The sequence below is a fragment of the Roseovarius tibetensis genome (assembly GCF_050896375.1).
Taxonomy (GTDB): domain Bacteria; phylum Pseudomonadota; class Alphaproteobacteria; order Rhodobacterales; family Rhodobacteraceae; genus Roseovarius; species Roseovarius tibetensis.
In genome coordinates, this window is the sequence record NZ_JBPBBB010000009.1 from 1 (window position 1) to 111,428 (window position 111,428).

Below are 111,428 nucleotides of genomic sequence, written 5' to 3' on the forward strand. Positions count from 1 at the left end.
GTCTTGCCGTGGTCAACATGACCAACCGTGCCAATGTTCACATGCGGTTTCGAACGATCAAACTTTTGCTTCGCCATTGCTGTGGCTCCTTTTGTTTCAGTAGGTCGATGCGTGGGGCACACGCACCGGCTATTATGCGTATTTCGACTGGATCTCTTCGGACACGTTGCGCGGCACCGGATCGTAATGCGAGAACTGCATCGTGAACTGGGCACGCCCCGAGGTCATCGACCGCAGCGTGTTGATGTAGCCGAACATGTTGGCGAGCGGCACGTTGGCGAGAATCGAGATCGCGTTGCCGCGCGGCTCCTGCCCCGAGACCTGGCCGCGCCGCGACGTGAGATCGCCGATGACATTGCCGGTATATTCGTCCGGCGTGACCACCTCGACCTTCATGATCGGTTCCAGCAGCTTGGCCCCGGCGCGGCGCAGACCTTCGCGCATGCACATGCGCGCCGCGATCTCGAACGCCATGACGCTCGAGTCGACGTCGTGGTACTTGCCGTCGATCAGCGCGACCTTGAAGTCGATCACGGGAAAGCCTGCCAGCGGGCCGCTATCCATCACCGAGCGAATGCCCTTTTCAACGCCCGGAATGTATTCCTTGGGCACGGAGCCACCGACGATGCGCGACTCGAAACTGAAGCCTTCGCCCGCCTCGGTCGGCGACAGGATCATCTTGACCTCGGCGAACTGACCCGAACCACCCGACTGCTTCTTGTGGGTATAGGTATGCTCGATTTCGTGACCGATGGTCTCGCGGTAGGCCACCTGCGGCGCGCCGATGTTGGCGTCCACCTTGAACTCGCGCTTGAGACGATCGACCAGGATGTCGAGATGCAATTCGCCCATGCCCTTCATGATCGTCTGGCCGCTTTCGATATCGGTCTCGACGCGGAAGGACGGGTCTTCGGCGGCAAGCCTTGCCAGACCGGCGGACATCTTTTCCTGGTCGCCCTTGGTCTTGGGTTCGACCGCGATCTCGATCACCGGATCGGGGAAGGTCATGGTTTCCAGAACCACCTGCGCCTTGGAATCGCACAACGTATCACCCGTCGTGGTGTCCTTGAGACCCGCAAGCGCGATGATGTCGCCGGAAAACGCCTCGTCGATCTCGGTCCGGTCGTTGGAGTGCATCATCATCATGCGACCGATGCGCTCTTTCTTGCCCTTGGTCGAGTTCATGACGGTCTCGCCCTTGGACATCTTGCCCGAGTAGATCCGCGTGAAGGTCAGCGAGCCGACGAAGGGATCGTTCATGATCTTGAACGCAAGCCCGGAGAACGGCATGGAATCATCCGCGCGGCGCGGGATGTTGCGCGTTTCCGTCTCGTCGTCGGGTGCGAAGCCCATGTAATCGACCACGTCCAGCGGGCTGGGCAGGTAATCGACCACGGCGTTGAGCAGCGGCTGCACACCCTTGTTCTTGAAGGCCGAGCCTCCAAGGACGGGAACGAAACTCAGCGACAATGTGCCCTTGCGGATCAGATCGCGCAGGGTCGGCACGTCGGGCTCTTCGCCGTCGAGATACGCCATCATCGCGTCGTCGTCCATTTCGACGGCGCTTTCGACAAGCTTGGCGCGCCATTCGTCGGCGGTCTCTTTCAGGCTGTCCCGGATCGGAACGCGGTTCCAGGTCGCGCCCATGTCCTCGGAGTTATAGACCCACTCTTCCATGGTCACGAGGTCGAGAAGGCCCTCAAGCTCGTGCTCGGCCCCGATTGGCAGCGCGATCGGCACGGCGCGGGCGCCGGTGCGATCCTCGATCATCTTGACACAGTTGTAGAAATCGGCGCCGATCTTGTCCATCTTGTTGACGAACACGATCCGCGGCACCTTGTACCGGTCGGCCTGACGCCACACGGTCTCGGTCTGAGGCTCGACCCCGGCATTGGCATCCAGCACGCAGATCGCCCCGTCGAGCACGGCAAGCGAGCGTTCCACCTCGATGGTGAAGTCCACGTGGCCCGGCGTGTCGATGATGTTCATCCGGTACTTGGTGTCCGACGTGCCCTCTTTGGTGGGATCGTCCTGACGCTGCCAGAAGGTCGTGGTCGCGGCCGACGTGATGGTGATCCCGCGCTCCTGCTCCTGCTCCATCCAGTCCATGGTGGCCGCACCATCGTGCACCTCGCCAAGGTTGTGGGACTTGCCGGTGTAGAACAGGATCCGTTCCGAACAGGTCGTCTTGCCCGCGTCGATATGGGCCATGATGCCGAAGTTGCGGTAGCGTTCGAGCTGATAGTCGCGTGCCATGAGTCAGATGCCTCTAAATATTTACCAGCGGTAATGGCTGAAGGCCTTGTTCGCCTCTGCCATCTTGTGGGTGTCTTCGCGCTTTTTCACGGCGGACCCGCGGCTCTGGACCGCATCCATCAGTTCGCCGGCAAGACGCTCTTCCATGGTGTTCTCGTTGCGGCTGCGCGACGCGATGATCAGCCAGCGGATCGCCAACGCCTCGCGCCGTTCAGGGCGCACCTCGACCGGGACCTGATAGGTGGCCCCGCCAACGCGGCGCGAACGCACCTCGACCGACGGCTTGATATTGTCGAGCGCCTCGTGGAACACCTCGACGGGGGCGCGCTTGATCTTGTCCTCGACACGCCCGAGCGCGTTGTAGACGATCCTTTCGGCGGCGGATTTCTTGCCATCCACCATCATGTTGTTCATGAACTTTGTCAGAACCCGGTCGCCAAATTTGGCGTCGGGCAGAATCTCGCGTTTTTCAGCGGCGTGACGACGGGACATCTTGTATTCCTCTTGTTCCTCTGCGGGCGAGGCCACGGACCACTACCGGGACGCCCGAAATCCTTATTTCGGACGCTTGGCGCCATATTTCGACCGGCGCTGTTTCCGATCCTTGACCCCTTGCGTGTCCAGAACACCCCGCAGGATGTGGTAGCGCACGCCGGGAAGGTCTTTCACACGACCACCACGGATCAGAACCACCGAGTGTTCCTGAAGGTTGTGCTTTTCGCCGGGGATGTAACTGATCACCTCGAACCCGTTGGTCAGCCGCACCTTGGCAACCTTCCGCATGGCCGAGTTCGGCTTTTTCGGCGTGGTGGTGTAGACGCGCGTGCAGACGCCCCGCTTTTGCGGACATCCCTGCAGGTGCAGCGACTTCGTGGATCTGACTTTCGGCTGCCGCGGCTTGCGGATCAGCTGTTGGATCGTTGGCATTCCGGTTATTTCCCCGTCTCTCAACACATGTGTCTGCACGGGCCTGTCCCGTGCGGTTAAACAAAAGCGTAAGGCGCGTCCGCAATACGCAAAAACCGCAATCGCACCCTTTCCGTTCGGGTCCGACGCGGTGGGTTTCCAGAGGATCGGGGCAGTATGCCCGGATCTTGTCCACTTGGGTTATGCTAGTGGCGGCGGGGATACCCCCGGCACCGTGATGCATGGGTCATTAGGCGCAGAGACGATGGTTGTCAACCTGTCAATGCCACCCGCCCAGAGGCCACGAGAAGCCTCCCGTCGTGCAATACCGATGCATTTGTGCGTATCAATCGTGCAGCATCCGCACAAGAGCATCCATTGGCGCCCGCGGCCCACCCCGGCCGCACCATCCGGACACATGAAGGGGGCCGTGATTCGGCCTTGCGTCGTCACGCGCCCGGATTTGGTCTGCACCCCTCGGCCCGGTGCGTCGCCACTAACGCGATTGATGTCGCGCCGTGCCGGATTAACTTGCGCCGCAGACTTGCAACAGGAGACCGCTGTGCCCGATCATCAGGCAACCCGCGAAAACGGTGAAGACTGGCTGCGCGACTTCACGGCCCGCATGGGGTCACGCTACGCAAAGGGGCGCAATTTCGACCGCGGACCGGGGCGGCATCGCGATGTCTCGCGACTGTCGCCTTTCATCCGGCGCAGGCTGGTGCTCGAACGCGACGTCGCGGCCGCCGCGATCGGCGCGCATGGCGCAGAGGGCGCCGAGAAGTTCGTGCAAGAGGTGATCTGGCGCGGCTATTTCAAGGGCTGGCTGGAACGCCGCCCGCAGGTCTGGGACAGCTACCGCGACGGCCTGATCCGTGACCTCGCCACCCTCGACACCGACCGCCGCCTGTGCCGCGACGTCGAAAATGCCGAAGCCGGGCAAACCGGCCTCGACTGCTTCGACGCCTGGGCCCGGGAATTGGTCGATACCGGCTACCTGCACAACCACGCCCGCATGTGGTTCGCGTCGATCTGGATCTTCACGCTGGAATTGCCGTGGCGGGTGGGGGCGGATTTCTTTTATCGCCATCTGCTTGACGGGGATCCGGCGTCGAACACGCTTGGCTGGCGGTGGGTCGCGGGGCTGCACACACGCGGCAAACCCTACAAGGCGCAGGCATGGAACATCGCCAAGTTCACCGGCCAGCGTTTTGCCCCTCGCACACAGGATCTCGCCGAGGACGTCCGCGGGCTGGAGGGCACAGAGCCCGAGGGCCTGCCGGACGTCCTGCCGCTGCGCGAGCCGCGCGCGCCCGACCCGGACCTGCCGACCGCCCTGCTGATCAACGAAGAGGATTGCCGCCCCGAGGATTTCGCCACGGACGCTCTCGACATCCGCGCCGTCGCCACGCTTTCGGCCAGTCACTTGCGGTCCCCGCGCGAGGTCTCGCCGGATGTCGCCGGGTTCGAGGCCGGCGCGCTGGCCGATGCGGCGCGTCGGATGCGGCTGGAGTCCAGCGATCTGCGCGCCGGCGTCCCCGGTGATCTTGCGACATGGGCGGCGCGCGCGGGGGCGCGCCAGATCGTCACGCCTTACGTGCCGACCGGCCCCTTGCGCGACTGGCTGAACGAGGCCGAAACCGCCATGGACGCACAGGGTATCACGCTTTGCGAAATGCGGCGCGACTGGGACGCCGCGATCTGGCCGCATGCCACGGCCGGGTTCTTCAAGGTCAAGAAGAAGATCCCGCAGATCCTCGATCAGGCGGGGCTCTTATGATCGACACGGTGATCGTCGGGGCCGGGATGGCCGGTGTTTCCTGCGCGCGCCTTCTGACCGAGGCCGGCCGCAAGGTGCTGGTTCTCGACAAGGGGCGCGGCATCGGCGGACGCATGGCAACCCGGCGCGTGACGCTGGCGGGCGCAGAGGCGCAGTTCGATCACGGCGCGCAGTATATCTCTGCCGCCGCGCCGGATTTCGCCGCGATGCTCGCCGATTTGCCCAAGGCCGTGGCCCGGTGGGACGACGGCGCGCAGCGCGCCCACCATGTCGGTCTGCCCGGCATGTCCGGCATTCCCCGCGCCATCGCCGACCGCATCGAGACCCGGCAGGGCGCCGAGGTGACCGCCCTGCACCCCCAATCCAACGGATGGCGGATCAGCACCGGCACCGGGACGGTCGAGGCCGCGCGGGTCGCGTTGACCATCCCCGCGCCGCAGGTCGCGGGGCTGATCGGTGCCGATCATCCGCTGGCCGCACCGCTTCACCACGTGACGATGGATCCATGCCTGACCCTGATGGCGGCGTTCCCGGCCGATGCCCCGCGCCCCTTCGTCAGCCGCGTCGATCCGGACCACACCCTGGCATGGATCGCGCAGGACAGCACCAAGCCAAACCGCGCAGGGCATGTCACGACATGGGTCGCGCAGGCCGCCCCGGACTGGAGCCTGCGTCATGTCGATGACGCCCCCGAGGATATCGCGGCGCGCATGCTGCCCCTGCTCTGCGCCGAGATAGGAACGGATGCCGACCGCGCGCTTTACGCAGCGGCGCATCGCTGGCGCTATGCGCATGTAGGCACCGCGCTGAACCGCGATTTCCTGCGCAGCGACGACGCGCGGCTTTATCTTGGCGGCGACTGGTGCCTTGGTCCGCGGGTCGAGGCGGCGTGGCAAAGCGGCACCGCCATCGCCCGTGACATACTGGAGCAAAACGATGCGGGATGACCCACGCGTCATGAACCTTGTTCGCCTGATCGGCGCGGCGCTGCGCCCGCCCCCCGGTGGCGCGCGCATCGCTTTGGCGCTAATGATGGGGGCGCTGTGCCATCTCGCATTTGCCGCCGGGGTTCTGGCGATGGTCGTCGCGATGTTCTTCGGCCTCAGCGAAAGCTTCGGGCGCGTGCCCTGGCCTTGGGCGGCGCTGGTCAACGCGGCGCTGATCGTGCAATTTCCGTTGGTGCATTCCGCGCTTCTGACCGGGCCCGGCGGGCGTTTGCTGACCCGGCTGATCCCCGGCCCGCACGGGGCCACGCTGGCGACGACAACCTACGCGTTCATCGCCTCGCTGCAATTGCTGGCGCTTTTCACGCTCTGGACGCCCTCGGGCATCGTCTGGTGGCGGGCCGAGGGGGCGGCGTTCTGGGCCGTGTGCACCGCCTATACTGCCGCGTGGCTGCTGCTGCTGAAGGCCAGCTTCGATGCCGGGGCCGAGGTGCAGTCGGGCGCGCTTGGCTGGATGTCGCTGATGGCGCGCATCCGGCCCAAGTTTCCCGACATGCCGACGCACGGCCTGTTCCGGGTGATCCGGCAACCGATCTACGTGGCCTTCGCGCTGACCTTGTGGACGGTGCCGGTCTGGACGCCCGATCAACTGGCGCTCGCGGTCAGCTACACCGCCTACTGCCTTCTCGCCCCGCGGCTGAAGGAACGCCGTTTTGCCGCGCGCTACGGGACCCGCTTTGCGCGCTACCGTGCCCGTGTACCTTACGTCCTGCCGACCCGGAGACGCCACAATGCGCAATGACCTGACAATCTACGACGATGCCGCCGCGCAGTGGTGGTCCGACGATATCCGCTGGGTGCGCACCCTCAAAAACCTCGTGCCGGGGCGGCTGTCATGGATGGACCGTCAGATCGACTGGCAGGGCTTGGCGGTGCTCGATCTCGGCTGTGCCGGCGGCTTCATGGCCGAGGCGCTGGACGATCGCGGCGCGCGGGTCACCGGCATCGACCCGGCGGATCAGGCGATCGACGCGGCACGCGCGCATGCCGCGGCCATGGGCCACGCCATCACCTACGATATCGGCGTGGGTGAGGCGCTGCCCTACGAGGATGGCGCGTTCGACGCGGTGATCTGCGTCGATGTGCTGGAGCACGTGCAGGACCTTTCGATGGTGCTGGCCGAAGCGGACCGCGTGCTGCGGCCCGGCGGGATGTTCCTGTTCGACACGATCAACCGCAATTTCCTGGCGCGACTTGTGACCATCACCATCGCCGAGGATATACTGCGCCTGCTGCCGCGCGGGACGCATGACCCCGCGTTGTTCATCAAGCCGTCGGAGATGCGCGCGGCATTGACCGAGGCCGGGCTGAAGCCGGGCCCGTTCACCGGGCTGGGGCCACGCGGGATCACCCGCCGCGGCGATCTGACCTTTGGCCGCCTGCCGCTGACCACGATCCAGTACATGGGCCTGGCCCGCAAACCCGACCCTGAAAGGAAAAAGATCCCATGCTGACGCTTGCGCTTCTGACCACGGCACTCCTGTTCGGCGGGATGGTGCTATATTCCTTTGGGTTCGCCGCCGTCCTTTTCGCCGCGCTGCCGCCCGACACGGCGGGTGCGACGATCCGCCGGGCCTTTCCGTATTTCTATCTTTTCGTGCTGGGCTGCGCGGCGGTGGGCGCGGCGCTGCTCTGGCCGTACGACCGGGTTGCCGCGACGCTGTTGGCGGTGATCGCGGTGACCACCATTCCCAACCGGCAGATCCTGATGCCGGCGATCAACCGCGCCACGGATACCGGCGCCAAGACCCGGTTCAAATGGCTGCACGGGGCCTCGGTCCTCGTGACGCTGGTGCATATCGGGCTTGCCGGGTACGCGCTGTCGCGGTTCGTGCCGGCCACAATGACGTGAGCGGCGCACATGGATGATCGTCACCTGCCTCATCCACGCCAACGCGCGGCATTGCGCGGGATGCTTGCAAAGCCCCGGCGGTGCTGTAATGACGGTATGACATGAGCCACACCACGGATCTTGACACGCTGATCGTCTGCCCGACCTGCGACCTGGTCTACCGCGCGCCACGGGTCGCGTCGCGGGAAAAGGCGGTGTGCGTGCGATGCGGCACGGTTCTGGTCGCACCGCGCCGCAAGGCGGGCAAGCAGCTTGTGGCACTGGCGCTGACGGTGCTGATCCTGATCGTCGCGGCCTCGGTCTTTCCGTTCCTGACGATCGGTGCCGGCGGGGTACGCCACGATGCCTCGATCCTCGACACGGCCTTCGCGTTTTCGGGCGGGCTTTCGATCCTCGCGGTGGCGGTGCTATTTTTCATTGTCATCATTCCGGCGTTGCGGGTCATGCTGCTGATCTACGTGCTCGTGCCGATCATCCGCGACCGTCCGCCCGCGCCCTACGCGAAATCCGCATTCCGCCTGTCCGAACGGCTGATCCCCTGGTCCATGGCAGAGATTTTCGCGCTCGGCTGCGCGGTTGCCCTTGTCAAGCTCAGCGATCTGGCAGAGGTGCTTTTCGGTCCGGCGGCATGGCTGTTCGCGGCGCTGGTGGTCGTGGTGGTGGCAAGTGACAGACTGATGTGCAGGTATTCGATATGGGCGTCCCTGAAGGATTGAAAACCGCGCGAGAGCTCGGTCTCGTGGGCTGCACGCGCTGCACCCGCCCCTCGCCCGCGGGCACGCGGACCTGCCCGCGCTGCGGCAGCCGCCTGCACTCGCGCGATCCGCTGTCGTTGCAAAAGGTCTGGGCGTGGTGGATCGTCGGGCTGGGATGTTACGTCCCGGCCAATCTCTATCCGATGCTGGAAACCCGCACGCTGGTCAGCACGCAAAGCGATACGATCGTCGGCGGCGCGGTGTCGCTGGCACAGCACGGCAATGTCGGGGTGGCGCTGATCATTCTCATCGCCAGCGTTTTCATCCCCGTCGGCAAGTTCCTGATCCTCGCGGGGCTCGCGATCGGCGTCCGGCACGGCCCGCAGCTATCCGATCACTCGCGGCACATCCTGTACGAGGTGGTGGAATATATCGGCCGCTGGTCGATGATCGACGTGTTCGTGGTGGCGATCCTGTCATCGCTGGTGCAATTGCAGGCGCTTGCGTCGATCACGCCGGGTTGGGCCAGCCTGTTTTTTGCGCTATCGGTAATCTTCACGATGCTCGCCGCGCAAAGTTTCGACAGCCGACTGATCTGGGACAGCGCGCCCGGCGCGCGCGCCGACGACACACCAAAGGAGCGCGCCGCGTGACCGATACCGACACCACCCCGCCCGAACCACAGGTAAAGCCGGCCAAGCGCCCGGTCCGGGATCGGATCTCGATCGTCTGGATCGTCCCGCTTCTGGCGCTTGCCGTGGTGATCGCCATCGCGTGGCAGAGCTATGCGGATCGCGGCCCCTTGATCGAGATCGGCTTCGAGAACGCCAGCGGCGTGCGCGCCGGCAATACAGAGCTGCGCTTTCGCGACGTGCGCGTCGGTCTCGTCGAGGAGGTGTCGTTCGCCGAAGGATTGGACACTGTTCTGGTCAAGGTGCGGCTCGACAAGAACGTGGCGCCTTACGTCGACGATGACGCGCAATTCTGGGTGGTGCGACCGCAGGTGACCACACAGGGCGTGTCGGGCCTCGGGACGGTCCTGTCGGGCGTGTACATCGAGGGCCTCTGGGACGCCGAGACCGGCGAGACGGTCACGCGGTTCGACGGGCTGCCCGACGCACCGCTGCAGCGGGTGGGACAATCGGGGCTGACCCTGACGATGCGCGCCTCCGACGGCGCCGCGCTGACCGAGAACACGCCGATCCTCTATCGCGGGGTGAAGGTCGGGCGCGTCGGCAAGCCTGTGATTTCCGCCGACGGCACCACGTCCGAGGCCGAGGCGGTGATCTTTTCCCCGCATGATCGGCTGATCGACAGCGCGACACGGTTCTGGGACACTTCGGGCTTCTCGCTGTCGTTCGGGGCTGGGGGGGCGTCGGTCAACTTTTCGTCGATCGCCTCGCTGGTCTCGGGCGGGATCACCTTTGACACCATGCTGTCGGGCGGCACCCCGGCCGAGTCCGGCGCGCAGTACACCGTCTATTCAGAAGAGGATGCGGCGCGGGCCAGCGTGTTTGCCGGTGAGGGCGGCGAGACATTGGCGGTGTCGGTGCTGTTCGACGGCAATATCGCGGGCCTTTCGGCCGGCGCCCCGGTCGAACTGAACGGGCTGCGCATCGGCGAGGTCGAGGCGCTTGGCGGCATGGTCAACGCAGGCACCACCGGCGACAACCGCGTGCAACTCGCCGTGACGCTCGCCATCCGGCCCGGTCGGCTTGGCCTCGACGCCACGGGCGGGACCGAGGCCGCGCTCGACTTTCTGCGGACCCGCGTGCGTGAGGGCCTGCGCGCCCGACTTGCCACCGCGTCGATCCTGACTGGCGGGCTGAAGGTCGAACTGGTCGAGGTGGCCGATGCCCCCACCGAAGAGCTGCTGGAACTGGCCGGTGCGCCCCCCGTCATTCCCACCACCGAAAGCGAGATCGCGGATGTGTCGGCCACGGCCTCGGGCGTGTTCGAACGGATCAATGCCCTGCCGGTCGAAGAGGTCATGGCACAGGCCATCACCCTGATGCAGAACGCCAACACCCTGATCGCCAGCGACGAGACCCGCGCCGTGCCCGGCAACGTCAACACCCTGCTATCCGAGGCGCAGGCCCTGCCGCCACGGCTTGACGCCACATTGGCAGAGCTGGAAACACTGATCGCACAGATCAACGAGGACGCGCTGACCACCCGATTGGCCAGCCTGCTTGACGAGGCCGCGCAGGCAGCGCGCGGGGTCGGCACCGCGTCCGAGGGCGTGCCGGACCTTGTCACCCGGCTGGACCGGATCGCCGCGAAGGCCGGTGAGGTGGATCTGGACGTGCTGGCCAACGACCTGTCGGCGTTTCTGGCCAATACCGGAACGCTTCTGGCCCAGGACGAAACCCGCGCCCTGCCGCGCCAGCTCAACGCGACGCTGGCCGAGCTGACGCTCGTGCTGGAAGAGCTGCGCGCGGGCGGCGTGGTCGAGAACGCGGTCGCCACGCTCGACTCGGCGCGCAGTGCGGCGGACACGTTTGCCGAGGCCGGAAACGATCTGCCCGGCCTCATCGCAGAGGCCCGCGCGGTGCTGGCGCGCGCCAACACAACGCTCGAAGGATATCAGGCCTCTGGCGGGGTGGGCCGGGACGCCCGCACCGCCCTGCGCGAGGTCGAGGCCGCGGCCAAGGCCGTCGCGTCATTGGCGCGGGCCATCGAACGTAATCCCGATTCCCTGTTACGAGGACGCTGATCCATGTCGAAATCCCCTGCATTCGCCGCTTTTATCGCGCTGCCGATCCTGACCGCCTGTGCGTCAGTCCCCGAAGAGCGTATCGCGGTGCCGCGCGCCGAAGCCCCGCAAGAGCAGCGCATCGCCCATGCATCCGTCGCCATCCGCTCTGTCGCCTTGCCCAGCTACGCCTCGGGCGAGACGATCTTCACCGCGGACGAGGCCGGGCGGTTGCGCGAGACCCCCGGTTTGCTCTGGGCCGACGACCCGAGCCGCGCGATGACCCTTGAAGTGACCCGGCATCTGGCGCAGATCACCGGCGCGCGCATCGCGCCCGAACCGTGGCCGTTTCTCGACAACGCCGCCGCAGAGGTCGACATCCGCGTCGAGGAGATGCTGGCCCGCACCGACGGCACGTTTCGCCTGTCGGGGCAGTATTTCGTGACCGGCGAGACCGACAACGAGCGCGCCCGCCTGTTCGATCTGACCGTACCGATCCCGGCAGAGCGCACGCCCGAGGATATCGCCGCCGCACGGGGGCAGGTGGTCCGCGATCTGGCTGCGGACATCGCCCGGCGCGGCCTGCGCTGACGCGGTTTCCGGCCGGGCCTCAGCCTCAGCCCGGCAGCCGAGAGGTGTGCGCGCCGCGTTCGCGGTAGGGCGTGGTGTCGTAATGCGCCCGATAGCATTTCGAGAAATGCGACGGCGATGCGAAACCGCAGGCCAGCGCCACGTTGATCACCGTCATGTCGGTCTGCATCAGCAGGTTGCGCGCCTTTTGCAGCCGCAGTTCCATGTAGTACCGCTTGGGGCTGCGGCTGAGATAGCGCCGAAACAGGCGTTCCAGCTGGCGGGTGGACATGCCCACGTCGCGCGCCAGGATCGACGGGCTGATCGGGTCCTCGATATTGGCCTCCATCATCTGGATGACCTGGCTCAGCTTGGGGTGGCGCACGCCGATCCGCGTGGGCACAGACAGCCGCTGCGTGTCCTGGTCGGTGCGGATCGCGGAATAGATCTGCTGGTCGGCCACGGCATTGGCCAGCGTTTCACCGTAATCATCCGCAATGAGGCTGAGCATCAGATCGATCGAGGACGTACCCCCGGCGGTGCTGACCCTGTTGCCATCCACCACGAAAACCGACTTGGTCAGCCGCACCTCTTCGAACTCTTCGAGGAAGGCATCGTGATTTTCCCAGTGGATCGTCGCACGCTTGCCATCCAGCAATCCCGCCTTGGCCAGAACGTAGGAGGCCGTGCACAGCCCCCCCATGCGCAAGCCGCGCCGGGCCTCGCGACGCAACCAGTTGAGCATGCGTTTGGTCGCGGTGGCCTGCACGTTCATGCCGCCGCAGACCAGCACCACATCGTCACGGGTCAGTTCGCCGAGCGGGAAATCCAGCTGGAACCGCACCCCCGCAGAGGACGTCACGACAGTTTCCGATTCGCCCGTCAGGACCCAGCTGTATAGCTCGCGACCCGCCATGCGATTGGCGACGCGCAGGCATTCCACCGCGGCGGCGAAACTTAGCAACGTGAAATCCTCGAGCAGGACGAACACGAAACGCCGTGGGGCCTTTGGTGCATCGACCTGAATTTTGGCGGTATCCGATGTCATTGGCTTTGTTATCCAATTCTCCAACCCTCACGCCGATCTGTCACGAAAACGTCGCGGTTGACAAGAACCGACGTGGACGTCCGATGCGATTCCTGCAAGTCGAGTCTGGCCACTTGAGCGCATCTTGCGTATAGGGCAAGGTTGACATGCGATACAGCGGAGGCAGACGATGACGGAGTGGCAGAAAACGGATTGGCGCGCGAAACCTCGGGTGCAGATGCCGGATTATACCGATGCCGACGCACTCGCCGATGTCGAGAGCCGTCTCGGTGCCTACCCGCCGCTTGTCTTTGCGGGCGAGGCGCGGCGGCTCAAGGCGCAACTGGGGGCGGCCTCGCGGGGCGAGGCGTTCCTCTTGCAGGGCGGCGACTGTGCAGAGGCGTTCGATCAGTTCAGCGCCGACGCGATCCGCGACACGTTCAAGGTCATGCTGCAAATGGCCGTGGTGCTGACCTACGGTGCCAAGGTGCCGGTGGTGAAGGTCGGACGCATGGCCGGGCAGTTCGCCAAGCCGCGCTCGGCCCCGACCGAGGTGGTGGATGGCGTGGAACTGCCCAGTTATCGCGGTGACATCGTCAACGACATGCCGTTCACCGCCGAGGCCCGTGTGCCCGATCCGCGCAAGATGCTGCAGGCCTACACCCAGGCAGCGGCGACGCTGAACCTGCTGCGCGCCTTCTCGACGGGCGGCTACGCGGATGTCCACCAGGTGCATCAATGGACGCTTGGCTTCACCGAAAGCTCGAAAGCCGAGAAATACCGCGAGATGGCCAGCCACATCACCGACGCGCTGGATTTCATGAGCGCGGCGGGGATCGACAGCGACAGCGCGCATACGCTGCGTTCGGTCGATTTCTACACCTCGCACGAGGGGCTGCTGCTGGAATACGAAGAGGCGCTGACGCGGCTCGATTCGACCTCTGGCAAGTGGCTGGCCGGGTCGGGCCACATGCTGTGGATCGGGGATCGCACGCGCCAGCCCGACGGCGCGCATGTGGAATTCCTGCGCGGCGTGCAGAACCCGATCGGCCTGAAATGCGGACCGAGCATGACCGCAGACGATCTCAAGCGGCTGATGGCGACGCTCAATCCGGCCAATGAGGCCGGGCGCCTGACCCTGATCGCGCGGTTCGGCGCGGGCAAGGTCGCCGACAACCTGCCGCGTCTCATCCGTACCGTGCAAGAGGAAGGCGCCAAGGTGCTGTGGGTCTGCGATCCGATGCACGGCAACACGATCAAGTCCGCGACCGGCTACAAGACCCGGCCCTTCGACTCGGTTCTGCGTGAGGTGCAGGAGTTTTTCGCCATCCACCGCGCCGAAGGCACGATCCCCGGCGGTGTGCATTTCGAGATGACGGGGCAGGACGTGACCGAATGTACCGGCGGCATGCGCGCCCTCAGCGAGGACAACCTGTCGGACCGCTATCACACCGCCTGCGATCCCAGGCTGAATGCAGGCCAGTCGCTGGAACTGGCATTCCTGGTGGCGGAAGAGCTTCGGGCGCAGCGCGATGGTGCGCACCGGGCGCAAGCCGTCTGAACGCACCCCCGGACAGGGGGTGTTGCGGAGATGCCGGTCACGTCACGATGCGCAGATGGGCGCGCGCCGGGCGCGGAGCGCAGGGGTTCGCGGTGTCGCCACGGCCACCGGGCAGCACACGCAGCGCGGCTTGGCCACCCGTAGCGTCGAGTTGCGTCACCGGCGTCACCCGCGCCTCCAAGATATCGAAGCGGCACGGCGTACGGCCGGTCGGGCCTGTGGTCACGAGACACCCCAAAGCCCGCGAGACATCCCCCAGGTCGCTGCGCAACGGCAGCATGACAAGCGTGCCACGCACCCTTGGCTGCCCCGGCCCGGACCTTGCCTGCAGATCCATCCTCAAGACCGCCGGACGGTCGAAGAGGTCGACAATGTGCAGCGCGAAAACCTCGCGCGACGCCGGGGCGATGAAACTCGACAATGGCATTCCGCGCACCTCCATGCCCATCAGCTCGCTCAGATGCATGCCCGCGATCCGAAGGCGCGTCACGCCGGGGGCGATACGCTCGGCCACGAAAACATTGGGCAAGAGCGGCGCGATCCGGCGCGGGTCGATATGGGCGCGATACGGCACATCGTCGCCGCGGCGCGCCTCGCCCCAATGGGCGTGAAGCGCGCGCACCAGAGATTGAACCCGCTCGGAGTGCACGGCCATCGCCGAAGTCGGGGCTGTCTTGAGGTCGTCATGCATCATATCGCTCTCCAAGGGTTCCGGGTGTGTCACGAGCGTGCGAGCGCGGCCTTAAACCGGCGCTGCGGTCCCGTGCGATGTGTTGAGATTGGCACAAATTGTCTTGTAAATGATTGCAAATTTTAATGACTGGTTAACTCCGGCGCAGACGCGGTGATCGTCAGCCCCGTCAAGCCGGCGCCTTGCCAGCCGCGCGCGGGCGGACTACGACAGGACAGGCGCAGGCGGCCAGGCCAGAAGCGACCACCCCATGGTGTCCTTTCGGCGCGAACAGGAACGAGTATTTTTGGAAAGATGAAAGGGCAGATCAGCACATGAGAGACCGCCGTGGCCTTTTGATCATTCTTTCCTCGCCATCTGGAGCGGGCAAATCGACCCTGTCGGCGCGATTGCGGGCGTGGGATCCGACGCTTTCATTCTCTGTCTCTGCGACCACGCGCGCGCCGCGCGCCGGTGAGAGGGACGGGCGCGAATATCATTTCCTGTCCGAAGAGGCGTTCAAGCGCGATGTCGGCGCGGGCGACATGCTGGAACACGCGCATGTCTTCGGCAATTTCTACGGATCGCCCAAGGGCCCGGTGCGGGACGCGATCGACGCCGGGCGCGACGTGCTGTTCGACATCGACTGGCAAGGGGCGCAGCAGATCCGAAACTCGGAACTGGGCGGGCACACGCTGTCGATCTTCCTTTTGCCGCCGTCGATCCACGAGTTGCACCGCCGGCTGGAAAGCCGCGGGCAGGATGCACCCGAAGTGATCGCGCGGCGCATGCAGAAAAGCTGGGACGAGATCAGCCACTGGGACGGGTATGATTTCGTGCTGGTCAATGACGATCTGGACGCCACCGAGACAAGGCTGCGCACCATCATCGAGGCCACGCGCCTGCGCCGCAGCCAGCAGCCCTGGTTGACGGATCATGTGCGCAAGTTGCAAACCGAATTCGAGGAGACGCTATGACCCTCTATACCCTTGACGGCCACACCCCGGATATCGCCGGGGATACATGGATCGCGCCCGATGCCAACCTGATCGGCCGCGTGGTGCTGGACGACGGCGCGTCGGTCTGGTTCGGCTGCACGCTGCGCGGCGATAACGAGGTGATCCACGTCGGGGCCGGCACGAACGTGCAGGAGAACACCGTGATGCACACCGATATGGGGTATCCGCTGGTGATCGGGCCGGGGTGCACCATCGGCCACAAGGCCATGCTGCATGGGTGCACCATCGGCGAAAACTCTCTTGTCGGCATGGGGGCCACCATTCTCAATGGCGCACGGATCGGGCGCGATTGCCTGATCGGGGCCGGCGCGCTGGTCACCGAGGGCAAGGAGATCCCCGATGGCAGTCTCGTGATGGGGGCGCCGGGCAAGGTGGTGCGCATGCTCGATGCCGCCGCGATCGAGGCGCTTCGCGAAAGCGCGCTGCACTACCAGCAGAACATGCGCCGGTTTCGCGCGGGTCTGACCGAGGTCTGAGCCACGATGCAGGGCCTTGCGTCCTTTCTCGCCGGACTGCCCTTCGCCGCGCTCGTCATCGGCCCGGGCGAGAGGATCGCGGGCGTCAACGCCGCCGCCCGCGATATGCTGGGGCACGCCATCGAGGGGCGGCATTACCTGACCGCCCTGCGCCAGCCCGACATGCTCGAGGCGATCGAGGCCACGTTGCGTGATCGCAGCCCGCGCAAGACCACCTACCAGACCTCCGACTCGGGCCGGGACTGCACGTACAAGGTGCATGTCGCTCATGTCGAGACCGGCGAGACGCATGGCGTGCTGGTCTGTTTCGAGGACATGACCGAACGCGAACAGGCCGCGCAGATGCGCCGCGATTTCGTGGCCAATGTCAGCCATGAATTGCGCACGCCGCTGACCGCCCTTCTGGGGTTCATCGAGACGTTGCAGGGGCCCGCGCGGCGGGACGAGGCGGCGATCGACCGGTTCCTGGGGATCATGCAGGTCGAGGCGTCGCGGATGGAGCGGCTGGTGCGCGATCTTTTATCCCTGAGCCGCGTGGAAGGCGAAGAGCGGGTGCGGCCGGGTGAGGCGATCAACGTCTCGGACGTGGTCGGATCCGTAGTCTACATGCTGCGTCCGCTGGCCCGTGAGCGGGGGGCCGAGCTGATCTTCGATCCTGCCGAAGAGGCCCATGTGCCCGGCAATGCCGATCAGTTGCAGCAGGTCTTTACCAATCTCATCGAGAACGCGCTCAAGTATGGCGGGGCCGAGAACCGCGTCACCATCACGCTGGACCGTCACCCCAAGGATCCGGGTTTGCGCCTGCCTGCCGTGGTGGTGCGGGTGTGCGACACCGGGCCAGGGATCGATCCGCTGCACATCCCACGCCTGACCGAACGGTTCTACCGCGTCGACACGCATCGCTCGCGCCAGATGGGGGGCACCGGGCTGGGCCTTGCGATCGTCAAGCATATCGTCAGTCGGCATCGCGGCCGGCTGCGCATTTCCTCGACCCCCGGCGAGGGCAGCGAGTTTTCCGTCGTTCTGCCACTATGGACGGCGTGACCCCTTGCACCGGGCCAGACGTCCGCGCAGTGTCATTAAACCGTTATGAAACTGTCGTAATTTCGTTGTCGAACACGCCTAGGTTGCCTTGCACAAGATCGCACAGATCATCGCCGCCGTCGCGCCTGGGGGCGAGGACAAGACGGTCAGAGCAGCACCGCGAGCAGGATCAGGCCATGTCGGACCAGCCACATTTCGATTCATTCTTCGAGCGGGACCTGGAGCTTATCCAGACCCGGATCATGAAGATGGGCGGCCTGGTCGAGCGGGCGATCGTCGATGCCGCGCGATCGCTCGAGACGCGCGACGAGGAACTGGCCGAAGAGGTGCGCAAACGCGACGCGGCGATCGATACGCTGGAGGAGACGATCACCGATGAAGCCACCCGGATCATCGCCGTGCGTGCGCCCGCGGCAAGCGACCTGCGGCTTGTGCTGACGGTGATCAAGATCTCGGCCAACCTCGAACGGATCGGCGATTACGCGAGGAACATCGCCAAACGCACCTCTGTCCTGACCGACATGACGCCGGTCACCGGCGCGACGGCGGCGCTTCGGCGCATGGCGCGCGAGGTCGAGGCGATGCTGAAAGATGTGCTCGACGCATATATACAGCGCGATGCCGATCTCGCGTATGCGGTGATAGACCGTGATCAGGATGTCGATCAGATGTACAATGCGATCTTTCGCGAATTCCTCACCTTCATGATGGAGGATCCGCGCAACATCACCCCGTGCATGCACCTGCATTTCATTGCCAAGAATATCGAGCGGATGGGCGATCTTGTGACCTCGGTCGCCGAACAGGTCGTCTATCTCGTCTCTGGCGAGATACCGCAAGAGCCACGGCCGAAGGGCGACAGGACCTCGACCGATCCAGCCATTTCCCGCCACGTCAAGGCCTGACCCGGAGGCAGCCATCATGTCCACTGAACAACCCACCGTTCTTCTGGTCGAGGACGAGCCCGCACAGCGCGAAGTGCTGGGCTACAACCTCGAAGCGGACGGTTTTCACGTCGTCACGGCCAGCAACGGCGAGGAAGCCCTGATGGTGGTGGCCGAAACGCCGCCCGACATCATCGTGCTGGACTGGATGATGCCCAATGTCTCGGGGATCGAGGTGTGCCGACAGCTCAAGACGCGGTCGGCCACGCGCGGTATCCCGATCATCATGCTGTCGGCCCGCTCTGAAGAGGTGGACCGCGTGCGCGGGCTCGAGACAGGCGCGGATGATTACGTCATCAAGCCCTATTCGCTGGTGGAGCTGATGGCGCGGGTACGCGCACAGTTGCGCCGCACGCGCCCCGCGACGATGGGCGAACGGCTTGAATATGGAGATATCGTGCTCGACGCCGAAACGCATCGCGTGACCCGCTGCGACAAGGCGCTGAAACTGGGCCCGACAGAGTTCCGGCTGCTATCGACCTTCATGGAAAAGCCCGGCCGCGTCTGGAGCCGCGAACAACTGCTCGACCGGGTCTGGGGCCGCGATATCTATGTCGATACACGCACGGTGGACGTGCATATCGGGCGGCTGCGCAAAGCGCTGTGTCAGCATGGCGGCGACGATCCACTGCGCACGGTGCGCGGGGCGGGATACGCCCTCGGGTAAGGCGAAAGTATCACCTCTGGGCCGCGATCACTCCGGCGTCATCCGGTAGGCCGCGCCCTGCCCGACGCTGAGAAACCAGATCGCGCCATCCGGGCCTTCGATGATGTCACGCACGCGCTGCGTTTCGGGCGATTCGAGGCGTTCCACCTCGGTCACGTCCGGGCCGGTCAGCCGCGAGATCATGTTGAACTTCAGCGAGCCGACGAAGATATCGCCCTGCCATTCGGGGAACATGTCACCCTGATAGATCATCATGCCCGAGGGCGCGATCGAGGGGTCCCAGTAATGCGCGGGCTGTTCCATCCCGTCCTTGTGGGTGCCCTCGCCGATCTTGGCGCCGGAATAGTGCGTGCCGTAGGAAATCACCGGCCAGCCGTAATTGGCCCCGCGTCGAACGCGGTTCACCTCGTCACCGCCGCGCGCGCCATGTTCGTTGACCCAAAGATTGCCCTCGGCATCCAGAGCGGCGCCCTGCGGGTTGCGATGGCCGTAGGACCAGATTTCGGGCTGCGCGCCGTCCCGGTCGACGAACGGATTGTCCTCGGGCACCGACCCGTCACGGGCAATGCGGATCACCGATCCGTTCTGGCGCGACAGATCCTGCGCCGAGGGCCGATCCCCCCGGTCGCCGATGGTGGCGTAAAGATGCCCGTCCCTCCCCTCGACGATCCGAGAGCCGAAATGCCGGCCCCCCGATGATCCCGGTTCCAGCTCGAAGATCACCTGACCGTCGGTCAGCCGGCCCGCGCCGGGATCGAGCCGCGCGCGATAGATCGCGGTGCCCGCGCCGCCTGATTGCGGCTTTGAGAATGTGAAGAACAGCGTGCGAGTCTGAACGAAATCGCGCGGGATCACCAGGTCGAGCAGGCCGCCCTGACCCACCGTCGCCACCTGCGGCAGCCCGGAAATCTCGCGTGCCGCGCCGTCCGCGACATGCAGCAGCCGACCGTCGCGCTCGGTGATCAGCAGGCCACCACCTGGCAGAAAGCCAAGCGCCCAAGGCTCTTGCAGCCCCGACACCTCGCGCGTCACCTTGACTGGTCCCGCGCTGGTCTCGAACGCCTGCGCCGGTGTCAGAACAAGGGACATGGCAAGCGTGATGGCAAGGCGGATCATGGATACCTCCGTTGCGTCACCTTAGCAGGATCACGCGCGCTTGTCGCGCACCTGCGCGATATCAAGGATATCAAGCACCCGTGCCTCGATATCGACGGCCCCGAGACGTGCCGTGGCGTACATGTCGGCCGGGCTGGCCTGATCGATGAAGATGTCGGGGAGCACCATCGACCGGAACCGGAAACCCCGATCGAAGACCCCGTTCTCGGCCAGCAAGTGGCTGACATGGCTGGCAAACCCGCCTATCGCGCCTTCCTCGATGGTGATCATCGCCTCGTGCCCCGCCACCAGGTCGAGGATCAGCGCCTCGTCCAGCGGCTTGGCAAACCGGGCATCGGCCACGGTCGGCGTGATCCCCCGCGCCCGCAAGGCTTCCGAGGCCTGCATGACCTCTGACAGCCGTGTCCCGTAGGACAGGATCGCGACGCGCGATCCTTCCTGCACGATGCGCCCCTTGCCGATCTCCAGCGGCACGCCGCGTTCGGGCATGGTGACGCCCGCCCCCTCGCCGCGGGGATAGCGAAAGGCGATCGGGCCGTCGTCATGCGCCGCCGCGGTCGCGACCATGTGCACCAGCTCTGCCTCGTCGGCGGCGGCCATCACGGTGAATCCCGGAAGATTCGACAGGTATGCGATGTCGAAACTGCCCGCATGCGTGGCCCCGTCGGCGCCGACAAGCCCCGCGCGGTCGATGGCAAAGCGCACCGGCAGGCGCTGGATCGCCACGTCATGCACGACCTGATCGAATCCGCGTTGCAGGAACGTCGAATAGAGCGCGCAGAACGGCCTCATCCCGCCGGCGGCAAGCCCCGCCGAGAAGGTCACGGCATGCTGTTCGGCAATGCCCACGTCGAAACAGCGCGAGGGGTAGCGTTCGGCAAAAAGATCAAGCCCCGTCCCGTCAGGCATCGCGGCCGTGATCGCACAGATCTTGTCGTCCCGCGCCGCCTGATCCAGCAGCGCGCCGGCAAAGACGCGTGTATAGCTCAGCGCGTTGGATTTGGCCTTTTTCTGCTCGCCGGTGACTAGATCGAATTTCGCGGTCGCGTGACCGCCATCGCTGGACCCTTCGGCAGGCGCGTAACCCTTGCCCTTCTTGGTCAGCGCATGGATGAGCACCGGCCCGGTTGCACGCGCCTTGACGGTGCGCAGCACTGGCAAAAGCTGATCCATGTCATGCCCGTCGATGGGCCCGACATAGGAAAATCCCAGTTCCTCGAACAGGGTGCCGCCCACGGTCAGCCCCTTGAGCATGTCCTTGGCGCGGCGCGCGCCATCCTGAAAGGGGGGCGGCAGAAACGAGATCGCGCCTTTCGCAGCGGCCTTGAGTTCCTGAAACGGCTCGCCCGCGTAAAGCCGCGACAGATAGGCCGAAAGCGCGCCCACGGGCGGCGCGATGGACATCTCGTTATCGTTCAGAATGACGATCAGGCGCTTGCCCAAGTGGCCCGCGTTGTTCATCGCCTCGAAGGCCATGCCCGCGCTCATCGCGCCGTCACCGATCACGGCGATGGCATCGCCGTGCCCGGTCGGACAGGCCCCGCCCAGATCGCGCGCCACGGCAAAGCCGAGCGCCGCGCTGATCGAGGTCGAGGAATGCGCGGCACCGAACGGGTCATAGGGCGACTCGGCGCGCTTGGTAAAGCCTGACAACCCGTCTTTCTGGCGGATCGTCGACATGCGGTCGCGGCGTCCGGTCAGGATCTTGTGCGGGTAGCTTTGATGCGACACGTCCCAGATGATCTTGTCACGCGGCGCGTCGAACACGTGATGCAGGGCCACGGTCAATTCCACGACACCCAGACCCGCGCCCAGATGCCCGCCGGTCCGCGACACCGCCGCGATGGTCTCGGCCCGCAATTCATGGGCAAGCGCATCAAGTTGGCCGTCGCTCAACCGTTTGAGGTCGGCCGGGCTGCTGACCTGATCTAGCAACGGTGTGTGCGGACGGTCTGGCATGTCATCGCCCCTCCTTCGGGGTGGTCTGTCTAGGTCTCGCGCGAGATTACAAAACGGGCGAGGTCGCGTAGATTTGCGGCACTGTCACCGTACCAAGATAGAGCGTCGCATGCCGTATCAACAAGGGTCGCTGCGCGGGTTTTCGCCCCCTCCGCGCCCAGAAGCGACACGAACGTCGCCTTTCCGGCCGCCGCGTCCTTGCCAACGGCCTTGCCGACCTGCGCCGCAGACCCTGTCACGTCGATCAGGTCATCCCGGATCTGAAAGGCAAGGCCAAGCGCGCGGGCATAGGCCCTCAGCGGCTCGGGATCGGTCCCGGCCATGCACGCGCCGGCGGTCGCCGCCCACTCGATCAGCGCGCCGGTCTTGCCCGCTTGCAGCGCAGTGATCTCGTCAAGCGTCAGCGGTGTCGTCGCATGCTCGGCCGCGATATCGCGCGCCTGCCCCAGCACCATGCCCCGCCCGCCCGCAGCAGCGGCAAGCGTGTGGACAAGCTCGGCCCGGACCGCGGCACCCAGACCGCTTTGCGGATCGCTCGCCATCTCGAAGGCCAGCGCGTGCAGCGCGTCGCCCACAAGGATCGCCGTCGCCTCATCCCAGCGGACATGCACGGTGGGCTGGCCGCGCCGGATGTCGTCGTCATCCATCGCCGGCAGATCGTCATGCACGAGGCTGTAGGCATGCAGCGCCTCTATGGCGCAGGCGGGCCACAGGGCCGCATCACCCGATATCCCGTGCAGGCGCGCGCTTTCCATCACCAGAAAGCCGCGAATGCGCTTGCCGCCGCGCGTCGCATACCCCATGCCTTCGGTCACCGGACCTGCGGGATACGCGCCGAACACGTGGTCGAACCGGGCCTGCATGCGGCCCGCATCGGCGGCAAGACGATCCTGCATGTCGTCAGTCGCCGGACACGGGTTGTGTCCCCGTCGGCTGGCCGTCGGTGTCCAGCGTGATCGCCGCCACCTTTTCCTCGGCTTCCTTGAGCTTGGTTTCGCAACGCTTCTTCAGTTCGGCCCCGCGAGCGTAAAGCGTGATCGATTCGTCAAGCGCCACGTCCCCCCGCTCCAGCCGCCCGACAACCTGTTCGAGTTCCTGCATCGCCTGTTCAAAGCTCAGTTCGCTCACGGGTGTATCGGGCATCATGCGGTCCTGTTGCTGAATTGCCCATGCAGCATAGACAGGGCGCGGGCAAGGTTCAATTCGGTTGACGCGATTTGCGGCCTCGGAAAAAAGACGCGCGATGCCTGATGTCCTGTACCCGTCCGCAACCGAGACGCCAGACCCCGACGCCGTGCGGGCCGTGCAGGCGCAACTGGATGCGGCCCGCGCCGTCGCACCGGCGCTGGAGGCGGCCGAGATCGACGAGGTCTTGCGCCTCGTGCCCGGCAAGCGGGCGGTGCTGGCGGGGCGCTGGCAGGGGCGACCGGCGGTGTTCCGGCTGTTGCATCCCGCGGCGTCGGGCGGGCAGGTCCGCGAGTGGCGCGAGGCGACGCGCATCTGGCCGCATATGCAGGGCATCCGCTACCGCGTGCCCGAACCGTTTCTGCACCTGCCCGAGATCGGGTTGATGGCCGAGGAACGGGTGCCGGGCACGCCCCTTCTGGTGCATCTGTGGCACAGCGCGCCTGAAACGCGCGCCGCGCATCTGCCCGATGCGGCGGTCTGGTTGCGGCGCTACACCGATGTCACCGAAAGCTGGCATGCGGCCAACCCGGCGGGCTGGCTGGCCCGCGCCGAACGGGCCGCGCAGACCCAGCCCCATGCCAACCTGCGGCGGATCGAGACGGACATCCTGGGGCATCTGCGCAAGCTGGCGCGCCGGCTTGACGGCGCAGAGTGGCGCATGGCGATCTGTCACGGCGATTTCCATCCCAACAACCTGATCCTGGGTCGGGACCGTCTGACCGGCATAGACCTCGGTGGCTCGGCCCGTTTGCCCGTGTGCAAGGATATCGCGCGTTTCCTGGCGCATATGGGACGGCGTGGCATGATCCCGTCGGCGCAGCGGTCGTTCGGCGTCGATGCGGGCGGGATCGCGGCCTTTGTCGAAACCTTTGCCCTGACCGAGACCGAGCGGCAGCATACCTTGCCGTTCTTCATCGGCGTCGAGGCGATCATACGGGTCGAAACACGCGGCATCAAACGTGCAAGGCTGCGGCACGCGGCGGCGATGTATGACGCGTTGCGCACCGATCTGGCCGAAGCATCGGCCTGACAACCGCGGCGACCTGTAGATGCGGTCATCTACCGTCACGCACGGGATACGCAATTTTAACCCTTTTGCCGCAGGCTGTGACAGTGTCCGGGGCCAACGTCCTTGGGTCGCGGGCATTTCCTCCCTGTCATACTGGCCGCGCCTGAAACGGTGCGGCCTTTTTTTCCGGACGGCGGCATGCGCGCGCGTTGACGGCTGCCACATGTCTGTTCTAACGTAAATTTATTCACAAGTCGGCCGATCCGACAGGGGGAAGAGAAAAGGGGCCGCACGGCCCCTTTTCGTTTGGTCCGACGCGCACGCGAAGCACACCCCCCGCGTCAGATCGAGATTTGCGCCTGACACCGGCGGAGAGGCGTGATAAATGCCGTGCAGCAAAACCAAAACCTGTTGTGAGGAACCAATGTCCAACACACTTTCCCGCTTGTCCTTTGCTGCCCTTTTCGCATTCGCCACAGCAGCCGGCGCACAAGATGACACGACGCAAGCCGACAGCGCGACCGGGTCCGAAGACGCAGCCGAGACCGCGCAGGACGACGGCATGGCACCAAACGCGGTCCAGAATCTCGATACCGGACGCGAAGTGCAGCAACAGGAAGAGGAATCCTACATCAAGGCGACCTACGACGACTGGCAGCTGAAGTGTTTCCGCACCGGAACCGAGGAAGATCTGTGCCAACTGTATCAGCTACTGACAGAGGAGGGCGGTAACCCCGTCGCCGAGTTCAGCCTGTACAAGCTGGCCAATGCCGGGAATGTCGTGGCCGGCGCCACAATCGCCGCCCCGCTGGGAACGCTGCTGACCGAAGAGATCAAGCTGTCGGTCGATGGCGGCAAGGCCAAGAGCTATGCCTACTCGTTCTGCACGATGGGTGGCTGTTTCGCCCGGATCGGCCTGACGCAACCGGATGTGGACGCGCTCAAACGCGGGGCGACGGCGACGCTGGAAATCGTACCGGCGCAGGCCCCCGATCAGCAGGTACGCATCGATGCGTCGCTTGCCGGGTTCACCGCAGCCTACGAAGCCGCCTCTGAACTGGAGAACTGAGCCCGACTACAGCCGGGGCGGGATGCATGCCCGTCCCGGCGTGGCCGCGCCGTCGCGGGACGCCCCCGCGACATGTCCCGGACCACGTGCCGTCAGGCGTATCGGCGCAAAGCGAGAACCGCGTTAAGTCCGCCAAAGGCAAAGGCATTCGACAGCGCGACATCGACCCGCGCCTCGCGCGCCTCGTTCGGCACGACATCAAGCGCACATTCGGGATCGGGTTCTTCGTAGCCGATGGTGGGCGCGATCACCCCGTCGCGCAGCGCCATGATGCAGGCAAGCAGCTCCACGGCGCCCGTGCCGCCGATCAGATGGGCGTGCATCGATTTGGTCGAGGACATCATCAGCCGGTCGGCATGCGCCCCGAACACATCGGCGACGGCGGCACATTCGGTCTTGTCATTGGCGGCCGTGCCGGTGCCGTGGGCGTTGATATAGCCGACATCGTCGCGATTGATGCGTGCATCGCGCAACGCCCCTGAAATCGCGCGCGCCGCGCCCTGCTTTGATGGCATGACGATGTCCGATGCATCGGACGTCATGGCAAAACCCGCCACTTCGGCAAGGATCTCGGCCCCGCGGCGACGGGCATGCTCCAGCTCCTCGAACACGAAGATCGCGGCGCCCTCGCCCTGAACCATCCCGTTTCGATTGGCGGAAAACGGACGGCAGGCGTCGCGCGACATGACGCGCAGGCCTTCCCACGCCTTGACGCCCCCGAAACACAGCATCGATTCCGACCCGCCGGTAACCATTACCGGCGTGATCCCGCCATGAACCATCTGAAACGCCTGCGCCATGGCGTGATTGGACGATGCGCAGGCGGTGGAAACGGTGAAACTCGGCCCCTTGAGATTGAACCCCATCGACAGGTGCGACGCGGCGGCATTGTTCATGAGCTTGGGGACAACGAAAGGGTGCACCCGGTTCTTGCCGTCCTCGTAGACCGAGCGGTAATTTTCGTCGAGCGTGGTCATCCCGCCGCCGGAATTGCCAAGGATCACGCCCGCGCGCGCCGCCAGATCCCCGACGAATTCCAGCCCGGACTGCGCGATGGCCTCTCGTGCCGCGATCAGGGTGAATTGCGTGAAACGGTCGTAAAGGGCCAGCTGCTGACGGTTGAACTGCGCCTCGGGATCGTAGGGATTGACCTGCGCGCCGATCCGGATCGACAGGCGCTCGACATCGCGAAAGTCCAGCTCACCGATGCCGCACCGTCCTTCACGCATCGCCTCGAGGGTACGCGGCACATCGGCACCCAAGGCGTTGATCGTCCCCGCCCCGGTGATGACGACACGCTTCAAGACTGCTCCGCGATCAACCGATCTATCCCCTGCACGATCGACCCTACCGAGGAAATGTCGAAGTCGCTTTTCGACGGCTCGTTGGCGTTGAAGGGCACGGAGATGTCGAACTCTTCCTCGATCGCGAAGATGCTTTCGACCAGCCCGAGGCTGTCGATCCCCAGACCCTCCAGCGTGCTGTCGAGGGTGATGTCCGACGGCTCCAGCACCGCCTGTTCGGCGATGATCCTGATCACACGGTCCCGAGTGCTGCTCATGTTGCGGTCTTTCTCATGCTGTCCCGCAGGATGCGCGGGCTTCAGGTCTTTTGCGACGGCCCTGTAACCTTTTCTTTAAGCTGGGCCACATCATCGAACAATCTTCTCAGGCGGCGGAACCCTTTGAACACCTCGACGGTGGTTTCCATCTTCATCGCCGGATAGCCAAGCATCATGCGCCCGGCCGGGATATTCGACAGCACGATGGTCCCGCCGCCCGTGACGACATTGTCGCCGATGAAGATATTGTCGCTAACCCCGGTCTTGCCGGCCAGGACCACGTTGTTGCCGATCCGGGTCGATCCGGCGATTCCGACGAGACCGCACAGCAGACAGTCCGTTCCGATGATGACGTTATGGCCGATCATCACGAGGTTGTCGATCTTGGTCCCGTTGCCCACGCGCGTGTCGCGGATGGTCCCGCGATCGACGGTGCAGTTGGCCCCGAGCTCGACGTCGTCGCCAATGGTCACGGAGCCGAGCGAATGGATCCGCGTCCAGCTTTGCGCGTCGGTATCGCCGATCTGCCCCAGCGTCGCGCGGCCCTGCTCGACATTGGAGGTTTCGGGCGTGACATAGGAAAAGCCATCTCCGCCCACGACAGTGCCGGGCTGCGCGATGAACCGCGCACCGATCCGGACGCGCGCGCCGATCCGGACACCCTCTCGCAGGACGGCGTTTGCGCCGATCTCGGCATCGGTGCCCACGAAACATTGCGGCCCGATCACGGACCCTGCGCCGATCCGTGCGCCCTTGCCGATCACCGCAAGGGGGCCGACGCTGACATCCGCCGCAAGCTCCGCCTCCGGGTGGATCACGGCGGACGGGTGAACGCCCGCCTCCCAGCCCTGCCCCGGATCAAGAAGCCGCGTCAGGCCCGACATGACGTAGCGCGGGCGCGGGGCCACGATCGCCGCTTCAAGCCCAAGGGCCTGCCAGTCGGCCCCGTCCCAGACGACGGCCGCACGCGCCTGTCCCTGCGTCAGGTTGTCGGCATAGGCGGGTTTCATGGCAAGCGCCAGATCGCGCGGTCCCGCATCGGCGGGTTCTGCGACACCGTCGATCTCGATATCCAGCGCACCGTACGCCTGTGCCCCGAGCGCCCGGGCCACCGTTTCTATGTCGTAGGCCATTCACCACCTCTTCATTCGAAGAGGTTTCTAGCTCTGAACGGTCACCAGTGAAACCCCTGCCTTGTTCAGAGCGTCCCAGATTCGGCCGTCCCGTCCATAGACATCCTCGCGGAACTCGGTCCGTCCGCGGGCCTTAGTGAAGGCCGTGCGATAGATAATGTGCACCGGCACCGGCTGGTCGAGACGCACATAATTTTCGCGGCCGGTGTCGAGGACCGAGTGAAAGAAGCCCTTGGGGTCGGCCTCTTGCCGCGACAGCAGTTCGTAGGCAAAGTCGAACGGTTGTTGCAGACGAATGCAGCCATGACTGAACGCTCGGGTTTCCCGGTCAAAAAGGGCCTTCTGGGGCGTGTCGTGCAGATAGATGTTGTACTTGTTCGGGAACATGAATTTCACCAGCCCAAGCGCGTTGCGCGATGAAGGCGGTTGCTTCATCGCGAACGGGAAGGTGCGGGCGCTATAGGCCGTGAAATCGACCGCGTTCCGGCTGACCTCGCGGCCATTGCTGTTGTAGAGCTTGAGATGCGACACGGCGTTGCGGTTCCGCTGCATCTGCGGCAGGTATTCCTTGACGACGATCGACCGCGGCACGTGCCAAGTCGGGTTGATCACCATATGGTCCATTTCGTCGGAAAATTCCGGGCTGCGGCGACCGCTGCTGTTCTTGCCGATCACCGCGCGGGTGCGGAACGTCACCGCATCATCATCGAGGATCCGCGCGCTGAAATCCGTCAGGTTGACAAGGATGTGGCGCTGCCCCCGGTCGGCGGGCAGCCAGCGTTCGCGTTCCATCGCCACGATCACGGATCGGAGCCGCGCAGCGGCACTGCGGTTGAGCGCGCCGATTGTCGAAGGTCCGGCGATGCCATCGGTCTCCAGCCCATGGTCACGCTGAAACGTCCGTACGGCGGCTTGAATGGTGCCGTCATATACGCCACTCGCACTGTGTCCGAGATAGCCCATGGCCGATAACCGGTTGCGCAGGGCGACGACCGCCCCCCCGGTATCCCCTGGCTCGATCGATTGCGCGGGCACGGTCGGGCCCCAGCCGCCGGCCGCGATCAGACGTTCCAGCCGCAGCTTTTCCTTCATCAGGCGGACGTATTCGTTGGTCTGCGGCGGCAGAGAGCGCATGACCTCATGTGCGGTGCCGTTCCGGAGCGCGTCGAGATATGTTGCGGCCGGCTGATCGCTCACCTCGCGCTTGATGCCATTGTCGACGCGGCCCGGCACCAGAACGCCGGATTGCACGTCGCGGGCATAATCGAGATACGCGCGGGTCAAGGCAACCTCGACCTGGCCAAGGTCACGCAAAGACCGCGCCTGCGACATCTGCGCGATCAGCCCGTCAAGATCATAGCGCGCCTCGGGCAGACCGTGCCGGCCCGACTGCGACAGCGCGTGCACGAGTGCCCGACGGCGGGCGCGATCCCCCTCTGTCTCGCCGGTCCAGATCGACCTGTACGAGACCTCGCGGTAATACGCGGCGATTTCGCGGTCTTGCGAGGCCGCCTCTGCCACCGCCTGGCGAAAGGCGGTGCTCTGACGATCCGCCAAGGCTGCGGCAGGCCATGACGTGATGCCGACCAGAATCAAGACCGCCGTCAAAGCGCCAAACAAGCGTCGGGATATCCGTATCATCGTTTTCCCCAAGAACATTTCCTGTACTCAATCCCTGATTAAAGCAAGTAACCACATCGTTCTCAATTTTTTGCTAAGATTTTCGTGTCAATCTTGGTCAAATGCGCGTGAGACTTCGGTCACGGCGGCAAAACAGTGCAGAAGGGCCACGGGTGACAGATAATGCGCGAAATCCTGCCGAAATCCCTTGAAGCCCGCGCTTTGGCAAAAAGGGACTTGGTTCACGATTCCCGTTATGCCACATTGAATGGGCCTTCGGGGATAAATACAAAGCCGCGACACAGCGGATACAGGCAACGCTACGGGACAGGCGCTTCATACCATGACAGACATCAGTTCGAACGGGATTTCACGTCGTGGAATTCTAATGGCATTCGCGGCGACGACACTCTCTGCGGCACCGACCTTCTCCAACGCGACCGGGTTCCTGCGCGGCGGGGGCGACATCCGACGGCTTCGCATGGTTTCCCCCCGAACCGGTGAACGGATCGACACGATCTACTGGATCGAGGGCAACTACATTCGCGAGGCGCTGAACGAGATCACGCTATTCATGCGGGACTGGCGCACGGGTCAGACGAAAACGATCGACACCCGCACCATCGATATCATGGCGGCCAGTCACAATCTGCTGGACGCGAGCGAGCCTTATACGCTGCTCAGCGGGTATCGCAGCCCCAAGACCAACGCCATGCTGCGAAGCAGGTCCAGCGGCGTCGCGAAAAATTCGCGGCACCTTGTAGGCGAAGCGGCGGATCTGCGCCTTGGCAGCCGCAGTGTCAGCCAGATCTACCGTGCGGGCGTGGCCTGCGGCGCGGGCGGTGTGGGCCGGTATTCCCGCTCCAACTTCGTCCATATGGATTGCGGCCCGGTGCGCAGCTGGGGCCGGTGAGGCGACAGCAGGTCGTCACCACGGACCCTTCGCGGGTCATCGTTTCCGCCCGTGCCGGGCCCGGTTCCAACCGGCCCGGCAGATCACTTTGGTTGATCATCAGGCGAATTTCGCGCGGCGCGCATCCTGCAGGCGCGCAAAATCATCCCCTGCGTGATAGCTGGACCGTGTCAGCGGCGTGGCGGAGACCATGAGAAAACCCTTGCCGTAGGCTGCTTTCTCGTAAGCCGCAAATTCGTCCGGGTGAACGAAACGATCCACCGCGTGATGCTTTGGCGTTGGTTGAAGGTACTGACCGATGGTCAGGAAATCCACATCCGCCGCGCGCATGTCGTCCATCACCTGATGCACCGCCGAACGGTCCTCGCCAAGGCCGACCATGATTCCCGACTTGGTGAAGGTCGCAGGATCCAGTTCCTTGACGCGCTGCAACAGCCGCAACGAATGGAAATAGCGCGCGCCGGGTCGCACACCGGGGTACAGTCCCGGCACCGTCTCGAGGTTGTGATTGAACACGTCCGGTTTCGCCGTGACCACGACCTCGAGCACCTCGTCGGGGCAATGCAAAAAGTCGGGCGTCAGGATTTCGATCGTCGTTCCGGGCGCGCGATGCCGGATCGCGCGGATGGTCTGGGCGAAATGCTCTGCCCCGCCATCGTCGAGGTCGTCGCGGTCCACCGAGGTGATCACGACGTGATTGAGCCCAAGCTTTTGCACCGCATCCGCGACGCGACCCGGTTCGAACGCATCAAGGGTCTGCGGTTTGCCGGTGGCCACGTTGCAGAAGGTGCAGCCACGCGTGCAGATTTCGCCCATGATCATCATGGTGGCATGGCCCTGCGCCCAGCATTCGCCCGCATTGGGACACCCGGCCTCTTCGCAGACGGTCACCAGCTTGTGCTCGCGGATGATCTCGCTCGTCTTGAAATAGCCCTTGCCGGTGGGCGCCTTGACCCGGATCCAGTCGGGTTTTTTCGGCTGGGCGTTGGTCGGACGATGCGCCTTTTCAGGGTGGCGCTGGTCTGGCAGTTTTAGGTCGCGCACGAAATTGCCCCCGTGGTTGGTGTTGTCTTGCCATGAACATAGGTCATGAGCGCCATGGTTGCCAGCCATGCGTTGCGGCCGTGCGGATGACGCCCTGTGGGACGCTGTGCGGATGCCCGGCGCATCGTCATTCGTCAGCCGCCTGAGTGACGACCTTCGGCTCTGAATGTGCGGGAAGTGTCGCGATCAGGTCCGTGCCGACACGGGTCAAAAGATCGGCCAGTTCATCGAACCACGGCGCGGTCTCGGTGCTGGCCCGACGAATCAGGGCGATCTCGCGATACGGCTCTGGCGAGGCAAAGCGCCGTACGTTCAGCCCCGGCGCGGCGCGCGCCTCGGCGGTCGCGGCAATTTCCGGCATCAGCGTCAGGCCGAATCCCGCCGCCACAAGCCGCGACAGCGTGCCAAGCGACGATGCGCCCATGTCTATCTGGGCATGTCCGCGCCCGCGGCCGCACACCTCGAGCGCCTGGTCGGTCAGGCAGTGCCCATCTTCGAGCAGCAGAAGCGATGTTTGCTGCAGGGACATCGGGCGCAGCGCGTCCGTCCGTTCCGCCAGCGCCTCCAGCCGCGTCGCACTTCCGGCGACCAGGAACCGATCCGCGAACAGGGCCCGCGCCTGCAACCCCGCATCTGGCACCGGCAGCGCAAGGATCGCCGCGTCGAGCTGGCCCCCCTGCACTTCTGCCACAAGCTGGTCGGTGCGCGCCTCGCGGATCTTGACGTCCAGCGAGATATCGCGACTGCGCAAGGCCTCCAGCACACCCGGCAGGATATACGGCGCCACCGTCGGGATGATCCCGAGCGCAAGCCGCCCCGCCAGCCCGTCCTGCCAGCGCGCCGCCTCGGACAGAGCCTTCATTTCCGTCAGGACCCGCGTGGCGTGATCCAGGATGCGGCGTCCGAACGGCGTGAGCACGACGTCGCGCGCGCGCCGTTCGACCATCTGCGCGCCAAGTGTCGCCTCCATCTCGCGGATCTGGACCGAAAGCGCGGGCTGCGAGACGTTCACCGCCTCTGCCGCGCGCCCGAAATTGCGCTGCTCGCTCAGCGCCTTGAAATAGGAAAGTTGCCGCAGGGTGATGTTCATGACGTGACCATATGCACACGAGGTCCGCTGCAGGAGATTGCGATGGCCACACCGTGACATGCCCCCTGATCGGCCTGTCGGGGTCGCCTACTCGGTCCCGCCGACATTCTCGGCAAAGGATTTGCGGAACGCCGCCTGCTGATCGGCGCTGGCGTCGGTCTGCTGCTGCGCCTTCCATGTGTCATAGGGCATGCCATAGAAGATTTCACGCGCCTCGTCCTTGGTCATCTCGATGCCGCGCGCGTTCGCAGCCTCCTGGTACCATCGGCTGAGGCAGTTGCGGCAAAAGCCGGCGAGGTTCATCAAGTCGATGTTCTGCACCTCGGGGCGCTTTTCCATCAGATGCTCGCGCAGGGTACGAAACGCTGCGGCCTCAAGCTCGATTCGGGTCTTGTCGTCCATCGTCTCTCTCCTTTTGCTGATCAAGAGATGTGGCACGAAGGCCGGGGGCGCAAGACCCTTCAGACGCCGGCGCGTCCGGCCACATGCTGCAGGATGGGCGCAAGCCGCGCGGCCCAGGCCGCCTGCCCCGCAGGCGCGTCGATCAGATCGTTGCGCAGTTCGAGCAGGACATTCGGCCGTTCGTATGCAATGGCGTGGCGTGCGATGGCATCGCCCGGCAGATGCCCGCCATAGGGCTGGTTTTCGCCCACGCACAGGTCGGGTTCATCGCGCAGCCGCGCCAGCAGCGGCAGCGCAAGCCGCGTATCGGCGGCGTAAAGCAGACCGATATGCCACGGGCGTGGCGCACGGCCCCGCAATTGCTTCGTGAAGCTGTGGATCGAGACGATCACGGTGTCGTCACGGCGCGCCGCCAATTCGGCAAGCGCGGTGTGATAGGGTCGGTACAGCCGGTTCAGACGGCGCTCCATCTCGGTGGTATCGACGTGGCGATTGCCGGGGATGACGGTGCCGTCGTAAAGCTTCATCACCAGCGTCGGATCGTCCTCGCCCCGGTTCGGGTCGATCACCAGCCGCGAAAAATTGGTCAGGATCGCGGGGCCGTTCAACGCCTGTGCCAGCGCACGCGCCACACCTGCCGCCCCGACATCATAGGCGATGTGGCGCGCCATGTCCCGCGCCGCGAGGCCAAGGGTGCCGCCGTTCACGAAAGAGGGCACAGTGTTGGCCGCGTGATCGCAGGTCACAAGGAATCGCCCCGGCCGGGCCGCACCCTCGATTTCATAGGGATGGTACATCATCAGGTTGGTTTTTCCTTTGATCTTCCTTTAGGACAGTTGCATGAGATTGTGAATTGCGCGACAGGTCGAACTGACCTTATGTTAGCGATAACACCGCGCGATGCGAGACGAAGGAGGACAGATGAGACGCCACCGCAATGTCAAGATCGTGGCCACGCTTGGCCCCGCCTCTTCGGATTACGACACGATCCGCGCCCTGCACGAGGCCGGCGCGGATGTCTTTCGCCTGAACATGAGCCATGGCGACCATGCCGGCATCGCCGAGCGGCACCGCATCATCCGCCAGATCGAGGAGGACCTCGGCAGCCCGATCGCGATTCTGGCTGATCTGCAGGGTCCGAAGCTGCGCGTCGGTACATTCGGGCGCGGCGAGGAGGATCTGGTAGAGGGCTCGACCTTCCGTCTTGATCTCGACCCGGCGAAAGGCGACGCGACTCGCGTCTGCCTGCCGCATCCCGAGATCTTCCAGGCGCTCGACGCGGGCGCCGATCTGCTGGTCAATGACGGCAAGATCCGCCTCCGGGTGACCGACTGTGGCGACGACTTCGCGAATTGCGAGGTGATCACGGGCGGGACGATCTCGAACCGCAAGGGGGTGAACGTGCCCGACGCGGTGCTGCCGCTTGCGGCGCTGTCGGAAAAGGACCGCGCCGATCTCGAGTTCGTCTGCGATCTGGGGGTAGATTGGCTTGCTCTCAGCTTTGTCCAGCGTCCCGAGGACGTGAACGAGGCGCGGACGTTGGCCAATGGACGCGCCGCGATCCTGTCCAAGATCGAGAAGCCGGCGGCGGTGAAGTGCTTTGACGACATTCTTGCGGTCAGTGACGGGATCATGGTGGCACGCGGCGATCTCGGGGTCGAATTGCCGGTGCAGAACGTACCGCCAATCCAGAAACGGCTGGTGCGCAAATGCCGCTCTATGGCCAAACCGGTGATCGTCGCCACGCAGATGCTCGAGTCGATGATCGAATCGCCGATGCCGACCCGCGCCGAGGTCTCGGACGTGGCCACCGCGATCTACGAGGGGTCGGACGCGATCATGCTGTCGGCGGAATCCGCGGCCGGAGATTACCCGGTCGAGGCGGTCACCACCATGGACAACGTGGCGCGCGAGGTGGAAACCGATCCCACCTACCGCGAGGTGATCGAGGCGAGCCGCCGGGCCGACCGCCAAAGCGTGGCCGATGCCATCGTCGCCGCCGCCCGCGAGATTGCCGAGACCACCGATATCAAGGCGATCTGCTGCTATACCGAATCGGGCACGACCGCGCTGATCACAGCGCGAGAGCGGCCCCGCGTGCCGATCATCGGCTTGACCAGCCTGCGCGACACCGCCCGGCGGCTGGCACTGACATGGGGCGTACAGCCGGTGATGACCGGGGAACTCAGCCGGTTCAAGATGGCGGTGATCAATGCTGTCGGGGCCGCGCGGGAACACGGCTATGCCGAGGAATCCGATCAGATCGTGGTGATCGCCGGTGTTCCGTTCAACGTCCCCGGCACGACGAACATCCTGCGCGTTGCGCCCTGCAAGGAAAGTTTGATCTACGCCACCGATCCCGGCTGATCGACCGGGCCATGCCACCATCGCGGAGACATCATGGACGCGGATCTTGCACTGAGCCTCGGACTGATTCTGGCGGTGGTATCGGTGCCATCCCTGCTTTCGGCCTTTTCAGAGGCACGGACTCCGCGCGCCGCGGCGATCATGGCCATCAGCGCTTCCGCGTTGATCCTCTGGGCGGTCACGACGAAGCCCGGCGGCTACAGCCTTGGTGATGTGCCGCATGTACTGATCTCGGTGATCGCCCGATACCTGCCCTGACGTGGCCGCAAATCGGCCCTGCCCCCTTGCACTAAGGCAGGGGCGGACGTATACGACGCTCTCAATCCGCTGGCCCGGCCCAAGGCGGCATGCCGAGGCCTGCGATCCAACCGACCATGAAGGAGCCGGAAATGCCCAAGATGAAGACGAAGTCGAGCTGCAAGAAGCGGTTCAAGATGACGGCCTCTGGCCGCGTGGTGGCGGCCCAGGCGGGTAAGCAGCACGGCATGATCAAGCGCACCAACAAATTCATCCGCAACGCGCGTGGCACCAGCACGCTCAGCAAAGCCGACGAAGGCATCATCAAGCCGATGATGCCCTACGCACGCTAAGCCCCCAGGAGGATTTGAGATATGTCACGTGTCAAAGGGGGCGTCGTTACCCACGCCCGCCACAAGAAAGTCACAACGGCTGCCAAAGGCTACTATGGCCGTCGCAAGAACACCTTCAAGGTGGCCGCGCAGGCCGTCGACAAGGCCAACCAGTACGCCACGCGCGACCGCAAGAACCGCAAGCGCAATTTCCGCGCCCTGTGGATCCAGCGGATCAACGCCGCCGTGCGCGCGCATGATGAAACGCTGACCTATTCGCGGTTCATCAACGGGCTGACGCTGGCCGGGGTCGAGGTGGACCGCAAGGTGCTGGCCGATCTGGCCGTGCACGAACCCGCCGCGTTCGGGGCCATAGTCGATCAGGCGAAAGGCGCCCTCGCCGCCTGAACCACCTAGGGCTAAACCATTCAATGAAAACGCCGTCCCGGAGAAATCCGGGACGGCGTTTTCATGTTGAACATGCATGGCCGGATCCTTGGCGAGGCCTACAGGTCGCGTCCGGCGAAAACGCCCGGCCCGAACGCGGCCGAGATCTGCGCAACCTCGATCCGCTTGCCGGCATCCGGACCGTCAGCCGCGCGCGCGACGGCGGTGTAGGCCCAATACGGGCTGTCGACGATCACTTCGCGCAGAACCTGCGCACCCCGTCGGACCCGGACAAGATAGCTCTCGCGCTCTTCACCCAGAGGCACCTCGGGCGTATCCCAGCGATCCCCGCCGATCCGCGTGCGCCGGATCCAGGTAATCTGCAGATCATCCGCCTCCTCGAACACACGCAGATGCACCGGCGCGTAGGGGCGTAACCCCAGACCGTCGAACGCGATCACCGCATGCCGGTAAGCCGGATCATCTACAGCGCGGCCACCCGGACCGATCCGGTAATGCCGCGCCTGCCCGCGCTGCGCCTCGGCCAGTTCAATCTGCTGCGGCACGCCATCAAGACGCACAAGGATCGAGCCGGCCGGCCATGCCGTGGCCCCCGCGCCTTCGGTGCCCAACTGACCGCGCAGCCGGTGGCGCAGGATGTAGGTGTCGGGGGCCACGAGCTCTGCCTCGCGGAACTGGAACAACTCCCACCCGCCCGGTGTGCCGTCGCCGATCGCGCACAGGTTGGCCCCGCCCAGCAACGCGGCCTCGCTCACGCTTTCCAGCGTGCCGAACCGCATCTTCACGAACAGGCCTTCGCCGCGATCCAGCAGGCCGCTACGCGCCGGGAACAGCGGCGTTTCGGTAAGACCCACGGTGCTGCGCGCGGCGATCAGCGTGTTCAGCCGGTAATTCGCGTCCTCGTCCGAGGCGTAGATTGCCGCCGTACCGGGCCACGGATCGGCGGTCATCGCGACATGCGGTGCGTGCGGCACCTCGTCGCCGCTCATCAGCGGCAGGTCCAGGAAAAGCGGCGTCACCGGACCCGGCGCTTTGAACGGGCGCAGCCGCGCGGGCGCGTCCTCGATCAGGATCGGGCGATAGCTTTCAGAATCGATCCGCACCGCATCGACGCGCTGCGCATTGCCCATCTGCTCGACCCGGTCGATGCGGAAACGAGCACCGCCCGCATCCTGGGGCAGTTCGATGACATCGCCCGCGCCGACGCCCAGTTGCGAGGGGGGCAGCGTCAGGCGCAGCGTGTTCACCGCGACACGCGCCTCCGACAGCCAGCGTTCCACCAGTTGCCGCCCCTCGGCCCGCGTCAGGGCCAACGGCATCTCGGACATGGCGACCGCATGGGTCGCGTCGTCGGGCAGGATCGCCTCTTCGGCGATGGCCTCGAAATCGCCATCAGCCTCGAGAAAGCGCAACCGCACCCGCCCCGCAAGCTCCAGATCCGAGCCGCGCGTCTGCTCGATCACGCCGCCCAGTTCGGGGTCGCGCACCACGGTCGCCAGATCGACGGCATGATCCACCTGTCCGTCCCGGCGCCGGAATTGCAGGACGCCCGAACGCTCGATCGCGTCCACGCCTTGGGCCAGCATCAAGGGTTGCATGGCAGCCCGCGCCTCGCCCACGCGGTCCACGAGGTAGCCACGCACGAAGCCCGGCGCGCCGTCGGTGTCGAGATCGTGCAAATCCGCGCGGGCCGCAATCTCGGCGATCACGTCGGCCAGACGGCGCCCGCTGACCCGCCCGGTGATCCAGTGCCCGCGCGCATAGTTCTCACCATCCGACCACAGCGCGGAATTGGCCGGGAAATACGGGTAGGGCCGCGCATCCCACGCCCAGACATAGGCATGGTCCATGTCGATCATCCGCCCCGCGTATTCCTCTGACGCCGGATTGCGTGCGGGATCGCCCCAGTAGCCGGCAATGGCGCGCAGGTACTGCATCTGGATCAGCGGATCGCGCTGACCGGTCGAGAAATGCGGTAGACTGGATTCCGAGGATTTCGGATCGACGAACTTGTTGGGCTGGTTCGTGCCCTTGTCGACCGCCGCACAGCCGTATTCGGTAAAGCGGATCGGCTTGGATTGCGGCACCCACGGTGTGGGCTCGGCGCGTCGCACCCCGTCCACCCGGTCGAAATGCGCATTCTGCCACCAGTTGCGCAGATCCTTGTAGCGAAAGACCCAAGGCTCGTCATGGGCGCCATCGGTAATCGCCACCCGCCGCTGAGCCGCACGTGCCTGCGCGGTGGGGTAGAACCAGTCATACCCCTCACCCCCCTCGATATTGGCTTGCAGATAATCCAGATCGTGAATCGACGGGTGCTCTGCCGCATCGAGGTGGTCATCGCCGTCGCGCCAGTCGCTGAGCGGCATGTAATTGTCGATGCCGATGAAATCGATATTGTCATTGGCCCAAAGCGGATCGAGGTGAAAGAACCGGTCCCCGCCCCCCGGCTGATAGCCGAAATATTCCGACCAGTCCGCAGCATAGCTGATCTTGACGTCGGGACCGAGGAGGCTGCGCACCTCGGCGGCCAGATCGATCAGCTGCGCGACCGCCGGAAAGCTGTTGCCCGGCCCCCGGATCTGCGTCAGGGCGCGCATCTCGGACCCGATGCAGAACGCCTCGACCCCGCCCACGGCGGCACACAGAGCCGCCTGATGCAGGATGAAACGGCGATAGGACCACTCGTCGGGGCCGTTATACGCCACCGGGCTTTGCTTGACCGATCCGCCAAAACTCAGCAGGTCCAGCGCGCCCGTGCCGGGCTGGTCCGTAGGTTGCACCCCGATCGGCGTCACGGTGAAATCCGACGCCATCGCGGTGCCGAAGAAGGCCGCGACCTCGGCCTCTGCCACCGCCGTCTGATCCGGGCTGTCCGGCTGCCCCGGCGCCTTCGAGGTCGTGATCCGCCCGCGCCACGGCAGCACCGCCTGATCGCCGGCATCGCTGTAAGGATCGGGCAGGCCATTGCCCGGCATCTGCTCCATCAGGATGAACGGGTAATACAGCACCTCCTGCCCCACAGCCTGCAACGCGAGGATCGCCTCGATCACCGCCTGATCGGCGGGTGTGCCGCCATAGACCTCGCGCCCGTCAGCATCCCTTGGCACCTCGCCCGCCTGCGCGCGGGAAATCCCGGCGACCTGCCATGGCATGTTGGCCGCCTCGAACTGTTTCTGCTCGACCCGCGGGTGAATGCGGCACCCGGCGCAGCGCAGATCGGTCCCGAACCAACTGACGATCAGCGAGGTCGCGCGGCATTCGGGCAATTCCTGCGTCAGCGCCTCCAGCGAGGTGACGAAATCCGGCTGCTCGGACGGCGTGTTGATATTGGCGATGCCGCTCGCCCCAAAACCGAAATCCATTGTCACCGGCGTGGTGGCCAGCACATACTCGCCGCTGCCCGGCAGCATCGCCACGCCCCTGATCCCGCGCACAGGGTCCAGATCGGCCCCCGGAATGTCGTCCTGCGACGGGCGGCAGACCTCGAAGCTGAACTGAGGCACGCGATTGCCGAAGCGCGAGATGTCGAGATCCTCGATCACCACATAGGCGGTGCCGCGATAGGCCGGCACGTTGCCGATCCCCTCGACGGCCTCGATCAGTGGATCAGGCAACTGATCCCGCGTGCCCGGATAGACCCGGATGCCCAACCCCGAAAGCGACACTTCGGTGCCATCCGCCCAGACCCGCGCCACGCGGCTGATCTCGCCCTCGCACAGCGCAAGCGCGAGGCTGACGGAATAGCTGATCCGGCGCGTATCGGGGGTGGCCGGGCGCGGGCTGCCCTTGCCGCCGCCGCTGCCTTCGGTGACGGTCACACGCTCGCGAAATTCCGTGGCCCAGATCACCTGGCCGCCGACGCGCATGCGCCCATAGACCTGCGGGATCGCATCGCCTTCACCCGCGCCGGTCAGACGCAGTCGGTTGACGCGCCCGGTCTCGACCACCTCGGATCCCTGCCCCAGCAGGCGCTGGTCGATCGAGCGGCCGATCACGGCCCCGGCAAAACGCCCGATCGCCACCGACGACAGCCCAAGAACAGAGCCGCCGACGGCCCCGCCCACGGCGGCACCTGCGGCCGATAATAGTATGGTTGCCATGACTTAACCCTCCTGGGGAAATGCGAAGCGCGCCACGATCCGTCGCCGCCACGGCGCGCTCAGCGCGCATTCTACGACGCCGTGGCCCGAATAGGCGTGAATGAAGCTGGCCCCGGCGCCGGTGGCCGACACGATACCCAGATGCTTGGCGACAGATCCCGCCCGCATGCGAAACAGGATCACATCGCCGGCGGCCTCATCGGTCAGCGGTCTTGGCGAAAGATGCCGCGCCGCCGCCTTCCAGAGGGCTTCTTGCCGCGCGGGTTCAGACCAGTCCATCGAATAGGCGGGCGGGCGCTCAGGCTCGGCCCCCATGACCTCGCGCCAGACCCCACGGACGAGGCCCAGACAATCACAGCCCGCGCCCCGGCAGGCCGCCTGATGCCGGTAGGGCGTGCCGATCCAGCCCCGCGCCGCCGTCACGATGCGCTCGCTCTGCGCGCTCATCGCCTGCGGCTCCCGCCATCGAGACGTTGCGATTTCGTGGGGTCGGTGATCGTCCAGTCATCGCCGGGAATATCAGGAAAGCCCTGAAAGTTTGCGAGGTTGTTGAACTTGAACTGACAGGTCGCCATGCGCTTGTCGCAGCCCGCCTCGATCCGCAACGCATCGCCGGGCGCAACCGTTGCCCCCAGGGGATGCCACAACTCAATCACCCTGCTCGCGCCATCCATACGGTCGCGTTTGATCAGGCCGACCAGCCCGGACGCGGCCCCGTCTTGCACCCGGATGGCGCCATGGCGAAACCAGTCCTCGGCAAAGCCGCCCATCTCGGCGAACCGAAAAACGCGGTTCTGCTCGACCTCCTCGGCCACACGCTGGGACACATACCCCGGCGTGTCGAGATCGAAGGTACATGCGCGATCACCCAGTACCGCGCTGCACGCCTTCTGATAGACCCGGCCAAGCGGCACGTTGAGCGCGTCCGTCACGCCGCGCAGCTCTGCCTCGAACGCACCGCCAGCGCGCCGCAATTCACCGATCGTTCCGCGAAACAGCAGCGTGCGCGCCGCCACGTCCTGCCAGTTCACCAGCCAGGCGCGCAACTCCGCCCCGTCATAGCCTCCCGCCTCGATATCCTCCTCGCGGATCGCGGCATCGCACAGCGCGCCAAGGGCCTCGGTATTGTCGACCGACAGACCGGTCGTCTGCTGCAGGGCCAGCGCGGTCAGCCCGGTATCGGGGCGAAACTCGACACGTTCGAACCGTAGCGCGCGATCGTGATCGGTAAATCCCATGACCACCCCGTCGCGCCGGGTCAGCGCCCAAGCCCGGCAGGTGGTGGTGACGCCGGTTTCCAGATGGCTCAGCAGCCCGTTCATATCCGGATCTCCACGACCGGCACATTGGGCACCTCGCCGGCCTGAAAGCTGGCAAGGCTGGTCTGGATGCGGTCGGTATCAAAACGCACAGGCACGTCGAACTCGTACCCGGCGGTGATCGCCACCCCACGGTTGGGCGGCTCGACGAAGGTGACGAGGCCAGTGGTCGCGTCCACCTCGTAGTGCACCCCTTCGCGCATCTCGACATTGCCCATGCCGATCCGCACCGTGCCCTTGACCGGCTTCACGACCGGGCGCACCGCCACCTGATCGCCCGAGCGGTAGGTCTTGACCAGTTGAAAGGCCCGCATCGCATCGTCGCCTATCCCGATGTCCTGATCGCGGTAATCCGGGTCGGCCTTGGCACGGCCCGACTTGTAATCGGTCCAGTCCTTCCAGCGAAACCCGTAGAGCTGCCCGCGCCGGGCCTCGAAGAAAGCGATCAGCGCCCCGATATCGTCGAGACTGCGCAGGGCGACACCCGCATCATAGCGCCGGCGCGCCTGCGCCCATGGCGTGTTGCGTTCCTCGAACCCGTTGGCGAGCGTGACGATATCCGTCAGCCGCTCGGGCCCGCCGAGCGAGCCGAAGCTCAGGCTCGCCGGAAATCTGACCTCGTGAAATCCCATCTTGGGGGCTCCTTTCAGCGGTTACGCCCGCCGCGTCCAATGACGCGACCAAGCTGTGCGGCGATCTGACCCTGGCTGCGGCGAAAGCCCTCGACGTCGGGGGTGCTGACATTCATCACGACGCTGACACCGCCACCGCCGGCCGAGCGCACCCCGAGTCGCCCGTCCGGGCCGCGGCTGAGCGGCATGATCGCCTCGGGGCCCGCCTCGCCCATCAGGCCGGTGCCGCCACGCATCGGAAATGTGACCGGCCCGTTCACGACCCCGCCATTGGCAAAGGGCTGCACCCGGCCTTGCGAGAACGGGGCGCCCTTGGCGAACGGGAACAGCCCCTGCACAAGGCCGCCGACCCCTTGCGAAATCAGCCCGCCCAGCTGATCGGTGACCGGCCGCGTGGCATCGTTGAACGCGGTGTTGACCATGATCGTCGCCATCCGCCGCAGGCTGTCGGACAGGCTGTCGCCCTCGATCACGGCACCGCGCAGCGCCGATCGCAGCCCGCGGCTGAGACCGCGTTCGAGGCTGCGCACGTCCTGCCCGGCCGAGGCGAAGCCACCGCGCACCCGGCCGAGTTCGGCGTTGAAGGCCGCGGCCATGCCGGTGGCCTGCCCCATGGCGTCATCCAGTGCGGTGATCTGCGCCTCAAGCTCGTCGGCGCGTTCCAGGTCTTCCATCGCTCATCTCTCCATGTTCGTCGGGCCGTGTTCGTCGGGAAAGGCGCGCAACAGCGCCTCCAGCCCGTCGCGGGCCATCGGGCGCACGCCCTCGCGCTCGCCCAGCATCAGGCGCAGCTCCACCGGGGTCAGCGCCCAGAACTCGGCCGGTTTCAGCCCGAGGCCCTGCAGCCCCGCGCGCAGCAATGCGGGCCAGTCGAAGCGGTCGCTCATGCGCCCGCCTCGGGCAGGGCAAAGGCCCGTGCCAGCACCTCGGCGGCGGCGCGGGCCGCCGCCACCGGGCCGCCCTCGATCTCGGCGCTCAGCAAATCCGTCGCGGTGCCGCGCCAACCCCCGCCGCGCAGCCCGGCCACTATCAGCGCCAGAACGTCGCGTGTGGAAAACGCGCCCTCCTCGAACCGCGCCACCAGGTCAACCAGCGATCCCTGCGCCAGCGTCGCCTCAAGCTCGGCAAGCGCGCCGAGGGTCAGCCGCATCACGTGCCGCTCGCCGTCGATCACCAGCGCCACCTCGCCTGCATAGGGATTGGCCATCCCGGTCACAGCGCCGTGAAGATCAGGCGACCGGCCGAAGCAAGCGACAGCTCGTAGGTCGCCTCGCCGTCATGCGTGCCGCCGTATTCGACCGCACTGACCTGAAACGGCCCTTCGATGGTGCCGAAATCAGGGATGATCACCTGAAAATCCGGCATCTCGCCGTCAAAGAAGATCTGCCGCGCCCGCGCGTCGCTCGCCGCGTCGCGAAAGATGCCGGACCCGCTGATATTGGCGGATTTGACACCCGCGCCGGCCAGCAACTCGCGCCAGCCCCCAGCGGAATCGAGGCTCGTGACATCCACGCTTTCGGCGTTGAAGCTGACGCGCGTCGCGCGCAGCCCTGCCACCGTCTCGAAATTGCCACTGCCGTTGAGATCGATCTTGATCAACAGATCCTTGCCGTTCTGCACTGCCATGTCTCTTACTCCATGAAGTCGGGGTTAGGCGCCGTCATCGACGCGCGCACGAAAGATCAGGTCGATCCGGCGACGGTTACCGCCGGTCTCGCGCCGGGCGCGGGCGCGCCAAAACTGCACGCCCACAAGGCTGCCGTGCCCAAGGCTCATCTGCGCACCGTCCAGCGCATCGCTCACAGCGGCGGCCACGCGCTTGGCCTCCAGGAACCCGGCCCCGTCGCTGACCACTGTCACGGTCAGGCGGTGCCAGGCACCGCCCGCGCTGCCATCGCCGCGCGCGCGCACCTCCTCGGGGCCAAGCGTCACGTAAAGCGGCGGTACGGCCCCGCCTGGCAGCGCGTCAAAGATCGCGGGCCCGACCAGCGCGGCAAGCGCCGCATCCGATGTCAGGCGCGTGAACACCGCCTCTTGCAGGCTCGCGGCCACGGTGTAGGTCATGTCACCACCTCCTCTTCGGCCCAGCAGGTCAGGAAGCGCGCGCCGGCATTCTGTTCGGTTACCGACAGGATCCGGAAAATCCGCACCCCGTCGCGAAAACGTTGCCCTGCTTGCGGGCGGCGTGGGCTGCCCTGCGGGGCGGCGCGCACGGTGATCCGGAACGCGGCGCGGCCCACGCTGACGGTCACGGCCTCGGTTTCGCGCCCGGTACGCGCCGCGACCTCGGCCCAGAGCGTGCCGCGCGCCACCCATGTCTCGGTGAACCCGCCCGCGCCGTCGGGGCTGCGCTGCGGAACCTCCAGCACCAGCGGCCGGTTGAGCCTCGGGGCCGCCATCAACGCGCCCCCCCGCCGAGCAGCCGCACGGTGCGGTAGCGTTCGATCAGGCTGGACACGCCGAACGGCATGCAGCCGCCGCTCAGCCCCATCTCGTGGCGGTATTCGTAGTAATGCGCCGCCAGCATCAGCACCGCCTGCGCAAGGTCGGGTGGCAGATCGCTCCATACGGCACCGTACCCTGCGCGAAACACGATCTCGGCCACGCCGCCCGAGGCAAGCGACGGCAGAAAGGTGCCCGTCGGGCGCAGCACAGGCCGATGCGCGTCCCGCTCCAGCCGGTAATGCGCAGGCGGCACGACTTCGGTCTCGTCGTTGCGGTCGCGCAGGATCAAGCTGAGGATCTCGGTCACCGGGGCGACCGGCAGCGCCTGGCCCTCGGCGTCGCGCCAGCGGCTCAGCACCCAGGAAAAGTCGCGCTCCAGCAAGACCTTTCCGGTCCGCCCCTCGATCGCGGCAAGGGCGGCGCGCAGGAAACTCTCCAGCACCGGGTCCTGGATGTCGCCATCCGAAAACCCCGTCCCCAGCCGCAGATGCGCCTTGAATTCCGCCAGCGGCAGCGCGGCCAGGGGCACCGCGGTTTCTTCCATCAACATCATGGACCTTCTCCAAATCTCCCGGACCCCTCCGGTGGTCGAGGCGCGCGCGACCCGGCGTTGCACGGACGGAGGGGGATGACTGAACAACGCCTCTCGCGGGCTGCACGCGCGCCCCGGGACGGGGGCCAGACGCCCCCGCCCCTCTCACCGACGCTTATGCGACGGCGAACCGCACCAGTTTGATCGCCTTGAAGTCCGACACGTCACCGCCGACCCGCTTGGTCGCGTAGAACAGGACATGCGGCTTGGCGCTGTAGGGATCGCGCAGCACCCTCAGATCGGGACGCTCGGCCACGGTGTAGCCTGCGCCAAAATCGCCGAATGCGATGGCATCCGCGCCACTGGCGATGTCGGGCATGTCCTCGGCGATAAGCACGCGGTAGCCAAGCAGCCGCGCCGGCTCGCCCGCCGCCAGACCGTCGGACCACAGGAACCGGCCATCGGCATCCTTCATCTTGCGGATCGTGCCGGCAGTCTTCGAATTCATTACGAAGGTCGCATTGGCGCGGTACTGCGCGCCCAGCGCATAGACCGTGTCGATGATCGGATCGGGGCCCGCGATATCGCCATCGGCACCCGTCGGGATGTAGCCGATATTGCCCCAGCTCCAGATATCATTATCGACCGTCGGATGGGTCAGGAAACCGCGCGGCTTGTCCACGCCGTCACCCGCGACAAACGCCGCGGCCTCGGCGCGCGCGAACTTGTCGGCGATGCGGCCGGCAAGCCAGGCCTCGACGTCGAACGCGCTGTCGTCCAGCAGGCGCTGCGACGCCTTGGGCAGCGCGCTCAGCTCGTGCAGCGGGATGCTGATGCGGTCGATCACGGGCGTGTCGGTCTCGCCCAGGGTGCCGGTCTCGGTGGCCCAGCCATGGCCGACATCGGCATGATCGACGAGGACGTCGAAACTGGTGGCCTCGACCGCCACCACATTGGCCACTGCCCGGATCGAAGCGGTCGAGCTCAGGACCGAGTGGATCATGTCTGAGGTCTGCGGATCCACGAGGTAGCCGCCATCGCCGGCCACCGCGGTGTTGAGCGCCTTGCCTTCCAGTTCCAGCCCGCGCAGCCCGTCATCATCGCCACCGCGCAAATACGCGTCGAACGCCTTGCGATGCGGGGCGTGGATGTCGGCGGCGGCCGCCAGATGGGGGCGCGCCATTGCGATTGTCTTGCGTTCAAACATGGTCATCTTCTCTTCCTGCTGTTGAAGCCTGCGGTCGATCCCGGACTGAAAGTCCTTCAATTCGTTCATGAAACCGGTCACGGCGGTTTTCATTTCTGCCGCCGGAGACAGATCTTCCCCGGCCCGAGCCTGCGCTTGGGTTGTCATCTTGGTCATCCTTCAGGTTGGTCTGGTCGCGCGGGCTACATCCGCGTCATCTCCCGGCGGGCCGCGTCGAAGACCGCCGCCAATTCGCGCAAAGCGTCCGCCTCGGGGCTGTCGCCCTTTGCGGTCACCCGCGCACTGGGCAGCATCGGGAAGGTCACCAGCGACACTTCCCAAAGCTCCAGTTCCTGCAAGAGCCTCTGGCCCTTGTCGTTTTTTGTCGCCCGCAGCGTCCGGTAGCCGATGCTGAGGCCGTCGATGGCGCCCGCGGCGATCAGCGCCGCGGCTTCGCGGGCGCGCCCCACGGTCTCAAGCAGTCGCCCGGTCACATACAGTCCGCGCGCGTCCTCGCGCACCTGGTCCCAGATGCCGATGGGTTGCGCGGGGTCGTGCTGCCACAGCATCTTGACGCGGCGTCCTTCGGCATCCAGCCGCTTGAGGCTTGCCGCGTAGGCACCCCGCGCCACCAAATCGCCACCCTGATCCGGGGCGTCAAACAGGCTGGCATATCCCTCGATCCGCCCGGCCTCGCTCACGCTCAGCGCCGCGCCGTCCAGCCGCGCGAACTTGCGCTCCAGTCCCGTGTCCATTTCCATACGCCTTGTCCTTTCCGTTTCCATCTCAGGGCAGCGCCGCCAGGATCGGCTGAAACGCCTGCACCAGGATCGCCGCGACCACGCCGTAGACCGCCAGCCACAACCGCCGCTCCAATCGCTCGATCGCCGCTTCCAGCCGGTCGAGCCGCTCTCGCGTCGCCTTGATCTGCAGCTCCGAGACCCGCTCATGCGCTTCAAGCCTCAGGGCAGGCGCACAATCGAACGGCTCGAACCCGTAGCGCGGCGGCGGACCCTGCTCAGCCATCCAGATCCGCCTCGGGCAGCGCCGGCAGCCCCAGCAGCTCACGCTTCTCGGCCGGTGTCAGGAAATCGGCCCCGGCCACACGGCTCCATTGCGCGTCGCGCTCGGCGGCCAGCGCCGGCACCTGATCTAGGTCGGGATGCAGTTCGAACGCCTCGCCGTTCATCCGCGCCAGCCACGCCGCCACGGCTGCACTGACGCGCAGCGCCAGCGGCAGCACCGTCAGCCGGTAGAAGGCGCGGTTTGCCTCCTGGTAATTGGCGAAGGTGGCATCACCGGGGATCCCAAGCAGCATCGGCGGCACGCCGAAGGCCAGCGCGATCTCGCGCGCCGCACTTTCCTTGGTCTTCTGGAATTCCATGTCCGAGGGGCTGAACCCCATCGGCTTCCAATCCAGCCCGCCTTCCAGCAGCATCGGCCGGCCGGCATTGCGCGCGCCCTGATGATGCGCTTCCATCTCGCCCACCAGCCGGTCGTACAGATCCGCAGACAGCGCGCCTTGTCCCTCGGCGCCCTTGTAGACGATCGCGCCCGATGGCCGCGCGGCATTGTCCAGCAACGCCTTGGACCAGCGGCTCGCGGAATTGTGGACATCCACCGCCTGCGCCGCCGCCTGCAGGGGCGACAGGCCGTAATGGTCGTCCTGCGGGTGAAAGCTCTTGATATGGCAGATGCAGGGCACACCCTCGGCCACGTCGAAGCGGTGCTTGCGCCCGGCCACGGCATAGTCATAGGCCACCGGCCAGCCATCCGCGCCCGGCACCACGCTCATCCGGTCAGAGCGCAGCACGTGCAGTTCCACCGGCACACCCGCGCCGGTGCCGACGGCCTCGACATAGGCGTTGCCGGTCAGCAAAAGCTGGCCGTACAATGCCTCGAAAAGCTCGGCGCGGCCCTGCGCCGGGTTGGGCGTCCGGATCAGATCAAGGACGGGATGCACGCTGAAACGCTGTTCGCTGTCCTGCAGCACCAGCGGCAGCGCCGCCGCGGCCTCGGCGATCATCTTGACGCAGCGAAAGCCCACCGGGTTGCCGGCGAAACCGGTCCGCGCGAGGCTGACGCTGTCGCGCGGGCTCCAGGCGACGCGGCCCGCGCTGCCCCAGGCCATGACACGGCCTGTGGCGCTCGCCTTCTGTTCGGGGATGGACGGCGCCGCCGCCCCCTCGCCTGCCGCGCCGCTTTGCCGGAAGTAATCCAGTATCATCGCCTCGCTCTCCTTGATCCCGTATCGGTGTGGGCCTCATGACCGCTTGATTGGCAAAAGACCCCGAAAGGTTTAAGGAACGTAAACCAGACCGCGCGCCGGGCATCGCAAAGCCCCCATGAGGCGCGCCTCCAACACGCCGCAGGGCGCGCGCGGCGCGGCCCAATTCGCGTGTCCCGCGTGACGTTTCCGTGGTTACGATAAGGTGCGGCAGGTACGCAGGCATGCTGGGGGAACGACATCCCGATGAGTGAAATACCCGCGTTTCGTCGGCCGTCCGCTCAGGGAAAATGCGCAGCGCCTCTGGTGATTTTGCGACTGGCGCACCTTGCTCAGCCTGCAACGCGGTCAGTTGTCCTTGCCAGCCTCTACAAGTATCACCCACGGGACCGGTGCGCCTTGGCCGTTGATTAAGCCTTGGATTTCGCATCGGGACATGGTTTTGTCGTATTGTGTGGAGGGGAGTGCGCGATGGGGACGTCACCGCTGGACGGAATTCGTGTCATCGAGTTGGGGCAGTTGATCGCCGGCCCGTATTGCGGCCAGGTTCTCGCCGACTTCGGTGCCGAGGTGATCAAGGTCGAGCCGCCCCTCAAGGGCGATGCCATGCGTCAGTGGGGTCGCCCCGATGCCGATGGCCGGCCCGTGTGGTGGTCAGTGATCGCGCGCGGCAAACGCTCGATCACGCTGGATCTGCGCCAATCGGAAGGGCAGGCGGTACTGCGTGACCTCGTCCGCGAAGCCGATGTGTTGATCGAGAACTTTCGTCCCGGCACGATGGAGGGCTGGGATCTTGGTTTTGATACACTGTCGCAAATCAATCCGCGGCTCATCATGGCGCGGGTGTCGGGCTACGGACAGGATGGTCCCTACGCATCGCGCGCCGGCTTTGCGTCGGTCTGCGAAGCAGCCGGCGGCCTGCGCCATCTGTCGGGGTATCCAGACCGCCCGCCGGTTCGCGTCGGGCTCAGCCTGGGCGACTCTCTGGCCGGCATGAATGCCGCCATGGGCGTTTTGCTGGCGTTGCAGCACCGCCACAAGACCGGGCAAGGACAGGTCGTGGACAGCGCCATCTACGAGGCGGTTCTGGGTCTGACCGAGGCGTTGGTCGCGGAATACGATTCCGGCGGGCACATCCGCGAACGCCATGGGTCGTCCCTGCCCGGAATCGCCCCCTCGAACGCCTACCCCGCCGCCGACGGCAAGGAAGTCATCATCGGGGCAAATCAGGACACTGTCTTTGCGCGACTTTGCGAGGTGATGGGCGCGCCGGAACTGGCACAGGATCCGCGCTACGCGGACCATCAGGCGCGCGGCCAGAACCAGGATGCGCTTGACGCGCGGGTCGCCGAATGGACCCGCACCGTCAAGGCCCAGGACATCGTCGACCGGCTGGGCGAGGCCGGCGTGCCGGTCGGCCTCGCCTACACGGCAAAGGACATGCTGGACGATCCGCATTTCAAGGCGCGCGAGGCCGTCGTGCGCGTGCCCGATCCGGACCGTGGCAGTCTTGCGATGCAGAACGTGTTCCCACGCCTGTCCGACAGTCCCGGAAAAATCCGCGGGCTTGGGCCGTCGCTGGGCGCGGACACCGAAAGCGTGCTGTCCGAAATTCTGGACTATGACGACGCCCAAATCGTGACACTGCGCGATCAGGGCATAATCTGACAAGTAATCCGACAAGACAGATGCCGGGAACCTGCCCGGGCGTGGGAGGAAGATACATGAACAAGATGCAACCGGGGCGCGGCCTATGATTGCCGAACCCATCATCGTGCTGGGGGTCCTTCTGGGGCTGATCGGTGTCGGGGCGCCGATCTTTCTTGCGCTCGGGGCGTCGGGGCTGTTGGGGCTGTACATGGCACGCGGCTCGATCGCGTTCTTTTTCGCGCCCACGTCGTTTTTCGGTCAGCTCAATTCGTTCGAACTGATCGCGCTGCCATTGTTCATACTCATGGGAAATATTCTGGGCGCGACCCCGGTGGGCAAGAACCTTTTCCATGCTGCGGCACTCTGGCTTCAATGGCTGCGCGGTGGACTGGCCATCGCCACGGTTGGCGCTTCGGCGATCTTCGGTGCGGTATCGGGCGTATCCGTCGCCGGTGTCGCCGCCGTAGGCTCGATCGCGGTGCCGCAGATGCTGGACCGCGGGTATTCGCGCAGGCTTGCCGCGGGGTCCGTCGCCTCGTCGGGCGCGCTGGCCATGCTGATACCGCCCTCGGTGCCGTTCATCATCTACGGCGCGGTATCGGGCGTGTCGGTCGGCGCGCTTTTCATAGGCGGCATCCTTCCGGGGCTTGTCTTGGCCTTGGCGCTGTCGACCTATATCTACATCCGCGTCTTGCGGAACCCCGACGAAGCGCCCGCCGATGACGGCCCTGTCCCGACCCGCGGCGAAAAGTTCCGCGCGCTTGGCGGGATCTGGCACGCGCTTTTGCTGGTGGTCATCGTGCTGGGGTCCATCTACACCGGGTTCGCCACCCCGTCCGAAGCCGCGGCCTTCGGGGCGGCGGGGGCCTTCCTGATCGCCACGTTGATATTCCGCTGTCTTGACTGGCGTCAGATCACCGAGATCTTTGCCGCATCGGTCAAGGTGTCCGGTGCCATCATGCTCATCATCGGATGCGCCAAGATATTTGGGGACTACCTGAACGTGGTGCGCGTGCCCGAAAACGTGTCGGCCGCGCTGACGGCAACCGAATTGCCTGCCTGGGCGATCCTGGTTCTCATCATGATCGCACTCGTTCTGCTGGGGATGCTCGTGGATGCGGTATCGCTCATCGTTGTGACGACCCCGATCCTGCTGCCCCTGATCGAGGCACTGGGCTACGATCCGCTATGGTTCGGCATCGTTCTCGTCATGAACCTGGAAATCGCCGTCGTCACCCCGCCGGTGGGCCTTAACCTGTACGCCCTGAAGGGCGTCTGTCCACAGCTCGAGGTCGAGGAGATCATCCGATCGGTCGTGCCCTTCGTGGCCGTCCAGTTCGCGGTCCTGATGATCTTTGTCCTTTTCCCTGAAATCAGCCTGTGGCTGCCGGGGTTGCTGTAATATAACCGAAGTCAACACGAGGAGGAGAAAGACATGACACAGACAAGACGCACATTCCTGACGAATTCGGCCGTTATGATGGGCGGCACGGCGATCGGCCTGGGGGGCTTTGCCGGCCCGGCGGCGGCGCAGACGACCATGACCGGAGTCAGCTACCTGCCACCCAGCTACAAGGCGCTCGCCTACGGCTCTGCCGGATTCGTCGAGCGTCTGGATCAGTCCGACGCGGTCGCGGTCGATTACTATGACAGCGGCAAGCTGCTGAAGGCGGACGAGCAGCTTCCGGCGCTGCGGTCGGGCTCCATCGACTTCATGTTTCATACCACGAGCTACATCACCCGCTCCCTTCCAATCCTGGGGATCACCGGTCTGCCCGGCGTGGTCGATGAACTTTACGCCAATCCAGGTCGCATCGCCAAGGGCAGCCCGCTGTTCGATCTGATCAACGAGCAGCTTGCCGAGTCCGACCTCTACATGGTGTCGATGATGGGCAACATCCTCGAGCCTGAATACATCTGGTCGAGCGCATCGGGGCCGATCCGTTCGATCGACGACATCGACGGCAAGAAGGTCCGCGTCGTCAGCTTCGAGGCAACCCAGGTCGTCGAAGGGTACGGCGCCGGCGCGGTGCGCATCCCGTCGTCCGAACTGTATCTGGCGCTGCAGCGTGGGACGGTCGACGCGGCGGTGGCCAACATCTCGACCATCATCGGCCGTTCGCTCCAGGAACAGCTGGACGTCGTCTACAAGCTGCCGATGACCGCCTACGGCATCGGCCTGTTCACGACCACACGGGGATGGGACCGCATGGGCGACGCCGAGAAGGCGGCCTTCGAGGAGGCAGCCCAGTGGTTCGAGGAAAATGGCGCAAGCTACTCCAACAACACGATCTACCCCGAGGAATACTGGCCCATGATCGAAGAGGCCGGGCTGGAGCAGGTCGAGGCCAGCGATGAGGACCTCTCGCGTCTGAGCGAGGCCGCACAGGAGGTCAGGGACAACTGGATCGAGGAAGTCGGCCGCGATGTCGGCGAACGCGCCATCGCGCTGGCGATGGGCGAAACGGCCTGATCTGATCGAACCGATCCGCGCGGGCGGTGCCGACCGCCCCGCCCGCGCGGGCATTGCCAGTCACTGGACCAAGGAGCATGCCCATGAGACGCATCATCACCGCCTTGGAACGCATCACGCGCGCAGGCGGGCAACTCGTTATGACGTTCATGGTTATCACCATCTGCTACGATGCGATCATGCGCTACGTCTTCACGGCGCCGACCTCCTGGTCGCTCGAGATCAACACGTTCCTCATCATTTACGTGGCGATCATGACAGCGGCCGACGTCCAGCGGACCGACAGCCATATCCGCATCAGCTTTTTCGCAGACATGATGGGCGACGCGGCGCAACGGGTGAACCGGATGATCATCGGGGCCTTCGGCGTTGTGTTCTCGGCGATCATGACATGGCGCGGGTTTCATCTGGCCTTTGATGCCTGGGATTACGGCGAACGGGTGTCGTCCAGCTTCGGCACGCCGATGGTGTACCCCTACGCGATGCTCCCGATCGGGTTCGGGCTTCTCACGATCCGATTTGCGCTGAACATCATGGACGCGATCACCGGGCGAGACATCGGGAAGAAAGAGGATCTGCAGCGTATCTGAGATCCTCTCGACCGGGCCGGCATGACAGGCTTGCGCTACTGTGACGACGCGGCTTTCGCCAACCCTGCACGCATCGTCCGCTTGGCAGGCGTCAGTGTGACCCGCCGAAGGTCGGGGATGATATGACCCAGATGCGGCCCCGCGACATGGCCGCCCCAACAGTAGGACACAGCATGACCCGTCTCCCGCAGATCTGCGAGGTCGCTCCGCGCGACGGATTTCAGTCCATCTCCGAGCCGCTCGCGACCGACACCAAGATCGCGATCATACGCGACCTTGTGGCGGCAGGCTGTCCGCGCGTCGAGATCGGGTCTTTCGTCTCGCCAAAGGCTGTCGCGCAGATGGCCGACATGGCCGAGATCGCCGCGGCGGTGCACGACCTGCCCGCCCGTCTCTGCGCGCTGATCCCCAACGAGCGCGGCGCGGAAAACGCCGTGGCCGCCGGCATAAAGGAGGTCTGCTACGTGTTTTCGATCTCCGAGGCCCACAATCTCAACAATGTGCGTCAAAGCGTGGACCAGTCCATCGAGGGGCTCGCCCGGATCGTCGCCAACCTGCCAAAGGACGTGCGACTTCGGGTGGACCTGGCGACTGCCTTTGACTGCCCGTTCGACGGCCCGGTGCCGCTGGACCGGGTGCTCGACGCCGCCGCCCGTGCCGCCACGCTCGCACCCGAGGCCGAGATCGCGTTATGCGACACGACCGGCCGGGCCAACGCATTCTCTGTGCGCGAGCGTTTTCGCGCCGCGATGGCACTGCCGGAGACCGCCCGCAACGGCTGGGCCTTTCACGGGCACGACACGTTCGGACAAGGCGTCGCCAACGCACTCGCCGCGTGGGATGTCGGTGTTGACGTGTTCGACACGGCGGCAGCGGGGCTTGGCGGGTGTCCGTTCGCGCCGGGTGCGACCGGCAACACCGCAACCGAAGATCTTGTCTTTGCGTTCAACGAGGGCGGGTTGGATACCGGGATCGATCTCATGGAACTTCTGGCGGTGGCCGATCGGATTGCGGCGTTGCCGGGCGGCGTCGTCGGCAGTCACCTGCGCAACGTGCCGCGGCATCGGGCAAGCTAGGCGACATTCCAACGACGGACAGGGATGCAATCCGGCACGTCCACGCAACGGGCCGATGCGGCATCATCGCCAAAACGAATGTCACGCGTGATCTGCCCGCGGCCTGCGGGCGTCACGGCGGCATCGCCCTGCGCGACCGCAGTCTGATCCACAATTCAAGTGCGGCAAGATAGGGCAGATAGAATGCAAAATACTGCACCTGGTCGAAGGGTCCGTCCAGATGTTCGGTGCTCCACAACCCATCGGTAAGAAGGTACCAGATCGTGTAATGCAGACGAAAAATCAGGGACCCCATCACCAACACGAAAAGCCGTAATGCCCAGTCCCGGTGCTGCCCGACGTCACCGGCGCGTGCCAGTCGCACAACCTGCACCGCCGCGACGATGACAAGCCCGCCATACAGCGCAAAACCGACATCCATCAACGCGCCCGCCACGGTGCCCCGTAGCGCGATATATCCAAGTCCGCCAAGCGCGGTGGTGATCGAACCGGCAACGACAACACGCCCCGTGATCCGGTGCAGGCGCGGATAGCGCGCCCGCAGGCGACCGATCAATTGCAGCGGGGCGACCACCATGATCAGGCCGCCAAGGATCATGTGCGAAAAGACAGCGAGATTCGCGGGCACGCGGCCGGACGTGTACAGATAGGTTTCCTGGGACAGGTCAAGCCCAAGGCCCCGCGCCCCGAGGATGATGGAGTAGGCGGCGAAGGCGAGGGCGGGCACCGCGAGCACCCCGGCACCAAGATAAATCGCGATACCCGCCCGCCCCGGACCCCGTTGCATCAGCTTGCCTCCAACGCTGCCTCTGAGGGGGGATAGAGCGCTGGCCCGCCATGGGGCAAGATACCGGCGAACACGGTCGACGGATGCGTGCCGGCAAGCGGTCTGCGGCGGCGCATGCGTTGCCCGACCGCGTGGCGCGTGTTTACTCGACCCGACCGATCAGGCGTCGCCGCAGCTTGCCCGAGACCCAGTCGATGACCGCGATGACGATCAGCACGTTCAGCACGACAAAGGCGACCTGATCATAAAGCGAGGCGCGAAACCTCTCGATGATGATCATGCCGATCCCGCCGGCCCCGACGATGCCGAGGATCGTCGCCGTCCGCGTGGCCGACTCGAAGAAATACAGCGATTGCGACAGGAATATCGGCGCCACCTGCGGCAAATACCCGTATCGGATCACCTTGAGCGGCCCCGCGCCCGTGGCCCGCACGCCCTCGACCTGCTGGCGATCGATATTCTCGATCGCCTCGGAGTAGAGCTTGCCCAGCGTGCCCACGTCGTTCACGAAGATCGCCAGCACCCCCGCCAGCGGCCCCAATCCGACGGCACGCACGAAGACGAGGCCCCAGATCAGTTGATCGACCCCGCGCAGAACGTCCAGCACGCGGCGCACCGCGTGGCGCGGCAGGGCCATGGGAACGACGTTGCGGGCCGACATGAACCCCACCACCAGACACAGGACGGTCGCCAGCAAGGTACCCAGAAACGCCATGGCGACCGTCTCGGCGATGCCGCGATAGATGGTGGCGTATTGCCATTCACCCATATCCTGCCAGTCGACCACCGCACGCAGCAGGACCAGCGCCCTGTCGGAACTGTCAAAAAGTGCCGCAAAGTCGAAATACCAAAGCGACCACAGCAGATAGGCCAGCGCCAGCGCCCATGGCCCCCACCGGCGCAGTGCCCGACCGGGACCGGGAAAAACGTCCGGATGGGCACGGGCGATGGCGGCGACGTCAAGCTGGGATGCCTCCGACATGGTCAGTCCTCCTTGCCGGTCAGTCTCTGGCGTAGGCGATCGGATACGAGATCGATCGCCGTCACGGTCACCACGATCAGGACCAGCACGGCCAGCACGCGGTCGTCGGAATAGAAGCTGATCACGCGGTTCAGTTCCTGCCCGATCCCGCCGGCCCCGACAAAGCCGATCACAGCCGACGACCGTACGTTGATCTCGAAGCGCAATAGCGCATAGCTGACAAAGTTCGGCATCACCTGCGGAAGTATGCCCAGCATCATGCGTTCAGCCCATGTTCCGCCGACCGCGGCGATGCCGTCCACGGGCCTGAGCGAGGCATTCTCGTTGACCTCCGAGAACAGCTTGCCCAGCGCGCCCACCGTGTGCAGCGCGATCGCAATCACCCCTGCCAATGGGCCGATCCCGACCATGAACACCAGGATCAGCGCGAACAGGATCTCGGGCACGCCGCGCAAAACCTCCATGACGCGCCGGGCCAGCCAGTACACGGCATAGTTCGGCGTCAGGTTGCGCGATGCCGGAAAGCACAACAGGAACGCACCGATCGCCCCCAGCATCGACGCGGTCAGCGCCATCAGCAACGTATCCCAGATCAGCGAGACATACTGCCAGAAGTCGGCATACCAATAGGTGATTGATCCGGGCACGGCATCACCGGCTGCTTCGCGGCCGATGAACAGCTTGTCCAATTCCAATTGCGGCATGATCGTGCCGAAATATTCGAAGATCCGCGGCACGCCGTTGATCAGCTTTTCCGGAAGAAAGTCGGACACCTGCGCCGACCACAACACGGCTATGACAAAGATCCCCGCCATCACCATGGCGCTGGCCCGCTTCTGGCGCATCACCTCGCGGCGCTGGTGCTCGAACCGGGTGACAGCGGTTTCGGCCGCGTCGGGCATGGCGTCGGTCATGACAGGGCCTCAGGCATATTCGGTGGCCGCGTGCATATCCGCGCCCATGCTTGTCGAGGTCGCGGATTCGTCGAAATCCCCGCTTTCGGCGCCGTAGATGTCGCACACGACTCCGCGTGTCAGCTGTTCAGAGGTGCCGTCGAACACGACCCGGCCATCCTTCATCCCGATGACCCGGTCACAGTACTTGCGCGCGGTATCCAGCGTGTGAAGGTTGCAGATCACGCCGATCCCGTCAGTCTTGTTGATATCACTCAGGGCGTCCATAACGATCTTGGCGTTGAGCGGGTCGAGCGAGGCGATGGGTTCGTCCGCCAGCACCAGACGCGGGCTTTGCGCCAACGCCCGCGCTATGGCGACGCGCTGTTGCTGGCCGCCCGACAACGTTTCAGCACGCTGAAGCGCGGTTTGGGCCATGCCCAGCCGGTCCAGCGCCTGTATCGCCAGCGCGCGTTCTTCACGGGTATGGACCTGTGCCATGGCGCGCCAGGACGGCATGTCGAACAGCCGGCCCGAGATCACGTTGCCGATGACGTCCATCCGCCCCACAAGGTTGAACTGCTGGAAGATCATCGCGCAATCGGACCGCCAGCGGCGCAGCTCCTTGCCGCGCAGCCTGGCGATGTCACGGCCTTCGAACAGGATCTCTCCGTCGGTGGGGTCGGTCAAACGGTTGATCAGCCGCAGCAGGGTCGACTTGCCGGCCCCGGACCGTCCGATCACGCCGACCATCTGCCCGTCTTCAAGCGTCGTCGTCACCGAATCGACGGCAAGGGTGTCGCCGAAGGCCCGGCTCAGCGCGTTGAGGGTCAGCATGGGATGCGTCCTGTTACGGTGTATGTTCGGATCGACCGACGCCCCGTTCGGGGGCGCCAGTCACGGGCCCGCGCACGGGTCCGATGAAATGATCAGCGTGCGGCGTTCTGCAGCTTTTTCCGCTGGTCGACGACGGTCTCGTAGAACGCGTGATCGACGGGCCAGTTGCCCAGCGCATCGCCCGACCGGACCCCGCGATAACAGTCAGGATCTTCGATCTGCAGCCGCATCAACGCCCCCATGACCAGATCCTTGAGTTCCTGCGGCACGTCCGACCGGATCACGCGGGGGCCGTTGGCAATCAGGTTGGACTGCCAGACGATGTTCAGATCGCTCATGTCGAGCATACCCTTGTCGACCATCGACCGCAGGTTGCCCCGCGAATAGCCCTTGCCGACATCGCCGACACCCGAGGCCCATGTCACGGCGGCGTCGTACTGGCCGTTCAGTACCGCGACGACGCCCTGCTCGTGACCGCCGGCGAAGTTGGTGCGCTCGAAATAGGTCTCCAGATCCTCGGTGCCCAATTGGTCGCGCAGCTCCAGCTCCGGCACCACGAAGCCCGAGGTCGAGTTGGGATCGGCGAAGGCGAGCGTGCGGCCTTCCATGTCATCAAGCGTTTCGATTCCCGAATCCGCACGCGTAACCATCACCGAGTAATAACCGAGCGACCCGTCGATCTGCATCGTGGTCATCAGCGGCTCGACCGCGTCGGGATCTTGCAAATGGATGCCGGCATAGCCCGCCGCGCCAAGACCCGCAAATTCAAGCTGACCGGCCAGCAGACCCTGCATCACCCCGGCGTAATCGGATGCGGGATACAGCGAAACGGGCACCCCGAGACGCTCTTCCAGGTAGCCTTTCAGACAGGCATTCTGGGAAAGGCGGTCCTGTTCGTTTTCGCCTCCCAGAAGACCTATCCGGAATTCCGGCACCTCGTCGCGCCATGTGCCATCCTGGGCGAGGGCCGCGGAAAAGGTCAGGGCGGTTGCGCCGACGATGGCCGCGCTGAGCGTCGTTCTGAACATGTTGGGCATCCCGTTTGGTTCATTTCGATCTCGCGACGCACCGGGGACTGGCCCGGCATGCGTCGCGAATACGCTTTGAAATGAGGGCGGCCTTTGACACGCGTGCGACCATTCGATGAAGCTTCTGTGACCCGTCCGTCGGCCAGATCAACGCGCCACGGATCAGACGTGCCGGTACTTCTCGATAAAGGCGTCGATGGATAGCGTTCGAAAGTCGGGAAGCGCCACACGCAGGGCGTCATGTGTCCAGTCCCACCACGCGATGGCCATCAGCGCCTCGGCCTGACGCGTATCGAAACGGGCACGGATAGGGCGCGCTGGCACGCCGCCAACGACGCTGTAGGGGGCCACGTCTCGGGTCACAACGGCCCCCGCGCCGATCACCGCCCCGGTCCCCACGGTTACGCCTGCCGTCACCGTCACGCCATGACCGATCCAGACGTCATGGCCGATCGTCACCGGGTGGTCTCTGCGCCAGGCGAAGAACGCGGCATCCGGTTCGCCCAGATCGTAGTCATGCGCACGATAGATCGCATGATGCTGGCAGGCGCGCCATGTCGGATGATTGCCGGGGTTCAGCCGCACATGGTTCGCGATAGAGCAGAACTTGCCGATCACCGTGCCCGCCACGTGGCCCCATTCGGTGATGTACGAGTAGTCGCCGACGGTGCTTTCACTGATGCGCGTGCCGCGCCCGATTTCGGTCCACGCCCCCAATGACACGTCGGGGGCAACCTCTGCCTCGGGGTGAACGGTCGGGGCCTGGGAAAGCCGCGGACCGGATGTTGCGGACTGTGCCATGCAAGGTCTCCTTCTCGTTCCGCTCTGGCGGGGCTGTGTCATGAAAATGCAATACTGACGTGAGATCGACGCCCGCACGGCGGTGTCCTGGCGACATGCGGACGAGATCCGGGGGACCGGCCTGCGGGATGTTTGAATGATCGCGACACGCCGGGCACATTCGGCACAAGATGTGAAAGGAACATGACATGACCTTGCCGCTTTCCGTCGGCGCCGCACTCATGGTCGAGGATCTGCCGCGCTTTCGCGACTGGTTGATCGCCGGCCAGCGCGATCTGGAGATTCAGGATTTCCTGATGCCCGAGGTCTTGCTGGGCGACTGGCGCGCCCACGTAGCTGCGGCGCGTGCGGCGCTTGACGGGTTCGAGGGACGGCTGGGGATCCACGGCCCGTTTCTCGGTCTGGATATCGCCAACAACGACCCCGAGATCGCCCCCCTCATCACCCGGCGGTTCCTGACCGGACTGGACGCCTGCGCGGCGCTCGGGGCCACGCAGATGGTGATCCATTCGCCCTACACGACGTGGGATCACAACAATCTCGACGGGTCGCCCTCGGCGCGCGCCGACAGGATCGCAGCCGTTCACGACGTGCTTGGCCCCGTTGTCCGACGCGCCGAGGACGAGGGCGTGACGCTGGTGATCGAGAATATCGAAGATGTCGATCCCGACGCCCGGCTGACGCTGGCGCGCAGTTTCGACAGCGCGAACGTGCAGCTTTCGCTCGATACGGGCCACGCGCAATACGCGCATGGCAGCACCGGCGCACCACCGGTGGACTATTTCATAACACGCGCCGGCGACATGCTGCGGCACGTCCATCTTCAGGACGCCGACGGCCATGCCGACCGCCACTGGGCGCCGGGGCGCGGCACGATCCACTGGCACGCGGTCTTCGCCGCACTCGCCGCCCTGCCCCGGCGGCCGCATCTGCTGCTCGAACTGAAGGACCGCGGCCACATAAGCGCGGCGATGGCGTATCTGACGGCCGAGGGCCTTGCCATTTGACCTATGCAACCCGGGCGCCCTGCGACCAGACCCCGCGCAGCAAGGGCACGCTGCGCACAAGGCCGAAACGGATCACGTCGGCGCGCAACCCCGGTTCTATCCTGCCACGGTCATCAAGCCCGGCAGCCAGGGCCGGCGCACGCGTTACCGTCCCCATGGCGCGCGCCATGTCGCCCCATTGATCGCCAAGCGCGACCGCCGCCTGCAACAGGGCCGCCGGCACATAGTCCGAGGATACGATATCCAGCAATCCCGCCTGCGCCAAAGCGGCGGCCGACACGTTGCCGGAATGGGATTCTCCGCGGATAAGGTTCGGCGCCCCCATCATGACCGCGATCCGACGGTCGTGGCTGGCCTGTGCCGCGTCGTGCGTGGTTGGAAACTCGGCCAACCGCGTGCCGTGGCGTGCACTGCGGTCCACATGCGCGACCGTGGTGTCGTCATGGCTGGCAAGGACGGCCCCCAGCCGCCCGGCCGCCGCGACGGCGGCCGCCTCATGCGTGGCGGCGACGCGCGCCCCCAGATCCTGGCGGACGCGCACATGACGCGCGAACGCGGCCTGCGACAAGCCCTGCTTGCCGCGCACATAGGCTTCGTATTGCCCCAGATCGGCAAATTGCCGCTGGCCGGGCGTATGATCCATCAGGCTGAGGATGCCGATCCGATCCGCCGGACCGAAGGTCTCAAGCTCCTCGATCAGCGTTTCAGAACAGATTTCAGCGCGCAGATGCAGATGATGGCTGATCCGCAACGCGCCTGCGGCGCGCATCGCCAGGATCTCGTTCGCCATGGCGCGGGCATAACGGTGATGATCCGGGGTCGTGCCGCCGGTCTCGATGGAGCCCACGCGGATCGCGTCGAAAACGGTCGTGATGCCGGTTCCGGCAAGCTCGGCGTCATGCGCGACGATGGCCGCGTCATGCGGCCATGCGGCCGACGGGCGCGGGCGCAGATGCCGCTCTAGGTTGTCGGTGTGCAGCTCTACCAACCCCGGCGCCACGAAGTCGCCACCGCAATCCTCGGCCCCCTTGGGCACCGTCTTCCCGGTGTCGATGGCCACGATCCGGTCACCGTCGATCCGCAGGCTGCCGGTGACGATTTCGTCCGGCAGGACGAGGCGGGCATTGGCAAGGATCATGTCGCGTGGCATCCAGACCACCTTTCTTGTCGTTCCGACCGATTTGGAGACAGCCGATGACCGCGTACCGTCGTTATTGCATATACGTCGTCCCCGAAGGCCCGCTGTACGATCGCGGCGCGGACTGGCTGGGCTGGGACAGCGTCGCCGGTCGTGACCGAACCCCGCCCGAATTGCCGGGGCTGTCCGCCCCCGCGGCGACGCTGACAAGGCGGCCGCGCAAATACGGCTTTCACGGCACGGTCAAGCCGCCCTTCCGCCTTGCCGCGGGCGCCGACCCGGAGGTGCTGCGCTCCGCGCTGGACAGATTTTGCGCCGGGCGCGCGCCGGTCGCGCTGGATGGGCTGGCCGTGGCGCCGATGGGCCGGTTCGTCGCATTGCGCCCCGAAGGCCCGACCGACGCATTGGCAGCGCTGGCCGGAGACACCGTGCGCGCGCTGGATGCGTTTCGCGACCCGCCAACCGAGGCAGAGATCGCCAGCCGTACGGGCCCCGGCCTGACCGAACGGCAGGCATCGATGCTGGCGCGATGGGGCTATCCCTTCGTGATGGACGAGTTCCGCTTTCACCTGACCCTGACCGGCCCGCTGGAGGCACCGACCGATGCCGCGCGCATCCTTGCGGCGCATTTCGACGATGTCCTGTCGCAGCCCATGGTGATCGGCAGCCTCGCCCTGCTGGGCGAAGCTGCCGACGGGCGGTTTCACGTGCTTCATCGTTCGGCCCTTTCGGGATAGAGCGCGGCCAGTGCGGCCGCGGCGGCCGCGGCCAGCGGGCCGCCATTGTCGATCTCGGTCACGGCGACGCCTCGGGGCAGCGGCGGCGCGGCGCGGGACAGACGTTGCGCCGTCTCGTCGCCCGGTTCACGCCCGCGGGCGGTCAGCCGGTTCGCCAGAACCTCGGGCGGGGCCGTCACGGACAGCACGTGCAACCGGGGGAACAGGGCCTGTGCCTCGACAAGAACCCGGCGAGACAGATTCGCCACCGCGTCCTGTCCGCGGGCCGGACCGCGCAGCGCATCCACCGGGATCGCGTAGTGCAGCCCGTGCGCCTGCCAGCACAGCGCGAACTGCCCGGCCGCGCTGCGGCGGGCGAACTCGTCCGGGGTCACCGACTCGAAATCCTCGCCACCGGCATCGGGCGACCGGGTGATCACGCGACGGACACGCTGCAGCGCGGGACGGGCCACGCAGATGCTGTCCATAAGGCTGTCCTTGCCCACGCCCGAAGGGCCGACCACGGCGATCAGCCGGCCCTCGTTCATGCCGCCACCGGGGCGAAGCGGCTGACATCCACCTCACGGTCCGCGACACGCGCCCGCGCGGTCTGGTCGTGAAAGATGCCGACGATCGCAGCGCCATCCGCCTTGGCCTCTTCGATCAGCGTCAGCACGGTCTCACGGTTGGCAGCATCGAGGCTTGCCGTAGGCTCGTCCAGCAGCAGCACGGGATAGCCATGCGCAAAGCCGCGCGCGATGTTGACCCGCTGCTGCTCGCCCCCGGAAAATGTGGTGGGCGACAACGACCAAAGCCGCTCGGGGACGCGCAGCCGCGTCAGCAAGGCCCGTGCCCGCGCAAAGGCGGCGTCTTCTTCGGTTCCGAGGGCCAGCAACGGCTCTGCCACAACCTCCAGCGCGGGCACGCGCGGCACGACCCGCAAGAACTGGCTGACATAGCCCAGACCCGAACGGCGCAGCGCAAGGATCGTGCGGGGCGCGGCACTGGCGATATCGACGCCGGCGACGACCACCCGCCCGCTTTGCGCGCGGTAATTACCGTAGAGAATACGCATGACGGTGGATTTGCCCGCACCGCTGTCACCGGTCAGCGCGACACATTCGCCGCGGGCGACCTCGAAGCAGGCGCCCTGCAGAACCGGGATCACCGCCCCGCCCTGGTCGTGCAGCGTGAAGGATTTTCCCAGATCCGCGACCTCGATCATCGACTCGCTCCTCATACCCGCAGGACCGAACTGACCAGAAGCTGGGTATAGCCGTGCTGCGGGTCATCCAGCACCTGGTCGGTCAGTCCCTGCTCTACCACATGTCCGGATTTCATCACCATCAGCCGGTCCGCCAACAGCCGGACGACGGCCAGATCATGCGTGACCACGATCGCGGACAGCCCCATGCGGCGTACCAGCCCGCGCAAGAGATCCAGCAGGCGTGCCTGAACGCTGACATCGAGGCCCCCGGTCGGTTCGTCCATGAAGACCAGCCGCGGCCCGGTCACAAGATTGCGCGCAATCTGCAAACGCTGCTGCATCCCCCCGGAAAAGGCCGCGGGCCGGTCGTCGATCCGGTCCAGTTCGATCTCGACCCGGTCCAGCCATTCCGACGCGGCGCCCCGGATCTGTCCATAATGCCGCGCGCCGACGGCCATCAGGCGTTCGCCGACATTGCCACCCGCGCTGACCCGCATCCGAAGCCCGTCGCGCGGGTTCTGATGGACAAAGGCCCAGTCGGTGCGCCCCAGCGTCCGGCGTTCGCCCTCGGGCATGGTCAGGGTGTCGCGCGGCCCGTCGGTGCGGGTATCGAAGATCACGCGCCCGGTATCGGGGGCAAGCTGGCCTGCAAGACAGCTGAGCAACGTCGATTTGCCCGAGCCACTTTCGCCCACCACGCCCAGAACCTCGCCCGGCCAGAGATCAAAGGACACATCGGCGCAGCCGACACGCGCGCCATAGTGTTTGGTGAGCGCCTCCACGCGCAGCAGGGGCGCGCCGGGATCGGTTTGAAACGCGGATGTCGGGGCCGCCGCCATGCGTGTCTCGGTCATCGCGCGTCTCCTGCCGCCGGCGTGGTGTCACCGGCCCCGCTGCCGTGCCCGGCGGCGCGGCGTGCGGTGCAATAGTCGGTATCCGAACACACGAACATCCGTGTCCCCGCATCATCGACGATCACCTCGTCAAGATAGCTTTGCGTGGCGTCGCACAAGGCGCAGGGATGATCGGCCCGCGACGGATCGAACGGATGATCCTCGAAATCCAGGCTGACGACACGCGAATACGGCGGCAGGGCATAGATCCGCTGCTCGCGCCCCGCGCCGAACAACTGGATCGCCGCACAGTCCGACAGTTTCGGGTTGTCGAATTTGGGGATCGGCGACGGGTCCATCACATAGCGACCCTCGACCTTGACCGGGTAGGCATAGGATGTGGCGATCTCGCCGTGCCGCGCGATATCCTCGTACAGCCGGACATGCATCAGCCCGTATTCCTCCAGCGCGTGCATTCGCCGGGTCTCGGTCTCGCGCGGCTCCAGAAAACGCAGCGGTTCGGGGATCGGCACCTGGTAGACAAGGATCTGGTCCTCGTTGAGCGGCGTTTCAGGCACGCGGTGGCGGGTCTGGATCACGGTGGCATCGGTGGTGCGTTCGGTCACGGCCACGCCCGCGGTACGCTGAAAGAACTTGCGGATCGACACCGCGTTGGTGGTGTCGTCCGCCCCCTGGTCGATCACCTTCAGCGTGTCGTCGGGCGTCAGGCAGGCCGCCGACACCTGCACCCCGCCGGTGCCCCAGCCATAGGGCATGGGCATCTCGCGGCTGGCGAACGGCACCTGGTAGCCCGGCACCGCCACCGCCTTGAGGATCGCGCGACGGATCATCCGCTTGGTCTGCTCGTCAAGATACGCGAAATTGTAGGCGTCCTCTGTCATGTCGGGGCCTTTCGTCGGGCCATCGGGGGCGGGGGTCATTCTGCGGCCTCGGATGTTGCGCTGTCGCTGTCGGTGTCCCCGGCAGGCGCGGCACTGGCGCGCAGACGGCGGATAAGCTCCAGCTCGGACTGGAAATCGACGTAATGCGGCAGCTTGATATGCTCGAGAAAGCCCGTCGCCTGCACGTTGTCGGCATGGCTGAGGACGAATTCCGCGTCCTGCGCGGGGGCACCGACGTCGTCCTCGCCCAGTTCCTCCCATCGCAGGGCCCGGTCGACCAGCGCCACGGAAATCGCCTTGCGTTCGGAATGTCCCAGAACAAGCCCGTAACCGCGCGTGAATTGCGGCGGCGCGGTCTTCGAGCCGGTGAACTGGTTGACCGTCTCGCATTCTGTCAGGCGAACCTCGCCGATGTCGATGGCAAAGCCCAGTTCGGGAATATCCATCTCGACCCGGACGGCCCCAACGCGCAACTCGCCCACGAAGGGATGGTTGCGCCCGTAGCCGCGCTGCGTGGAATAGGCCATCGACAGCACGAACCCCTCGTCCCCACGCGCCAGGGCTTGCAGCCGCAGCGGCCGGTCGGCGGGAAAATCCAGCGGCTCGCGCGTCAGGTCGCGCGGGGTGGCCTCGTCTTGGGGTTCGGGCTGGATCAGGTCTTCGCGCGCGAGAAACCCGGTAACATGCGGCAGGGTCTCGGTCTGGGCGTCGGACCGCGGCGCGGGTTCCGGCCCCTGCTCGCCCTCGGCGGCCAGGGCAAAGTCGATCAAGCGATGCGAATAATCGAATGTCGGACCCAGAATCTGTCCGCCGGGCAGATCCTTGAAGGTGGCCGAAATGCGCCGGTCACAGATCATCGCCGCCGTGTCCACCGGTCGGCTCGCGCCGAAACGCGGCAGTGTCGTGCGATAGGCGCGGATCAGGAACACCGCCTCGATCATGTCGCCACGGGCCTGCTTGATCGCCAGCGCGGCGAGGTCCGGGTCGAACAGCGAACCTTCGGCCATCACCCGGTTCACGGCAAGCGCAAGCTGTTCACGGATCTGCGCGACGCCCAGCGTGGCAACATCGGCATCACCGCGCCGCTCCTCGGCCAGCCACGCATGGGCGTTGTCAATCGCCCGCTCGCCCCCCTTGACGGCAACATACATCAGGCGTCCTCCTCGACACGGGTCGAGCGCGGCACGGCCGCAAGACGCCCCCCGCAGGTGAAATAGAAATCCAGCCCCAGCGGAAAGCGGGACCGGTTCGCGGCGAAGGCCCCCGTCTCGGGCAGGTTCAAACGCGCCGTGTCGGCGATCCCCGGCCCGGTCAGCCGGGCGCCGGTCGGGTCCAGCATGTCCCGTTCCACGATCAGCGTGGCCGAGCGGTCGGGATAATCGGCGGTGCCGACGGCAAAGCGCGACAGCGGTTGCAGCGCCCCCCACGCGCCGAGGGCGAACACCGCGGCGTCAGGCCCGACCAGCGGCGCACCTGTGTGAAACGTGATCCACGCCCGCAGATCCGGGGTGTCATGCGACGGCGCAAGAAACACACCGGTGTCACCATCGCACAGCGTCAACAGCAAAGCCCCGGCCGCCACCGATACAGGCGCGGGCGGAACCGCGCCGGACACGGTTTCGATCCGTCCGGGGCGCGACATGGCCTGCAACGCGGCGCGAAAGACCCGCGAGGCATCGCGCGCAGGATCGGCAAAGGCCCCCTGAACGGCTGCGGCGGTCGTGTCGGTGCGTGTCATCATCCCTCCCCCCTGACCATGGTGAAGAAGTCCACCTTGGTCGTGGCGGCCTTTCCGGCGCGAGTGGCGTGGGCGGCCTCGGCCTCGGCGCGCAGCGGCGCGAGGATCAGGGCCTCGATCCGGGCAACCTCACCCGCCTCGGCGAGGGCATCGATCAGCGCAACGGTGCGGGCATGGGTCTTGTCCCGGCCCTGCACATATCCGTGCCCGACACTGCCGCCGGCCAGTCGCACCGCGCAACGCGTCACCGTGACCTCGCCCAGGTTGAACGGGGCGCCGGTGCCGCCCGCGCGACCGCGCACCATCACCGTGCCGATCTCGGGCGCGCGCAGGACCTCGTGGTCGGGCGCGTCGCCAAAGGCGGCCCACAGTGTCGCCACCCGACCGGCCGGCGCGCACGCCAGCGTCGAGAGGCGCGCGCGCCGCTCTGCGGTCGCAGTTGCGTTTATTTCGGCGTCATCCGACATCTTGTCGATTTGTCCATCTTACTATACAACTAGACATCTTCTTACAGCAACGCGCCGCAGTCGTCCATGTCCGCGCGCATGAAACTTTGGTGACAGGCATGCCCCGCAGCACACTCTGGAGCGCCATTCGCGATACTCTTTCGGACGAGATCGGGCGCGGACGGTATGGCCCCGGCGACCGATTGCCGACCGAGGCGCGGCTGGCCGAACGCTTTGGCGTCAATCGGCACACCGTCCGGCGCGCCCTTGCGGCACTGGCCGAGGCCGGCGCGATCCATTCCCGCCGGGGCGCGGGGGTCTTCGTGTCCCGCAGGCCGACAGACTACCCGTTGGGGCGGCGCGTGAGGTTCCACCAGAACCTGGAGGCCGCCGGACGCAGCCCCGGCAAAACGGCCTTGCTGCTGGAAACGCGTACCGCCGACCCCCGCGAGGCGGCGGCGCTGGCCCTTGACGAGGGCGACAAGGTGCACGTGTACGAGGGGCTTTCGACAGCCGACGGCGACCCGATCGCGTTGTTTCGCAGCGTCTTCCCCGCCGAACGCTTTGCCGGGCTGCTCGATCATCTGCGCCGCACACCGTCGGTCACCGCAGCCTTCGAGGCCGAGGGGCTGACCGACTACATCCGGGCCGAAACGCGACTGACGGCGAAATCAGCCTCTGCGACCCAGGCCAAACACCTGCGGCTGGCCGAGGGCGCGCCGCTTTTGCGCGCGGTGGCGATCAATCGGGACGGCGCGGGACGGCCGGTGGAATACGGACACACATGGTTCGCGGGGGACCGGGTCACACTGACCGTCGGAACACCCCCCGATTGAAGTGCGTGAAGCATCGAACGGTACGATCCGACCGGCAAGATGGCGACGCATCCCGACCGAACAGCGCAGGTTTGCACAATTATCGGTCACAGCCGTGCGGGCGTCGGCCTGTATCGCGATGGCATGCTGGACAGCCCCGCAAAGATATCTCATACTGAAACTACAAAGGCCGAAAAAGCCAAAGGCAATCAAGCCCCGTTTCCCCTTGGACTGAGGGGGCGGGGCTTTTTTAATGGGTGCGACAGAATCTTGGAACTGCGTCTGGGTCTCATATTCTCAACCACGGGCAGCTATGCCGCGCTTGGGCAAAGCGCGCTCGCCGGGGCTCTCGGGGCGATCGAGGCCCTGCAACGGCACGCGGACCGACCGATCACGCCGGTGATCGCCGATCCCGGTGGCGATATGGCCGCCTACGAACGGATGACGCGCGAGATGCTGGAAAGCGGCGTGCGCCATATCGTCGGGGCGATCACATCGTGGAGCCGGAAGGAAATGATCCCGCTTCTGGAACGCCATGGCGGGCTGCTGTGGTATCCATGCCCCTACGAAGGGTTCGAAAGCAACGATCACGTGGTCTATCTGGGCGCGTCGCCCAACCATCACGTCGTTCCGGCCATCGACTGGATCGCGGCCCAGGGCATGCGGCGCGCGTACCTGCTGGGTTCGAATTACGTCTGGGGATGGGAAACGCTGCGGCTGGCGCGGGAATGCCTGAAGGCGCGAAACATCGAGGTGGTGGGCGAACGCCACATACCGCTTGGCGCGCACATGCCGGACCATGTTCTTGACGAGATCCGGGACCAAAGCCCCGACTGCGTCATCGACAGCCTGATCGGCCCCTCCAATACAAGCTTTCTTCAGGCGATGGCGACGCGCGATCATGCCGATCGGACCGCGGTGCAGGTGGTCAGCTTCAACCAGAGCGAAGCGGATCTCGCCGAGATAGGGTCGGCGGCGAACGGCCTCTTGTCGGCGGGCAGCTTTTTCGAGGAGAACGCAAGCGACACGCTGCGCGACGCCGCCCGACGCCACGCGCCGAACGGGCGTGTGTCGTCCTTTTTCGCAACGTCCTTCGCAGCGGTCGAGATGATATCCACCGCCGTCCGCAGCGCTGGCACGGACGCCCCCTCGGCGGTGTTCCGCGCGGCGGCGGAAACACCCGTGGTCACCGCGATGGGGGCGATGCCGATCGACCCCGTGCTGCGGCACGCCATGCTCACCCCCCGGCTGGCGATCGCCCGGAATGGCCGTTTCGAGATCGTTTGCAGCGCCGACGCGCCTGTCGCCGCCGATCCCTACATGACGTCGCAGGCAGCGCGCCTGCCTCAGTCCACCCCCGTTCCGCAACGCGAGTTGAGGGTCGTCAAATGACACGTATGCCCGTGCACAATTTTTCCGGTCAGACAGCGCTTGTCCTGCACCGGTCGCCGGAAATCGGCCAGCGCATCAAGGATCGCTGCGACAGGCTGGGCGTGCGCGCCCGCGTCCAGAGCGATGACCTAGATGCGGCGACCGCGAAAGACGCCGATACCCTGATCCTCGACATCGACACGGCGGATGACGGCATGTTGCCCTGGGCGCGCGCCGCCGCGCCGATGCCTCTGATTGGGCTGATCGGATCGGAAAGCCCCGGACGCCTGGCATGGGCGCTGACGCAGGAGGTGGACGCGTTTCTGCCCGTCACCGGGCTGGGCAACCTGTTTTCCGCGATGGTGATCGCGCACGAGGTGTTCGCGCGGAAATCCGAACGCAAATCCCGCGAGGCAGAGCTGGCCCACCGTGGCAGCGGCCGGCTCGACGTGATCCGCGCGGTTCTCGCATTGATGGAGGGCGGCCGCGACGAGGCGCTGGCGCTCAAGCAGCTGCGCACGATGGCGATGGTGGAACAACTCAGCCTCGAGGACGCCGCGGCCAGACTGCTGAGCGAAAAGCGAATGGCCGGAGGGCGAGCGATATGAGTGAGGCACGCATCCTGCATGCGCGCAGTCACGGCCGGTTCCGGGTCGTTCTGCGCGAGCTGTTGCACCGTCCCCGCGCCGCGTTCGGTATGGCGGTGATCGCGGTGATGGTCTTTTGCGCTGTGTTCGCGCCATGGATCATGCCGCACGATCCATTCGAACAAAGCTTTGACGGGCTGGACCTGATGGGCGGCCCGCTGCCGCCGGGGGGCGAGTACCTGCTAGGCACCGATCTTCTGGGGCGCGACCTCGCCTCGCGGCTTATTCTGGGGACGCGCACCTCGCTGATCATCGGGGTGGTGGCCAACGGCATCGCCGTGGTCCTCGGCGCGGGGGTCGGCATCGCGGCGGGATATTTCGGCGGCTGGACGGCGGCGGTGCTGATGCGCTTCACCGACTTGATGATGGCGTTTCCCGCGCTGTTGCTGGCGATCGTGCTGGCCGCGATCTTTCAGCCCAGCCTGATGATCGTCGCGCTGGTGATCGCAATGGTCAACTGGGTGCAGATGAGCCGCGTGATCTACACCGAAACCCGCAGCCTTGCCGAGCGCGAGTTCATCCAGGTGCAACGCGCCATCGGCGCATCGCCCCTGCGCATCCTCGGAAAGCACCTTTTGCCGCATCTGCTGTCGTCGATCATCGTCTTCGGCACCCTCGGCATCTCGACGACCGTGCTGCTCGAGGCGACGCTCAGCTTTCTGGGCGTGGGCGTGCAGCCGCCAATGCCAAGCTGGGGCAACATCATCTTCGAGAACCAGACCTATTTCTCGACCGCGCCGTGGCTGGTCTTCATTCCCGGTCTGCTGATCGTCCTGCTGGCGCTGGCCTTCAACCTGGTGGGTGATGCGTTGCGCGACATTCTCGATCCGACATTGAAAGGGCGGCACGGATGAGCGGGTACCTGATACGACGGCTGATCGAAAGCGCGCTGATCCTTCTGGGGATCACGTTCGTGACCTTCGTTCTGCTCTACCTGGTGCCGGCCGATCCGGCCCGGCAGATCGCCGGCCGCTCGGCCACTGCCGAGACGGTCGCCAACATCCGTGACCAGCTGGGGCTGAACGACCCGCTGTTCCTGCAGTATTTCCGATATCTGGGCAATCTGCTGCAGGGCGACATGGGCCGGTCCTACCTGCAACGCGCCGAGGTGTCCGAACTGATCGCCGCCCGCCTGCCCGCGTCGTTGCTGCTGATGGTATCGGCGATCGTCACCGAGCTGATCCTGGGGCTGACCATCGGCGTCGTCGCGGCGCTGCGTCGCAACAAACCGGCCGACCATTCGCTGATGATCTTCAGCTTCGTGTCGATCTCGGCCCCGCAATTCGTGATCGGCATCCTGCTGCTGTATGTCTTCGCGGTACAGCTTGGCTGGCTGCCGATCGGCGGCTACGGGACCTTCGCGCACCTGATCCTGCCATCGATCACGCTGGGGTTTCTCGGCGCCGGCTGGTACAGCCGGATGATGCGATCGTCGATGATCGACGTGCTGGAACAGGATTTCGTGCGGACCGCCCGCGCCAAGGGGCTGTCGCGCCTGCATATCATCACCCGCCACGTCATGCCCAATGCGATCCTGCCGATCATCGCGATGATCGGGATCGATATCGGGCTGTTCATGTCGGGCATCGTTGTCGTCGAAAGCGTGTTCGGATGGCCGGGGATCGGCCAGCTTGCCTGGCAGGCCATCCAGCGCGTCGACATCCCCGTGATCATGGGCGTGACCATGGTCTCGGCCACGGCCATCGTGCTCGGCAACCTGATTGCCGATCTGGTGGCCCCGCTGATCGATCCCCGAATCAAGACCAAATGAAACCGACAGAGGAGAGAAGACCCATGAAAAATGCATTGATGGCCGGCGTCGCCGGACTGGCGCTCGCCGCGGGTGGCGCGTTCGCCCAGGTTGACGAGGACGCCCCGCAGGGCGGCGAGATGGTCGTGACCTACCAGGACGATGTCGCCACGCTGGATCCCGCGATCGGATATGACTGGCAGAACTGGTCGATGATCAAGTCATTGTTCGACGGGCTGATGGGCTACGAGCCCGGCACGACCACCCTGCGCAACGAACTGGCCACAAGCCACGAGATCTCCGACGACGGCACGGTGCACACCTTCGTGCTGAAGGACGGGATCAAGTTCCACAATGGACGCGAGATCACCGCCGAGGACGTGAAGTATTCGCTGGAGCGCGTGACCGACCCGACGACCCGCAGCCCCGGCGCGGGCTTTTTCGGCATGATCGCGGGGTTCGACACCTGGAATGCCGGTGAGGGCGACGGCCTGAGCGGCGTCGAGGTGACGGGCGACAAGACCGTGCAGATCACCCTGTCGCGGCCCGACGCGACCTTCAGCCATGTCATGGCGCTCAACTTCGCCTCGATCGTGCCGCGCGAGGCGGTCGAAGCCTCGGGCGAGGATTTCGGGCGCGAGCCTGTGGGCTCCGGCGCGTTCCGCCTTGCCGAATGGACACCGGGCCAGCAGCTCGTCTTCGAGCGGTTCGAGGACTATCACCGCGCCGGCGTGCCCAAGCTTGACACGGTGATCTTCGATATCGGGCTCGACCCGACAGTCGCGCTGTTGCGCCTGCAAAGCGGCGAGGCCGATGTCCCCGGCGACGGCATCCCGCCCGCGCAGTTCCTTCAGGTGATGAACAACCCCGAGCAGGCCGACAACGTGGTCGAGGGCGGTCAGCTTCACACCGGCTACGTCACGCTGAACACGCAAATGGAACCCTTCGACAACGTGGCAGTCCGTAAAGCCATGAACATGGCGATCAACAAGGACCGGATCGTGCAGATGATCAACGGGCGCGCCGTGCCTGCCAACCAGCCGCTGCCGCCGACGATGCCGGGCTACGCGGACGACTACGAGGGCTATCCCTTCGATCCCGAGGCCGCGCGCGAGATGCTGGCCGAGGCGGGGTATCCCGACGGCTTCACCACCGAGCTTTACGTCATGAACGTCGATCCCAACCCGCGCATCGCACAGGCGATCCAGCAGGATCTGTCCGAGATCGGCGTCACCGCCGAAATCCGCAGCCTGGCACAGTCCAACGTCATCGCGGCGGGCGGCGCGGCGGATCAGGCCCCGATGATCTGGTCGGGCGGCATGGCTTGGATCGCGGATTTCCCCGATCCGTCAAACTTCTACGGCCCCATCCTTGGCTGCGCGGGCGCGGTGCCCGGTGGCTGGAACTGGGCGTGGTACTGCAACGAGGATCTGGACCAGCGCGCCGCCGACGCGGATGCGATGGTCGGCGACCCCGCCGCGCGGGAAGAGGCATGGCGGTCGATCTATGTCGACATCATGGACGACGCGCCCTGGGTGCCGATCTTCAACGAGCAGCGCTTCACGCTGGTCTCGGACAACATGGCCGGTGATGACAGCCTGTTCGTGGACCCGGTGCACATTCCGGTGAACTACGACTACATCTATTCCGCGGACGCTGAGTGAAATCATGTGCAAGGCTTGCGATTACACGATCCACGGCCACCATCATCATGGGTGGGATCATTCGATCCCACCCGCCCGGACGGTGGCCCCGGGCAGCCGGGTGCATTTCCAGTGCCTCGACAGTTCGGCGGGGCAGCTTACCCGTGACAGCACCGTCGCCGATGTCGCGGCGATGGATTTCGGCAAGATCAACCCGGTCACCGGCCCCGTCTACATCGATGGCGCCGAACCGGGCGACGTCCTGAAGATCACGCTGGAGCAATTCCACCCGTCCGGCTTTGGCTGGACGGCCAACATCCCCGGATTCGGCCTTCTGGCCGACCAGTTCGGCGAGCCGCACCTGAAGGTGTGGGACTACAACCCCGACACGCTGGCGCCCTCGCTGTTCTCGGACATCGCCAAGGTGCCGCTGAAGCCGTTCGCGGGGACGATCGGGCTGGCCCCGGCCGAGCCGGGGCTGCATTCCGTCGTGCCGCCGCGCCGGATGGGCGGCAATCTCGACATCCGCGACCTGGCCGTGGGGTCGGTGCTGTACCTGCCCGTCGAGGTCGCGGGCGCGCTGTTCTCGGTGGGCGACACCCACGCGGCGCAGGGCGACGGCGAGGTGTGCGGAACCGCGATCGAAAGCCCGATGGATGTCGAGATCACGCTGGACCTGATCAAGCAGGAACGGCTGGATTTCCCGCGCTTCTCGACGCCGGGGCCGGTGACACGGCATCTCGACGCCAAGGGCTACGAGGTGACGACCGGCATCGGGCCCGACATGATGGAGGGCGCGAAGAACGCGGTCTCTGGCATGATCGACCTGCTGGGCAAGCAGCACGGCCTGTCGCCCGAAGACGCGTATCTGCTGTGTTCGGTCGCGGGCGATCTGCGTATCTCGGAAATCGTGGACATGCCGAACTGGGTCGTGTCCTTCTATTTCCCGAGGGTCGTCTTCGAATGAGGCCCGATCCTGAAACCGGACGGGGCGACAGCGCGCGCCCCGTGCTTCGGGTGCGCGATCTGACGGTCCAGGTCGCGACAGGCGAGGGCGGCAAGACCGTCCTCGATCACCTGTCCTTCGACCTGCATCCGGGCGAAACGCTGGCGCTGGCCGGCGAAAGCGGGTCTGGCAAGTCGATGACGGCCCTGGCGATCATGGGGCTTTTGCCGCAGCCGATGGCACGGATCACCGACGGGTCTATCCGGCTAGGGGATCAGGACCTTGCCGGGCTGAACGACCGCAGCTACCGCGACATCCGCGCGCGACGGATCTCGATGATTTTTCAGGAGCCGATGACGTCGCTCAACCCGCTGATGACCATCGAACGGCAGCTTTGCGAGGTGCTTCTGGAACACGGAATGTGCACCCGCACCGAAGCCCCGGCCCGTGCGCTGAAACTGCTGCGCGATCTGCGCCTGACCGATCCCGAACGCCGCCTGAAGCAATACCCGCACGAGCTGTCGGGCGGCATGCGGCAGCGCGTGATGATCGCCATCGCGCTGGCCTGCGAGCCCGAGATCCTGATCGCGGACGAGCCGACAACGGCGCTTGACGTCACCGTGCAGGCCGAGATCCTCGATCTGATCCGCCTGATGCAGAAGGAACACGGCACGGCCGTGCTGATGATCACCCACGACATGGGCGTGGTGGCCGAGATGGCCGACCGCGTGATCGTCATGCGCGAGGGTCGGCCCGAAGAAACCGCCCCGGTCGCGCAGATGTTCAGCGCGCCGCAATCCGCCTATGCCCGGCAGTTGCTGGCGGCGGTGCCGCGGCTTGGCCGCGCGCCCGCGCGCAGCGTGAAGGACAGCGCGCGAAAGCTGGTCGAGGTGGACGACCTCAGCGTCCGGTTCGATGTCACCGGCGGCATCTTCAATCGCACCGTCGCGCGGCTGCACGCGGTCGAGGGCGTGTCGTTCACGATCCGCGCCGGCGAGACGCTGGCGCTTGTGGGCGAATCCGGTTCGGGGAAATCGACCATCGGCAAGGCGCTTCTGGATCTGGTGCCGTGGGACGGGTCTGTGCGGATCGACGGAAAGCAGACCAGCGGGCTGTCGCGTCACGCCATGCGGCCCGTGCTGCGCGATATCCAGATGGTCTTCCAGGATCCCGGCGCCTCGCTGGACTCGCGCATGACGGTGGGCGAGCAGGTGGTCGAACCGCTCAAGATCCACGGTCTTGCGCACGGCTCCGAGTTGACCGATCGCGCCGAGTTCCTGTTTCGCCGCGTGGGGCTTTCGGCCGACATGCTGTCGCGCTATCCGCACGAGTTTTCCGGCGGTCAGCGCCAGCGGGTCTGTATCGCCCGCGCGCTGAGCCTGTCGCCCAAGGTGATCGTCGCGGATGAAAGCGTCTCTGCGCTCGACGTGTCCGTGCAGGCGCAGGTGCTGGACCTTCTGCAGGAATTGCAGGACGAGGATGGGCTGTCGTACCTGTTCATCAGCCATGACATGGCCGTGGTCGATCAGGTGGCCGACCGGGTCATGGTGTTGCGTCTTGGCCAGGTGATGGAGGAAGGCCCGCGCGAGTCCGTGCTGCATGACCCACGGCACCATTACACCCGCAGGCTGCTTTCGGCCGTGCCCGTGCCGGATCCGTCACGGCACCGCCCCCTGCTGCCCCCCGCACCGGACGGGCAAAGCCCCGTGCTGCCACTTGGCGAAAGCTTTGAGCGCGTTCGGCTTAAAACGGTCCGGGGCCACCACCGTGTCGCGACCACCGGCTGAACCTCGCTGTCCCCCGGTTGGCGATGCCGGACCGGGCCTGAGGGCTGGGTCAGTTCGACGTGATCCACCGTCGAGGCCCGTGTCGCACACAGCTCCCCCGAGGTCATGGTCGCCGACACGCGTAAGGGGCAGGTGCGCCTGCGTTTTCGCGCACCCGGCGTCACGCCCGGAATTCGTCTGGTGAATCCGGTCGGGGGGACGTAAACCTAGGTTCCGGAACCTGTCGCCCATGCAAGATCGATATCAGTTGGAACGCCCCATGCAGACACGAACCTCGAATATGGACCAAGACACTCTGCGCGGTCTGCTCGAAGCCGACGAAGCCGAAATGAGCGTCGTCATTTCAGACCCTTACCTGCCGGATAATCCGATGATTTACGTCAGTGACGAATTCGAGGACCAGACCGGTTACAGCCCCGAGGAAGCCGTCGGGCGCAACTGCCGCTTTCTGCAGGGCCCGGAGACGAGCCCGCACGCCATAGAGGCCATCAGACACGCCTTGCGTGCGGAAACACGATTCATGATCGATATCCTGAACTATCGAAAGGACGGCACGGCCTTCGTGAACCGTCTTCGGATCAGGCCGATCTATGATGCCGATGGCCAACTGCTGTTCTTTGCAGGTGCGCAGAATCCGGTTTGAACCGTCGCGCGCCCTGCACGGCGTCGTGTCGATTCGCTCGACCCGACCTGACCAGGCATGCATCGCGCCCGACTGATCCCACGGGATTCCCGCGGGCGTCTGCTCAAGGGCCGGTCCCGCCCTGATGGACAGGGCCGGCACATGTCGTATCGATCGTCAGACCGGCTCCCACGAGAAAACGTCGGCGGACACGTCGAGGGGCAGGAAATTCGCGCGCAGCGCGGGAATCGCGCGGTCGGCCACGCTTTCGATGCTCCATCCGGCGTCTCCGGCATGCACCGAACGCACCGGGCGCGGCTGCGACATCAGGAAGATCTCGTTGTTGCGGACCGCGAAGATCTGGCCGGTCACGTCCTTCGCCGCGTCCGAGGCCAGATACAGTGCGAGCGGCGCGATCTTCTCGGGCACCATCTTGCGCAGGTTGGCCAGTCGCGCCTCTTGCTCCGGGCTGTCGACCTTGATCGAGGATGTCATGCGGCTCCAGGCGAAGGGCGCGATGCAGTTGGACCGCACCCCCCAGCGTGCCAGATCGAGCGCCATGGACTTTGACAGCGCCGCGATGCCCAGCTTTGCGGCCGAATAATTCGCCTGGGCAAGATTGCCGATCAACCCCGAGGTCGAGGTCATGTTGATGATCGACCCGTCCGATTGCGCGCGGAACACGTCCGCCGCGGCACGCGAGACATTGAAGGTGCCGTAGAGATGCACTTTGACCACCGCGTCAAAGTCCTCGAAGGTCATCTTGTGAAAGAACGAGTCGCGCAGGATGCCGGCATTGTTCACCACCGCGTCGAGGCGTCCATAGGCATCCGTGGCCCGTGCGACCATGGCTTTCGCGCCATCCGGGTCGGACACGTCGTTGCCGTCGGCAACCGCGCTGCCACCCGCCGCCTCGATCTCGGACACCACCTCGTCCGCGGCGCTCTGTTCATGCGCGCCCTTGAGCGATGCGCCCAGATCGTTGACCACGACCCGTGCGCCGGCATGCCCGGCCTGAACGGCAAGGGCGCGACCGATCCCTGCCCCGGCGCCGGTCACGAGTATGACCTTTCCGTCAAGTGGTTGTGATTGCGTCATGTATCCTCCCTGGATTGAAGCGACGGCACGGGGTCAACCCGCGGGCACGTCGCCGTTGTAACGTCCGAAAACATTGCGTTCGATACGATCCGCCGCGCCCGCAAGCTCTGTCGTGACGATGCGCAGGGTCTCGTGTGTGTGCTGACCGGCAATCGTGATGCTGCTCATCCCCAGCCGGGGCGTGCCACCGAGATCCCGCACCAGCGTTGCAACGATCTCCAGCCCCTTGAACAGGTTGCCGTGATCGAACGCGACGCCGCTGTCGCGCGCGGCCTGCACATCGTCCCAATACGCCTCGAAGCCCGGCGCGGATTGCCACCTCACGCTTGCATATCCGCGTGCCGCCCCCTCCCGGTCAAGACCCAGGGATGCCGCGTAACACCGTCCCACGGCCCCCGCGAAAACCGGAAGACGGCTGTTGCGCGAGATCACCGCCTGCACGATGTAGCGTGGCGTAAACCGGTCGATCAGCACGATACGCTCCGTCTCGGTGATCTGCCACAGCGCGATCATCACCTGATGACGCTCGGCGATTTCGTTCATCAAGGGACGAATCAGGTCGGCCGGGTTCGCGCCCAGAAGCGGTGCGACCACCTCCATCATCCCCATGCCGATGCGGTAAGTCTTGTTGCCCGGATCGAAACTCAGCAGCCCGTCCTGCGCGAGCGTCCGCAGGATGTTGAATGCCGATGACACGTTCAACCCGGTCTCGCGCGCGATCTGCGTCGCCCCCATCGGCGCGCCGCGCGCCGCGAGAAAGCGCAGAATCGTGACGGCATTCTGCACGGCGGGGACGGGTTTGTGCGGCGACGCATCTTCCATGAAATTTTCCTTGCGAAATGTAATTTAATATACAGAATGGCGTTGAGGACGCAAGTGGCATCCATGACAGGATGCAGGGGAGGAAAGAGAATGGCAAAGGATGTCGAGTCCGACGTATTCGAACAACTGGTCGAAAGCGTCGATCGGTTTGTGCGCGAACGGCTGATCCCGACCGAACGGCAGGTCGAGGAGGACAACGCCGTACCCGACAAGATCGTACAGGAGATGCGCGACATGGGCCTGTTCGGTCTGTCGACGCCCCAGATGTACGGGGGCATCGGTCTGGATGCCGCACAAGAGGCGCGGCTGATCGAAACGCTCTGCTATGCCTCTCTTTCGTTCCGGTCGCTGATCGGCACCAATGTCGGAATCGGCTCGCAGGGCATCGTCATGGATGGCACCGACGCGCAGAAAGAGGCGTGGCTGCCGGGCATCGCCTCGGGCGAGACCGTGGCGTCCTTCGCCCTGACCGAACCCGACACCGGATCGGATGCGGGTGGCATCCGTACGGCGGCCCGTCGCGACGGACCCGATTTCGTCATCAACGGGACCAAGCGCTATATCACCAACGCGGTCTTCGCGGGTGTCTTCACGGTATTTGCACGCACCGATCCCGACAGCCGCGACGGCAGCGGCGTCAGCGCGTTCCTCGTGCCGGCCGACACGCCCGGCATCACCGTCGCCGCGCCCGACCGCAAGATGGGTCAGCGCGGGACCAAGACATCGGACGTGATCTTCGACGACGTGCGCGTGCCGGAAAGCGCGATCATCGGCGGGCCCGACAACCTCAACAAGGGGTTTCGCACCGCGATGAAGGTTCTCGATCGCGGTCGCATCCACATCGGCGCGATGGCCGTGGGTCAGGGGCAGCGGATGCTCGACATCGCCACCGATTACGCGCTGGAACGCAAGCAGTTCGGAAAGCCGATCGGAGAGCACCAGCTCGTGCAGGGTCTCATCGCCGATTGCCAGGCCGACCTGCACGCGGCCCGCGCCCTCGTCCGCTCCACCGCCGACACGTTCGACCGCGAGGGAAAGGCGGTTCTCGAAGCCTCGTGCACCAAGTACTTCTGCACCGAGATGGTGGGCCGCATCGCCGATCGCGCGCTGCAGGTGCATGGCGGCGCGGGCTACATGAGCGAATACGACATCGAGCGGCTGTACCGCGATGTGCGCCTGCTGCGGATCTACGAGGGCACAAGCCAGATCCAGCAGATCATCATCGCCCGTCGCACGCTTGCCGCCAGGTCCGCGTAACCATGTCCGACACCGCCCCGAGACGCCCCGAGGAGATGCCGGCGCAATCCGAGTTCGCAAAGCTCGCCGGGATCGAGATGGTCGAGGTCTCGCCTGATCACGTCGTCTGTTCGATGAAGGTGACGCAAGAGCTCACCAATCGGAACGGGGCCCTGCATGGCGGCGCGGTGATGACGCTTGCCGACAACGTCGCCGGCACAATCGCCTTCGTGAACATCCCCGCGGAACGGTCGAACACGACGATCGAGGCCAAGACCAACTTTCTGCGCGGCGTCCTCGTGGGTGACACGGTGCGCGCCACGGGCGTGCCGCTGCATCGCGGCAGCACCACGATGGTCCTGCAGATCACCATGACCCGCGGCGACGGCAAGACCGTTGCCGTCTCCACCCAGACCCACCTGATCCTCGACTGGAACGGGTCCGGGTCGCACCGAAGAAAAGAGAACACATGACACAGACCGATATCGAATCGCTGGGGCCAGAGGCCGCCTACAACGCGCATCTGGCGGCGGGGCGTTTTATGATACAGCGCGCGCCGAGTACCGGAGAATACGTGTTTTATCCCCGCGTGGTCACCCCACAGGGTGCGACCGACCTGGAATGGGTCGAGGCGCAGGGCACCGGAACGGTCTATGCCATAACCGTCAACCGCTCTCGCGAGGGATCGCGGAACGTGGCGCTTGTCGATCTCGACGAGGGGGTCCGCATGATGTCCACATTGCCGACGGTCGAAACCGCGGCCATCGGCACGCGCGTCGTGGCCCGGATCGAACAGCAGGACAGCGGTCCCCGTGTGGTCTTCGACCCGATCAAGGAGGGCGCGGCATGAGCGGCACATCATCCGATCTGCGCGGCAAGGCGGCCATCGTCGGAATGGCCACCGCCGGGACCGGCGCGGCCCCCGGTTTTTCTGCCATCGAATTGCTGGGACAGGCGGCCATCGGTGCGGTGCGCGATGCCGGGCTCACGCTGCCCGAGATCGACGGCGTCTTCACCGCAAGTTCGTCGCATGCCTTCCCGACGATGAGCGTCGTGGAATATCTCGGGCTGAAGCCACGATTCTTCGACGGCACGAATGTCGGCGGATCAAGCTTCGAGATGCACCTCTTGCAGGCGACCATGGCGCTCGATGCCGGTCTCTGCGACGCCGCTCTGGTCTGTTACGGATCGAACCAGCGCACCGCCGGTGGCAAGCTGGTGTCGATGTCCGAGCCGCAATGGCATGAAACACCGTACGGCCCGCGCCATCCGATCACCGCCTACGGGCTTGCCGCAAGCCGCCACATGGCCAGCTATGGCACCACGCGCGAGGATCTCGCGGATGTGGCCCTTGCCGCGCGCGATTGGGCCAATCTCAATCCCGACGCCTTCGCCCGTGGGCCGCTGACCCGCGACGAGGTGCTGGGCGCGCGGATGATCTCGGACCCGCTGACCAAGGCGGATTGCTGCCTTGTCACCGATGGCGCGGCCGCGGTCGTTCTGACCCGCGCCGATCGCGCGCAGGATCAGCATGACACCCCCGTCTACGTGATGGGCGTCGGCGCGGCCAATTCCCATCGGTCCATCGCCGAGATGCCGGACCTGACGACCACCGCGGCCGCCGAAAGCGGACCGCGGGCGCTGGAAATGGCAGGGGTCAGCCGCGAGGCCCTTGATCTGGTGATGCTGTATGATGCCTTTACCATCAACACGATCCTGTTCCTCGAGGACCTCGGCTTCTGTCCCAAGGGAGAGGGCGGACGGTTCGTGCAGGACGGGCGCATCGCGCCGGGCGGAGACCTTGCGGTGAACACCAATGGCGGCGGTTTGTCCTGCGTGCATCCGGGCATGTACGGGCTGTTCCTGATCGCCGAGGCGGTGACGCAGATCCGTGGCACCGTTGGCGAACGTCAGTTGCCGGATTGTACGCTGGCGCTGTGCCACGGGAATGGCGGAACGCTGTCAAGCCAGTGCACCGCGATTCTCGGAGGGGCGGCGGCACTGTGACTTCGCTTCCAGATATCGACGGGCTTCTCGCCCCCAAAAGCGTTGCCGTGATCGGGGCGTCGGATGACCCCACACGGATCGGCGGACGTCCCATCGCGGCCATGCTGGGTGCGGGCTATGCCGGACGCATCCTGCCGGTGAACCCGCGCCGCGACACCGTGCAGGGGCTTGCGTGCTACGCCTCGGTCGCGGATCTGCCGGTTGCGCCCGACGCCGCGCTGATCGCGGTGCCCGCCAGTCTTGTGCCCGAGACCATCTCGGCCCTTGGCGAACGGGGATGCAAGGCAGCCACCCTTTTCTCGTCCGGCTTCGCCGAGACCGGGGCCGAGGGCGAGACGGCGCAGCGCCATATCGTGGAGCTCGCGCGGTCCTGGGAAATTCGCCTGCTCGGGCCGAATACGCTTGGCGTCTACAATGTCGCCCTGGGGTATTACGGCACGTTCTCGTCCTCGCTTGACACCGGCTATCCGCTTGTCGGCAATATCGGAATTGCCAGCCAGTCCGGCGCGTTCGGGGCGCATCTGGGGGCGCTTGCCCGTGACCGGGGGCTCGGCGTTTCGGTGCTGATGACCACGGGCAACGAGGCCGACATCACCGTGGCCGACGCGATCCGCTGGATGGCCGAAAGCGACGGAACCGATGTCATCTGCGCCTACATGGAGGCCATCAATGACGCGCCCGCCTTGCTGTCGGCCCTGGACGCGGCACGCGCGGCCGGCAAGCCGGTCTTCGCGCTGAAGGCCGGTCGATCGGCTGTGGGCGCACGCGCGGCGACCTCGCACACCGCCTCGCTGACGGGCGATGCCGCGGTCGCGGATGCCGTGCTCGAGGATCGTGGCGCGATAATGGTACGTGATCCCGGCACATTGATGGACTTTGCCTATGTCGCATCGAAAAAGGTGTTTCCGGATCGTCATTCACTGGGGGTCATCACCGTCTCGGGCGGCGCCGGGATCGTCGTCTCGGACGAGGCCGAGCGTATCGGCCTGCCGATGCCCGCAATGCCCGCCGACGCGCAGGCGGCCCTGACGGAGCTGCTGCCCTATGCCGCGCCGGCGAACCCGCTCGACTGCACCGCGCAGGCGTTGAACGACCCCTCGTTGCTCGAAAGCTTCACGCGGGCCGCGCTTGAGGATGGCGGGTACGGCGCGGTTCTGTGCTTTCTGACCTATGTCGCGGGCAGCCCTGCCCTGTGCGATCAGATCCTCGCCACGCTGGGACCGTTGCGCGCGGCCCATCCCGACCGGATCGTTGCGTTCTGCGCGCTTGGCGACGCGTCCGTGCTGCGCCGTTATGACGACGCCGGCATCGTCGTCTTCGACGATCCATGTCGGGCGGCGCGGGCGCTCGACATGGCCTGCCGCATCGGCACGATGCTGGCGGCGCCGGCGCGTCCGCGTCCCAGCCCGATTTCCGTGGCCGTGCCCGACACGACACCCGACGAGGCCGGGGCAAAGCGCCTGCTGGACCGCGCCGGTATCGCTACCGCACCCGAAGAGACGGTCACGACCGTCGAGGACGCGGTCGCGGCGGCAGAGCGGTTGGGATTTCCCGTCGTGATGAAGATCCTGTCACCAGACATCCTGCACAAGTCCGACATAGGCGCCGTGAAGCTCGATCTCGACGGGCCGCAGGCGGTTCGCGATGCCTATGCGAATATCGAAGCGGCCGTCGCACGGCACGCATCCGGGGCGCGCCTGTCCGGCATGCTTGTGGCGCGGCAGCTTTCGGGCGGAACCGAATGCCTGCTCGGCATAAGCCGCGACCCGACCTTCGGGCCCGTCGCCGTGTTCGGCCTTGGCGGCATATTCGTCGAAGTCCTGAACGACGTGGCGATGAAGCCGTGCCCCTTCGACGTCGATACGGCGCGCGAGATGATCCTGTCGATCCGTGGCGCCGCGATCCTGCAGGGCGCACGCGGCAAACCGCCGGTCGATATCGACGCGTTGGCGGGGATGCTTTCGACGCTGTCGCGCTTCGCCGCGGGGGCGGGCGATCGCCTTGTCTCGATCGACCTCAACCCGGTCGTCGCGATGCCGGGGCAAGGCGGGGCCTTCGCACTCGACGCCGTGATAGAACTCGAGGACGTTCAGCATGACGATTGACTACGATCATCTTATGAATTTCGACATCCCCGAGGTCACGCAGTCCTACGGCCCGAGAGACTGGGGGCTTTACGCGCTGTCCGTGGGCATGGGCCAAGACCCGGCGGCGATGGACGAACTTGCCTATGTCGCCGCGCTCGAGGATCAAAGGCGGGTCATGCCCGCGATCATCAACGTGCTGGGCCATCCCGGTTTCTGGCTTGCAGACCCGCGCACGGGCGTCGACGCGCTCCGGCTGGTGCATGGGGAACAGGGCATGACGCTGCATGCCGACCTGCCCGAAGAGGCGACGGTGACCGGCAAGACCCGTGTCACCGGACTGGTGGACAAGGGCACAGGGCGCGGTGCGTTGCTCTACCATGAAAAGACCCTGCACGATACGCGGACGGGCCTTCATCTTGCCACCTGCCGGGGGACCACGTTCCTGCGCGGCGATGGCGGGTTCGGCGGTCCGACCGGGCCGACCAAGACGGCGCACACGCTGCCCGACCGCGCACCGGATCATGTCATCGACACGCCGACACGCCCCGAGCAGGCGCTGCTTTACCGGTGGAACGCCGACCCCAACCCCCTGCATCTCGATCCGCGGGTCGCGGAGCGGGCCGGCTTCGATCGTCCGATCCTTCATGGTCTTTGTACGTTCGGCATCGCGGCGCGGGCCCTTCTTGCCACGCTTTGCGGTTATGACGCGGCACGCTTCGGCAGCATGGATGCGCGGTTCACCGCGCATGTCTTTCCCGGCGAGACATTGAGAACCGAGATCTGGGATGACGGCTCGTTCCGCACCATCGCGTGCGAGCGCGACAAGGTCGTGGTCGGCAACGGGATTTTCCAATACCGGACGGAGGAAACATGAGCCTTGACATCGACACCCTTGATGGTGGGATACGGGTCCTGACGCTGAGCGAACCCGAGCGGCGCAATCCGCTGGGTCATCCCCTGCGGATGGAACTCGCGCAGGCGCTGGCGGATGCGGAACGCGACGACGCGGTGCGCGGTGTCGTGCTGACAGGTGCCGGCGGGCACTTCTGCGGTGGCGGGGACATTCGCGATCAGGGCGAGCGCAGTGCCGCCGCGCATCGCGAACGCTTCGCGGTGATCCGCGACATGGTGCTGCGCATGACCGGTTTCTCGAAGCCGCTGGTCGCCGCGATCGAGGGATGGGCCGCGGGTGGCGGCATGGCGCTTGCGCTGGCATGCCCGGTGATCGTCGCCTCGCGAGAGGCCCGCCTGGTTGCAAGCTTCACCAAGATCGGGCTGATCCCCGACATGGGTCTGCTCGCGACGCTGCCGGCGCGCGTGGGTCCGGGGCGCGCCCGGCGGATCATCCTGTCGAACCCCCGCATCGGCGCCGAGGAAGCCGAACGCATCGGTATGGTCGATCTGCTGTGCGACGCCGGCACCGCGCGCGACCGGGCCGTGGAGCTGGCCCGTGACGAGGCCGCAGAGGCCCCTTTGCCGCGGCACTTCGTGACCGACTGGTTCGCGCGCGACGTCGCGGCCGCGCTCGACTACGAGCGCAGCATTCAACCGATGCTTCTCAACAGCGCCGACGCCGCAGAGGGTCGCGCGGCCTTTTTCGAAAAGCGCGCGCCGCACTTCGCGGGTCGATAGAACATGCCGGAGACCAAGGTTATCCTGTTATGAACACGTTGTTTTTCAAATTAAACATTTGCCAGTCATCCTGCGAGCCGGTATCACTGAACGCAGGTTCGACGTGGCTTTTGTCGCAGCATTCGCGTGCAGATCAAGAGGAGAGATTCTGTACGCGGGCGTATCGATCCTGTAAAAAACTGGGAGGAAACCAACCATGAAACTTACCACACACGCCCGGCTGGGAACAGCCACACTGCTGGCCACGGTCGGCATGGCATCGGCGCAGGAACTGCCATCGACGATGGCCTGGACGTCCTATGACGTCGGGTCGGCGGGCTATGCCGAAGCATCTGCAATTGCCGACGCGTTCGGCAAGGAATTCGGCACGCGGGTGCGCATTCAGCCCTCGGGCAGCGGCATCGGACGTCTGCAGCCGTTGCTTCAGGATCGCGCCGATTATGCCTTTCTCGCGACAGAGGCGTTCTTCCTTGGCGAAGGGGCGTATGACTTCTCGGTGCCTGAGTGGGGACCGCATCAGCTTCGCGCCGTCGCCGGCCGGCCCGCCAGCATCACGCTCATCGCCGCGGGCGACGCGGGTATCGAAACCGTCGAGGATGCCGAGGGCAAGCGCATCGCCTTTGTCGCGGGCAACCCCTCGGTCAACGTGAAATGCGAGGCGATCCTCTCCTTTGGCGGCCTGACGCTGGACGACGTGGAGGTCATCACCTTCCCGACCTACAGCTCGGCCATGTCGTCGATGACCCGCAACGAGTCCGACGCGACATGTACCACACCGACGACCAGCCAGTTGTACGAACTGGCCGAGAGCCCGCGGGGTATCCACTACGCGCCGCTGGAACCCGACAACGAGGAAGGCTGGGAGCGGCTTCTGGAAGTGCTGCCGATCATGGGGCCGACGGACGAGAACGTGGCCGCGGGCCTGGAAGAGGGCGAGACGGCCAAGATGGCCGCCTATCGCTATCCCGTCATCACGACCACGGCCGACAAGTCCGCGGACGAGGTCTATACCTTCATCAAGGCGCTCGATGAAACCTACGACATGTACAAGGACGGCACCGCGGCAATGAGCCGCTGGGATCTCGAAATGTCCGGAACGCCGGCGATCGACGTCCCGTTCCATGAGGGCGCCGTGCGGTATCTCGAGGAGATCGGGGTCTGGACCGAAGAGCATCAGGCGTGGAACGAGAACCGTCAGGCCCGCATGGACGCCCTGGTCGACGCCTGGGGCGAGTTCAAGGCCGAGAACGGCGACCTGTCCGAGGAGGAATTCTCGGAAGGGTGGATGGAACGCCGTCAGGACGTGATCTCGTCCCTCAAATGAGCGGAATTGCGTGACGCGCATCTCGTCGCCTCCGGCGCACTGACGCCGGGGGCGAATGATCCCATCAAAATCCAGGTGACGCCATGAGTGCCGATAAAGATCGCGGTGACGATCGCCCCGACATGTCCTCTGCCGGGTCTTCCGGGGCAACGGCAACCGACAAACCAAAGCCGACCGGACCTCTCGCCATTCAGGTGCTCGTGATGTGTCTCGGCGCGCTTGGGATCGTCATGGCCGTGAACCAGCAGTTCCTGCTTGGTTTTCTTAACTTTCAGCCGCTCGGCAACGCCTTTCTCTATTACCTGATCGGCATATTCCTTGCGGCCGCTTTCCTGACACTTCCGATCAGCCCGCGTCTGGCCGATCGACTGCTCTGGGTCAATCTGCTGCTCGCGGGCCTTGCGCTGATGAGTGCGGGCTACCTCGGATTTCACGGGCTCGAAATCATCCAGAAGGGCTGGGAGTATGACGCTCCGCCGATGGCTGACCTCATGTCGACGATCCTGTTGCTGCTCGTGCTCGAGGGGGTGCGCCGCGCGGGCGGGCCGATCCTGCTGGTCACCGCGTTGATCTTCGGCAGTTACCCGCTTTTTGCCGATTACATGCCCGGCTTTCTGTGGGGCACGCAGTTCTCGCCAGTCGAGACGGTGCGCGCCCACGTCCTCGGCGTCGAAAGCATCATCGGCATCCCCATGCAGGTGGTGGCCGAGCTGGTCATCGGCTTTGTCATCTTCGGTTCCGTTCTGGTCATCACCAAGGGCAGCGACTTCTTTATGGAATTCGCCTCGGCCCTGCTGGGCCACCGGCGCGGCGGCCCGGCCAAGGTCGCGGTGCTCGGGTCGGGCATTCTCGGGTCATTGTCGGGCAGCGTCATCTCCAACATCCTGACCTCTGGGCCATTCTCGATCCCGACGATGCGCCGGGTCGGATATCCGGCAAAATACGCCGCCGCCGTGGAAAGCTGCGCCTCGACCGGGGCCACGCTGATGCCGCCCGTCATGGGCACGGTGGCCTTTGTCATGGCGTCGTTCATCGGCGTGCAATACGCGACCATCGTGATCGCGGCCCTGATCCCGGCGCTGCTGTTCTACGTGGCGCTGCTATTGCAGGTGGACATGTACGCGGCGCGCCGCGGCCTCGACGGCTTGCCGCGCAGCGAAACACCCGCGATCCTTCCCGTGCTGATGCGCGGCTGGCCGTATCTTCTGTCGCTCGCGGTGCTGATCTACGTTCTGATGGCGCTGCGGATGGAAAGCCGCGCCCCATACTATGCCTCGGCGGTCATGCTGGTCACCACGGCGTTCAACCCCGCGACGCGGCTGACACTGACGCGCGCAAGGGACCTGCTGCTCGATGCAACGCGCAACATCGCGAACCTCGTCGCGATCTTGGCCGGTATCGGTCTTGTGGTCGGCGGGCTGTCCTATACCGGCGTCGCCGGTGCCTTCTCGCGGGAACTTTTGCTTTATGCGGGCGGCAACACCGCCCTGATGCTGATCGCTGGCGCGTTGACCAGCTTCGTGCTTGGCATGGGGATGACGGTGACGGCGTGCTATATCTTCCTGTCGATCCTGCTCGCTCCGGCGTTGGTGCAGGCGGGGCTCAACCCGATCGCAAGCCATCTCTTCATCCTCTACTGGGGCATGCTGAGCTATATCACCCCGCCAGTCGCGCTGGCCGCGATCACGGCGGCAAGCGTGGCAAAGGCGAACGCGATGGAAACCGCGTTCACCGCCATGCGGCTTGGCCTGCCGCTTTTCGTGCTGCCATTCATCTTCGTCTACGATCCCGCGCTCATCATGGAGGGGCACTGGTATGACATCGTGCGACGGATCACGCTTACCCTGATCGCGCTCTGGGCCGTGACGTCGGCCTTCGAGAGCTGGATCTATGGCATCGGGCAGGTCGGCTGGATCAGCCGCATATTGTTCGGCATCGGGGGGATTCTCATCATCGTTCCGGAACCGATGACCGGCGTGGCCGGGGCGGCGGTGCTCGTCGCGGTAATCGTCGTCAATCTGGTCCTGCAACGCCGTCAAAACACGGCAAAGACATGAGGAGGCCTTCTTGGACAAACGAGTAAGCGATCTGGCGACCGCGGTCGCGCCCATCGGTGACGGAGCCTCGGTCATGATCGGCGGCTTCGGATCGTCGGGCATACCGTTCGGACTGATCGACGCGCTGCTGGCACATGGCGCGTCGGGGCTGACCATCATTTCGAACAATGCCGGAGCCGGAGAGACCGGGATCGCCAAACTGTTGAAGGCCGGCCGCGTGGCGAAGGTGATCTGCTCGTACCCGCGATCGCCGGGGTCGATCTGGTTCGAGAAACGCTACGAAGCCGGCGAAATCGATCTCGAGGTCGTGCCGCAGGGCACGCTGGCCGAACGCATTCGCGCGGCTGGCGCCGGCATCGGCGGGTTCCTGACGCCCACGGCCTATGGCACGCGCCTTGCCGAGGGCAAGGAAACACGCATGATCGATGGCCGGGGCTACGTGATGGAGGCACCGCTCGCCGCCGACTTCGCGCTTCTGCGCGCCGATCGGGGCGACAGATGGGGCAATCTCGGGTACCATGCCACCGCGCGGAACTTCAATCCGGTCATGGCGATGGCTGCCGGTCACGCCATCGCCGAAGTGCGCGAGATCTCCGGCGAACCGCTCGATCCCGAGCGTGTGGTCACGCCTGGGATCTTCGTCGACAACGTCGTGCAGTATGAGGTGCGCCCGTGACCAATCCAACCCCGCCAGACCTTGTCCGGCTCACAGATGCCGAAGTTGCCGCCCGCGTCGCGCAAGACATCCCCGATGGCAGCTACGTCAATCTCGGGATCGGCAAGCCCACGCATGTCGCAAGCCATGTCCCCGAGGGACGCGACGTGATCTATCACTCGGAAAACGGCATCATCGGCGTCGGCCCCACCCCGCCCGAGGGCGAAGAGGATGTCGAACTGATCGACGCCAGCAAGCGTTTCGTCACCGCGGCGCCCGGCGCCGCCTATTTCGACCACCCCGACAGCTTCGCGATGATGCGAGGTGGCCATATCGATATCGCCGTTCTGGGGGCCTACCAGGTTGCCAGCAACGGTGACCTTGCGAACTGGGCGACGCTGGACGAGACATTCCCCCCGGCCGTGGGCGGCGCGATGGATCTTGTCGCGGGCGTGAAGACGATCTTCGTGATGATGCGCCATACCGACCGTGACGGTCGCCCGAAACTGCTGGACAGCTGCACCTATCCGTTGACCGGGCTTGGGGTTGTCTCGCGCGTGTTCACCGATCTTGCCGTGCTCGACATAACCGAGGCCGGCTTTCACCTTGTCGAACTGGCACCGGGCAACAGCCTTGCGGATGTGCAGGCGGTGACCGGTGACAGGATCCGGACCTGACACCGGGGGGCGCCATGACAGACCACATGCATATCCAGACATGCGATAGCGCCGCGCGCAGGCCAGACCGCATCGCGGCGCCGGGTGTTGTGCCGCCGATCCCGGCGACGCGCCAAGCCGTGACGCCGGGGCACGGCGCAGCCGTGAAGGAGACACATGACCAAGCCTGATCCCGTCGCCGCACTCAAGACAAATCTTGCGCTGCCGCTCATCGGCGCGCCCATGTTTCTCGCCTCCGGTGTCGATCTGGTCGTCGCGCAATGCTGCGCGGGGATCATCGGCACGTTCCCGTCGCTGAACGCCCGGCCCGCCGCAGAGCTTGACGTCTGGCTGACCCAGATCGAACGCAGCCTTGCCGCCTTCAAGGCAGAGACCGGCCGCACGCCCGCACCCTATGGCGTGAACCTGATCGTGAACCAGTACAACGAACGGCTGGACGAGGATCTGGCGACCTGCGTGCGCCACAAGGTGCCGTTGGTCATCACATCGCTTTCGGCCCCCGATATCGTGGTCGAGGCAGTGCACGGGTATGGCGGCGTGGTCTTTCACGACGTCATCAAGGCGCGCCACGCCCGCCGGGCCGCCAAGGCCGGTGTCGACGGCCTTGTGCTGGTCAGCGCCGGCGCGGGGGGGCACGCGGGCACGCTCAACCCTTTCGCGTTGGTCGAGGAGGTGCGCGCCGACTGGGATGGCCCGCTCGTGCTATCGGGGGCCATCGCCAATGGTCGGGCGGTTCTCGCCGCCGAGGTGCTGGGCTGCGATTTTGCCTATGCGGGCACCGTGTTCATCCCCAGCTTCGAGGCGATCGCCCCCGACCCTCACAAGCAGATGATCGTGCGCGCCGAGACCGACGGCATCGTCTACACACCGCTCTTTTCGGGCACCCATGCCAACTACCTGACCGAAAGCGTCGAGGCCGTCGGCATCGACCCGGAAGAGGCCCGCCAGGCGCAGCCGCGCCGCATGACCGCAAAGACCGATCCGGACCGACCCAAGGCCTGGAAGGACGTCTTCAGTGCGGGACAGGCCGTCGCCCAGTCGCGCGCGATCGAGCCTGCGGAACAGATCGTCGCGCGACTGGCCAAGGAATACGATCTCGCCCGTGCGCGGCTCGGGGACGGATCGCGCCGGAAAGAGACAGCATGACGGACACCAACTCGAACAACATACCAGACAGCCGGGGCACCAATGCCTATCGCGCCGACCCGGTCTTTGAAGACCTGATGGAAATCTACCTGCCGCAGGACAGCCAGTCGCGCATCCTGCCCGAACTCGACCGAATGGGCGCTCTTGTCGGCGATCGGCTGGAGGATCTTGCGCTGGCCGCCGATCACAACCCGCCGGTCTTCAAGCCGCGCGATCGCACCGGCGCCCGCGCAGAGACGGTCGTGAAACACCCCGCCTACGAAGAGCTGGAAAGCATCGCCTTTGGCCGTTTCGGGCTTGCGGCGATGTCTCACAGGGCGGGCGTGTTCGATGCGCCCGGCACCGCGCACCCGGTCGCCAAATACGCGCTTACCTACCTGTTCGTGCAGGCCGAATTCGGCCTTTGCTGCCCGGTATCGATGACCGACAGCCTGACACGGACGCTGGTGAAATTCGGGGATCCGGCACTGGTCTCGCGTTTTTTCGACCGGCTGACATCGCAGGACATGGACACGCTGTTCCAGGGCGCGATGTTCATGACCGAACAGGCCGCCGGATCGGATGTCGGCGAGATCGAGACCGTGGCCCGGCAACAGGACGGCGAATGGCGCCTGACAGGGGACAAGTGGTTCTGTTCGAACCCGGACGCGGCGCTCGCGATGGTGCTTGCACGGCCGGACGGCGACGGCGCGGCCCAGGCGGGCACGAAGGGGCTTTCGCTCTTTCTTCTGTCGCGTCATCTTCCCGATGGCAGCCTCAACAGCTACCGGATTCTGCGGCTCAAGGACAAGATGGGCACGCGGTCCATGGCCTCGGGCGAAATCGCCCTCGAGGGCGCGACAGCCTATCTTGTGGGCGAGGCCGGTGCCGGCTTCAAGCAGATGACGGACATGATCAATATGTCGCGCCTGGCCAATGGCGTACGAAGCGCGGGCCTGATGCGCCGCGCCGTGGGCGAGGCGCTGTTCATCGCGCGGCACCGACAGGCCTTCGGCGGACGGTTGATCGACAAACCCCTGATGCGGCGACAGCTTGCCAAGATGCTTGTACCGACAGAGCAGGGTCGCAGCATGGTCTTGCACACCGCCCGCGTCCTGCACGCAGCCGATGCCGGTGATGCGGACGCGGCACGGGTGCTGCGGATCCTGACACCACTGGTAAAGTTCCGCACATGCCGCGATGCCCGCAAGGTGGCCGGGGACGCGATGGAGGTGCGTGGCGGATGCGGCTATATCGAGGAGTTCTCGGATGCCCGCGTGCTGCGCGACGCGCATCTCGGCTCGGTCTGGGAGGGCACGTCGAACATCATCGCGCTCGATGTCGCACGCGCTGTGCGCCGCGCCGGCGCGCTGGACGCGCTGGATGCCTACCTCACCGCGCGGCTGGCCGAATGCGACGACGATCTGTCGCAAGAGCTTGCCCCCCATGTCGCGCGCGCCGTCGCGCTGACCCGCGAGGTGTCGGAAACCGGGGCGGACGTCGAGACGCGTCGCGCGGCCTCGGCGCTCTACTCGGCTGCGTCGGCCGTGTTCATGGCGTGGGAATCCGCCCACCTGCGGGGCCAGTCCGGCAAAGACCGCGCAGTGCTCGCCCGGATGGTGGTGCGGCACCGTCTTGTGCCGCGCGATCCGCTGGCCCCGGCCGGGTCCGAACCCGAGGACCTTGCGGGATTGCTCGATCGGGCCGGGATCGACGTGGTTGCGGCGGCGATGTCCGCGCAATGACGCCCGGACCCGAACCGCGCCCTAGTCAGACCATGCATGTCGTGACGCGACAGCGGGACGCCGGCGCATCCGCGGCCGGTGGGTCGGCCCCGGACGGGTGTCGGCTGCCGCCACTTGGCACCGGGGGCAACATGACGTTGTCCACCGCTCACCTCCAAAGGAAGATCACGCTATGAAAACCCGTACCCTCGGCGCGGCCGGGCCGACCGTTTCGGCCATCGGTCTTGGCGCGAAGAACATCTCGGGCTTTTACGGTCCGTCCAGCGAGACCGAGGCTTTCGAGCTTCTCGACCGGGTCCGCCACCTTGGCGTCGATCATCTCGACACGTCTGACGTGTACGGCAACGGGCATTCGGAACAGGTGATCGGACGGTATCTTGCCGATCGCGGGCCGGTGTTCCGCATCGCGACCAAGGCGGGCATACGCACCGATCACAACACGGGCGCACGCGTCTATGACAACAGCGCCGAATACCTTTCCGCCGCGCTGGATGACAGTCTGTCCCGGATGGGCGTCGACCGGGTGGATCTGTTCTACGTGCACCGGCGCGAGGCCGAACGCCCGATCGAAGAGGTGACAGAGGCGCTTGCGGCACTTCAGAAAACCGGCAAGATCGGGGGCTTCGGGTTCTCTGAAATCGCGCCGGCATCGCTCGATCGTGCGGCGCGCATCCATCCCGTCGCGGCGGTACAGTCGGAATACTCGCTGTCGACACGCGCGCCGGAACTGGGCCTCGTCGAGGCCTGCGCGCGGCACGGCACCGCCCTCGTGGCCTTTTCTCCGGTGGGGCGCGGCCTTCTGACGGATACCCCGCCGGATGCGGGGCGCGTGGCAGCCTCGGCGTTTTTGCGCGTGAACCCGCGCTTCACAGAAACGAACCTGCGCGAAAATATCGCGGCCACCGATCGCTTGCGCGCCGTCGCGGCGGATATGGGCGTGCCGACCGCGGCGCTCGCGGTGGCGTGGCTGCTACATCAGGACGACAGCGTCATACCGATCCCGGGCACCCGCAGCCCGGATCATTTCGCAGAAGCCGTGCACGGGATGACCCTGGATCTTGGCCCCGACGCGATCGCCGCCATCGAGACGGCCCTGCCCCGCGGCTGGGCGCATGGGGACCGCTACAGCGAAACGCAGTGGAACGGGCCAGAGCGTTACTGTTGACCGCCGCCCGCCCGCCGTCCCGGCCTGTCGGTAACACGTGGGGCAGAGCCGCACCCGAACCGGCATCGCCTTGAGGTCGACGGTCTGACGCGTGTGCACCACCCCCCGTCGGTGCGACCTCGCGACAGGCACGTTGCAACGGGGCGCCACCGACGCGGTGACCGGCCCGGATATCCGGGTGTCTCAGTCGTTCAGGCTGGCAAAGCTGCGGTTTTCGGCAACAAGCCTGCGCAGCAGCGGCGCGGGATGCCAGAAGAACGCATCCTCTCTGGCCCATGTCTCGATATCGGCCAGCAGCCCGGACAGACCTTCGGCATCGGCCCAGTGCATCGGACCGCCGCGCCAGCGTGGAAAGCCGTATCCATGAAGGAACGTGACGTCGATATCGAGCGGCCGGCGCGCGATACCGTCCTCCAGCACGCGGGCAGCTTCGTTGATCAGCGCGCCCATGTAGCGCCGCTGGATCTCGGCGTCTGAAAACGCGCGCGGCGTCACGCCATGCTCGGCCCGGGCCGTCTCGACAAGGGCGAGGACCTCGGGATCCTCCTCGCCGGTCCGGTCAGTCGCATAAATGTAATACCCGCGGCCTGTCTTTTGTCCGTCGCGGCCCATGTGGTGCAACGTGTCGGCCCATGTGGGCACGATATCGCGCGGATCACGGGTTGCGGCCTTGCGCCGACGCGTCGCATAACCGATGTCGAGCCCCGCCATGTCGGCCATCTGGTATGGTCCCATGGGCCAGCCGAACGCGCGCACGGCGCGGTCCACCTGATAGGGGCTTGCACCTGCCAGCACCATGCGATCGGCGGCGGCGCGATAGGCCGACAGGATACGGTTGCCGATAAAGCCGTCGCAGACCCCGGCCCGCACCGCGATCTTTCCCAATGTCCTCGCAAGCGCGAAGGCCGTCGCGGTGACATCGGGTGCTGTCGTGTCCGGCACGACAACCTCGAGAAGCTTCATCACATGCGCGGGGCTGAAGAAATGCAACCCGATCACGTCCGACGGGCGGGATGTCCCGGCGGCAAGCGCTGCCACGTCCAGGTAGGACGTGTTGCTGGCGATCACCGCGCCGGGCTTCAGAACCCGGTCCAGATCGGCAAAGACCGCGCGTTTCAGGTCCATGTCCTCGAAGACCGCCTCGATGGCCATATCGACGCTGGCAAGCGCATCGACCTCCGTCGCGGTGCCAAGCGCCCCGGACAGGATCGTGTCGCGTTGTTCGACCGTCAGTTTGCCACGTTTCACCGCACCGTCGAGATTGCGGGATATGGTGGCGACGGCCCTGTCGGCGGAACCGGTATCGCGTTCGATCAGTGTCACATGCAGCCCGCCCAGCAGCGCCGCCGTGGCGATGCCCGAACCCATGGTCCCGCCACCGATCACACCAAGGGCCGAGATTTCGCGCGGCGCAACGCCGTCGAGTTCCGGCAGCTTGGCCACCTTGCGCTCGCTGAAAAAGGCGTGGATCAGGCCGGCGCGCTGCGGGGTCGCCATCATCGCGTCGAAAATGCGCCGTTCATCCGCAAGCCCCTCGGCAATCGGCATATGACCGGCCGCACCGATGGCGTCGATGGCGGCAAGGCGCGCGACCTCGCCCGGCGCCTTGCGGTGCCACTTGGTCCGCGCCTGCGCCTGCGCCTGCGGGTCGGGCCGGGGACAGGGCATCGCCCCGACCGGGCGCGGCCCGGCATCCTGCGCAACCAGTTCGCGGGCATAGGACAGACCGACGCTGCGGGTCTCGCCCTCGGCCAGCCGGTCGGCCAGCCCCAGTTCGATCGCGCGACGGGCCGTTACGGTCCCGCCCGCGGGGATGATTTCCAGCGCGGCGGCGATCCCGATCAGGCGCGGCAGACGCTGCGTGCCACCAGCGCCGGGGACAAGGCCCAGATTGACCTCTGGCAGGCCCAGCCGGGCCGTGGGCGTCACCAATCGGTAATGGCAGCCAAGCGCCAGTTCCAGACCGCCCCCAAGGGCCGCGCCCTGAATGGCGCAGACAACGGGTCGCGGTGACGCCTCGATCAGCTTGATGATCTCGCGCAATTTCGGATCGCGCGGCGTCCTGCCGAATTCCGAGATGTCGGCGCCACCAACGAAAAGCTTGCCCGCCCCCAGGATCAATGCCGCCCGCGCCGCCGGCTCGGCCTTGAAGCGATCAAGCGCGGCCACCAGCCCGACGCGCACGGCATGGCCGATCGCGTTGACAGGCGGGTTTTCGATGGTGATGACTGCGATCGCATCGTCCAGTTCATAAGTTACCGGGTCGCTCACACGTGCCTCTCTTTCCGTCCTTCGGTCGGTCCCGACGTCTTGTCCGACATTACTAGGTTCGAACGCGCCTACAATCCGTTCCAACAGTACATCGGTCGACGTCCCGCATTTCACCGCGACCGCCACGCGTTCGTTCGGCCTGACCTGCGGGGGCGCGACATGATCCGCGCGCACCTCGCCAAAGGATGTCACCAACGCGCGAGCGATGACAGGCGAGCCCGCGGATCAATCGCACGGGGTGGGTCTGGCCGTCTGGACAGGCCTGAAATGGAAAAACTTGCGCACCCAGCCGGCGTGAAGCATGTCACCGTCAGCCGCCAGAAGCGCGGCCCCCGTGACCGGACCGACACGCTCTTCGTCTCGCGTGAATGTGACCTTGGCATCGGGGGTTTCTTCCAGAACGCTCAGCAAATGGTAATAAACCAATGCGCGATCGTCCTTTTGCGCCAGCCGTTCGAGGTATGCCGAACCTTGCGCCTCCTCGATCACGACGAGATCCTCGAGATACCCGAATGGGCCCGGTGGCGCCGGCAAGACAAGGTGATTGCTCACCCCGCCTTCCAGCCGAAGGTTGGCAAACATGTTCATGGCCTGCGCGGTCTTGAGCCCGAGATACGGGGCCACGCAGCTGAGAAAGAAAAGCACACTGATGATGTTGAGACCGGGAAGCCGGGACAGGAAGAACGAGCCCCGCTCTTCATCCGCCTCCTGAGGACGCCCATGCAGGATGATGGCGGCGAGTGGCCAGACGACCAGCAGCAACCACGCAAGGCCCACGAGCGTGAAATCTTGCAGGGCCGCCGCCAGCGCGATCAGAACCAGCATGACCATGATGAAGGCCACCCCGCCAAGGCTGTTGATGCGCTGGTCCAGCCGAACGTAAAGAGGGCTTTGGGTGATGCGCAATGCGGCGCCGGGCGTCAGAAACAGCGTGTGCAGAACGATCGAGAGCGTGGAAAAGGTGGGATACATGGCGTATCCGCTAAGCGCGAGCAGCGTGTGAAACCCGATCCCGGCCGAAATCCCGAAATGCCGCCAGCGTGAAACCATCAGCATCAGCATGATCGCCCCTTCCACGACGAAGGTGCCGTAGATGGCCAGATGGTGCATGGCCGGGATATCGACCCACGCAAGCGGTGCGGGCATCTCGCGCCACAACGCGACGGCGCAACTGACGGTCGGGTCGAGAAAGTCGGTATTGATCTTGTGGAAGATCCCGAAGGTATACATCACCAGCAAAAGCACACGACCAACCGGCCGGATGTCGCTGAAGAAGCGGTCCCAACTGTTGCCCCGCAACCAGTGCCACAGCCCGGCCGCGATCAGGGTGAGTATCAGAAAATTCTTGATGATCGTGTGATTGGAATAGAGCGGTGCCTGCAACCAGCCATCGACCGCAAGAACCAGCACCGTTGCCACAAAAAGCCGGCGCGAACCCGGTGAAAACATCATGACCAGCCCCAGCAGCAGCAGGGGCAGCGTGGTGATCTGATGGGTCAGCGGGGCATAGCGGAAGAAATAGATGAATACATGCAGCACAGCGAATAGCCCGAGAAACCGCGCGAATAGGGCGAAAAGCGCCGCCTCGCCGGGATCGCGGCTGCGCATCGCCGCGCGGCCCATCAGAAATAGCGTCGCATTCCGCCCCGCCCGCAGGACCGGGTAAAGGCCGCGCGCCAACAGCCTGTGTCTGAAAATCCCCGCGCTGATCCGGTTGAGCACGCCGCTGCGCGTGCTGAGCATGCTCAGAATGTGCATGGCTTCGTCGCCGTGATACAACTGCCCGCCCGTCTCCACCACCATCCCGTTATCGGGATCGAGATCGAGCGCCGCGAACCTGGCACGGGCCTTCGGCGCGTCGCGCAGGTCATGCAGGGTCACGGGCCCCGCGCTTTCGCGCAGCCGCAAAAGCTGGACATAGCGCGTGCAAAACGGGCATTGCCCGTCGTAATAGATATCAAGGCTCACGCGGCATTCGCATTGTGCTACGGACAGTCTCGGAATTCGACCGCCAGTCGAAAAACATCCGCACTCGTATGACAGGCCGGATCAGGCTTGGCAACAACCACAGGCAGAGCGTGGCGCATCACCTGATCGGGATGGATCCGGCGACGCGACGGCCCCCGATCCCCGCGTGCGCGGCCCAACGTGACAATCGCTCGTGCCCGACACCCGCGGCCCCGTCACAACACGAAGGCGTAAATCACCACCCAGATCGACAGGACGGTCCCGCACAGAATCGTGTAGACGCCGTTCCACACCCATCCGACGCGCAGCGCGCTGATGCCCGCGAAGGACCCGATCAGCAGGGTGGTCGCCGTAAAGGGCGAACTGGCCCCGCTCAGCGCCCAGCCGGCCGCCAATGCCACGACGATGGCCGTCGGTGTCACGCCAAGACTGTCCGCGCCGGGAATGAGCGGCGCGATCAGCGTCACGGCGAGGATCGGGTTCATGCCCGCCTGCCCCGCCAGCGGGATCAGCCAGACGAAGGCCACAAGGATGACCCAGGGCGGCAGCACCGACAGGTCGAGCCCGGCACGCTGCATGAGCGGCCCCAGCAGGGCCGAGCCGACGGTGCCGATATACCCCGCCATCATCAACAGCGTGAGTTCCTCGCGGTAGCCCGGCAATTCCTGCATCACGTAAACCCCGACCCGTCGCGCCACCGACCGGACCGGCGCATGCGCCCAGTGCTGGATCATCAGCCAGATAATCGCGATCACCGGCACGATGACCACGACCAGCCCGACGATCCGCACATCCGTGATCGCCGACAGGCCGATCACGCTGATGACCAGAACCCCCAGCAGCGTCACCAGCGGCAGCATCAACGCCCAGGAACCGTCAGGTGTCTGACGCCGGGGTGGCACGCGCAGCCGGGGCTTGAACGCGGCGTCCAGCCCCCAGCCGACCCCGGCCAGCAGCGCCGAAGAGACCAGCCCCGGCACCATCGCCTGCGCCCAGCTTGTCCCCGGCACCAGGCTGATCGATATCGCCATGGCAAAGGACAGGGGCGACCACGGCAGGGTCGACACGAAGCCCCGCTGAATGGCCAGAAGCATCCGCCGGATGCGATGTCCGCGCACCTCCGGATCGGGTTCGGACCCGGCATTCGTCAACGCCAAAGCCCCCAGCAACTGGATGGCGCCGTAATTGAGCAGCAGGGCAAAACCCTGACCGCCCACGGTCAGGGCCGCATACCGCCGACCGGGTCGCTGACCCGAGAGGAACCGCCCCGCCGCCTGCACGGCAGGCGATGTCTGGGCGACATTGCGCAGGGTCGACAGCGCCGAGAAGAACGCCGCGATGAACGCCGCCGAGCGCAGACCGTCCAGAACCGGTCGGTGCCAGTCGGCGGCGCTGGCCGCCAGCGCCAGCGTAAGACCGAGGGCCACCGCGACAAACGCCTTGCGCGACATCCGGACCTGCGCCGCAAGAAGGATGACGACCAGCACCACGAGGACGGGTTTCACCGGCGCCAGCCATGCCACGACATGCCATTCGTGAAAGATGACCAGGCAGGTGATCCCGATCAGCATGGGGCCGCAGAGACGATCGACCACCCGGTTTTGATCCTTGTCCATTCTCGCGACCATCCCAAAGCTTGCAGACCTCTTGTGCCCGCCGAAGGGTCAGGCGGCAAGGGCCGGGGGCCGCCGTCTACGCCGCAGCAGGGCAAAGGGCACGCCCGGACGGCAAGAAGCGGATATCAGCGATCTTGCCATTGCAGCCCGACACCGATAGGCGTTGGCGGACTGTTGCGGGTTCACCGGCGGTGTCGCCGCATGACGCAAGATATCAATGGGGCACGACATCCGGATGGCCGGGTACGCCTGCATGGATTGGAAGGACTTGAAATGGCTCTCGAAAGTCTGTTCGTTGCACTCATCGTGGGGGCCGTGGCCGGTTGGCTTGCAGGGCTGATCGTAAAGGGCAACGGCTACGGTCTGCTTGGCAATATCGTGGTCGGGATCGTCGGCGCGTTCGTGGCCAGCCTCATCCTGCCAAGGCTGGGTCTGAGCATCGGCAGCGGGATGTTCGGGGCCATCATCCAGGCCACCATCGGGGCGGTCATCCTGCTGTTCCTGATACGGTTGGTCAAACGCGCCTGACCTCGGTATTCGAAAACGGTCGCGGCGCGCGGTATCACGCGGGTCCTGGCTTGCGGTAACATCGGACATTCGTGTTCCGGTCCGCGATCAGGCCCGCGACCCGATGGTCGCTGCGCGGCCGGACGCCTACATGGTCACGGCCGCGATCAGAATCCATGCCTGCGGCTCGCCCAGTGTCAGCAATGTCGCCGCGCCAACCCCGCACCAGAGCAGGGGGATGGCGACCAGCAGACCTGTCCATCTACCCGCCGTGACGAGGCTGAGCATGCCAAGACAGGCGATGGCCGTCGGATCAGGGGGCAAGGCCGAAAATTTCGGCCTGTGCCAGGGGACGCCCGAACGCAAGACCCGGAAACGGGTAAAGGACAAGCGCAAGGGCAAGCAAACCATGCCCGGCAATCTTCGTGGCGCGACCGCTCGTGCTTGGCGTGGCAAGGCAGCCCCTGTCAGCGCGGCGATGATCGGAAACAGCCAGAGCGCATGATTGTGAAGCTCGAACAGACGAAAGTAGACATCGGGGCCGAACATCCCCAAAAGACGATATCGATGTTTACATCCTGGAATTAGACGTTAGCGTTGCCATCGAAACGCCCCGGGCATGCAGAACGCGCGCAGGGCAGCGGCAACGACAATTCGGAGTAGGGATGGCAATCGCGCTGCAAGCGAAAGGGTTGACGAAGGAGTTCAAGGGCTTCGTCGCCGTGAACAATGTCGATCTTTCGATCGAAAAGGGATCTATCCACGCGTTGATCGGCCCGAACGGTGCCGGCAAGACGACGTGTTTCAACCTGCTGACCAAGTTCCTGCAGCCGACGCGCGGCACGATCACCTATGAAGGCCGCGACATCACCCGGATGAAGCCCACCGAAATCGCCCGGCTGGGCATGGTGCGCTCGTTCCAGATCTCGGCCATCTTCCCCGACCTGTCCGTCTTGCAGAACGTCCGGGTCGCGTTGCAGCGTGTGCGCGGCGAAAGCTACGATTTCTGGCGGTCCGACCGGATCCTGTCGCAATTTGACGATCAGGCAAGGGGGCATCTTGACGAGGTCGGACTGACGGATCTGACGAACGAACGCGCCGCGGCGCTTCCCTATGGCCGCAAGCGGGCGCTGGAAATCGCGACGACCCTCGCGCTCAGCCCGGACATGCTGCTGCTGGACGAGCCGATGGCGGGCATGGGCCGCGAGGATGTCGAGCTCATCTCTCAATTGATCCGTCGCATCGCGAAGAACCGTACGGTGCTCATGGTGGAACACAACCTGTCTGTCGTGGCCGACCTGTCGGACCGCATCACCGTCCTGGCACGCGGCGAGATCCTGGCCGAAGGCACCTACGCAGAGATTTCCAACGCCCCCGAAGTGGTCGAAGCCTATATCGGAGCGAGCCATGAGTGACCCGTCCAACGCGTTGTTGAAGGTCGCGGGCCTTCAGGGCTGGTATGGTGAAAGCCATGTCCTGCACGGCATAGATTTCGAGGTCCGCAAGGGCGAGGTCGTCACCCTGCTGGGCCGCAACGGGGCCGGCAAGACATCGACCCTGCTGGCGATCATGGGCATCCTGCGGAAACGCACCGGGTCCGTCACCTTCGCGGGGACCGAGATCATCGACAAGCAGCCACGCCAGATCGCCCGGCTGGGGGTCGCCTTCTGCCCCGAAGAGCGCGGGATCTTCGCGTCGCTCAGCGTCGAGGAAAACCTGATGCTGCCGCCGCGCATCGCCGAGGGCGGCCTGAGCATAGAGCGTATCTATGACCTCTTCCCGAACCTCTACGAGCGGCGCAACAGCAGCCAAGGCTCCAAGCTGTCGGGCGGCGAGCAGCAGATGCTGGCGATCGCCCGCATCCTGCGCACCGGCGCCAAGACGCTGCTTCTCGACGAGCCGACCGAGGGGCTGGCCCCCGTCATCGTCCAGCAGATCGGCCACACCATCAGCGCGCTCAAGGACGAGGGGTTCACCATCGTGCTGGTCGAACAGAACTTTCATTTCGCCGCATCGGTCGCCGATCGGCATTACGTCGTGGATCAGGGCCGCGTCGTGGACATGATCCCCAACGATCAGCTTGAAGAGAATACCCAGAAACTGCACGACTATCTGGGTGTCTGAACCCGGACACCCGGTTCAACGGCGCATGCGCGCCGAAATCAGGAGGAAAGACATGATCAGGAAACTCGCAATAGGTTTCTCGGCACTGGCCGCGGTGAGCGGAGCACCGGCACTGGCCCAGGACATCGACGTCAAGCTTGGCGTCCTCAACGACCGTTCGGGCACCTACGCGGACCTGTCCGGCGAAGGCTCGGCCGTGGCCACGCGGATGGCGGTCGAGGATTTCGACGCCGCCGGCAAGGGTCTGAACGTCGAGGTCGTCTCGGCCGACCACCAGAACAGGCCCGATGTCGGCAGCAACATCGCGCGCGAGTGGTTCGAGGCCGATGGTGTCGATGCCATTGTCGACGTGCCAACATCGTCGGTGGCGCTGGCCGTGGCCGACATCACCGCCGACAATAACGGCGTATTCCTCATTTCCGGCGCCGGCTCGACCAACCTGACGCGCGAACAATGCCAGCCGACCACTGTGCACTGGACCTACGACACCGCCGCGCTGGCCAATGGCACCGGCGGCGCCGTGACCAAAGCGGGCGGCAAAAAGTGGTTCTTCCTGACGGCCGACTATGCCTTCGGCCACTCGCTGGAAGAAAACACCATGGAAGTCGTCCGCGCGAATGGCGGCGAGGTCATGGGCAGCGTGCGCCACCCGTTCCCGGCGCAGGACTTCTCGTCCTACCTGCTTCAGGCGCAAGGCTCGGGCGCTGACGTGATCGGGCTGGCGAATGCTGGCAGCGACACCGTCAACGCGATCAAGCAGGCGTCGGAATTCGGCATCACCCAAGCAGGTCAGTCGCTGGCGGCACTGCTGATGTTCGTCACGGACGTGCACTCGCTGAGCCCCGAAACGGCCCAGGGTCTGCAACTGACCGAGGCCTTCTACTGGGACCAGAATGAGGACACCCGCGCCTGGACCGAGCGTTTCGAGGCCGAGATGGGCTCCAAGCCGACGATGGTCCATGCCGGGGCCTATTCGTCCACCATGGCCTATCTCGCGGCAGTCGAGGCGCTTGGCAGTGCCGAGGATGGCGCGGCCGTGGTCGCCCAGATGCGCGACATGGAGATCGACGATCCGTTCTTCGGCAAGGTCACGATCCGCGGCGACGGGCGTGCGATCCACGACATGTACCTCTTCGAGGTCAAGTCACCGGACGAGTCGACCGGCGAGTGGGACCTCTACAAGCAGATCGCGACGATCAGCGGCGAGGATGCTTTCCTGCCGATGCTGGAAGAGTGTGACTTTTCCAAGCAGTAAGCGCTGACGCGAACCGCCCCCCGGCCGAACCGGGGGGCGGTCGTCCCTTTATCCCGAGACCAAGCCAAGGATAGCCGCAATGTTCGAGCTTCTGGGAATACCGCCGCAGGTCCTGCTGGGCCAGCTTCTGCTGGGGCTGATCAACGGGTCGTTCTACGCGGTGCTGTCTCTGGGACTGGCCGTGATCTTCGGGTTGCTCAACATCATCAACTTCGCCCATGGCGCGCTCTACATGGCGGCGGCGTTCGTGGCGTGGATGCTGCTGCACTATCTCGGTATCGGCTACTGGCCCGCGCTGATCCTCGCGCCGCTGATCGTGGGCGCCTTCGGGATGGTGCTGGAACGCACGATGCTGCAACGTCTCTACCATCTCGATCATCTTTACGGGCTGTTGCTGACCTTCGGTCTGGCCCTCATCATCCAGGGTTTGTTCCGCAACTATTACGGCGTGTCCGGTCTGCCCTACCAGATCCCCGACGTCTTGTCGGGGGGGCAGAACCTCGGCTTCATGTTCCTGCCCAACTATCGCGCCTGGATCGTGGTCGCGTCCGTTCTGGTGTGCTTCGGCACGTGGTTCATGATCGAAAAGACACGGCTGGGCGCCTACCTGCGCGCCGGCACTGAGAATCCCACGCTGGTTGGTGCCTTCGGCGTCAACGTGCCGCTGATGATCACCCTGACCTACGGGTTCGGCGTGGCCTTGGCCGGGTTCGCCGGCGTGCTGGCCGCGCCGATCTATTCGGTCAACCCGATAATGGGCGAGCAGCTTATCATCGTCGTCTTCGCCGTGGTCGTGATCGGCGGCATGGGGTCGATCATGGGCGCAATCCTGACCGGCTACATGCTCGGCATCGTCGAGGGCCTGACACGTGTGTTCTATCCCGAGGGGTCGTCCGTCGTGATCTTTGTCATCATGGCGATCGTCCTCATGCTGAAACCTGAAGGACTGTTCGGGAGGCCCGTCTGATGGCTTTGGACCAAAACACCACCGACACCGCGCCGGTGGCAGAATCCGCCGGCATGCCCATGCTGCACAAGATCATCTTTGCCGTGCTGCTGGTCTTTCTGATCGGGCTGCCATTCTTCGTCTATCCGGTCTTCGCGATGAAGGTGATGTGCTTTGCCCTTTTCGCGGCGGCGTTCAACCTGCTGCTGGGGTTTGGCGGGCTGTTGTCGTTCGGCCATGCCGCCTATTTCGGCAGCGCGAGCTATGTCGCCGCGCATGCCGCCAAGGTCTGGGGGCTGACCCCGGAACTTTCGATCCTGTGCGGTGCCGCGGCGGCGGGCGTGCTGGGCCTTGCCATCGGATCCCTGGCGATTCGCCGGCAAGGGATCTATTTCGCGATGGTCACGCTGGCCTTTGCGCAGATGGTCTATTTCATCGCGATTCAGGCGGACTTCACCGGCGGCGAGGACGGCCTGCAAAGCGTACCACGCGGCGACCTGTTCGGCCTGATCCCGCTGGCCGACAACATGGCACTTTACTTTTTCGTGCTGGTGATCACCTTCGGCGGCATTCTCATGCTGTACCGGATCGTGCATTCGCCCTTCGGTCAGGTGCTCAAGGCGATCCGAGAGAACGAGCAGCGCGCCATTTCGCTCGGCTACGACGTGAACCGCTACAAGCTCATTGTGTTCACGCTGTCGGCGACGATGGCGGGTGTGGCCGGTGCCACCAAAAGCCAGGTGTTCCAGTTGGCCACGCTCACCGATGTGCACTGGTCGATGTCGGGCGAGGTCGTGTTGATGACCCTTCTGGGCGGCATGGGCACGATCTTCGGACCGCTGGTCGGCGCGGGCATCATCGTGACAATGCAGAACTATCTGGCGACCTTCGGGGCCTGGGTCACGATCATTCAGGGCGTTATCTTCGTCATCGGTGTGCTGATGTTCCGCGAGGGGATCATCGGCGTGCTGGCACGCTGGTTAAAGCGACCCCTGTGAGGCGCTGAGACGCATCTGTCAGCCATGCGCCCGCACTGTGGTCAAGGCGCATGGCGGCATCTGGTATCCGGGCCATCGCGGGGCTGTGCTATCTTTGCGGCACGTGACGGGGGTGAGGGGTCGTGACCGTCAATGGTACGTCCGCCGGGCGCGCTTTTGCTTTGCGACCTCTGCCGCCATGGCCTGAACTTCGCGCAACCGTCGATACGAAAAACCGAACATTTTCAGGTCGGGCACGATCCGCGCCGTTTCATCCGGGCCGAGCAGCTCCATGTGCCAATCGGGAAAATCCCGCTCTTCGAGTTCATGCCTTCCAAAGGGCCTGATATCTTCGTGCCTGTCATCATTGGCTATGCTCTGGAAAAGATCCGTGGTTGTCGCGGGCGGTCCTTCGATTGTCTGCATGAAATACCTGCCATCAAAGAGCAATATGCCAGTGATACCAAGCGCCGCGTTCCTCGGCTGACTTTGGGCGACAATCGAGGCAACCTCGTTGACCGGATCGGTCAAGACCCCCTTGCTGCGATACGATATGGTCAGAAAATCCGTCATTCTGGGTATGTTTGTGTTCCTGTCGGCCTGTTTGTGCCTCTTTTAACGCAAAACCTGTCCGATATGTTTCAAGTTTTAAGGATTCGAACTCGTAAATCCAGGACCGACCACAGCGCCCGCTTGGGCAGTCGGATGTCATGGCAACCCGGCTGGTGTGTTCGCGCACTGGGCGCCTCTCGTATTCCCTAGGTCGGGATCACAACGCTCTGGCACAAGGGGGGTATCAATGGGGCCGCTGTCGCGCCCCGATCCCTTTCATGCATGCCTTAAGGGTCTCAGCCGCAGTCTTGCGCGTCAAGAGCAAGCCCAGAGCGCGACCTCAGGGCCACGCTGTGACCGCTTACCGGCGACCTTCCCGCAGCCAGCCGGCGACGATCAGACCCGTCACCAACAGAAGAACCAGCCACGGTGGCAACAGCGACATCTGGCTGACGCTCGCCGTCTCGTAGGCCCCGCGCGGGGTCAGACCGATCCAGCCGCGTCCGGCCGCCGGGCGGCCCGCCCGCACCTCGCGGATGCGCGGCACACCGTCGGTCATCGCCTGCACGCCGCCATTCGTCGCGTCGATCGCGGGGCGCAGGACGTCGTCGGTGGCAATCGTACGCTCGAACTCGACCGGGGCAGCCGGACCAAGACCGATCACCGCGCTCTGCTCGCCGTTCTCCAGGCGGTAAAGACCGATCTCGGGACCGTCATAAAGCGTCTCGAACCGGCCCGGTGCGACCTCTTCGAGATCGCGTTCCACCACCTCGCCCGAGGGCGTGGTGATCGTCACTGACCCCACCTCGTCCGACAGCGACCGGCGGATGACGCGCATCTGCTGACCCAAAGCCTCGGCGCGCAGCGATTCCTCTTCCAGCTCGGGTTCTTTCATCATCCAGTGCGCCAGCCTGCGCAGCAGAGCGAGTTGCGGCCCGCCGCCCTCGAACCCGCGCCCCCAAAGCCAGGCGTGATCCGATGCCAGCAGCGACACGCGCCCCTCGCCCACACGGTCCAGCAGCAAAAGCGGCCGATCCTCGGCACCCGACATCACCACGTCGCCGCCGGTCGGTGTCACCTCGATCTGGCGCATCCAGCGACCCCAGTCGCGCCCGAACTCGCGCACCAGCCCGGCGGTCACCGGGTGGCGGTCGCCAAGCTCTGTCACGGTGGGGCGGTAGCCTTCTTCGACCACGCGCGCGGTGGGGCGGGCGGGCACGATCTGCTCGAACGGGCCGCGATAGATGCTTTCGGCCCCGGCGAAATCCGGCCCTGCCGCCAATAGCACCGCACCGCCCTGTTCGACATACTGCCTGATATTGTCGAGGTAGAGACCGGGCAGGATTCCGCGCCGCTTGTAGCGGTCAAAGATGATGAGATCGAAGTCATCGATCTTTTCAAGGAACAGTTCCCGCGTCGGAAAGGCGATCAGCGACAGTTCCCGCACCGGCACCCCGTCCTGCTTGTCAGGCGGACGCAGGATCGTGAAATGCACCAGATCGACGGAACTGTCGGATTTCAGAAGGTTGCGCCATGTTCGCGTGCCGGGATGCGGCTCGCCCGAGACCAGAAGCACGCTGAGGCGGTCACGCACGCCATTGATCTGCACAAGCGCGGTGTTGTTGCGGTCGGTCAGCTCGCCCTCCGCCATGGGGGTGGTGAATTGCAGCACGTTGCGCCCGGCATGCGGCAGGGTCACCGGCAGGGTGATCTCTTCGCCCAGGGGCACGGTGAAACGGCGCGCATCCGCCCCGTCAATCGAGATATCCAGCGGCACCTCCGTCACACCCTCGGGGGCCGCGCCATCATCCTCGATACTCAGCGTCAGGCGTACCTCTTCGTCGAGAATGGCAAAGGCCGGCGCGTTGTCGATCCGCAGTCGCCGGTCCCAGTCATCCGCGCGCCCGCTATGCAGAAGGTGCAGCGGCGCGGGAATGTCCGGGGCGCTTTCCATATCGTGGACACGGCCATCGGATAGCAGGATCACCCCGGCGATCCGCCCCAACGGCTCCTCGGCCATGGCTTGTGACAGGGCTGTCATCGCGCGCGTGCCGCCATTCTCGGGTGCGTCGGGCACGGTGATGCGCCGTATCTCGGTGTTGTCACGCGACGCGATACGGTCGGCAAGCGTGTCGGCCATGTCGGCGGTCATCGCCGTTCGGTCGGCAAGACCTTGGCTGGCGCTTTGATCCTCGACCAGCAGGACGATGTCGCTGAGCGGGGTCCGGTCCTCTTGTTGATAGCTCGGACCCGCCAACGCCGCCAGAAGCGCCAGCTCCGCCGCCGCGCGAAACGCCCAGCCCGACAGCCCCCGCCACACTGCAAGGCCAAGCCCCGCCGCGACCAAGGCCACAAGCGCCACAATAAGCCAGATCGGCAAAAGCGGGTCGAAGATCACGCTGCCGGTCATTGTCCCAACCTGTCGAGAAGCGCCGGCACATGCACCTGATCGGATTTGTAGTTGCCGGTCAGCACATGCATCACGAGGTTGACGCCAAACCGGTAGGCCATTTCGCGCTGGCGCTCGCCGGCGTAGCCGCGCCCGACGGGAAAGATCGGGTCACCCCTCTCGTCAACCGCCCAGGCAGAGGCCCAGTCATTGCCGCCGATCACCACCGGGGTGACGCCGTCATTGAGGTTGCGAAACGGCATCCCCTCGATCCGTTCGGCATCGGGGGGAGCGGCCTCGACCCAGACATCGCGACCCTGATGGCGGCCGGGAAAATCGCCCAGCAGGTAGAAGGTACGCGTCAGGACATGATCCTCGGGGACAGGCTCCAACGGCGGGATGTCGAGCGGCTCCGCAAGGCGTTGAAGCTTGGCCCCGTTGGGCGACGACGCGCCAAAGCCCGCGATATCCGCGTCGCGCGTGTCGAACAGGATCATGCCACCGCTGCGCAGGTAGGCGTTGAGCTTGGCATAGGCCGCGTCCGACGGAATCGGCTGATCGGTGGCGATCGGCCAATAAAGGATCGGATAGAAGGCCAGATCGTCATTCTCCAGATCGACCCCGATCGGGGCCGCGGGCTCGACCGTGGTGCGGAATGTCAGCGTGCGGCTCAGGCCCCGCAGACCGGCGCGGGCGGCATCGTCCACCGCCGTGTTGCGGGTCAGCACATGGGCAAGCACGACCTCTGACGTGGCCTCGACCGCGCGGGCCTCATCGGTCTGGGACGAGTCTTGGGCGCGTGCTGTCGTCGGCGCGGCGAGACCGAGTACGAGACACAGCAGTGCCACGGTGCCGGTCGTGGCGCGCGCGGGCCACAGCCGGCCCGACAGCGCCAGCGAGGCTGCGATATCAGCGGTCAGAAGGATCAGCGCCATCGCCAAAAGCCACCCGCCCAACGGCTGCTCTGGGGCGCGGGCCAGCCCCTCGACCGGGATGCGCGCGGGCCATGTGGCCGGCGCCAGCGTCGTGTCGGCGCCGATCACGTTGCGCGCCACGCGGCGTTCGGGCCCGTCGTAAAGCCCCGGCAACAGGTCCGGGCCAAGCGCGGCCTGCAAAAGATCCTCGCCGGCGACGCCCGCCCGTGTGCCGGCATCGCCAAGACGCCCGAAGCCGTCCAGCACCTCGACCGGCTGCCACGTCGTGCCGGCCAGTTCAGCCATGTCCGGCGAGGCCATGGCCGAACTGGCTGCGATCCGTTCCAGCATCTGCACGAAAAGGCCCGAGAGCGGCAAAGACGACCATTCGGCATTTGCGGTGACGTGAAACAGCACGACCTGCCCGGACCCGATCCGCTTGCGCGTGACCAACGGCGTGCCATCGCTGAGCTGGGCGATCACACGCTCGGCCAGGGTCGGGTCCGGCTGCGCCATGACCTGCGCATTGATCGTCA

At 65.5% G+C, this 111,428-nt stretch carries 113 protein-coding genes (1 of these 113 running past the window's edge); 58 read left to right on the forward strand and 55 right to left on the reverse strand.

Annotated features, from left to right (window positions below; all coding sequences use genetic code 11):
* Positions 1-132 precede the first annotated feature (132 nt).
* The 3 genes from fusA to rpsL all read right to left on the reverse strand — a co-directional run bounded on the left by fusA (position 133) and on the right by rpsL (position 3,183).
* Positions 133-2,256 carry an elongation factor G gene (gene fusA / locus ACROSR_RS08030; RefSeq protein ID WP_432683829.1) on the reverse strand — a complete coding sequence of 708 codons (2,124 nt, stop codon included), beginning with the start codon at positions 2,254-2,256 and terminating at the stop codon, positions 133-135.
* A 21-nt stretch (positions 2,257-2,277) separates the two neighbouring features.
* Positions 2,278-2,748, reverse strand: coding sequence for a 30S ribosomal protein S7 (gene rpsG, locus ACROSR_RS08035; protein WP_432683831.1), 471 nt, complete (start codon positions 2,746-2,748; stop codon positions 2,278-2,280).
* 63 nt (positions 2,749-2,811) lie between these two features.
* A complete protein-coding gene (gene rpsL, locus ACROSR_RS08040) occupies positions 2,812-3,183 on the reverse strand; it encodes a 30S ribosomal protein S12 (RefSeq protein WP_432683833.1) in 372 nt (123 codons plus the stop codon).
* Between the two features lie 541 nt (positions 3,184-3,724).
* On the opposite strand from rpsL, the gene ACROSR_RS08045 reads away from it, so the two are divergent.
* The 9 genes from ACROSR_RS08045 (at position 3,725) to ACROSR_RS08085 (ending at position 11,779) form a co-directional block, all read left to right on the forward strand.
* Positions 3,725-4,942 carry an FAD-binding domain-containing protein gene (locus ACROSR_RS08045; RefSeq protein WP_432683835.1) on the forward strand — a complete coding sequence of 406 codons (1,218 nt, stop codon included), beginning with the start codon at positions 3,725-3,727 and terminating at the stop codon, positions 4,940-4,942.
* On the forward strand, positions 4,939-5,889 hold the full coding sequence (locus ACROSR_RS08050; protein ID WP_432683837.1) for an NAD(P)/FAD-dependent oxidoreductase: 951 nt from the start codon (positions 4,939-4,941) through the stop codon (positions 5,887-5,889). The genes ACROSR_RS08045 and ACROSR_RS08050 overlap by 4 nt, the downstream gene beginning before the upstream one ends.
* Positions 5,879-6,688 carry a methyltransferase family protein gene (locus ACROSR_RS08055; protein WP_432683839.1) on the forward strand — a complete coding sequence of 270 codons (810 nt, stop codon included), beginning with the start codon at positions 5,879-5,881 and terminating at the stop codon, positions 6,686-6,688. Before ACROSR_RS08050 ends, ACROSR_RS08055 begins: the two co-directional genes overlap by 11 nt.
* Positions 6,678-7,400, forward strand: a complete 723-nt coding sequence (gene ubiG, locus ACROSR_RS08060) for a bifunctional 2-polyprenyl-6-hydroxyphenol methylase/3-demethylubiquinol 3-O-methyltransferase UbiG (protein WP_432683841.1) — start codon at positions 6,678-6,680, stop codon at positions 7,398-7,400. The genes ACROSR_RS08055 and ubiG overlap by 11 nt, the downstream gene beginning before the upstream one ends.
* Positions 7,394-7,798, forward strand: coding sequence for a DUF4149 domain-containing protein (locus tag ACROSR_RS08065; protein ID WP_432683843.1), 405 nt, complete (start codon positions 7,394-7,396; stop codon positions 7,796-7,798). The genes ubiG and ACROSR_RS08065 overlap by 7 nt, the downstream gene beginning before the upstream one ends.
* A 101-nt stretch (positions 7,799-7,899) precedes the next feature.
* On the forward strand, positions 7,900-8,514 hold the full coding sequence (locus ACROSR_RS08070; protein ID WP_432683845.1) for a paraquat-inducible protein A: 615 nt from the start codon (positions 7,900-7,902) through the stop codon (positions 8,512-8,514).
* A complete protein-coding gene (locus tag ACROSR_RS08075) occupies positions 8,493-9,146 on the forward strand; it encodes a paraquat-inducible protein A (RefSeq protein ID WP_432683847.1) in 654 nt (217 codons plus the stop codon). Before ACROSR_RS08070 ends, ACROSR_RS08075 begins: the two co-directional genes overlap by 22 nt.
* Positions 9,143-11,209 carry a PqiB family protein gene (locus ACROSR_RS08080; RefSeq protein WP_432683849.1) on the forward strand — a complete coding sequence of 689 codons (2,067 nt, stop codon included), beginning with the start codon at positions 9,143-9,145 and terminating at the stop codon, positions 11,207-11,209. Before ACROSR_RS08075 ends, ACROSR_RS08080 begins: the two co-directional genes overlap by 4 nt.
* Before the next feature lie 3 nt (positions 11,210-11,212).
* Complete coding sequence (locus ACROSR_RS08085) at positions 11,213-11,779, forward strand: PqiC family protein (RefSeq protein WP_432683851.1); 567 nt, start codon at positions 11,213-11,215, stop codon at positions 11,777-11,779.
* A gap of 25 nt (positions 11,780-11,804) precedes the next feature.
* Here ACROSR_RS08085 and ACROSR_RS08090 read toward each other — a convergent pair whose 3' ends face one another.
* Entirely contained in the window at positions 11,805-12,806 is a 1,002-nt protein-coding gene (locus ACROSR_RS08090) for a GlxA family transcriptional regulator (RefSeq protein ID WP_432683853.1), read from the reverse strand.
* A 169-nt stretch (positions 12,807-12,975) separates the two neighbouring features.
* Here ACROSR_RS08090 and ACROSR_RS08095 point away from each other — a divergent pair, with 169 nt between their 5' ends.
* Positions 12,976-14,346, forward strand: a complete 1,371-nt coding sequence (locus ACROSR_RS08095) for a class II 3-deoxy-7-phosphoheptulonate synthase (RefSeq protein ID WP_432683855.1) — start codon at positions 12,976-12,978, stop codon at positions 14,344-14,346.
* A gap of 37 nt (positions 14,347-14,383) precedes the next feature.
* On the opposite strand, the gene ACROSR_RS08100 is transcribed toward ACROSR_RS08095, so the two are convergent.
* Positions 14,384-15,040 (reverse strand): PAS domain-containing protein, encoded by a 657-nt coding sequence (locus tag ACROSR_RS08100; protein ID WP_432683857.1) that lies wholly within the window; start codon positions 15,038-15,040, stop codon positions 14,384-14,386.
* 311 nt (positions 15,041-15,351) lie between these two features.
* Between ACROSR_RS08100 and gmk the strand changes: the two genes are divergently transcribed.
* The 5 genes from gmk (at position 15,352) to phoB (ending at position 19,166) form a co-directional block, all read left to right on the forward strand.
* Positions 15,352-15,993, forward strand: a complete 642-nt coding sequence (gene gmk / locus ACROSR_RS08105; protein ID WP_432683859.1) for a guanylate kinase — start codon at positions 15,352-15,354, stop codon at positions 15,991-15,993.
* Complete coding sequence (locus tag ACROSR_RS08110; RefSeq protein ID WP_432683861.1) at positions 15,990-16,511, forward strand: gamma carbonic anhydrase family protein; 522 nt, start codon at positions 15,990-15,992, stop codon at positions 16,509-16,511. The genes gmk and ACROSR_RS08110 overlap by 4 nt, the downstream gene beginning before the upstream one ends.
* A gap of 6 nt (positions 16,512-16,517) precedes the next feature.
* Positions 16,518-17,555, forward strand: coding sequence for an ATP-binding protein (locus ACROSR_RS08115; protein ID WP_432683863.1), 1,038 nt, complete (start codon positions 16,518-16,520; stop codon positions 17,553-17,555).
* 176 nt (positions 17,556-17,731) lie between these two features.
* A complete protein-coding gene (gene phoU / locus ACROSR_RS08120) occupies positions 17,732-18,460 on the forward strand; it encodes a phosphate signaling complex protein PhoU (RefSeq protein ID WP_432683865.1) in 729 nt (242 codons plus the stop codon).
* Between the two features lie 16 nt (positions 18,461-18,476).
* Positions 18,477-19,166 (forward strand): phosphate regulon transcriptional regulator PhoB, encoded by a 690-nt coding sequence (phoB, locus tag ACROSR_RS08125; RefSeq protein WP_432683867.1) that lies wholly within the window; start codon positions 18,477-18,479, stop codon positions 19,164-19,166.
* A gap of 27 nt (positions 19,167-19,193) precedes the next feature.
* Here the strand turns inward: phoB and ACROSR_RS08130 are convergent, their stop codons facing one another.
* The 4 genes from ACROSR_RS08130 to ACROSR_RS08145 are packed head-to-tail and all read right to left on the reverse strand — an operon-like array spanning position 19,194 to position 23,384.
* The gene (locus ACROSR_RS08130) at positions 19,194-20,282 is read right to left on the reverse strand and encodes a PQQ-dependent sugar dehydrogenase (protein ID WP_432683869.1); all 1,089 of its coding nucleotides are present in this window, start codon (positions 20,280-20,282) and stop codon (positions 19,194-19,196) included.
* 30 nt (positions 20,283-20,312) lie between these two features.
* Positions 20,313-22,241 carry a 1-deoxy-D-xylulose-5-phosphate synthase gene (dxs, locus tag ACROSR_RS08135; RefSeq protein ID WP_432683871.1) on the reverse strand — a complete coding sequence of 643 codons (1,929 nt, stop codon included), beginning with the start codon at positions 22,239-22,241 and terminating at the stop codon, positions 20,313-20,315.
* Between the two features lie 29 nt (positions 22,242-22,270).
* Entirely contained in the window at positions 22,271-23,137 is an 867-nt protein-coding gene (locus ACROSR_RS08140; protein WP_432683873.1) for a polyprenyl synthetase family protein, read from the reverse strand.
* Between the two features lie 4 nt (positions 23,138-23,141).
* Positions 23,142-23,384 (reverse strand): exodeoxyribonuclease VII small subunit, encoded by a 243-nt coding sequence (locus ACROSR_RS08145; RefSeq protein ID WP_432683875.1) that lies wholly within the window; start codon positions 23,382-23,384, stop codon positions 23,142-23,144.
* Positions 23,385-23,484: 100 nt separating this feature from the next.
* Here ACROSR_RS08145 and ACROSR_RS08150 point away from each other — a divergent pair, with 100 nt between their 5' ends.
* Together ACROSR_RS08150 and ACROSR_RS08155 are read left to right on the forward strand one after the other, a co-directional pair.
* Positions 23,485-24,459: a phosphotransferase gene (locus ACROSR_RS08150; protein ID WP_432683877.1), complete on the forward strand. Its 975-nt coding sequence runs from the start codon at positions 23,485-23,487 to the stop codon at positions 24,457-24,459.
* Between the two features lie 403 nt (positions 24,460-24,862).
* Positions 24,863-25,507 carry an invasion associated locus B family protein gene (locus ACROSR_RS08155; RefSeq protein WP_432683879.1) on the forward strand — a complete coding sequence of 215 codons (645 nt, stop codon included), beginning with the start codon at positions 24,863-24,865 and terminating at the stop codon, positions 25,505-25,507.
* Between the two features lie 92 nt (positions 25,508-25,599).
* Here the strand turns inward: ACROSR_RS08155 and ACROSR_RS08160 are convergent, their stop codons facing one another.
* The 4 genes from ACROSR_RS08160 to ACROSR_RS08175 are packed head-to-tail and all read right to left on the reverse strand — an operon-like array spanning position 25,600 to position 29,842.
* Entirely contained in the window at positions 25,600-26,811 is a 1,212-nt protein-coding gene (locus ACROSR_RS08160; protein ID WP_432683881.1) for a beta-ketoacyl-[acyl-carrier-protein] synthase family protein, read from the reverse strand.
* On the reverse strand, positions 26,808-27,068 hold the full coding sequence (locus tag ACROSR_RS08165) for an acyl carrier protein (RefSeq protein ID WP_432683883.1): 261 nt from the start codon (positions 27,066-27,068) through the stop codon (positions 26,808-26,810). Before ACROSR_RS08165 ends, ACROSR_RS08160 begins: the two co-directional genes overlap by 4 nt.
* A 41-nt stretch (positions 27,069-27,109) precedes the next feature.
* Complete coding sequence (gene lpxD / locus ACROSR_RS08170; RefSeq protein WP_432683885.1) at positions 27,110-28,201, reverse strand: UDP-3-O-(3-hydroxymyristoyl)glucosamine N-acyltransferase; 1,092 nt, start codon at positions 28,199-28,201, stop codon at positions 27,110-27,112.
* A gap of 27 nt (positions 28,202-28,228) precedes the next feature.
* Entirely contained in the window at positions 28,229-29,842 is a 1,614-nt protein-coding gene (locus tag ACROSR_RS08175) for a L,D-transpeptidase family protein (RefSeq protein ID WP_432683887.1), read from the reverse strand.
* 322 nt (positions 29,843-30,164) lie between these two features.
* Here ACROSR_RS08175 and mepK point away from each other — a divergent pair, with 322 nt between their 5' ends.
* Positions 30,165-30,734 carry a peptidoglycan L,D-endopeptidase MepK gene (gene mepK / locus ACROSR_RS08180; protein ID WP_432683889.1) on the forward strand — a complete coding sequence of 190 codons (570 nt, stop codon included), beginning with the start codon at positions 30,165-30,167 and terminating at the stop codon, positions 30,732-30,734.
* 99 nt (positions 30,735-30,833) lie between these two features.
* Here mepK and lipA read toward each other — a convergent pair whose 3' ends face one another.
* The 4 genes from lipA to ACROSR_RS08200 all read right to left on the reverse strand — a co-directional run bounded on the left by lipA (position 30,834) and on the right by ACROSR_RS08200 (position 34,070).
* Positions 30,834-31,778 (reverse strand): lipoyl synthase, encoded by a 945-nt coding sequence (lipA, locus tag ACROSR_RS08185; protein WP_432683891.1) that lies wholly within the window; start codon positions 31,776-31,778, stop codon positions 30,834-30,836.
* 127 nt (positions 31,779-31,905) lie between these two features.
* A complete protein-coding gene (locus ACROSR_RS08190; protein ID WP_432683893.1) occupies positions 31,906-32,868 on the reverse strand; it encodes a hydrogen peroxide-inducible genes activator in 963 nt (320 codons plus the stop codon).
* An 87-nt stretch (positions 32,869-32,955) separates the two neighbouring features.
* The gene (locus ACROSR_RS08195) at positions 32,956-33,270 is read right to left on the reverse strand and encodes a DUF1244 domain-containing protein (RefSeq protein WP_432683895.1); all 315 of its coding nucleotides are present in this window, start codon (positions 33,268-33,270) and stop codon (positions 32,956-32,958) included.
* 59 nt (positions 33,271-33,329) lie between these two features.
* Entirely contained in the window at positions 33,330-34,070 is a 741-nt protein-coding gene (locus ACROSR_RS08200) for an N-formylglutamate amidohydrolase (protein ID WP_432683897.1), read from the reverse strand.
* 121 nt (positions 34,071-34,191) lie between these two features.
* Between ACROSR_RS08200 and pyk the strand changes: the two genes are divergently transcribed.
* From pyk to rplT, 4 genes are all read left to right on the forward strand, one after another.
* On the forward strand, positions 34,192-35,637 hold the full coding sequence (pyk, locus tag ACROSR_RS08205; protein ID WP_432683899.1) for a pyruvate kinase: 1,446 nt from the start codon (positions 34,192-34,194) through the stop codon (positions 35,635-35,637).
* A gap of 33 nt (positions 35,638-35,670) precedes the next feature.
* The gene (locus tag ACROSR_RS08210; protein WP_432683901.1) at positions 35,671-35,895 is read left to right on the forward strand and encodes a hypothetical protein; all 225 of its coding nucleotides are present in this window, start codon (positions 35,671-35,673) and stop codon (positions 35,893-35,895) included.
* A gap of 131 nt (positions 35,896-36,026) precedes the next feature.
* Positions 36,027-36,227 (forward strand): 50S ribosomal protein L35, encoded by a 201-nt coding sequence (rpmI, locus tag ACROSR_RS08215; RefSeq protein ID WP_336419875.1) that lies wholly within the window; start codon positions 36,027-36,029, stop codon positions 36,225-36,227.
* Positions 36,228-36,248: 21 nt separating this feature from the next.
* Positions 36,249-36,614 (forward strand): 50S ribosomal protein L20, encoded by a 366-nt coding sequence (gene rplT, locus ACROSR_RS08220; protein ID WP_432683903.1) that lies wholly within the window; start codon positions 36,249-36,251, stop codon positions 36,612-36,614.
* Positions 36,615-36,712: 98 nt separating this feature from the next.
* Here rplT and ACROSR_RS08225 read toward each other — a convergent pair whose 3' ends face one another.
* The 15 genes from ACROSR_RS08225 to ACROSR_RS08295 all read right to left on the reverse strand — a co-directional run bounded on the left by ACROSR_RS08225 (position 36,713) and on the right by ACROSR_RS08295 (position 49,058).
* Positions 36,713-40,717 (reverse strand): baseplate multidomain protein megatron, encoded by a 4,005-nt coding sequence (locus ACROSR_RS08225; protein ID WP_432683905.1) that lies wholly within the window; start codon positions 40,715-40,717, stop codon positions 36,713-36,715.
* Between the two features lie 3 nt (positions 40,718-40,720).
* Entirely contained in the window at positions 40,721-41,164 is a 444-nt protein-coding gene (locus ACROSR_RS08230; RefSeq protein WP_432683907.1) for an NlpC/P60 family protein, read from the reverse strand.
* Positions 41,161-42,039 (reverse strand): DUF2163 domain-containing protein, encoded by an 879-nt coding sequence (locus tag ACROSR_RS08235; protein WP_432683908.1) that lies wholly within the window; start codon positions 42,037-42,039, stop codon positions 41,161-41,163. Before ACROSR_RS08235 ends, ACROSR_RS08230 begins: the two co-directional genes overlap by 4 nt.
* Positions 42,036-42,668, reverse strand: a complete 633-nt coding sequence (locus tag ACROSR_RS08240) for a phage distal tail protein, Rcc01695 family (protein WP_432683910.1) — start codon at positions 42,666-42,668, stop codon at positions 42,036-42,038. The genes ACROSR_RS08235 and ACROSR_RS08240 overlap by 4 nt, the downstream gene beginning before the upstream one ends.
* 14 nt (positions 42,669-42,682) lie before the next feature.
* On the reverse strand, positions 42,683-43,342 hold the full coding sequence (locus ACROSR_RS08245) for a phage tail tape measure protein (protein ID WP_432683912.1): 660 nt from the start codon (positions 43,340-43,342) through the stop codon (positions 42,683-42,685).
* A 3-nt stretch (positions 43,343-43,345) separates the two neighbouring features.
* On the reverse strand, positions 43,346-43,555 hold the full coding sequence (locus ACROSR_RS08250) for a rcc01693 family protein (RefSeq protein WP_336419882.1): 210 nt from the start codon (positions 43,553-43,555) through the stop codon (positions 43,346-43,348).
* A complete protein-coding gene (locus ACROSR_RS08255) occupies positions 43,552-43,875 on the reverse strand; it encodes a gene transfer agent family protein (protein WP_432683914.1) in 324 nt (107 codons plus the stop codon). Before ACROSR_RS08255 ends, ACROSR_RS08250 begins: the two co-directional genes overlap by 4 nt.
* Positions 43,876-43,880: 5 nt before the next feature.
* Positions 43,881-44,294 (reverse strand): phage major tail protein, TP901-1 family, encoded by a 414-nt coding sequence (locus ACROSR_RS08260; RefSeq protein ID WP_432683916.1) that lies wholly within the window; start codon positions 44,292-44,294, stop codon positions 43,881-43,883.
* A 24-nt stretch (positions 44,295-44,318) separates the two neighbouring features.
* The gene (locus ACROSR_RS08265) at positions 44,319-44,732 is read right to left on the reverse strand and encodes a DUF3168 domain-containing protein (protein ID WP_432683918.1); all 414 of its coding nucleotides are present in this window, start codon (positions 44,730-44,732) and stop codon (positions 44,319-44,321) included.
* A complete protein-coding gene (locus ACROSR_RS08270; protein WP_432683919.1) occupies positions 44,729-45,067 on the reverse strand; it encodes a head-tail adaptor protein in 339 nt (112 codons plus the stop codon). Before ACROSR_RS08270 ends, ACROSR_RS08265 begins: the two co-directional genes overlap by 4 nt.
* Positions 45,067-45,666: a head-tail connector protein gene (locus tag ACROSR_RS08275; protein WP_432683921.1), complete on the reverse strand. Its 600-nt coding sequence runs from the start codon at positions 45,664-45,666 to the stop codon at positions 45,067-45,069. Before ACROSR_RS08275 ends, ACROSR_RS08270 begins: the two co-directional genes overlap by 1 nt.
* Positions 45,667-45,820: 154 nt before the next feature.
* A complete protein-coding gene (locus tag ACROSR_RS08280; RefSeq protein WP_432683923.1) occupies positions 45,821-47,008 on the reverse strand; it encodes a phage major capsid protein in 1,188 nt (395 codons plus the stop codon).
* A gap of 26 nt (positions 47,009-47,034) precedes the next feature.
* On the reverse strand, positions 47,035-47,592 hold the full coding sequence (locus ACROSR_RS08285) for an HK97 family phage prohead protease (RefSeq protein WP_432683925.1): 558 nt from the start codon (positions 47,590-47,592) through the stop codon (positions 47,035-47,037).
* Positions 47,593-47,617: 25 nt separating this feature from the next.
* A complete protein-coding gene (locus ACROSR_RS08290; protein WP_432683927.1) occupies positions 47,618-47,857 on the reverse strand; it encodes a GTA head formation protein, RCAP_rcc01685 family in 240 nt (79 codons plus the stop codon).
* Positions 47,850-49,058, reverse strand: coding sequence for a phage portal protein (locus ACROSR_RS08295; protein WP_432683929.1), 1,209 nt, complete (start codon positions 49,056-49,058; stop codon positions 47,850-47,852). The genes ACROSR_RS08290 and ACROSR_RS08295 overlap by 8 nt, the downstream gene beginning before the upstream one ends.
* Before the next feature lie 471 nt (positions 49,059-49,529).
* Between ACROSR_RS08295 and ACROSR_RS08300 the strand changes: the two genes are divergently transcribed.
* From ACROSR_RS08300 to ACROSR_RS08320, 5 genes are all read left to right on the forward strand, one after another.
* Positions 49,530-50,726: a CaiB/BaiF CoA transferase family protein gene (locus ACROSR_RS08300; protein WP_432683931.1), complete on the forward strand. Its 1,197-nt coding sequence runs from the start codon at positions 49,530-49,532 to the stop codon at positions 50,724-50,726.
* A gap of 85 nt (positions 50,727-50,811) precedes the next feature.
* Entirely contained in the window at positions 50,812-52,110 is a 1,299-nt protein-coding gene (locus ACROSR_RS08305; protein WP_432683933.1) for a TRAP transporter large permease, read from the forward strand.
* A 33-nt stretch (positions 52,111-52,143) separates the two neighbouring features.
* Positions 52,144-53,181, forward strand: coding sequence for a TRAP transporter substrate-binding protein (locus ACROSR_RS08310; protein WP_432683935.1), 1,038 nt, complete (start codon positions 52,144-52,146; stop codon positions 53,179-53,181).
* An 83-nt stretch (positions 53,182-53,264) separates the two neighbouring features.
* Entirely contained in the window at positions 53,265-53,771 is a 507-nt protein-coding gene (locus ACROSR_RS08315) for a TRAP transporter small permease (RefSeq protein ID WP_432683937.1), read from the forward strand.
* Between the two features lie 173 nt (positions 53,772-53,944).
* Positions 53,945-54,847 (forward strand): hydroxymethylglutaryl-CoA lyase, encoded by a 903-nt coding sequence (locus ACROSR_RS08320; RefSeq protein WP_432683939.1) that lies wholly within the window; start codon positions 53,945-53,947, stop codon positions 54,845-54,847.
* Positions 54,848-54,959: 112 nt separating this feature from the next.
* Here ACROSR_RS08320 and ACROSR_RS08325 read toward each other — a convergent pair whose 3' ends face one another.
* The 6 genes from ACROSR_RS08325 to ACROSR_RS08350 all read right to left on the reverse strand — a co-directional run bounded on the left by ACROSR_RS08325 (position 54,960) and on the right by ACROSR_RS08350 (position 60,175).
* Positions 54,960-55,634: a DUF2306 domain-containing protein gene (locus tag ACROSR_RS08325; protein WP_432683941.1), complete on the reverse strand. Its 675-nt coding sequence runs from the start codon at positions 55,632-55,634 to the stop codon at positions 54,960-54,962.
* A gap of 142 nt (positions 55,635-55,776) precedes the next feature.
* Positions 55,777-56,616: a phosphonate ABC transporter, permease protein PhnE gene (gene phnE, locus ACROSR_RS08330; protein WP_432683943.1), complete on the reverse strand. Its 840-nt coding sequence runs from the start codon at positions 56,614-56,616 to the stop codon at positions 55,777-55,779.
* 2 nt (positions 56,617-56,618) lie between these two features.
* Positions 56,619-57,530, reverse strand: coding sequence for a phosphonate ABC transporter, permease protein PhnE (gene phnE, locus ACROSR_RS08335; protein WP_432683945.1), 912 nt, complete (start codon positions 57,528-57,530; stop codon positions 56,619-56,621).
* 9 nt (positions 57,531-57,539) lie between these two features.
* On the reverse strand, positions 57,540-58,346 hold the full coding sequence (gene phnC / locus ACROSR_RS08340; protein WP_432683947.1) for a phosphonate ABC transporter ATP-binding protein: 807 nt from the start codon (positions 58,344-58,346) through the stop codon (positions 57,540-57,542).
* A 92-nt stretch (positions 58,347-58,438) separates the two neighbouring features.
* Positions 58,439-59,374 carry a phosphonate ABC transporter substrate-binding protein gene (phnD, locus tag ACROSR_RS08345; protein WP_432683949.1) on the reverse strand — a complete coding sequence of 312 codons (936 nt, stop codon included), beginning with the start codon at positions 59,372-59,374 and terminating at the stop codon, positions 58,439-58,441.
* Between the two features lie 162 nt (positions 59,375-59,536).
* Positions 59,537-60,175, reverse strand: coding sequence for a DapH/DapD/GlmU-related protein (locus tag ACROSR_RS08350; RefSeq protein ID WP_432683951.1), 639 nt, complete (start codon positions 60,173-60,175; stop codon positions 59,537-59,539).
* Between the two features lie 188 nt (positions 60,176-60,363).
* Here ACROSR_RS08350 and ACROSR_RS08355 point away from each other — a divergent pair, with 188 nt between their 5' ends.
* Positions 60,364-61,182, forward strand: coding sequence for a sugar phosphate isomerase/epimerase family protein (locus ACROSR_RS08355; RefSeq protein ID WP_432683953.1), 819 nt, complete (start codon positions 60,364-60,366; stop codon positions 61,180-61,182).
* Between the two features lies 1 nt (position 61,183).
* Here ACROSR_RS08355 and ACROSR_RS08360 read toward each other — a convergent pair whose 3' ends face one another.
* Entirely contained in the window at positions 61,184-62,332 is a 1,149-nt protein-coding gene (locus ACROSR_RS08360) for an alpha-D-ribose 1-methylphosphonate 5-triphosphate diphosphatase (protein WP_432683955.1), read from the reverse strand.
* A 44-nt stretch (positions 62,333-62,376) separates the two neighbouring features.
* Here ACROSR_RS08360 and ACROSR_RS08365 point away from each other — a divergent pair, with 44 nt between their 5' ends.
* A complete protein-coding gene (locus ACROSR_RS08365; RefSeq protein ID WP_432683957.1) occupies positions 62,377-63,057 on the forward strand; it encodes a DUF1045 domain-containing protein in 681 nt (226 codons plus the stop codon).
* Here ACROSR_RS08365 and phnN read toward each other — a convergent pair.
* From phnN to phnG, 7 genes are read right to left on the reverse strand one after another with little or no spacing between them, the layout of a single operon-like run.
* Entirely contained in the window at positions 63,033-63,584 is a 552-nt protein-coding gene (phnN, locus tag ACROSR_RS08370; protein WP_432683959.1) for a phosphonate metabolism protein/1,5-bisphosphokinase (PRPP-forming) PhnN, read from the reverse strand. The genes ACROSR_RS08365 and phnN overlap by 25 nt on opposite strands.
* Entirely contained in the window at positions 63,581-64,261 is a 681-nt protein-coding gene (gene phnL / locus ACROSR_RS08375) for a phosphonate C-P lyase system protein PhnL (RefSeq protein WP_432683961.1), read from the reverse strand. Before phnL ends, phnN begins: the two co-directional genes overlap by 4 nt.
* Positions 64,262-64,272: 11 nt before the next feature.
* Complete coding sequence (gene phnK / locus ACROSR_RS08380; RefSeq protein WP_432683963.1) at positions 64,273-65,097, reverse strand: phosphonate C-P lyase system protein PhnK; 825 nt, start codon at positions 65,095-65,097, stop codon at positions 64,273-64,275.
* Complete coding sequence (locus ACROSR_RS08385) at positions 65,094-65,978, reverse strand: alpha-D-ribose 1-methylphosphonate 5-phosphate C-P-lyase PhnJ (RefSeq protein ID WP_432684076.1); 885 nt, start codon at positions 65,976-65,978, stop codon at positions 65,094-65,096. Before ACROSR_RS08385 ends, phnK begins: the two co-directional genes overlap by 4 nt.
* Before the next feature lie 35 nt (positions 65,979-66,013).
* Positions 66,014-67,129, reverse strand: a complete 1,116-nt coding sequence (locus tag ACROSR_RS08390; RefSeq protein WP_432683965.1) for a carbon-phosphorus lyase complex subunit — start codon at positions 67,127-67,129, stop codon at positions 66,014-66,016.
* Positions 67,129-67,716 (reverse strand): phosphonate C-P lyase system protein PhnH, encoded by a 588-nt coding sequence (phnH, locus tag ACROSR_RS08395; protein WP_432683967.1) that lies wholly within the window; start codon positions 67,714-67,716, stop codon positions 67,129-67,131. The genes ACROSR_RS08390 and phnH overlap by 1 nt, the downstream gene beginning before the upstream one ends.
* Complete coding sequence (gene phnG / locus ACROSR_RS08400; RefSeq protein WP_432683969.1) at positions 67,716-68,183, reverse strand: phosphonate C-P lyase system protein PhnG; 468 nt, start codon at positions 68,181-68,183, stop codon at positions 67,716-67,718. Before phnG ends, phnH begins: the two co-directional genes overlap by 1 nt.
* A 98-nt stretch (positions 68,184-68,281) precedes the next feature.
* Between phnG and phnF the strand changes: the two genes are divergently transcribed.
* The 9 genes from phnF (at position 68,282) to ACROSR_RS08445 (ending at position 77,764) form a co-directional block, all read left to right on the forward strand.
* A complete protein-coding gene (gene phnF / locus ACROSR_RS08405) occupies positions 68,282-68,998 on the forward strand; it encodes a phosphonate metabolism transcriptional regulator PhnF (protein ID WP_432683971.1) in 717 nt (238 codons plus the stop codon).
* 249 nt (positions 68,999-69,247) lie between these two features.
* Complete coding sequence (locus ACROSR_RS08410; protein WP_432683973.1) at positions 69,248-70,369, forward strand: transporter substrate-binding protein; 1,122 nt, start codon at positions 69,248-69,250, stop codon at positions 70,367-70,369.
* A complete protein-coding gene (locus ACROSR_RS08415; RefSeq protein ID WP_432683975.1) occupies positions 70,366-70,956 on the forward strand; it encodes an ANTAR domain-containing protein in 591 nt (196 codons plus the stop codon). The genes ACROSR_RS08410 and ACROSR_RS08415 overlap by 4 nt, the downstream gene beginning before the upstream one ends.
* Entirely contained in the window at positions 70,953-71,849 is an 897-nt protein-coding gene (locus ACROSR_RS08420) for an ABC transporter permease (protein ID WP_432683977.1), read from the forward strand. The genes ACROSR_RS08415 and ACROSR_RS08420 overlap by 4 nt, the downstream gene beginning before the upstream one ends.
* Positions 71,846-72,766 carry an ABC transporter permease gene (locus ACROSR_RS08425; RefSeq protein ID WP_432683979.1) on the forward strand — a complete coding sequence of 307 codons (921 nt, stop codon included), beginning with the start codon at positions 71,846-71,848 and terminating at the stop codon, positions 72,764-72,766. The genes ACROSR_RS08420 and ACROSR_RS08425 overlap by 4 nt, the downstream gene beginning before the upstream one ends.
* 23 nt (positions 72,767-72,789) lie before the next feature.
* Positions 72,790-74,409 (forward strand): ABC transporter substrate-binding protein, encoded by a 1,620-nt coding sequence (locus tag ACROSR_RS08430; protein WP_432683981.1) that lies wholly within the window; start codon positions 72,790-72,792, stop codon positions 74,407-74,409.
* A 4-nt stretch (positions 74,410-74,413) separates the two neighbouring features.
* Positions 74,414-75,355 carry an acetamidase/formamidase family protein gene (locus ACROSR_RS08435; protein WP_432683983.1) on the forward strand — a complete coding sequence of 314 codons (942 nt, stop codon included), beginning with the start codon at positions 74,414-74,416 and terminating at the stop codon, positions 75,353-75,355.
* Entirely contained in the window at positions 75,352-77,121 is a 1,770-nt protein-coding gene (locus ACROSR_RS08440) for an ABC transporter ATP-binding protein (protein WP_432683985.1), read from the forward strand. Before ACROSR_RS08435 ends, ACROSR_RS08440 begins: the two co-directional genes overlap by 4 nt.
* Before the next feature lie 259 nt (positions 77,122-77,380).
* Positions 77,381-77,764 (forward strand): PAS domain-containing protein, encoded by a 384-nt coding sequence (locus ACROSR_RS08445; protein ID WP_432683986.1) that lies wholly within the window; start codon positions 77,381-77,383, stop codon positions 77,762-77,764.
* Between the two features lie 156 nt (positions 77,765-77,920).
* On the opposite strand, the gene ACROSR_RS08450 is transcribed toward ACROSR_RS08445, so the two are convergent.
* On the reverse strand, positions 77,921-78,841 hold the full coding sequence (locus ACROSR_RS08450; protein ID WP_432683988.1) for an SDR family NAD(P)-dependent oxidoreductase: 921 nt from the start codon (positions 78,839-78,841) through the stop codon (positions 77,921-77,923).
* 33 nt (positions 78,842-78,874) lie between these two features.
* A complete protein-coding gene (locus ACROSR_RS08455) occupies positions 78,875-79,663 on the reverse strand; it encodes an IclR family transcriptional regulator (protein WP_432683990.1) in 789 nt (262 codons plus the stop codon).
* Between the two features lie 90 nt (positions 79,664-79,753).
* Between ACROSR_RS08455 and ACROSR_RS08460 the strand changes: the two genes are divergently transcribed.
* From ACROSR_RS08460 to ACROSR_RS08525, 14 genes are all read left to right on the forward strand, one after another.
* Positions 79,754-80,920, forward strand: coding sequence for an acyl-CoA dehydrogenase family protein (locus tag ACROSR_RS08460; protein ID WP_432683992.1), 1,167 nt, complete (start codon positions 79,754-79,756; stop codon positions 80,918-80,920).
* 2 nt (positions 80,921-80,922) lie between these two features.
* Positions 80,923-81,372, forward strand: coding sequence for a PaaI family thioesterase (locus ACROSR_RS08465; protein ID WP_432683994.1), 450 nt, complete (start codon positions 80,923-80,925; stop codon positions 81,370-81,372).
* Positions 81,369-81,749 carry a Zn-ribbon domain-containing OB-fold protein gene (locus ACROSR_RS08470; protein ID WP_432683996.1) on the forward strand — a complete coding sequence of 127 codons (381 nt, stop codon included), beginning with the start codon at positions 81,369-81,371 and terminating at the stop codon, positions 81,747-81,749. The genes ACROSR_RS08465 and ACROSR_RS08470 overlap by 4 nt, the downstream gene beginning before the upstream one ends.
* Positions 81,746-82,906: a thiolase family protein gene (locus tag ACROSR_RS08475; RefSeq protein WP_432683998.1), complete on the forward strand. Its 1,161-nt coding sequence runs from the start codon at positions 81,746-81,748 to the stop codon at positions 82,904-82,906. The genes ACROSR_RS08470 and ACROSR_RS08475 overlap by 4 nt, the downstream gene beginning before the upstream one ends.
* Positions 82,903-85,011, forward strand: a complete 2,109-nt coding sequence (locus tag ACROSR_RS08480; RefSeq protein ID WP_432684000.1) for an acetate--CoA ligase family protein — start codon at positions 82,903-82,905, stop codon at positions 85,009-85,011. The genes ACROSR_RS08475 and ACROSR_RS08480 overlap by 4 nt, the downstream gene beginning before the upstream one ends.
* Positions 85,001-85,867: a MaoC/PaaZ C-terminal domain-containing protein gene (locus ACROSR_RS08485; protein ID WP_432684002.1), complete on the forward strand. Its 867-nt coding sequence runs from the start codon at positions 85,001-85,003 to the stop codon at positions 85,865-85,867. The genes ACROSR_RS08480 and ACROSR_RS08485 overlap by 11 nt, the downstream gene beginning before the upstream one ends.
* Entirely contained in the window at positions 85,864-86,625 is a 762-nt protein-coding gene (locus tag ACROSR_RS08490) for an enoyl-CoA hydratase/isomerase family protein (RefSeq protein WP_432684004.1), read from the forward strand. The genes ACROSR_RS08485 and ACROSR_RS08490 overlap by 4 nt, the downstream gene beginning before the upstream one ends.
* A 196-nt stretch (positions 86,626-86,821) precedes the next feature.
* Positions 86,822-87,949 carry a TAXI family TRAP transporter solute-binding subunit gene (locus ACROSR_RS08495; RefSeq protein ID WP_432684006.1) on the forward strand — a complete coding sequence of 376 codons (1,128 nt, stop codon included), beginning with the start codon at positions 86,822-86,824 and terminating at the stop codon, positions 87,947-87,949.
* Positions 87,950-88,032: 83 nt separating this feature from the next.
* Complete coding sequence (locus ACROSR_RS08500) at positions 88,033-90,006, forward strand: TRAP transporter permease (protein WP_432684008.1); 1,974 nt, start codon at positions 88,033-88,035, stop codon at positions 90,004-90,006.
* Between the two features lie 10 nt (positions 90,007-90,016).
* Complete coding sequence (locus tag ACROSR_RS08505; RefSeq protein ID WP_432684010.1) at positions 90,017-90,682, forward strand: 3-oxoacid CoA-transferase subunit A; 666 nt, start codon at positions 90,017-90,019, stop codon at positions 90,680-90,682.
* Positions 90,679-91,338 (forward strand): 3-oxoacid CoA-transferase subunit B, encoded by a 660-nt coding sequence (locus ACROSR_RS08510; protein WP_432684012.1) that lies wholly within the window; start codon positions 90,679-90,681, stop codon positions 91,336-91,338. The genes ACROSR_RS08505 and ACROSR_RS08510 overlap by 4 nt, the downstream gene beginning before the upstream one ends.
* Before the next feature lie 156 nt (positions 91,339-91,494).
* A complete protein-coding gene (locus ACROSR_RS08515) occupies positions 91,495-92,484 on the forward strand; it encodes an NAD(P)H-dependent flavin oxidoreductase (protein WP_432684014.1) in 990 nt (329 codons plus the stop codon).
* On the forward strand, positions 92,481-94,208 hold the full coding sequence (locus ACROSR_RS08520; protein WP_432684016.1) for an acyl-CoA dehydrogenase family protein: 1,728 nt from the start codon (positions 92,481-92,483) through the stop codon (positions 94,206-94,208). The genes ACROSR_RS08515 and ACROSR_RS08520 overlap by 4 nt, the downstream gene beginning before the upstream one ends.
* Before the next feature lie 172 nt (positions 94,209-94,380).
* Complete coding sequence (locus ACROSR_RS08525) at positions 94,381-95,373, forward strand: aldo/keto reductase (RefSeq protein WP_432684018.1); 993 nt, start codon at positions 94,381-94,383, stop codon at positions 95,371-95,373.
* Positions 95,374-95,556: 183 nt separating this feature from the next.
* Here ACROSR_RS08525 and ACROSR_RS08530 read toward each other — a convergent pair whose 3' ends face one another.
* The 3 genes from ACROSR_RS08530 to ACROSR_RS08540 form a co-directional block, all read right to left on the reverse strand.
* Positions 95,557-97,644: a 3-hydroxyacyl-CoA dehydrogenase NAD-binding domain-containing protein gene (locus ACROSR_RS08530; protein WP_432684020.1), complete on the reverse strand. Its 2,088-nt coding sequence runs from the start codon at positions 97,642-97,644 to the stop codon at positions 95,557-95,559.
* A 225-nt stretch (positions 97,645-97,869) separates the two neighbouring features.
* The gene (locus ACROSR_RS08535) at positions 97,870-99,612 is read right to left on the reverse strand and encodes a DCC1-like thiol-disulfide oxidoreductase family protein (RefSeq protein WP_432684022.1); all 1,743 of its coding nucleotides are present in this window, start codon (positions 99,610-99,612) and stop codon (positions 97,870-97,872) included.
* A 215-nt stretch (positions 99,613-99,827) separates the two neighbouring features.
* On the reverse strand, positions 99,828-101,228 hold the full coding sequence (locus ACROSR_RS08540) for a hypothetical protein (protein WP_432684024.1): 1,401 nt from the start codon (positions 101,226-101,228) through the stop codon (positions 99,828-99,830).
* A gap of 273 nt (positions 101,229-101,501) precedes the next feature.
* Here ACROSR_RS08540 and ACROSR_RS08545 point away from each other — a divergent pair, with 273 nt between their 5' ends.
* Positions 101,502-101,756: a GlsB/YeaQ/YmgE family stress response membrane protein gene (locus ACROSR_RS08545; RefSeq protein ID WP_432684026.1), complete on the forward strand. Its 255-nt coding sequence runs from the start codon at positions 101,502-101,504 to the stop codon at positions 101,754-101,756.
* A 126-nt stretch (positions 101,757-101,882) separates the two neighbouring features.
* Here ACROSR_RS08545 and ACROSR_RS08550 read toward each other — a convergent pair whose 3' ends face one another.
* Positions 101,883-102,284, reverse strand: coding sequence for a hypothetical protein (locus ACROSR_RS08550; protein WP_432684028.1), 402 nt, complete (start codon positions 102,282-102,284; stop codon positions 101,883-101,885).
* A 116-nt stretch (positions 102,285-102,400) separates the two neighbouring features.
* Here ACROSR_RS08550 and ACROSR_RS08555 point away from each other — a divergent pair, with 116 nt between their 5' ends.
* The 5 genes from ACROSR_RS08555 to ACROSR_RS08575 all read left to right on the forward strand — a co-directional run bounded on the left by ACROSR_RS08555 (position 102,401) and on the right by ACROSR_RS08575 (position 107,058).
* The gene (locus ACROSR_RS08555; protein ID WP_432684030.1) at positions 102,401-103,150 is read left to right on the forward strand and encodes an ABC transporter ATP-binding protein; all 750 of its coding nucleotides are present in this window, start codon (positions 102,401-102,403) and stop codon (positions 103,148-103,150) included.
* Positions 103,143-103,859: an ABC transporter ATP-binding protein gene (locus ACROSR_RS08560; RefSeq protein WP_432684032.1), complete on the forward strand. Its 717-nt coding sequence runs from the start codon at positions 103,143-103,145 to the stop codon at positions 103,857-103,859. Before ACROSR_RS08555 ends, ACROSR_RS08560 begins: the two co-directional genes overlap by 8 nt.
* A gap of 52 nt (positions 103,860-103,911) precedes the next feature.
* Complete coding sequence (locus ACROSR_RS08565) at positions 103,912-105,114, forward strand: ABC transporter substrate-binding protein (protein WP_432684034.1); 1,203 nt, start codon at positions 103,912-103,914, stop codon at positions 105,112-105,114.
* A gap of 79 nt (positions 105,115-105,193) precedes the next feature.
* Complete coding sequence (locus tag ACROSR_RS08570; RefSeq protein WP_432684036.1) at positions 105,194-106,081, forward strand: branched-chain amino acid ABC transporter permease; 888 nt, start codon at positions 105,194-105,196, stop codon at positions 106,079-106,081.
* Positions 106,081-107,058, forward strand: coding sequence for a branched-chain amino acid ABC transporter permease (locus tag ACROSR_RS08575; protein WP_432684038.1), 978 nt, complete (start codon positions 106,081-106,083; stop codon positions 107,056-107,058). Before ACROSR_RS08570 ends, ACROSR_RS08575 begins: the two co-directional genes overlap by 1 nt.
* A 129-nt stretch (positions 107,059-107,187) precedes the next feature.
* Here the strand turns inward: ACROSR_RS08575 and ACROSR_RS08580 are convergent, their stop codons facing one another.
* From ACROSR_RS08580 to ACROSR_RS08590, 3 genes are all read right to left on the reverse strand, one after another.
* Positions 107,188-107,610, reverse strand: a complete 423-nt coding sequence (locus ACROSR_RS08580; RefSeq protein ID WP_432684039.1) for a BLUF domain-containing protein — start codon at positions 107,608-107,610, stop codon at positions 107,188-107,190.
* A gap of 340 nt (positions 107,611-107,950) precedes the next feature.
* Positions 107,951-109,999 carry a hypothetical protein gene (locus ACROSR_RS08585; protein WP_432684041.1) on the reverse strand — a complete coding sequence of 683 codons (2,049 nt, stop codon included), beginning with the start codon at positions 109,997-109,999 and terminating at the stop codon, positions 107,951-107,953.
* On the reverse strand, positions 109,996-111,428 hold the 3' portion of the coding sequence (locus ACROSR_RS08590) for a DUF4159 domain-containing protein (RefSeq protein WP_432684043.1). Its footprint extends 1,339 nt past the window's final position; only the last 1,433 of its 2,772 coding nucleotides appear in the window; the start codon falls outside the window, past its right edge — the gene reads right to left on this strand; its stop codon occupies positions 109,996-109,998. Before ACROSR_RS08590 ends, ACROSR_RS08585 begins: the two co-directional genes overlap by 4 nt.

Excerpts from the sequence above, each read along its gene's own strand:
- ACROSR_RS08350 (WP_432683951.1), bottom strand. The coding sequence starts at position 60,175 with ATGGCACAGTCCGCAACATCCGGTCCGCGGCTTTCCCAGGCCCCGACC.
- ACROSR_RS08200 (WP_432683897.1), bottom strand. The coding sequence starts at position 34,070 with ATGATGTACCATCCCTATGAAATCGAGGGTGCGGCCCGGCCGGGGCGA.
- ACROSR_RS08360 (WP_432683955.1), bottom strand. The coding sequence starts at position 62,332 with ATGCCACGCGACATGATCCTTGCCAATGCCCGCCTCGTCCTGCCGGAC.
- phnL (WP_432683961.1), bottom strand. The coding sequence starts at position 64,261 with ATGATCGAGGTCGCGGATCTGGGAAAATCCTTCACGCTGCACGACCAG.
- ACROSR_RS08540 (WP_432684024.1), bottom strand. The coding sequence starts at position 101,228 with ATGGACAAGGATCAAAACCGGGTGGTCGATCGTCTCTGCGGCCCCATG.
- ACROSR_RS08305 (WP_432683933.1), top strand. The coding sequence starts at position 50,812 with ATGATTGCCGAACCCATCATCGTGCTGGGGGTCCTTCTGGGGCTGATC.
- phnH (WP_432683967.1), bottom strand. The coding sequence starts at position 67,716 with ATGACACGCACCGACACGACCGCCGCAGCCGTTCAGGGGGCCTTTGCC.
- phoU (WP_432683865.1), top strand. The coding sequence starts at position 17,732 with ATGTCGGACCAGCCACATTTCGATTCATTCTTCGAGCGGGACCTGGAG.
- ACROSR_RS08110 (WP_432683861.1), top strand. The coding sequence starts at position 15,990 with ATGACCCTCTATACCCTTGACGGCCACACCCCGGATATCGCCGGGGAT.
- ACROSR_RS08285 (WP_432683925.1), bottom strand. The coding sequence starts at position 47,592 with ATGGAAATGGACACGGGACTGGAGCGCAAGTTCGCGCGGCTGGACGGC.
- ACROSR_RS08085 (WP_432683851.1), top strand. The coding sequence starts at position 11,213 with ATGTCGAAATCCCCTGCATTCGCCGCTTTTATCGCGCTGCCGATCCTG.
- lpxD (WP_432683885.1), bottom strand. The coding sequence starts at position 28,201 with ATGGCCTACGACATAGAAACGGTGGCCCGGGCGCTCGGGGCACAGGCG.
- ACROSR_RS08445 (WP_432683986.1), top strand. The coding sequence starts at position 77,381 with ATGCAGACACGAACCTCGAATATGGACCAAGACACTCTGCGCGGTCTG.
- phnF (WP_432683971.1), top strand. The coding sequence starts at position 68,282 with ATGCCCCGCAGCACACTCTGGAGCGCCATTCGCGATACTCTTTCGGAC.
- ACROSR_RS08420 (WP_432683977.1), top strand. The coding sequence starts at position 70,953 with ATGAGTGAGGCACGCATCCTGCATGCGCGCAGTCACGGCCGGTTCCGG.
- ACROSR_RS08455 (WP_432683990.1), bottom strand. The coding sequence starts at position 79,663 with ATGGAAGATGCGTCGCCGCACAAACCCGTCCCCGCCGTGCAGAATGCC.
- dxs (WP_432683871.1), bottom strand. The coding sequence starts at position 22,241 with ATGCCAGACCGTCCGCACACACCGTTGCTAGATCAGGTCAGCAGCCCG.
- ACROSR_RS08585 (WP_432684041.1), bottom strand. The coding sequence starts at position 109,999 with ATGACCGGCAGCGTGATCTTCGACCCGCTTTTGCCGATCTGGCTTATT.
- ACROSR_RS08385 (WP_432684076.1), bottom strand. The coding sequence starts at position 65,978 with ATGACAGAGGACGCCTACAATTTCGCGTATCTTGACGAGCAGACCAAG.
- ACROSR_RS08515 (WP_432684014.1), top strand. The coding sequence starts at position 91,495 with ATGACCAAGCCTGATCCCGTCGCCGCACTCAAGACAAATCTTGCGCTG.
- ACROSR_RS08255 (WP_432683914.1), bottom strand. The coding sequence starts at position 43,875 with ATGGCCAATCCCTATGCAGGCGAGGTGGCGCTGGTGATCGACGGCGAG.
- ACROSR_RS08555 (WP_432684030.1), top strand. The coding sequence starts at position 102,401 with ATGGCAATCGCGCTGCAAGCGAAAGGGTTGACGAAGGAGTTCAAGGGC.
- ACROSR_RS08485 (WP_432684002.1), top strand. The coding sequence starts at position 85,001 with ATGACGATTGACTACGATCATCTTATGAATTTCGACATCCCCGAGGTC.
- ACROSR_RS08320 (WP_432683939.1), top strand. The coding sequence starts at position 53,945 with ATGACCCGTCTCCCGCAGATCTGCGAGGTCGCTCCGCGCGACGGATTT.
- phnN (WP_432683959.1), bottom strand. The coding sequence starts at position 63,584 with ATGAACGAGGGCCGGCTGATCGCCGTGGTCGGCCCTTCGGGCGTGGGC.
- ACROSR_RS08570 (WP_432684036.1), top strand. The coding sequence starts at position 105,194 with ATGTTCGAGCTTCTGGGAATACCGCCGCAGGTCCTGCTGGGCCAGCTT.
- ACROSR_RS08490 (WP_432684004.1), top strand. The coding sequence starts at position 85,864 with ATGAGCCTTGACATCGACACCCTTGATGGTGGGATACGGGTCCTGACG.
- phnC (WP_432683947.1), bottom strand. The coding sequence starts at position 58,346 with ATGCTGACCCTCAACGCGCTGAGCCGGGCCTTCGGCGACACCCTTGCC.
- ACROSR_RS08435 (WP_432683983.1), top strand. The coding sequence starts at position 74,414 with ATGTGCAAGGCTTGCGATTACACGATCCACGGCCACCATCATCATGGG.
- ACROSR_RS08500 (WP_432684008.1), top strand. The coding sequence starts at position 88,033 with ATGAGTGCCGATAAAGATCGCGGTGACGATCGCCCCGACATGTCCTCT.
- ACROSR_RS08070 (WP_432683845.1), top strand. The coding sequence starts at position 7,900 with ATGAGCCACACCACGGATCTTGACACGCTGATCGTCTGCCCGACCTGC.
- ACROSR_RS08115 (WP_432683863.1), top strand. The coding sequence starts at position 16,518 with ATGCAGGGCCTTGCGTCCTTTCTCGCCGGACTGCCCTTCGCCGCGCTC.
- phnE (WP_432683943.1), bottom strand. The coding sequence starts at position 56,616 with ATGTCGGAGGCATCCCAGCTTGACGTCGCCGCCATCGCCCGTGCCCAT.
- ACROSR_RS08545 (WP_432684026.1), top strand. The coding sequence starts at position 101,502 with ATGGCTCTCGAAAGTCTGTTCGTTGCACTCATCGTGGGGGCCGTGGCC.
- ACROSR_RS08280 (WP_432683923.1), bottom strand. The coding sequence starts at position 47,008 with ATGACCAAGATGACAACCCAAGCGCAGGCTCGGGCCGGGGAAGATCTG.
- ACROSR_RS08225 (WP_432683905.1), bottom strand. The coding sequence starts at position 40,717 with ATGGCAACCATACTATTATCGGCCGCAGGTGCCGCCGTGGGCGGGGCC.
- ACROSR_RS08525 (WP_432684018.1), top strand. The coding sequence starts at position 94,381 with ATGAAAACCCGTACCCTCGGCGCGGCCGGGCCGACCGTTTCGGCCATC.
- ACROSR_RS08230 (WP_432683907.1), bottom strand. The coding sequence starts at position 41,164 with ATGAGCGCGCAGAGCGAGCGCATCGTGACGGCGGCGCGGGGCTGGATC.
- ACROSR_RS08425 (WP_432683979.1), top strand. The coding sequence starts at position 71,846 with ATGAGCGGGTACCTGATACGACGGCTGATCGAAAGCGCGCTGATCCTT.
- rpmI (WP_336419875.1), top strand. The coding sequence starts at position 36,027 with ATGCCCAAGATGAAGACGAAGTCGAGCTGCAAGAAGCGGTTCAAGATG.
- rpsG (WP_432683831.1), bottom strand. The coding sequence starts at position 2,748 with ATGTCCCGTCGTCACGCCGCTGAAAAACGCGAGATTCTGCCCGACGCC.
- ACROSR_RS08275 (WP_432683921.1), bottom strand. The coding sequence starts at position 45,666 with ATGATGTTGATGGAAGAAACCGCGGTGCCCCTGGCCGCGCTGCCGCTG.
- ACROSR_RS08300 (WP_432683931.1), top strand. The coding sequence starts at position 49,530 with ATGGGGACGTCACCGCTGGACGGAATTCGTGTCATCGAGTTGGGGCAG.
- ACROSR_RS08210 (WP_432683901.1), top strand. The coding sequence starts at position 35,671 with ATGGACGCGGATCTTGCACTGAGCCTCGGACTGATTCTGGCGGTGGTA.
- ACROSR_RS08450 (WP_432683988.1), bottom strand. The coding sequence starts at position 78,841 with ATGACGCAATCACAACCACTTGACGGAAAGGTCATACTCGTGACCGGC.
- ACROSR_RS08565 (WP_432684034.1), top strand. The coding sequence starts at position 103,912 with ATGATCAGGAAACTCGCAATAGGTTTCTCGGCACTGGCCGCGGTGAGC.
- mepK (WP_432683889.1), top strand. The coding sequence starts at position 30,165 with ATGACAGACATCAGTTCGAACGGGATTTCACGTCGTGGAATTCTAATG.
- pyk (WP_432683899.1), top strand. The coding sequence starts at position 34,192 with ATGAGACGCCACCGCAATGTCAAGATCGTGGCCACGCTTGGCCCCGCC.
- ACROSR_RS08470 (WP_432683996.1), top strand. The coding sequence starts at position 81,369 with ATGACACAGACCGATATCGAATCGCTGGGGCCAGAGGCCGCCTACAAC.
- ACROSR_RS08465 (WP_432683994.1), top strand. The coding sequence starts at position 80,923 with ATGTCCGACACCGCCCCGAGACGCCCCGAGGAGATGCCGGCGCAATCC.
- phnD (WP_432683949.1), bottom strand. The coding sequence starts at position 59,374 with ATGTTCAGAACGACGCTCAGCGCGGCCATCGTCGGCGCAACCGCCCTG.
- ACROSR_RS08260 (WP_432683916.1), bottom strand. The coding sequence starts at position 44,294 with ATGGCAGTGCAGAACGGCAAGGATCTGTTGATCAAGATCGATCTCAAC.
- ACROSR_RS08155 (WP_432683879.1), top strand. The coding sequence starts at position 24,863 with ATGTCCAACACACTTTCCCGCTTGTCCTTTGCTGCCCTTTTCGCATTC.
- ACROSR_RS08075 (WP_432683847.1), top strand. The coding sequence starts at position 8,493 with ATGGGCGTCCCTGAAGGATTGAAAACCGCGCGAGAGCTCGGTCTCGTG.
- ACROSR_RS08140 (WP_432683873.1), bottom strand. The coding sequence starts at position 23,137 with ATGCAGGATCGTCTTGCCGCCGATGCGGGCCGCATGCAGGCCCGGTTC.
- ACROSR_RS08430 (WP_432683981.1), top strand. The coding sequence starts at position 72,790 with ATGAAAAATGCATTGATGGCCGGCGTCGCCGGACTGGCGCTCGCCGCG.
- ACROSR_RS08315 (WP_432683937.1), top strand. The coding sequence starts at position 53,265 with ATGAGACGCATCATCACCGCCTTGGAACGCATCACGCGCGCAGGCGGG.
- ACROSR_RS08415 (WP_432683975.1), top strand. The coding sequence starts at position 70,366 with ATGACACGTATGCCCGTGCACAATTTTTCCGGTCAGACAGCGCTTGTC.
- ACROSR_RS08460 (WP_432683992.1), top strand. The coding sequence starts at position 79,754 with ATGGCAAAGGATGTCGAGTCCGACGTATTCGAACAACTGGTCGAAAGC.
- ACROSR_RS08150 (WP_432683877.1), top strand. The coding sequence starts at position 23,485 with ATGCCTGATGTCCTGTACCCGTCCGCAACCGAGACGCCAGACCCCGAC.
- ACROSR_RS08145 (WP_432683875.1), bottom strand. The coding sequence starts at position 23,384 with ATGCCCGATACACCCGTGAGCGAACTGAGCTTTGAACAGGCGATGCAG.
- ACROSR_RS08270 (WP_432683919.1), bottom strand. The coding sequence starts at position 45,067 with ATGGCGGCCCCGAGGCTCAACCGGCCGCTGGTGCTGGAGGTTCCGCAG.
- ACROSR_RS08065 (WP_432683843.1), top strand. The coding sequence starts at position 7,394 with ATGCTGACGCTTGCGCTTCTGACCACGGCACTCCTGTTCGGCGGGATG.
- fusA (WP_432683829.1), bottom strand. The coding sequence starts at position 2,256 with ATGGCACGCGACTATCAGCTCGAACGCTACCGCAACTTCGGCATCATG.
- ACROSR_RS08520 (WP_432684016.1), top strand. The coding sequence starts at position 92,481 with ATGACGGACACCAACTCGAACAACATACCAGACAGCCGGGGCACCAAT.
- ACROSR_RS08175 (WP_432683887.1), bottom strand. The coding sequence starts at position 29,842 with ATGATACGGATATCCCGACGCTTGTTTGGCGCTTTGACGGCGGTCTTG.
- ACROSR_RS08495 (WP_432684006.1), top strand. The coding sequence starts at position 86,822 with ATGAAACTTACCACACACGCCCGGCTGGGAACAGCCACACTGCTGGCC.
- phoB (WP_432683867.1), top strand. The coding sequence starts at position 18,477 with ATGTCCACTGAACAACCCACCGTTCTTCTGGTCGAGGACGAGCCCGCA.
- ACROSR_RS08245 (WP_432683912.1), bottom strand. The coding sequence starts at position 43,342 with ATGGAAGACCTGGAACGCGCCGACGAGCTTGAGGCGCAGATCACCGCA.
- ACROSR_RS08240 (WP_432683910.1), bottom strand. The coding sequence starts at position 42,668 with ATGGGATTTCACGAGGTCAGATTTCCGGCGAGCCTGAGCTTCGGCTCG.
- rpsL (WP_432683833.1), bottom strand. The coding sequence starts at position 3,183 with ATGCCAACGATCCAACAGCTGATCCGCAAGCCGCGGCAGCCGAAAGTC.
- ACROSR_RS08050 (WP_432683837.1), top strand. The coding sequence starts at position 4,939 with ATGATCGACACGGTGATCGTCGGGGCCGGGATGGCCGGTGTTTCCTGC.
- ACROSR_RS08560 (WP_432684032.1), top strand. The coding sequence starts at position 103,143 with ATGAGTGACCCGTCCAACGCGTTGTTGAAGGTCGCGGGCCTTCAGGGC.
- ACROSR_RS08235 (WP_432683908.1), bottom strand. The coding sequence starts at position 42,039 with ATGAACGGGCTGCTGAGCCATCTGGAAACCGGCGTCACCACCACCTGC.
- ACROSR_RS08265 (WP_432683918.1), bottom strand. The coding sequence starts at position 44,732 with ATGACCTACACCGTGGCCGCGAGCCTGCAAGAGGCGGTGTTCACGCGC.
- phnG (WP_432683969.1), bottom strand. The coding sequence starts at position 68,183 with ATGTCGGATGACGCCGAAATAAACGCAACTGCGACCGCAGAGCGGCGC.
- ACROSR_RS08095 (WP_432683855.1), top strand. The coding sequence starts at position 12,976 with ATGACGGAGTGGCAGAAAACGGATTGGCGCGCGAAACCTCGGGTGCAG.
- ACROSR_RS08165 (WP_432683883.1), bottom strand. The coding sequence starts at position 27,068 with ATGAGCAGCACTCGGGACCGTGTGATCAGGATCATCGCCGAACAGGCG.
- ACROSR_RS08325 (WP_432683941.1), bottom strand. The coding sequence starts at position 55,634 with ATGCAACGGGGTCCGGGGCGGGCGGGTATCGCGATTTATCTTGGTGCC.
- ACROSR_RS08130 (WP_432683869.1), bottom strand. The coding sequence starts at position 20,282 with ATGATCCGCCTTGCCATCACGCTTGCCATGTCCCTTGTTCTGACACCG.
- ACROSR_RS08090 (WP_432683853.1), bottom strand. The coding sequence starts at position 12,806 with ATGACATCGGATACCGCCAAAATTCAGGTCGATGCACCAAAGGCCCCA.
- ACROSR_RS08295 (WP_432683929.1), bottom strand. The coding sequence starts at position 49,058 with ATGATACTGGATTACTTCCGGCAAAGCGGCGCGGCAGGCGAGGGGGCG.
- ACROSR_RS08190 (WP_432683893.1), bottom strand. The coding sequence starts at position 32,868 with ATGAACATCACCCTGCGGCAACTTTCCTATTTCAAGGCGCTGAGCGAG.
- ACROSR_RS08195 (WP_432683895.1), bottom strand. The coding sequence starts at position 33,270 with ATGGACGACAAGACCCGAATCGAGCTTGAGGCCGCAGCGTTTCGTACC.
- ACROSR_RS08310 (WP_432683935.1), top strand. The coding sequence starts at position 52,144 with ATGACACAGACAAGACGCACATTCCTGACGAATTCGGCCGTTATGATG.
- ACROSR_RS08100 (WP_432683857.1), bottom strand. The coding sequence starts at position 15,040 with ATGATGCATGACGACCTCAAGACAGCCCCGACTTCGGCGATGGCCGTG.
- ACROSR_RS08365 (WP_432683957.1), top strand. The coding sequence starts at position 62,377 with ATGACCGCGTACCGTCGTTATTGCATATACGTCGTCCCCGAAGGCCCG.
- ACROSR_RS08550 (WP_432684028.1), bottom strand. The coding sequence starts at position 102,284 with ATGTTCGGCCCCGATGTCTACTTTCGTCTGTTCGAGCTTCACAATCAT.
- ACROSR_RS08475 (WP_432683998.1), top strand. The coding sequence starts at position 81,746 with ATGAGCGGCACATCATCCGATCTGCGCGGCAAGGCGGCCATCGTCGGA.
- phnK (WP_432683963.1), bottom strand. The coding sequence starts at position 65,097 with ATGACCGAGACACGCATGGCGGCGGCCCCGACATCCGCGTTTCAAACC.
- gmk (WP_432683859.1), top strand. The coding sequence starts at position 15,352 with ATGAGAGACCGCCGTGGCCTTTTGATCATTCTTTCCTCGCCATCTGGA.
- ACROSR_RS08390 (WP_432683965.1), bottom strand. The coding sequence starts at position 67,129 with ATGTATGTTGCCGTCAAGGGGGGCGAGCGGGCGATTGACAACGCCCAT.
- ACROSR_RS08290 (WP_432683927.1), bottom strand. The coding sequence starts at position 47,857 with ATGGCTGAGCAGGGTCCGCCGCCGCGCTACGGGTTCGAGCCGTTCGAT.
- ACROSR_RS08440 (WP_432683985.1), top strand. The coding sequence starts at position 75,352 with ATGAGGCCCGATCCTGAAACCGGACGGGGCGACAGCGCGCGCCCCGTG.
- phnE (WP_432683945.1), bottom strand. The coding sequence starts at position 57,530 with ATGACCGACGCCATGCCCGACGCGGCCGAAACCGCTGTCACCCGGTTC.
- ACROSR_RS08580 (WP_432684039.1), bottom strand. The coding sequence starts at position 107,610 with ATGACGGATTTTCTGACCATATCGTATCGCAGCAAGGGGGTCTTGACC.
- ACROSR_RS08250 (WP_336419882.1), bottom strand. The coding sequence starts at position 43,555 with ATGAGCGACCGCTTCGACTGGCCCGCATTGCTGCGCGCGGGGCTGCAG.
- ACROSR_RS08355 (WP_432683953.1), top strand. The coding sequence starts at position 60,364 with ATGACCTTGCCGCTTTCCGTCGGCGCCGCACTCATGGTCGAGGATCTG.
- rplT (WP_432683903.1), top strand. The coding sequence starts at position 36,249 with ATGTCACGTGTCAAAGGGGGCGTCGTTACCCACGCCCGCCACAAGAAA.
- ubiG (WP_432683841.1), top strand. The coding sequence starts at position 6,678 with ATGCGCAATGACCTGACAATCTACGACGATGCCGCCGCGCAGTGGTGG.
- ACROSR_RS08575 (WP_432684038.1), top strand. The coding sequence starts at position 106,081 with ATGGCTTTGGACCAAAACACCACCGACACCGCGCCGGTGGCAGAATCC.
- ACROSR_RS08055 (WP_432683839.1), top strand. The coding sequence starts at position 5,879 with ATGCGGGATGACCCACGCGTCATGAACCTTGTTCGCCTGATCGGCGCG.